This is a genomic window from Pseudomonas sp. 3B-A001-10F (assembly GCF_056313565.1).
The window spans coordinates 1-95,719 of sequence record NZ_JBQYFW010000022.1; the positions used below are offsets into that span (position 1 = coordinate 1).

A 95,719-nucleotide genomic window follows, 5' to 3' on the forward strand; every position below is an offset into this window, starting at 1 on the left:
CAGTAAACACATTCCTTGACTGACACACCGCCTTCGCGAGCAGGCTCGCTCCCACAGGGTATGAGGTGCATCTAAACGAATTATTCGATGCTTTGCAGCAATTATTTGCGCTTTTTCATCGATTCGACTCTGTTTAACCTTCACTCCATCGACCTACAACATTCTCGGATGGAGGCTACACACCATGTCCCGCGTTCTGATCATCGAAAGCAGCGCCCGCCAGCAAGACTCGGTTTCCCGTCAAATGACCCAGACTTTCATCAGTCAGTGGAAAGCGGCGCATCCCAACGATCAGATCACTGTGCGTGACCTCGCCGTGAACCCGGTGCCACACCTGGACAGCAATCTGTTAGGTGGCTGGATGAAGCCTGCCGATCAGCGCAACGCCAACGAGCAATCGTCGCTGGATCGTTCCAACGAATTGACCGATGAGTTGCTCGCCGCCGACGTACTGGTCATGGCTGCACCGATGTACAACTTCGCCATCCCGAGCACCCTCAAGGCCTGGCTCGACCACGTGCTGCGTGCCGGTGTGACCTTCAAGTACACCGAAACCGGCCCCCAAGGCCTGCTCAGCGGCAAACGCGCTTACGTGCTCACCGCTCGCGGCGGCATCTACGCCGGCGGCCCGGCCGACCATCAGGAACCGTACCTGCGTCAGGTCATGGGTTTCATCGGCATCAACGACGTGACCTTCATTCATGCAGAGGGCATGAACCTCGGTGGTGACTTCCAGGAGAAGGGCCTGAATCAGGCCAACGCCAAGCTGTCTCAGGTTGCTTGATAGGTTAATCGCCAGATAATCCCCGATTGTTTAAGTGACCTGGCGCAACCCCTTCAAGGCTCTACGCGCATCGAACCTCCCTTTGCACTTGTTGCTCCTGAGTGCTGTAGCCCGATTGAACGCATTTGCGAGATCGGGCTTTTTTTTGCCTGCGATTCGTTGAATGTCATCAGATCCTTGTGGGAGCGAGCTTGCTCGCGAAAGCGATATTTCATTCAGCAACGATGTTTACTGACACGGCCTCTTCGCGAGCAAGCTCGCTCCCACAGGAGTCGGCGTTGTCCGTGGGTTCGCGGTATTGCGCAAAAACCGCTATCGTCGCCGCCATTCGATTTCGAGGCGAGCATGGGCTATCTACTTTTTGTCACGCTGATCCAGGCGTTTTCCTTCAGTCTGATCGGCGAATACCTGGCCGGTCATGTCGACAGTTACTTCGCGGTGCTGGTGCGCGTAGTGCTGGCGGGGCTGGTGTTCATTCCGCTGACCCGCTGGCGGTCGGTGGAACCTTCGTTCATGCGCGGCATGCTGATGATCGGGGCGTTGCAGTTCGGCGTGACTTACGTTTGCCTCTATCTGAGCTTCCGCGTGCTGACGGTGCCGGAGGTGTTGCTGTTCACCATCCTCACGCCGCTGCACGTGACGCTGATCGAAGATGCGCTGAACCGCCGCTTCAATCCGTGGGCGCTGATCGCCGCGTTAGTGGCGGTGGGCGGGGCGGCGGTGATTCGTTTCGACAGCGTCAGTCCGGACTTCTTCATGGGCTTCCTGCTGCTGCAACTGGCCAACTTCACCTACGCGGCAGGGCAGGTGATGTACAAGCATCTGGTGGCGAAACACCCGAGCGATCTACCGCACTATCGGCGTTTCGGCTTCTTCTATCTCGGCGCGCTGGCGGTGGTGCTGCCGGCATTCCTGATGTTCGGAAAAGCCAACTTCCTCCCGGAAGCGCCGCTGCAATGGGGCGTGTTGCTGTTCCTCGGCCTGGTCTCGACCGCGCTGGGCATGTACTGGTGGAACAAGGGGGCGTGCATGGTCAACGGCGGCACGCTGGCGGTGATGAACAATCTGCATGTGCCGGTGGGGTTGCTGCTGAATTTGCTGATCTGGAATCAGCATGAGGAACTGGGGCGGTTGTTCCTTGGCGGCAGCGTCATCCTCGCTGCCGTATGGATCAGCCGACTGGGCATCCGAAAAAAAACAGTCACTGCATAACCCCTGTGGGAGCGAGCCTGCTCGCGAATGCGCAGGGTCAGATAAGTATGGGTCGACTGACACATTGCATTCGCGAGCAGGCTCGCTCCCACATTTGATCTTTGGGTTACATGAGGTGTTTCTGTGGTTCAGGAATGCTCGCCGCGCCAAGTACCGCCGGCAGCAGGCCAGAACGCAAATCCCCACCACTCGGCTGCTGGTACAGACTCAGCCCGAACTCCGGCAGCACCGCCAGCAGATAATCGAAAATATCCCCCTGAATCCGCTCGTAATCGGCCCACACCGTGGTGCGGGTGAAGCAGTAAATCTCCAGGGGAATGCCCTGCGCCGTGGTCTGCATCTGCCGCACCATGCAGGTCATGTTTGGCTGAATTTCCGGATGACTCTTCAGATACGCCAGTGCATACGCGCGAAACGTGCCGATATTGGTCATGCGCCGGCGGTTCGCCGACATCGCCGCGACATTGCCCTGCGCCTCGTTCCACGCCTTGAGTTCGGCTTTCTTGCGGCTCATGTAGTCGGTGAGCAGGTGTACCTGGGAGAGCTTTTCTTCTTCGTCGTCACGGATGAAACGCACGCCGCTGGCATCGATGAACAGGCTGCGCTTGATCCGTCGTCCGCCGGATTGCTGCATGCCGCGCCAGTTCTTGAACGACTCGGACATCAGGCGCCAGGTCGGGATCGAGACGATGGTTTTATCAAAATTCTGCACCTTGACCGTGTGCAGGGTGATGTCGACCACATCGCCATCGGCGCCGACTTGCGGCATCTCGATCCAGTCGCCCACGCGCAACATGTCGTTGCTGGTCAACTGTACGCTGGCAACGAACGACAGCAGCGTGTCCTTGTAGACCAACAGAATCACCGCCGACATCGCACCCAGACCGGACAGCAGCAACAGCGGCGAGCGGTCGATCAGTGTGGCGACGATGATGATCGCGCCGAACACGTACAAAACCATTTTTGCCAGCTGCACGTAGCCTTTGATCGAGCGCGTACGCGCATGTTCGGTACGCGCATAGATGTCGAGCAGGGCATTGAGCAGAGCGCTGACCGAGAGCAGCAGGAACAGAATGGTGAACGACAACGCGACGTTGCCGAGAAAGGTCATCGCGGTTTTGTTTAGTTCCGGCACCAGATGCAGGCCGAACTGGATGACCAGCGATGGCGTCATCTGCGCCACACGCTGAAACACCTTGTTATGGCGAAAGTCATTGATCCAGTGCAACGCCGGCTGGCGTCCGAGCATGCGGCTGGCGTGCAGGATCAGGTAACGCGCCACTCGTCCGAGCACCAGTGCGATGACCAATAGCACGGTGAGTGCGAGGCCAGCCTGCAAGAACGGATGCTGTTCGAGGGTGCCCCAGAGGTCTTGGGCGTTGTGCCAGAGCTGTTTGAAATCCATATGAGCAACGATTCTTCTGTAAGACGCGATGGGCGATTAGAGCATTTAAGACGCCGTGTATTACCGTTGAAGACAAATCGAGCAACAAAAAAGCCACTGATTACGTCCGTTTGTATAAAGAAACTCGGCCTGAGCGCTCGAAACCGGTAACCTATGCAGCTGTTTTTTTGCATATCTTCGAGGTAGCACCCGTGTTTTCCCAATTCGCCCTGCACGAACGCCTGCTTAAAGCTGTGGCCGAGCTGAAATTTGTCGAGCCAACGCCTGTGCAAGCCGCGGCCATCCCGCTGGCGCTCCAAGGGCGTGATCTGCGGGTGACGGCGCAAACCGGTAGCGGCAAAACCGCCGCTTTCGTACTGCCAATCCTCAATCGCCTGATCGGCCCGGCCAAGGTCCGCGTCAGCATCAAGACGCTGATCCTGCTGCCGACTCGCGAGCTGGCCCAGCAGACGCTGAAGGAAGTTGAGCGCTTTTCGCAGTTCACTTTCATCAAGTCCGGCCTGATCACCGGCGGTGAAGACTTCAAGGTCCAGGCGGCGATGCTGCGCAAAGTGCCGGACATCCTCATCGGTACCCCGGGCCGGATGATCGAGCAACTCAACGCCGGCAATCTCGACCTCAAAGAAGTCGAAGTGCTGGTACTCGACGAAGCCGACCGCATGCTCGATATGGGCTTCGCCGAAGACGTACAGCGTCTGGTTGACGAATGTCCTAACCGTCAGCAGACCATGCTGTTCTCGGCCACCACCGGTGGTTCCGGCCTGCGCGAGATGATCGGCAAGGTACTGAACAACCCTGAGCACTTGCAGCTCAATGCGGTCAGCCAGCTGAACTCGACCACCCGTCAGCAGATCATCACCGCCGACCACAATCAGCACAAAGAGCAGATTGTGAATTGGCTGCTGGCCAACGAGACCTACCAGAAGGCCATCGTCTTCACCAACACCCGCGCCATGGCCGACCGCATCTACGGCCGCCTCGTGGCTCAGGAATACAAAGCGTTCGTGCTGCACGGCGAGAAAGACCAGAAGGATCGCAAACTGGCGATCGACCGTCTGAAGCAGGGCGGCGTGAAGATTCTGGTCGCTACCGACGTCGCGGCCCGTGGTCTGGACGTTGATGGCCTGGATCTGGTGATCAACTTCGACATGCCACGCAGCGGCGACGAATACGTGCACCGCATCGGCCGTACTGGCCGCGCCGGTAACGACGGTCTGGCGATCTCGCTGATCTGCCACGGCGACTGGAACCTGATGTCGAGCATCGAGCGCTACCTGAAGCAGAGCTTCGAGCGCCGCACCATCAAGGAAGTCAAAGGCACCTACGGCGGACCGAAAAAGGTCAAGGCCTCGGGCAAAGCCGTTGGTGTGAAGAAGAAAAAGACCGACGCCAAGGGTGACAAGAAGAAAACTGCCGCCAAGACGCCGACCAAGCGCAAGAGCGTCAATCGTCCGAAGCCTGACTCGTTGGTGAGCAGCGACGGCATGGCACCGCTGAAGCGCCGCAAGCCGGCCGAGCCAGCGGCTGAGTAAGCTTTTCAGGCGCGCATAAAAAACCCGGACAATGTCCGGGTTTTTTTTCAGCCATCAGTTGCCGAGTTGGCCACTGGTGTCGGCATCGAAGCGCCGTTTGGCTTGATCGGCCGCCGGCTTCAATGCTGCGAGCAAGGCTGCCTCGCTGTACAACCGCGTGACCGCCAGCTCCTTCGGCGTCGGCTCGATCGGGATCAGCACGTCCTCACCGTCGGCGTGCAGCCAGATTGCGACAACGTGCAGTGCCGAAACAAACAGCACGCGCAACTCAACGGTCTTGCCCTGAAGCTGCGGTGCTTGTTCTGCCAGTTTCAGCGCAGCCACCGTCGCGGCGGCGTGATCGCCGTGGTTCAACGAGGCGAATTCGACATGCCCGCGCACCTCGGCCAGTTGCGCATCGGCAATCGTCACGCCATCGGCAAACACCAGGTAATGCCAGTCGCCGAGGCGGGCGTCTTTCAGACCTTTACCTTGGCTCAGGTCCTCCAGATTCAATGAGTAGCCGCGATAGGCCTCACTGAGGCTGATCTTCGCAGGTGCTGCGTTGGCGAACTGGCGATTGGCGCCAAAGCCTTGGGTTTGCAGCGCCGCTTGCAGCGCCGGGCGCAAGGTCTGTACGCCGTTGGAAGGCGCCTTTGGATAAGTCAGTTGCATGATCTCGCCCTCCTAGTTTTTCACGGTGAAGTAAGTGTGAGTCCAATTGCCGCCGCCGTTGTAGGCGCGGGGGAACGCGTTCAGCGCGCGGGTCGAATAGCCGTAGATCGAGTCCGCGACCAACACGTAATCGCCATTGGTGCCGTAGATCGTCAGAAAGTGCGCACCGCCGCCGTACCAGGCGCAGCGCAAGCCGACCGGGCGGCCCATGCTGATCTGGTTCTGAATGGCCGACATCTGCAGCGAGCCCTGATTCATGCCGTTGTAGCTACGGGTGGTTTGCAGCGCCGAATCCAGATAGCCGTAGACGTTGCACGGCCCCGGCTGATTGCAGCAATTGCGGTCCAGTTGGGTGCTGGCCACGCCGCACTGAGTCCAGTTGCCGGTGCCGTAATAGTTGCCGACCGAAGCGGACACGGCGGCCCAGCACCAGTTGGTCTGGGTCTGTTTCTGCATGTTGAAGTTAAGGCTGCCGGCGGCGAGGGCGCTGATTTGTTCAGCGGCCTCGACTTCGACCAGTTGTGGGTCGAGCAGGTGACTGGCCAGGCACCTTGGCAGTGATTCGCCGGTGAATTGTGTTGCTGCTGTGGTTAACATTTTTCAATCCTCCATGAGTGAAAACAAGCGTCCAGCTTGTGTGGGTGTTGCGGTGTTGCCGAGCGATCGGTGTGCAAGGGTTGCCATCTCCGATGGCGGGTTCCGATCTCGTTGCTCGATGTAACCGTAGATGTGGATATGCGTTAATGCAAATAAATAAATGCATAAATGCATTTTCAGGATCAAAAGATCGCAGCCTTCGGCCGTTCCTACAGGGATCGATGTAGGAGCTGCCGCAGGCTGCGATCTTTTAATCTGGCTTTTAGCTTTCCGCTTTTTTCTCCGCCGTGCCCAACTCTTTCAACCGCTGATCTATCAACTGACATTTATCCGGCAGATCGGCACTGGCCGTGCCCAGATCCATCTTCTGTAACTCGGCGTTGATCTCCTTGGCCTTGGCCGGATTCTGCTCGGTCAGTTTCGATACTTCCTTGGCCAATTGTTCGCGCTTGGCGGTGGCTTCTTCAGGCGTGCAGGCCCAGACGGGCAGGGCGCAGGCAAGGGTGGTGGCGAGGGTGAGTTTGATCAGGGTTTTCATCGGGGCAGGCCTCAGTTCCGGTTAAGGCGGTTAACCGGTTGAGCGGCGAAACTGGCGAAAAGTTCAGACTCTGTGGGAGCGAGCTTGCTCGCTCCCACAAAAGGCTTTCAGTTTCCGTGGCAGCAACTGGATTTAGTCGCTAGCTCATACCGATCATGATGCCGCACCCACTCCATGATCTCGTCTTCATTCCTGCCCTTGGGCGTGAGGTCGAGGTAGTTATAGGCGCCGACCAGCATGTCGAGACCGCGAGCGTAGGTCGAGTAGGTGTGGAAAATCTCCCCGGCCTCATCGCGATAAAACACACTCAACCCCGGCATTTCCTCCTCAGCACTGTCAGTCTTTTCGTAGTTGTACGTAGCCTTTCCCGCCGCGACATCCTCAGCCCGGGCACAAACGCCGAAGTCATAATTGAAGTCGCAACCCTCTGACGACACCCAGTCAAACTTCCAGCCCATCCGTTGTTTAAACGCCTGGAATTCGTTGAAGGGCGCATGGGACACAGCTACCACCGCGATGTCGTGATGAGCCAGATGCTGGTTGGCGCCATCAATGTGGTCGCTGAGGAACGAGCAACCCTGGCAACCTTCCTCCCAGTCCTTGGCAAACATGAAGTGGTAAATCACCAGTTGGCTGTGTTTGCCAAACAGGTCAGCCAGTTTCAACTCGCCGTTCGGACCCTGGAAGTGGTAGTCCTTGTCGACCTTCACCCATGGTAAGGCTCGACGCTCGGCGCTGAGGCGATCGCGTTCCTTGGTGAAAGCTTTCTCATGGGCCAGATGCTGCTTACGGGCGGCGAGCCACTCTTCGCGCGATACCACCGGATGATTCTCAACGTTCATGATGATTTCTCCTGCGGGGTTGAAACCGTCTGTTTCAGACTAGTCGTTTAACCCTGCTGCAAATCGACAGACCGCCGGTCGGTCGCTGCGGGAAATGCGGCTGAACGGCTGGGAACCGCTCAGGTCACAACCTATGAACGCGCCACAAATCATGCGCACCGGAGGTTGTATCAGGATGACGACTTATAACTGGGATTTGATTGAACGCTTGCTGCATGAAGTGCAGAACAGTGCCGGCCACAGTTTTGCCCCTCGGGCCTACGCCGAAGACTATGCGGCGGCGAAAGCCAGCGCCGGCGAGCCGATCGAGAATCTGGATCACCTGAAAACGCTGGCCTGCGATTATGAACGGTTGCTGCTGTTGCGCGGCTACATCGCACCGCGTCCGGATGAGGAGGGCAGCACGGGAAACAATTTTGTTCTGACCCCGCGCGGTTCCAGCTTGCTGAGCCTGATCGACAGCAGCATTCCTGGCAACGATCACCCGCGTCAGGTACTGGATGAGCAAGAGGATGCGCTGGCCGAGGCGACCTTTGAGGAAGTGGCTTCGAAAGCCCAGATCGCCTGAGTTCATGCAGATCCCCCTGTAGGAGTGAGCCTGCTCGCGATAGCGGTGTTCCAGTCAACATTGATGTCACTGGAATACAGATATCGCGAGCAGGCTCACTCCTACAATTGGATTTAGGAGTCTTCAGATTTTTTGCGCGGCCTTGAGGCACTTGAGGTCGTTGAAGTCTTTGCGTACGCCATCAATCTTCTTCAACAACCGCTGACGCTGTTGCGGCGTACTTTCGGCCATCAAGTCCACCGCCAGAGAGCGTCCCTGCGCTTCAGTTTCGGCGAAGGCTTTGCGGTAATCGGCTGTCCATAAACTCTCGCGATTGACCAGAAGCGTCTCGATTCTCTGTGGGAATTCGGGGCTTTTGCGTCCTGCGACGGCTGCACTGAATTGCTTTTGCCAATGGGCGCGGTTAGCGATCCATTGGGTGTACTGATCGCCCAGCGCGGTCGACCACGCCATGACCCGCTGTTCCTGGGTGGCGCTCAAGGGGCCGAGCCAGTCATTCAAGCGTTTAACCATTCGCGCGCCACGCTCGGCAATTTGTTGATCAAGCGGTGGTTTAAGGTATTCCTGCTGACGCTTGCGCAGATCCTTGGCAAACGCGTCATTCATCTCGGCGACCTGTTTGTCATCCAGCCCCTGCAGCAACTCGATCGCCGACGGGGTGATCTCTCGAGCGGTTTCGGCAATGGCCTGCTTGGCTTCCGTAGTGCGCGCCTGTAGCGCGGCATCGGTGACCTGATTGGATTCGACCATGGTCTGCAGGCGATCAAGCCAGTCCAGATAGCCCGGCAATTGCGTGGTGCAATGCCAGCTCAGGTGGTCCTTGAGGCGTTCGTTGAACCAGTCTTTCTGCTCGCCGTTCATGTCCAGATAGTCGCTGAGCGTCCATGGAATGATCACGTCGAGGTTGCGATAGGCCAGGCCGACACGGCTGCAAGCGCCGAGGGCGAGGGTGAAGATCAGTAGCGCGGCGATGTGTTTGAACCAGCGAGACATGGGCGAATCCTTGCGTGAGCCTGGCTTCGAGGAACTGATTCCTATGTGAACGCAGAATGAACCCGGCAGTTCAGCCAATCAATAGAACGCGCGCGCAGCCTTGAGGGTGACGAGGCCGTCGCACTCGCTGTTGTGCCCGGAGTAGGCCGAACAATCGCTGCCGCTGAGACTGGAGTCGCTGTAGATCAGATCGAGGTCGACGCCCATGAATGGTCGGGACAATTTCACCGACCAATCGGTAAAACTGCCGACATAACCACCGTCCACGGCCACTGGCGTGTTCAGTTGGTGGGTGGTGTATTTCATGCTGACGCCGATGCCGAATGGCTGGTTGCCGCCAAGATCGGCAAACAACGTGTTGTTCTGTTTATCCGGGTCATTGCTGAAGGCCACGCCGAAACGACTGCCGAGCAAGGTCAGGCCACCGAACAGCTCCTGGCTGTCGAGAGTGTCTACCTTGGGATAGCTGTAGTGGATCATGCCGACTTCATAGCCGAGGGTCTGATCGAAAGGTTGTTTAAATCCGACGTAGGAGTCGATTTCGAGGTTCTTGCCCGGGGAGATGCCCATGCTCGGTGCGTACTGGCCGACATAGAGGCCGCTGTCGTGGCTCAGGTCTAGGCCGCCATGGAAGGAACCGACTGCCGCCGGTTTGACCAGGCCTTGAGCCATGCTGCGTGTGGGCGTGGTACCGAGTTTGAGATCGAAGTCGCCGAGTTCACGCTGGAAAATCTGCGCGTGCGCGGTCGAGCCGACTATCAGGCTTACGAGCAATAAACAGGAAGATTTGCGCATGCGTCACTCCATGAACAGCGAGCGCAGGAAGGCGGGCCTGCTGAAACGCTTGATCTAGACGCGTGCAAGGATACCGGCGAATGATCGGCATTGAAGGCCGTTCGTCGATTCACAAGGAATTTTGTTTAAAAAGGAGGGAGGTTACGCGGTGCCAGTCCAGGCGCTTCAAAGCTCAAAGCGCCTCTGGACGGGTGTAAAACCGGTGTTACTTCTTGCCCAGGCTGATCTGCTTGGACGGGCCGAATGTCTGGCCACTGACGCCTTTGGCAATTTGCTGAATCTCGCCACCAGACTTGAGAAACGCTGCGATCTGATCGTTGATCGATTCGCTGGTTTCAACGGCTGGAGCTGGCTTTGCTTTGCTGGAGGATGCTTTTACACGCATGGCGGCCATTAACCTGTAGAAAAGTAACTCGGCCAGGCATCGTACAGGAATAACTTGACAATTGCTTGGTAAATATCCCCCGGAATAACCAACCGCATTGCTGCATTATTCTCGATCCAATATTCGAAATATCCGGCTAACCTGCTGTTTTAAATAACAACATTTATGTGCGCGCGCATTGAAATATTCAGTCATGAGCGTTCGTGCCTGTCTGACGAGCGGCACCTCGGCCCGGCTGCGCCCGAGGAAAATCAAGGTGTTGAACCGGTTTCACACGCGTGCCGATCTGTCACCCGACGGCCACGATAAAAACGGGTAGAATGCCGCCCACGCAATGAGGGTTCTGGAAATGGCTTTAGTCGGGCGTTACAACAGTTTGCAAGTGGTTAAACACACTAACTTCGGTTTATATCTGGATGGCGGTGCCGATGGCGAGATTCTTTTGCCTAATCGTTATATCCCAAAAGATATTCCGACCGAAGATGAAGATTGGCTCAACGTTTTTGTTTATCTGGACAGCGAAGACAAACTTCTCGCCACCACGGAAAAACCGAAAGTGCAGGTCGGCGAATTTGCCAGTCTGAAAGTCGTTGAAGTCAACAGCATCGGTGTGTTCCTCGATTGGGGGCTGCCGAAGGATCTGTTGCTGCCGTATTCCGAAGAGAAGCGCCAGATGACCGCCGGCGAATACTGCGTGGTGCATGTCTACCTCGACAAGCACACCCGCCGTATCACCGCCACTGCGCGACTGGATCGCTACCTCGACAAGACTCCGGCCAATTACAGTCAGGGTCAGGAAGTTGATCTGCTGGTTGCCGAAGCCACCGACATGGGCTTCAAGGCGATCATCAACAACAAGCACTGGGGGCTGATTCACAAGAATGAGATCTTCAAGTTCATGCGCGCCGGCATGCTTGAGAAGGGCTACATCAAGGAAGTGCGTGCCGACGGCAAGATCGCCCTGAGCCTGCAACCGGTTGGCCAGGAAGCTGCGAGCAGCCTGAACTCGAAGATCCTCGCCAAGTTGCGTGACAACAGCGGCACGTTGCCTGTCAGCGACAAGAGCGATCCAGCGTTGATCAGCAGCCTGTTTGGCGTCAGCAAAGGCAACTTCAAGAAGGCGATCGGCTCGCTGTACAAGGAAGGCAAGATCGTTATTCATGCTGATCGCATTGAACTAACCTGAGCCTTGGGTGGCCCATCTTGCATGGGACACACACGAGATCGGGTCGATGAAAAAAACGCTGATTGCCTACGTCACCACACTGGTGATGTTTTTATTGCTCGACGGTATCTGGCTCGGCCTGTTGATGGCGCCGACCTATCGCGAACTGCTCGGCCCGCTGATGCTCGAAAAACCGCTGCTGATTCCCGCAGCGGTTTTTTATTGCCTGTATGTTTTTGGCTGCGTGGTGTTTGTGGTGCTGCCTGCGGCGACCTGGCAGTGGGCGGCGAAGCGGGGCGCGTTGTTGGGGCTGGTGGCTTATGGCACCTATGACCTGACCAATTGGGCGACGTTGCGTGGCTGGTCGGTGCAGGTGACGCTGATGGATTGGGCGTGGGGGACGTTTGCTACTGCTCTGGCTTGTAGCGTCGGGTTTTTGTTGGCTAAACGGTTTGGCATATCTGATCGGTAATCTGGGTTGACAATGCCGGCCTCTTCGCGAGCAGGCTCGCTCCCACAGGGGAACACACTCCAAAGTGGGAGCGAGCCTGCTCGCGAATGGCGGCGTAGCCGACAGCCATTCACCACTGGCGCCAATGAAGCACAAAATGTCTTTTCCAGACGGCTTTTTGCGCCCGAGTCATTGATAATCCTCGACACTGTTTTCTGACCATTGGATGGCCTGCCATGTTGTGTGTATTCGAGGTGTTGCGGTGAGTGTCGAGCGGCGCAATGCCGACAGTTTTGCCCTGCAAGTGATGATCGGCCTCTGCCTGATCTGGGGCGTGCAACAGGTGATGATCAAGTGGGCCGCAGCGGACATCGCACCGGTGATGCAAGCGGCGGGGCGCTCGGGAATTTCCGCGTTGCTGGTCGGTTTGCTGATCTGCTGGAAAGGTGGCTGGGATCAGGTCGGTACGACCTGGCGTGGTGGCCTGCTGGCCGGTGCGCTGTTTGGTCTGGAGTTTTTTTTCATCGCCGAAGGCTTGCAACTGACCACTGCTGCGCACATGTCGGTGTTCCTCTACACCGCACCGATTTTCACTGCACTGGGTGTGCATTTTCTACTGGCCAGTGAACGACTGCGACCTTTGCAATGGCTGGGGATTCTGCTCGCTTTCATCGGCATCGCGATTGCCTTTGCCGGCGGTGTGTCGTGGGACAACCTCGACCGGCGCATGCTGCTCGGCGATGCCTTTGGCGTGTTGGCTGGCGCCTGTTGGGGCGCGACTACGGTGGTGGTGCGCGCATCACGGCTGTCGGAAGCACCGGTGACGCTGACCCTGTTCTATCAGTTGATCGTCGGCTTCCTCGGACTGCTGCTGATCGCGCTGTTCAGCGGCCAGATCACCCACGTCAGCCTGACCACCGTGGCGGTGGCCAGCGTGTTGTTCCAGGGCCTGGTGGTGTCGTTCTTCAGTTACCTGATCTGGTTCTGGCTGCTGCGCCGTTATCTGGCAGCCAACCTCGCGGTGTTTTCGTTCATGACACCGCTGTTCGGCGTGACCTTTGGCGTGTTGCTGCTCGGCGAACAGTTGACTGTGAACTTCGTCGTTGGCGCTGTACTGGTGCTGCTCGGCATCACTTTTGTCAGCGCCGAGCAGTGGCTGCGTCGGCGTTTGCGCAAAGCGCTGGGCCAGCGCTAGTCGACTGCATCGCCAGACCGCCGGCAATCAACAATCCGCTGCCGGCGATGACCAGTGCTGGCTGCAAACCGCCGCTGAAATGGCTGCTCAACGCCGCCAGCAACGGGCCGCTGAGTTGGCCGACGGCGAAGCACGCGGTGAGCATGCCGGCATTGCGTTGGGTGGCATGCGGCGCCAGTTCCCGCGAGCGTTGCATGACCAGTTGCATGCAGGCGAGGAACGGTGTGCCACAGAGGATCACGCCCAGTGCGAGGCCCAGGCCACTGCCGAGCAGGCAGGCAAAGACACCGGCCGCTTGCAGCCACAACGTCGCCATCAACCAGTGGCGCGTCGTTTCGGGATCGTGACGCCGTAGGCTCACCAGCAACACGCCAAGCGCCGCAGCCAGACCGAAGCACGGCCAGAACAAGTCCGCCTGCCATTCCCCGTGAAATTGCCCAGTGGCCATCTGCGACAGGAAGGTCGCGGGAATGATGTAGCCGACGCCGTACAGCGCATAAATCGCGGCCAGCCGCCCGATGCCGCGATTCGATGGATTGCCCGCCGCCACAGCAACTGCAGCCGTTGCGACGGGCTTAGGCAGCAGTCGCCAGACCCCCAGCATCATCACCAACGCAGCCGCTGCGTAAATCAGCCACAACGTCGCGGAAGTCTGGTTGAGCAGATGTGAGACCAGCGCCAACAATCCTGTCAGAAAAATCCCTAAGCCCGGTCCGGCGAATACCAGTGCGCCCAAACGTGGACGACCCGCTGCCGCTGCCAACGGTTGGCTTAAAGCCGTAATCATCACCAGCACCCAGGCACTCGCCACCCCGGTGCCGAAGCGCAGCACCAGGTGCGACCAAAAACCATCGGCCCAGAACGATGCCAGGGTCAGCAGCACACACAGCCACAAGCCACCGTGCAGGCGCCGCTGAACCTGCTGCGGGCGATGGGCGAACATCGCGTCCACCGCGCCGAGCAAGTAACCGAGGTAGTTTGCCGCTGCAATCAGACCAGCGGCTGTCAGGTCGATCTGACCTTCGCTGAGCAGGTGCGGCATTTGCGGGGTGAGAGCGAAACGTCCGATGCCCATGGCCATCATCAGGGCCACGAAGCAGGCAGATAAGTGAATAAGCGGCGACATGGTCGGAATTCCGTGAGGGCTTCAATGACCGTCAGGCTAGGACTGATTGACTTTCTTTAAAATTGAATAATAGTGAGTAACTTGTTCTGTTCTGGAGAAAGGTTGTGGAATTCAGCCAACTACGGATCTTCCAGGCCGTGGCCGAGGAAGGTTCCATCACCCGCGCTGCGGAACGCCTGCACCGCGTGCCATCGAATCTATCGACCCGGCTCAAGCAACTGGAGGAGCAGCTCGGTGTCGAGTTATTCGTCCGCGAGCGTCAGCGTTTGCAACTGTCGCCTGCAGGAAAAGTCCTGCTGGACTACACCGGCAAACTCTTCGCCCTGCGCGATCAGGCCAGTGCGGCGGTGATGGGCGGCAAACCCGCCGGTGACTTCGCTCTGGGCACCATGTACAGCACGGCGGCGATTCATCTTCCGGCGCTGCTGGCGCAGTATCACAAGCGCTATCCAGCGGTGAATCTGCAAGTGCAGTCAGCACCGAGTGGCGAGTTGCTGGAGGGGTTGCTCACCGGGCGCCTTGATGCCGCGTTGGTCGATGGCCCGCTGGAACTCGCCGGGCTCGACGGCGTGCCGTTGTGCGAGGAGCGGTTGGTGTTGATCACTGAAATCGATCATCCGCCGGTGCGCAGCGCGCGGGATGTTGAAGGGCGTTCGGTGTTCACCTTTCGTCGCGGCTGTTCCTACCGCATGCGCCTGGAGGCGTGGTTTTCGCACTATCACGCGACTATGGGCCGGGCGATGGAGATCGAGTCGTATCAAGGCATGCTCGCCTGTGTGATTGCCGGGAGTGGCGTGGCGCTGATGTCGGAGTCGATGCTCGCCAGTCTGCCGGGGCGTGACAGCGTCGCGGTGCATCCATTGGCCGAGCCATTTGTGGGTGCGACAACGTGGCTCATGTGGCGCAAGGGCATGGTCGGCGCCAACCTCAATGCATGGATCGAGGTGCAACAGGCTGTCTATCCTGCGGCTCAGATTGAAACCCGAGAAACAGCCTGAACCAATGGCGGCATATTCTGTTCAATTCAGTAACAGATCATTGCGGATTTGGCCGAGCATTACGTAGGACTTCGGACTATTATCAGTGCGAAGCGACCTCAGAATTCCGGCCGCTCAGCACCACCCTGAAGGGGGCATGACGATGAAAGAGAAAATTCAAAACTGGCTGCACGACTTGGGTGTTGCCCTTGGCTTGATCGAACCGCCTCTGCAACCTGTCCCGATCCGCACCGATGACGAGCAGCGCCGCCGTCAACAACGGCGCCGGTAACGCCCCCGATCCGAGATCAAGGATTCAAGATCAAGAGATCGCAGTCTTCGGCAGCTCCTGCATTAGTCCGTGTAGGAGCTGCCGAAGGCTGCGATCTTTTGTTTTCAGTGCCGCCCGATTTCCAGCAAAAACCGGCTCAAGTCATTCGCGGTCTTCGCGGTCTTGAGCATGCGGTCTTCCTCGGCGGTAAACGCCGTCAGGCCGAATTCATCTTCCAGATGAAAGATCAGATCTTCTATATCGGCTTTCTCCAGGCCCAGTTGCACCAGACTGGTGTTGTCGTTGAATTCGCGGGTTTCCAACAGACGCCGGATATATCGGTGCACGGCGGCACGCACGGCAGCTCTTCTCATGGCAGATATTTCTGATTGTTGTTCTGTTTGAGTGAAGCAGGCCTCAGACGTGGCCGCGCAACCACTCGTCAATCATCGAACGCAAATGCTCCCCGGAAAAACTGCCGAAATGTCCGCCATGCACCGTGCGGATCGGCAACGCCTGCAAACGTCGCAGGCTGGCGGCGTAATCCTCAAGATTGGAGCGGTAGGCGTCTTCGATCAGCGGCCCGTCGTAAATGATGTCGCCGCTGAACAGCGTTTCAGTCGCCGCCTCATACAGGCTGATGCCGCCCGGCGAATGCCCCGGTGTATGCAGCACCTGCAGCGTGCGATTGCCCAGATCGAGCACATCACCGTCCTCGACAAACCCGGTCGCCGGCGCGGCTTTGACCCGGTATTCGGCGTAGCACAACGGGCAATCCGGATGCGCTTCGAACATGTCGTCGCCAACGAAAGCGCGGCTCAAGTCGTTTTCGCCATCCGGCGCGGCCAGAATGTCCGCTTCGGCCGGATGCACCAGCCGCTCAGCAAATTCGTGATGCCCGGCGATATGGTCGAAATGGCAATGACTGGCCACTGCCACCAGTGGCCGCTCGGTAATCCACGGCAACTGTTCGCGCAGGCTGACCAGTCCTGAGCCGCTGTCCAGCAGCAGGTCTTTGTCACGGCCCTGCACATGCCAGAGGTTGCAGCGGTAGAACGGGCGGATATACGGCTCGTGAATCAACCGAATGCCATCGCTCAGGTGCTGCACTTCAAACCACTGATCACGAGAAACGATCTTCATCGGTACTTTTCTCCAAGCGTAAAAAAACGAGTGTGGCAACCGACGCCACACTCGTCGAAGAAAGCATCAAGTCGTTATGTTTCAGCTTAGATCGCGCGGGCCACCGAGACAGGACGGCGCGAGGCGAGGCTGACCACCACGAAACTCACCAGACCCACCGCCAGGCTGTAGTAGATCGGTGTATTGGCATCCAGACCGTCCTTGAACATGAACAGCAGTGCGGTGGCGAAACCCAGGCCCATGCTGGCGATGGCGCCGGCGGTGGTCGCGCGTTTCCAGAAAATCGCACCGATCAGCGGGACCAGCATGCCGCCCACCAACAGGTTGTACGCCAGCGTCAGGGCGCTGATCACGTCATTCACCACCAGCGCGATACCCAGCACCACGATACCGGTGAGCAGGGTGAACAGGCGGTTGATGCCCAGGCTCGACTGTTTGCCGCCACGCAGTTTCGGCAGCAAGTCTTCAGTCAGCGTGGTGGCGGCGGCGAGCAGGCCGGCGCTGGCGGTGGACATCATCGCCGCGAGTGCAGCCGCGATCACCAGACCACGGATGCCGTCCGGCAGCGACAGTTTGACGATGGCGGCGAAGGCGTTGTTGACGTTGTCCAGATCCGGGATCAGCACGTGTGCAGCCATGCCGATCAGCGCGCAGGCCAAGCCGTAGATGATGCAGTAGATGCCGGCGATGCTGCCGGCGTATTGCGCGACTTTGGCGGTCTTGACGGTGAACACCCGTTGCCAGATGTCCTGACCGATCAGGATGCCGAAGAAGTAGATCATGAAGTAGGTGATGATCGTGTCCCAGCCGATGGTGGTGAAGCTGAAGGCAGTCGCCGGCAGTTTCAGCACCAGTTCGTCCCAACCGCCGACGCGGTACAGGCAGATCGGCAACAGGATGAACATCAGGCCCACGGTCTTGATGATGAACTGGACGATGTCGGTCAGGGTCAGCGACCACATACCGCCGATCGCCGAGTAGATCACCACCACGCCACCACCGACGAGTACCGAAACCCAGAATGGCAGGTCAAACAGCACTTGCAGCACGGTGCCGATCGCCAGGATCGAGGTCACGCCGATCATCAGTGCGTAGGCCAGCATGATCGCCGCGCTCGCCGAGCGCGCCATCGGGTTGTAGCGTTTTTCCAGGACCTGGGTAACGGTGTAGATCTTCAGTTTCAGCAGCGGTTTGGCGAGGAACAGGTTCAGCGCAACGATGCCGCAACCCAGAGCCGCGCACAGCCAGAAACCGGAGATGCCGTGCACGTAGCCCAGGCGCACGGTGCCGACGGTCGACGCGCCACCCAGAACAGTCGCGGCCATGGTGCCCATGTACAAGCTTGGGCCGAGGTTACGACCGGCGACGAGAAAGTCCTCGTTGGTCTTGGCCTTGCGCATGCCGAAGTAGCCAAGCAAGAGCATGCCGGCGGCGTAGATGAGGACGACGAATAAATCCAAAGCCATGATGGCGTGTCTCCGATTGTCTTTTTTATGTTGAGGCCAAAATCATTTCCCTTGTAGGAGTGAGCCTGCTCGCGATAGCGGTCTGTCAGTCACATCTTTATTGGATGTGCTGAAGTCATCGCGAGCAGGCTCACTCCTACAGGGATCTTCGTCAGGCGGCCTGACGCAGTTGAGGTTTTACTGCGGCTTCACGCCGGGCATCCTTGGGGCCGAACACTTCGCGCGGTTCCGGGAACAGGCTCAGCAGCGTCAGGTACACCACCGAAGCCAGGCCCAGGGTCACCGGCAAACTGATGTCGATGCCGCCGGCCATTTCACCCAACGGGCCAACGAACTGCCCCGGCAGATTGACGAAGCACAAACCGACCACCGCACTCGGGATCCATGCACCAAGACCGCGCCAGGTCCAGCCGTGGCTGAACCAGTAGCGTCCGCCCTGTTCGCCACGGGTGAACACTTGCAGGTCATCCGGGCAGTAGAAGCCGCGGCGCACCAACAGACCGATGATCATGATCACCATCCATGGCGTGGTGCAGGTGATGATCAGCACGGCGAAAGTCGACACGCTCTGCACCAGGTTCGCCGCAAACCGGCCGATGAAGATGAAGGCAATCGACAGCACGCCGATCAGCAGCGTCGCTTTCACTCGCGAGAGCACGCGGGGGAATACGCTGGACATGTCCAGCCCGGTGCCATACAGCGAGGTGGTGCCGGTGGACATGCCGCCGATCACCGCAATCAGGCACACCGGCAGGAAGAACCAGCTCGGCGACACCGCCAGCAAACCACCGACATAGTTGTTCGCCGCGATGTAGTCCGGCGCCTTGATCGCGACGATGGTCGCGGTGGCCAGGCCGAACAGGAACGGGATGAACGTGGCGATCTGCGACAGCACGACCGCTGCCATGATCCGTTGTTTGGAGGTGTCACGCGGGATGTAGCGCGACCAGTCGCCGAGGAACGCGCCGAAGGAAATCGGGTTGCTCATCGCCACCAGCGCAGCACCGATGAACGCGGCCCAGAAGCCCGGCTGACCTAGGCTCACCGTACCGGCGTAGTTCACATCGAAAGGACCGGCGAAGGCGAAGATGCCCAGCAGGAACAACAGGCTGGCGCTCCACACCGCGATCTTGTTCACCCACAGCAAAAAGCGGAAGCCGTAGATGCACACGGTCAGCACCAGAATTGCGAACAGACCGTAGGCCAGGCCCAGAGTCAGGTCGGTTTCCGGCAGACCGATCAGGCGTTTTGCACCGCCGATCAGCGCATCGCCCGAACTCCACACCGAGAGCGAGAAAAACGCGATAGCGGTCAACAGCGACAGGAACGAACCGACGATGCGCCCATGCACGCCGAAATGCGCACCCGACGACACGGCATTGTTGGTGCCGTTGAGCGGGCCGAACAGGCCCATCGGTGCGAGGATCAGCGAGCCAAGCAGCACGCCCGACACAATCGCCCAGACGCCGGCCTGAAATGACAGACCGAACAGCACCGGGAAACTGCCGAGCACGGCGGTGGCAAAGGTATTCGAACCACCGAAGATCATCCGGAACAAGTCCGTCGGGCCTGCGCTGCGTTCGTGGTCCGGGATCTGTTCGACCCCGTGGGTTTCAATCTGCGTAAGGCTTTGGTCGTTGTTGTTGTTATTCATGATCTGCTCCGATCATAAAGGCGCGCCTCATCGTGCGTGAGGCGTCACCTGTTTTGGCTAAGGGGATGGCAGCCCTTCCGGCATTGCGGACAAATGTTCGTGGCAGGCCAGCCAATGGCCTTGTTGTTCTAGGCTCGACGCTTGTTTCTTGAAAACAATCGTCTCGCGCTCCTGGCTGAAGTGTTGCTCCCCTTGCATGCGCAGCTCGGTGGCCACGTCATGGATGAAAATCGCCACATCACCTTGCAGGCTGACGAAGGCGTTGCTCGAGGTGCACGCAAGCACCTCGAAGCCATCCTCGGCGCGCCAGCTGTCCCACAACGCCTGATAGGCATCGCGCGACAGCAGCGGCTGTTCGAGGGTGTAGAAAACGAAACTCGCATCGGCGCTGAAGGCGCCGAAGTAAGCTTCGCGATCGTTACGGGCGAAGGCGGACACCAGATCGGCGGCCGCTTGCAGAACCTGATCACGTTCGTTCATGACCCGACCCTCAGCGATGGACCACGCCAGGCAGTACGCAGAGCATTTCGTACAGCAGGTTGGCGGCCAGCAGCGAGGTGTTGCCGGTCGTGTCATAAGCGGGCGAGACTTCTACCAGATCGCAACCGATCAGGTCGAGGCCTTGGCAGCCGCGAACGATTTCAATCGCCTGAATGGTCGTCAGACCACCGATTTCCGGGGTGCCGGTGCCCGGTGCCCAGGCCGGATCGATGCCGTCGATGTCGAAGCTCAGATAAACCGGACCGCCGCCGACTTTCTCGCGCACTTCGGCCATCAGTGGCGCCAGCGACTTGTGCCAGCACTCTTCGGCTTGAACAACGCGGAAGCCCTGATCGCGGCTCCAGTTGAAGTCATCAGCGGTGTAACCCTGCGCACGCAAACCAATTTGCACCACGCGGTCGCAGTCCAGAAGACCTTCTTCGACAGCGCGACGGAAGGTCGTACCGTGGGCGATTTTCTCGCCGAACATGTGATCGTTGACGTCAGCGTGGGCATCGATGTGCACCAGACCGACCTTGCCGTGCTTCTTATGAATCGCACGCAGGATCGGCAGGGTGATGGTGTGGTCGCCACCCAGGGTCATCGGGATCACGTTGTGCTCGAGGATGTTGTCGTAGGCTTCTTCGATGATGCGCACGGCGTCGAGCAGGTTGAAGGTGTTGATCGCCACGTCACCGATGTCGGCGACCGACAGCGAGTCGAACGGCGCTGCGCCAGTGGCCATGTTGTACGGGCGGATCATCACCGATTCGGTGCGGATGTCGCGTGGCCCGAAGCGGGTGCCGGGGCGCAGCGAAGTACCGATGTCCAGTGGCACGCCAACGAAGGCAGCGTCCAGGCCGGCAGCGGTCGGTACATGGGGGAGTCGGAGCATGGTGGCGATGCCGCCGAAGCGCGGCATTTCGTTGCCGCCCAGTGGTTGGTGAAGAATCTTGTCCACGGGTAAGGCCTCATCGTCTTTGTTTTATTTATGTCGGCGCGCCGTGGAGCAGGGGGGCGGGCGCCGCTGTGGGGCCGATGATGCGAAATGTAGTGAGGGGAAAGAATCGCTACGGGCAAAAACTTAGTTCAGATTTTTCTAAACTAATGGCGGGGCAGGGATTAGACTTTGCGGGCTTGGGATTCTTGCCTGGCTGAACATTGCCGCCCCTCACCCCAGCCCTCTCCCAGAGGGAGAGGGGGCCGACCGAGTTGTTGGCGGAATCTGCATCGACCTGAAAAATCGAGTCGAACTCAGGATTTGAAAGCCATGGAGATCAGCTCCTCTCCCTCGGGGAGAGGGCTGGGGTGAGGGGCTTTTCCCACAGACACACAGTTGCAAAGCCCGGAGCAGACATGGCCAACGCTTTACCCGACCTGAAACTGTTGCGCATCTTCGTCAGCGTGGTCCGTCATCAGGGTTTCGCCAACGCCCAGCAGGAACTCAACCTGTCGACCTCGGCGATCAGCACCTACATGAGCCAGCTCGAAGCCGCGCTCGGCCTGGTGCTATGCCATCGCGGCCGCGGTGGGTTCAGCCTGACCAGCAAGGGTGAGCTGTTCCATCAGGAAACCCTGCGCCTGCTCGCCGAGCTCGAAGGTTTCGAGCAATACGCCGCTGCGCTCAAGGGTGAATTGCGTGGCACGCTCAACCTCGGCGTCATCGACTCCACCGTCAGTGACAAGGCTTTGCCCTTCGCCGAAGCCATCGGCGCTTACAGCCAGGAACACCCGGCGGTGCATTTGCATCTGTCGGTGATGAGCCCCTACGAACTGCAACTCGGCGTGCAGGACAACCGTCTCGATCTGGCCATCGGTGCGTTTTCCACGCGCATGAGCGGCCTGATCTACATGCCGCTGTACCGCGAGCAGCACTGGTTGTATTGCAGCAGTCGCCATCCGTTATTCAACGAGCGGCGGATTCCCGAGCAAGTCATCACCCAGCAACGCATGGTCGGGCGCGGTTACTGGAGCCAGGCCGAGCTGGCCCGGCACGGTTTCAAACATAGCGCCGCCACCGTGGAAAGCATGGAAGCGCAGCTGATTCTGGTGCTGTCCGGCGCCTACATCGGTTACTTGCCGGAGCACTACGCTCAGGCTTGGGCCGACAAGGGTGATTTGCGTGTGTTGCTGCCAGCGACGTTTGGTTATCAGGCGCCGTTCTCGATGATCATGCGCCGGGGTCGCAGTCGCGAGCCACTGATCCAGACCTTCCGTGATTTGCTTAAAGCACAGCTCAATCAGGCTTAGCTTGTAGGGAAAAGAAGTATGTCCAGACCTCAATGCCCGCGCTGCCTGCGCCCACAAACCCATTGCCTGTGCCCGCTGATCCCGAGCCTCGACAGTCGCACGCGGGTGTTGCTGTTGCAGCATCCGAGCGAGGTTAATCACGCGTTGAATACCGCGCGTCTGGCAGCGCTGGGGTTGTGCAATGCCGAGCTGATTGTCGGTGAGGTGTTCGAGGATTTGCCGGCGCTGTTGAACCGCCCGGGGTATCAGGCGCGGTTGTTGTTTCCGGCCGATGACGCGCAGCCGATGCAGGCTTACGGTGAGTCCGAGGAACCGTTGTTGTTGGTGGTGCCGGATGGCACCTGGCGCAAGGCGCGCAAGATGTTGCACCTCAATCCGTTGCTGGCGGCGCTGCCACGGGTGACGCTGGCCGAGGGCGGGGTGTCGCGGTATCGCTTGCGCAAGGCTCCGGGACCGGGGGCGTTGTCGACCATCGAGGCGATTGTGCAGGCGTTGCAGACGCTGGAGGCGCCGGCTTCATTCGAGCCTTTGCTCAAGCCGTTCGAGGCGTTGATCGAGGGGCAGATTGCGGCGATGGGGGAGGAGACCTTCCAGCGGAATCATGGCGACAAATGATCGTTCCCACGCTCTGCGTGGGAATGCATCCAGTGACGCTCTGCGTCACCGTCGTGAAGGGACGCGGAGCGTCCCGGGCGGCATTCCCACGCGGAGCGTGGGAACGATCATTGGCTAGCGTTCGCGCATCGCCTCGGTCCGCGCTTTCAACACTGGCTTGAGCAGGTAATCCAGGACACTTTTTTCCCCGGTAATAATGTCCACCGTCGCCACCATCCCCGGAATAATCAGCAACGGTTTCACATCCCCGCCCAAATGGTTTTTATCGGTGCGCACCTGAATCAGATAAAAGCTGTTGCCCTTGTCATCGGTAATCGTGTCGGCACCGATCAGCTCCAGTTTGGCACTCAGTCCGCCGTAGATCGTGTAGTCGTAGGCACTGAACTTGACCATGGCTTTCTGGCCCGGATGCAGGAACGCGACATCCTGCGGCCGCACTTTGGCCTCGATCAACAGGTTGTCTTCCAACGGTACGATTTCAACCATGTCGCTGCCCGGCTGAACCACGCCGCCGATGGTGTTGACCTTCAATTGCTTGATCACCCCGTGCACCGGAGAGGTCACCGTCGTGCGGGTGACGCGGTCGTCGATGGCGATGCTGGTGGCGGTGATTTTCGACAGGTCGGTGCGTTTCTCATTCAGCTCTTTCGCCGCTTCCGAACGGAAGGTTTGTTCCGACTCGTCGATCTTGCTGCGGATCTCGGCAATCGCCGATTCGGCGCGGGGGATCGCCAGCGTCGTCGCGTTCAATGAGCCGCGGATTTCTACCGCGCTGCGCTTGAGTCGGAGGATTTCCACCGGTGATACCGCACCGGTTTTCACCAGCGGCTCGGACATGTTCATTTCTTGCTGCAGCAACGCCAGACTTGAGCTGAACTGACCCTGCTTGGAGCGAAACTCGGCGAGTTCCTGAATCTTCTGCCGCAGTTGTTCGCTGAGCGTGCGCTGCTCGCTGGCCAGCCGGCGCTGACGTTGTTCATACAGCGAGCGCTCGTCTTCGGCGACTTGCGGGGCTTTGGCGATCACTTCATCGGAGAGCTTGAACGGCTGACCTTCGGCCTCCGCCGACAGCCGTTCGACCTGCGCCGTCAGCGCATAACGATCCGCCTCGCTTTCGCCCTTGTTCGAGCGAAAGCGTGTGTCATCCAGACGCAGCAGGGTATCGCCTTTGTTCACCATCTGCCCTTCACGTACAAAGATTTCGGTGACGATGCCGCCCTCAAGGTTCTGGATCACCTGAATCTTGCTCGAAGGAATCGCCTTGCCTTCGCCCATGGTCACTTCTTCGAGCACGGCGAATTTGGCCCAGACCACCGCGCTGATCAGCAGCGCCGCCGCCAGCCACACGGTGATCCGCGACCAGCGCGGCGAATCCTGTAACGAAGCGCCGGCGGTTTCCGGCATGAATTCGGCTTCGGCGCTTTTGCCGAAACTGTCGAAGTAGCCGCGCTCTTTGCTATCGGTGGAAGCAGACATGGGGCAACTCCTAAACCGCCGCCGAGCCGACACGGCCCTTGCGCAGTGCATCGATGACCGCTTCTTTCGGGCCGTCGGCGACGACCCGGCCGTTATCCAGCACCAGCAAGCGGTCCACCAGACTCAGCATTGAAGTGCGGTGGGTGACCAGCAGCAGTGTCTTGCCTTGCACCCAGCCGTGCAGCTTCTGCCGCAGTAAGTCCTCGCTGCTGTTGTCCATGGCGCTGGTGGGTTCGTCGAGCAGCATGATCGGCGGGTCGAGCAGCAGCGATCGTGCGAGCAAAACGGCCTGACGTTGGCCGCCGGAGAGCAATTGCCCGCGCTCGCCCACCGGCCGGTCGAAACCTTGCGGATGCTGGCGGGCAAGTTCGGTAACGCCGGTCAGTTCGGCGACTTCGAGCATCCGCGCATCGCTGATGTAGCGTGCGCCGAGGGTCAGGTTGTCACGCAGGCTGCCGGCCAGCAGCGGTAGATCGTGAGCGACGTAGCCGATCTGCTGGCGCAGGTCAGCGACATCGAGTTGGCGCAGGTCGAGACCGTCAAGCAGCAGTTGACCTTCCTCGGGTTCATAGAAACCCATGAGCAATCGCGCCAAGGTGCTTTTGCCCGAGCCGCTGCGGCCGATGATGCCGACCCGTTCACCGGGTTTCAGGCTGAAGCTGACATTGCTCAGTGCCGGCGCATTCTGCCCGTTGTAGTGAAAGGTCACGCCGCTGACGTCGAGCGCGCCCTGCAGTTGCGTGCGCTCCAGCGGCCGCTGCTTGCCGTCGCGTTCCTGCGGCAGAGCCATCAGCGCGTCGGTGCTTTTCATGGTCAGTTGCGCTTGCTGATAGCGGGTGATCAGCCCGGCAATCTGCCCCAGCGGCGCAAGTACACGGCTGCCGAGCATATAACTGGCAACCAGCGCACCGACGCTGAGGTTACCAGCGATGATGCTGTAGACCCCGGCGACGATGGTCGCCATCCCCGAGAACTGTTGAATGAACAATGTGCCGTTAGTGGCCAGCGCCGACAGATTGCGTGCGTGGCTGTCGAGGCGGGTGAGGGCGCCGTGGGTGCTTTCCCATTTGTGCTGGCGCTCGCTTTCGGCGCTGCAGGCCTTGAGGGTTTCCAGGCCGCCGAGGGTTTCGATCAGTACCGCCTGACGTTCAGCGCCGAGGCTCAGGCTCTTTTGCACGGTGTCGCGAAGGCGCACCTGAATGATCATCGCGAAGATGATGGTGATCGGAAACGCCAGCAGCGGAATCACCACCAGCCAGCCGCCGAGCAGGCCGATCACCACCAGCATCAGCACGACGAAGGGCAGGTCGATCAGGCTGGTCAGGGTCACCGCTGTGAGGAATTCGCGCAGGCCCTGGAAGTCATGAATGCTCTGGGCGAAACCACCGATGGTCGCTGGCCGTGCCTTCATCGACATGCCGGTGATGCGTTCAAATAAAGTCGCGGAAAGGATCACATCGGTTTTCTTGCCGGCGGTGTCGAGCAGGTGCGCACGCACCACCCGCAGGACCAGTTCGAACCCGGTGCCGATCAGCAAACCGATCGACAGCACCCACAAGGTCGAGGTGGCCTGATTCGGCACCACGCGGTCGTAGGTCTGCATGACGAACAGCGGCACCATCAGGCCTAAAAGGTTGATCAGGAAACTGGCGAGAATCGCATCGCTGTAGAGCCATTTCGACAGCTTCAGGGTGTCGCGAAACCAAGCATGCACCCGTGGCACCAGCGGCGAGCGCAGGTCTTCGAGTTCGTGGCGCGGGCGGGCGAACAAGGCCTGGCCGCTGTAGTGCTCGCTGAGCTCTTCGCGGCTGATCCATTGCTCGCCGCCATCGGCTTCGCTGGGCAGGATCAGCGCTTTGCCGTCGTCGCTGAAGCGCCGCAGAACAGCGGTGCGGCCGTCGTTGAGCAGCAGCAGAATCGGCAGATTCAGTGGTGAGATGTCTTTCAGATCACGGCGCAGAATCCGTGCCTGCAACCCGGCACGGGCGGCTGCGCGGGGCAGCAGGTCGAGGCTCAGGCGTTGCTTGTTCAGCGGCAGCCCGGCACTCAGGCTGGCGCGACTGACCGTCGCGCCATGCAGTTTGCAGAGGATCAACAGACCGTCGAGTAACGGATCATCGAAGCTCAGCCGCGGATCGATCCCGGTGTGGCCGGGTTCCATGCTGGTCATATTGATCGCCTCTGTTGAACGGGCAGGGGAATCCACACATTGATCGTTCCCACGCTCCGCGTGGGAATGCAGCCCGGGACGCTCCGCGTCCCAAAGCGGACGCAGAGCGTCCATTGAGGCATTCCCACGCAGAGCGTGGGAACGATCAACAGGGGACTTATTTCAGTTCCGGCAGGCGCGCTTCGTTTTTCACTTCGGTCGCGGCGATCGCATCGGCCGGCAGCACCACCCGTTGTTTGCTCAGCAACTGGCCCATGTTTGCCAGCACGCGGTACATCGAATATTCCTCGGTGTAGCGGATTTCGGTGTAGCGACGGTTGGCGTTGTAGAGCTCGTTTTCACTGTCGAGCAAGTCGAGCAGGGTGCGTTGGCCCAGGCCAAACTGATCCTGATACGCCGCGCGTACGCGTTTGGTGGTTTCGGCGTATTCGCGGGCGGTCGGGGTTTGCTTCTTGGCGTTCTCCATGGCGTTCCAAGCCAGGCGAATGTTTTCGTTGAGCTGGCGCAGGGCGTTGTTGCGGATGTCCATCGCCTGATTGATGTCGTGGGCGTTCGCAGCCAGGCGAGCCTTATCGCTGCCGCCGCGGAACAGGTTGTAGTTCATCACCACACCGACGCGCCATTCGTTGTCGTGGCCTTCATCGCCTTGCACGTTGTTATTCGCGCCGACGGCCGCTTCCGCGTCGAAGCGTGGATAGAACGGCGACTTGGCGACTTCGTACTGGCTCTCGGCCGATTGCACGTCAGCCTGGGCGGACTTCAGATACGGGTTGTTGTCGACCATGCTCTGCTGGGCTTCACGCAATTCGGTCGGCAGTTCGCCACGGGTCGAGGCCGGGGTTTCCAGCTCATCGGGCATGCGCCCGACCACGCTGTAGAAGTTGGCTTCGGCGTCAGACAGATCGACTTCGGCGGTGTCGAGGTTGTTCTGTGCCAAGGCCTTACGAGCGACCGATTGATCGGAGTCAGCGGTGCTGCCGACGCCACGCTCGGTGCGCAGGCCGATCTGATCGTTGACGCGCAAATGCGCCTGCAGGTTGTTCTTGGCCAGTGTCACCAGTTCACGACGCTTGAGCACTTCGAGGTAGACCTCAATGGTGCGCAGAGCCAGATCCTGGGCAGTGCCTTGCGCGTAGTACGCGCGCGAATTGGACACGCCTTTGGTGCGTTCGACTTCGTTGGCGGTGTTGAAACCGTCGAACAGCATCTGCCGCAGGCGCAGCTCGGACTGGGTGTAATTGAGGATTTCGGTGTGGTGATTACCGAAGGCCCGGGTGTTGGTGTTGTCGCTGTAGCCGCGGCCATAGGCGGCGTTCAAATCGACGGACGGATAGAAGCCGCCCTTCGCGACTTTGACTTGTTCATCAGCCGACAGGCGCGCGTCCACGCGCGAGGCCAGTTCCGGGTGAGTGGCGATGGTGCTTTGAATGGCCTCGGTGAGGTTCATGGCCTGGGCTTGGGAAGTGCAAGCCATGGCCAGCAAAACCGCGCTGCAGAGGGGGGTTAGAACGCGCATGGGTGCATCTCCCTGAGTCCTGATGGTGTGTAACTGTCGCCAAATATTTGACGATATTTTTAGGTCTAAGCGTTTCACTCTTGTAACAACAGAGCTAAGAACATCCTGAAGCGTAGCTAAGAAAAAATTTTCATAAGGCTTATGCCGAAAAAAACTTATGCGCTTTGTAAAAACCGGCACATTGTTCAGCATGAAAGCCTTTGTTTTATGCGCTTTAGGGAGCGCAAAAAGGCTTGAGGAAAGTTCCACTCACTTTGCGACATACGGCGAAGTAATGCTGAAGGGGAGGGACGCGTAGCGGTTGATGAGCGACATTTTTTTGTCACTCAAGTGATTCACCACCGTTACGTAGCGTTAGTGGGCGTATGGCTTTGATCAGGATGCGGAAGTGCTTGATAGCACTGATGTTTCCGAAAGAGGCCGCCTGCGAAACGAACTGTCGAGGGTGCGAGCGTCCCCTCCGACAACCCGATTGAGCCATGGGCTGCTTCGCTTACCAGTGCCGACGGTGGTCGGCAGCGGAGGATTTCACATGGCAACGCTCATCGGGATAGTCACCAAAGTCATTGGCCAGGTTTTCGCCCAGTCAGCCGACGGCACTAAGCGCGCACTGGTTGAGGGGGATCGCCTGTTTGCCGGCGATCAACTGATAACCGGCGCAGAAGGCGCCGTCGCCGTTCATCTGCAAAACGGCCAGGAACTGACCCTCGGACGCGGCAGCAGCATGACCATGACCGGTGAACTGCTGGCGGGTCAGGCGGCGCATGTAAATGCCGCTGAGGCAGTGACCCCGAGCGACGCGCAATTGACCGACGTTGAGCAGATCCAGAAAGCCATCGCCGCCGGTGACGACCCGAGCCAAACCGCTGAAGCCACCGCGGCCGGTCCGAATGCCCCGGGCGGCGCACCGGGAGAGGCGGGCGGCGGCCACAGTTTTGTCCTGCTGACGGAAGTTGGCGGACGTGTTGACCCGATCATCGGTTTCCCCACCGCTGGGTTCGGCGGTATTCCCGAATTCCCTGAAGAACGTCATAACGCGGTGATCGACAACGGCGATGACACCCCGGCAGTCGTAGTGCCGCCTCCAGTGAACAATCCGGTGACCCTCACTGGCCTGAACGTGGCTGGCGGCGAGCTGAACGTCAATGAGGCCAATCTGCCCGGCGGTTCTGCGGCCAATCCTGGCGCACTGACGCAAAACGGCAGCTTCACCGTCTCGGCGCCGGACGGTCTGACCAGCCTGAGCATCGGCGGCATCAACGTAATCATCGGCGGTGTGCCGATCGGCTTCCCGCAATCAATCACCACGCAACTGGGCAACACCCTGACCGTCACTGGTTACAACTCGGCGACCGGCGTGGTCAGTTACAGCTACACCCTCAACGGCAATGAAAACCACGCGGCCGGCGATGGCGCGAATAATCTCAGCGAACAGTTCACCGTGATTGCCGGCGACAGCAATGGCGACACCGCGACCGGCACGCTCGACGTTAATATCACCGACGACGTGCCCAAAGCCTTTGATGACAGCAATGGCACGGCGACTGAAACGCAGCTGACACTGACCGGCAACGTGTTGACTAACGATGTGCAGGGGGCTGATCGCGTGCCCACCGGGCCAGTCACCCCAGGCACATTCACTGGCACTTACGGCACCTTGGTGCTGAACGCCGACGGCACGTACACCTACACGCTGAACACCAGCGATGCCGACTTCAAGAACCTGCACGGCGGCGGCAATGGCACGGAAACCTTCGCCTACACCATCACCGATTCCGACGGTGATACCAGCACCGCCAACCTCGTCCTGCAGATCCACAACAATGATGATCCGGTGGTTATCAATGGCTTGAATGTCGAAGGCGGCGAGCTGACGGTTTACGAGAAAAACCTCAGTGACGGCAGTGCACCGGACGCCACCGCACTGACCCAGAACGGTACCTTCACCATCACTGCACTCGATGGCGTGACGAGCCTGACTGTCGGCGGCATTGCCGTCGTCACCAACGGTGTAGCGGCAGGTTTCCCGCAATCAATCACCACACCCTTGGGCAGCACGCTGACGATTACCGGGTTCAATGCCGCAACGGGCGCGGTCAGTTACAGCTACACCCTGGTCGACAACGAGGCGCATCCAACCGCCAACGGCGCAAACAATCTGCCTGAGCAGTTCGCCGTCACGGTGATCGACGATAACGGCACCACCGCCAATGGCACGCTGGACGTGAACATCGTCGACGATGTTCCCCAAGCGGTTGACGACACCAATGGCACCGCTTCGGAAACCCTGCTGACCCTGACCGGCAACGTCCTGACCAACGATGTGCAAGGCGCCGACCGCGTGTCCACCGGACCGGTCACCCCGGGCACTTTCACCGGGACTTACGGCACCTTGGTACTGAATGCCAACGGCACGTACACCTATACGCTGAACACCAGCGACGCGGACTTCAAAAATCTGCACGGCGGCGGCAACGGCACAGAGACCTTCGCCTACACCATCACCGATGCAGACGGCGATACCAGCACCGCCAACCTCGTTCTGCAGATCCACAACAATGACGATCCGGTGATCATCAACGGCCTCGACGTGAATGGCGGTGAACTCACCGTCTACGAGAAAAACCTCACTGACGGCAGCGCACCGGATTCCACCGCGTTGACCCAAAGCGGCACGTTCACCATCACCGCACTCGACGGCGTCACGACCCTGACTGTCGGTGGCATCGCCGTCGTCACCAATGGTGTAGCCGCAGGTTTCCCGCAATCGATCACCACGCCACTCGGCAGCACGCTGACCATCACCGGTTTCAACGCCACCACCGGCGTGGTCAGCTACAGCTACACCCTGGTCGACAACGAAGCGCATCCAATCGCCAATGGCGCAAATAACCTGCCTGAGCAGTTCGCCGTTACCGTGGTGGATGACAACGGCACCACTGCCAATGCCACCCTCGACGTAAACATCGTCGATGATCTGCCCAAAGCCGTGGATGACAGCAACGCAGGCACCGCGTCGGAAACTCTGCTGACCCTGACCGGCAACGTGCTGACCAACGATGTGCAAGGTGCTGACCGCGTACCCACCGGACCAGTGACCCCGGGAACATTCAACGGCACTTACGGCACCTTGGTTTTGAACGCCGACGGCACGTACACCTACACTCTCAATACCAGCGATGCCGATTTCAAAAATCTGCACGGCGGCGGCAATGGCACAGAGACCTTCGCCTACACCATCACCGACGCAGACGGCGACACCAGCACCGCCAACCTCGTTTTGCAAATCCACAATAACGACGATCCGGTGATCATCAACGGCCTCGACGTCAACGGCGGCGAACTCAGCGTTTACGAGAAAAATCTCAGCGAGGGCAGTGCACCGGATTCCACTGCGCTGACCCAGAGCGGCACGTTCACCATCACCGCACTCGATGGCGTGACGACCCTGACTGTCGGTGGCATCGCCGTCGTCACCAACGGTGTAGCCGCAGGTTTCCCACAATCGGTGACCACTCCGTTGGGCAGCACACTGACCATCACCGGTTTCAACGCGGCTACCGGCGTGGTCAGCTACAGCTACACCTTGGTCGACAACGAAGCCCACCCAACCGCCAACGGCGCGAACAATCTGCCTGAGCAGTTCGCCGTTACCGTGGTCGATGACAATGGCACCACTGCCAACGCCACACTCGACGTGAACATCGTCGATGACTTGCCGAAAGCCGTGGATGACAGCAACGCCGGCACCGCGTCGGAAACCTTGCTGACTCTGACCGGCAACGTCCTGACCAACGATGTGCAAGGCGCCGATCGTGTACCGACCGGGCCGGTAACCCCGGGCACTTTCACCGGGACCTACGGCACCTTGGTGCTCAACGCCAACGGCACGTACACCTACACGCTGAACACCAACGATGCCGATTTCAAAAACCTGCACGGCGGTGGCAACGGCACGGAAACCTTCGCTTACACCATTACCGATGCCGACGGCGATACCAGCACCGCGAACCTGGTGCTGAACATCCACAACAATGACGATCAGGTCTACCTCAACGGCCTCGACGTCAACGGCGGCGAACTCACCGTCTACGAGAAAAATCTCAGTGACGGCACCAGCCCCGACACTCCCGCGTTGACCCAGAGCGGTACCTTCACCGTCACCGCCCTCGACGGTCTGCAAACCCTGACTGTGGGCGGCATCAACGTGGTCACCGGTGGCGTAGCCGCAGGCTTCCCGCAATCGATCGTCACGCCACTCGGCAGCACGTTGACCATCACCGGTTACAACCCGGCGACCGGCGTGGTCAGTTACAGCTACACCCTGGTCGACAACGAAACCCATCCGAACGCCAACGGTGCCAACAGCATCACCGAAAACTTCAACGTCGTCGCCAGCGACACCGATGGCAGCACCGCCACCGGCCAGATCAACGTCAACATCGTCGATGATCTGCCGAGCGCCCATCCTGATGCCGCGTCGGTGGCGGAGGGCGGCACGGTCAGTGGCAATGTCCTGAACAATGACATCGGTGGCGCCGATGGCCCGGCCGTGACCGGTGCCGTGGTCGGCGTGCGCGCCGGCTCCGATACCTCGACCTCGGCCATCGGCGGCCTCAACAGCAACATTAACGGCACCTACGGCTACCTGACCCTGGACGCCAATGGCAACGCGGTCTATCACAGCAATCCGAATGCGGTGAACGGGCCGGGCGCAATGGATGTGTTCACCTACACCGTGCGCGATTCCGACGGTGATGAAAGCACCACCACCATCACCATCGATGTCGCCAACAGCAAACTGTGCGCGACCAGCGACACCGACGTCTCCGTCTACGAGAAAGCACTGGACCTGACCAAGGACGGCGCGGATCTGGCTCCCGGGACAGTCACTGGCAGCGACCCGACCAGCACCGGCGAAACCGCGTCCGGCACGCTGGTCGGCTCGGTCACCGGGGCGGTCGGCGCGATCAGCTATGCGCTGGTCGGCAGCGCCACCGGCAATTACGGGCAGATCGTCCTCAACCCCAACGGCACGTACACCTACACCCTGACCTCACCGGCGAGCACCACGCCGCATGCCGACGACGGCGCCAACACCCTGAGCGAAACCTTTACCTATCAGGCCACTGATTCACTGGGCAACATCGTCACCAGCACCATTGTTGTCAGCATCGTCGATGACGTGCCCAAGGCGATGAACGATAGCAACGCCAACAGCGCCTCGGAAACGCAACTGACCCTGACCGGCAATGTGCTGACCAACGATGTGCAAGGCGCCGATGTGGTCGCGACCGGACCGAATGCCGGGCCGATCACCGCCGGCACGTTCACCGGCACTTACGGCACGCTGGTGCTCAACGCCAACGGCACGTACACCTACACGCTGAACCCCAACGATGCCGACTTCAAAAACCTGTACGGCGGCGGTAACGGCAGCGAGACGTTCACCTACACCCTGACCGATGCCGACGGCGACACCAGTACCGCCAACCTGGTGCTGAACATCCACAACAACGACGATCCGGTGCTGCTCAACGGCCTTGACGTAAATGGCGGCGAACTCACCGTTTACGAGAAAAACCTCAGCGACGGCACCAGCCCCGACACCCCGGCACTGACCCAGAGCGGCACCTTTACCGTCACCGCGCTCGATGGCTTGCAAACCCTCACCGTTGGGGGCATTGCCGTGGTCACTAACGGTGTCGCTGCAGGCTTCCCGCAGTCGGTCGTCTCGCCGCTGGGCAGCACCTTCACCGTCACCGGTTACAACCCAGCGACCGGTGTTGTGAGTTACAGCTACACCCTGGTCGACAACGAAACCCACCCGAATGCCAACGGTGCCAACAGCCTCACCGAGAACTTCAACGTCGTGGCGACGGACACCGATGGCAGCACCGCCAACGGCCAGATCAACGTCAACATCGTCGACGACCTGCCAACCGCCAAACCCGACACCGGCTCGGTGGCGGAGGGCGGTACGGTCAACGTCAGCGTCCTGGGCAATGACATCAGTGGTGCCGATGGCGCGGCGACGGTGGTCGGTGTGCGTGCCGGCAGCAATACCGGCACCTCGGCCATCGGCGGCCTCAACAGCAACATCAATGGCAACTTCGGTTACCTGACCCTCGATGCGGCGGGCAACGCCGTCTATCACAGCAACCCGAACTCGGTGAGCCCACCGGGCGCCACCGACACTTTCACCTACACCATTCGCGACAGCGACGGCGATGAAAGCACCACAACCATCACCGTCAACGTTGCCGACAGCAAGCTGGTGGCCTCGGTCGATCAGGACGTAACGGTCTATGAAAAAGCCCTCGACCTGACCAAGGACGGCCAGGATCTGGCCGCCGGTACGGTCACCGGCAGCGATCCGACCAACACCGGTGAAACCGCCACCGGCACGCTGGTCGGGGCGGTTACCGGCGGCACCGGCGCGATCACCTACACCCTGGTCGGCAGCGCAACCGGCAGCTACGGGCAGATCCAGCTCAACGCCGACGGCACTTACACCTACACGCTGACCTCGGCGCCGAAAACCTCGCCGAGCGCCAACGACGGGGCGAACACTCTCAGCGAAAGCTTCACCTACAAAGCCACCGATGCACTGGGCAACAGCACCACCAGCACCCTGGTGGTGAACATCGTCGATGACGTGCCAAAAGCCGTGGCGTCGGATCGTTCGGTGGCGGCGGTGGAGATCGATTCCAACCTGCTCATCGTGCTCGATATCTCCGGCAGTATGGCTGACGCCTCCGGTGTGCCGGGCCTGTCGCGGCTGGACCTGGCCAAGCAGGCGATCAGTGCCTTGCTCGACAAGTACGATGACCTCGGCGATGTCAAAGTCCAGCTCGTCACCTTCAGCAGCAACGCCACCGACCGAACCTCGGTATGGGTCGATGTGGCGACCGCGAAGACGATTCTCGCCGGCCTGACGGCGGGTGGCGGCACCAACTACGACGCCGCGGTGGCGGTCATGCAAACCGCGTTCAATACCTCGGGCAAACTCACCGGGGCACAGAACGTCGGTTACTTCTTCTCCGACGGCAAACCCAACGAAGGCGACATCAACGCCGCTGACGAAGCCGCGCTGAAAAACTTCCTCGATGCCAACAACATCAAGAACTACGCAATCGGCCTCGGCAGCGGCGTGAGCAACGCCAACCTCGACCCGCTGGCCTATGACGGCATCAGTCACACCAACACCAATGCGGTGGTGGTCACCGATCTCAACCAGCTCAATTCGGTACTGTCGGGCACCGTACAGGGTGCGCCGGTCACCGGTTCGTTACTGGGCGAGGGCGGCACCTTCGGCGCCGATGGCGGCTTCATCAAATCCATCGTGGTTGACGGCACCACTTACACCTACGATCCGAAAGCTCTCAGCGGCCAAGGCTCGCTGACGCCAAGCGGCGGCACCAATCACGGGACGTTCAACACCGTGAACAACACGCTGAGCATCGCCACCAATAACGGCGGCACACTGCTGATCAACCTCGATACCGGCGACTACACCTACACCTCGCAGAAAACCACCGCTGTGGTCATCACCGAGAACATCGGGTTTACCGTCAGCGACAACGACGGCGATCTCGCCAGTTCGACGCTGACCGTGAAAGTCATCCCCAACGCGCCGCCGGTGGCGGTGGACGACCACGTCATCACCAACGTGCTGTCGGGCAACATTGTGGTGCCGGGCGAACTGCTGCTGGCCAATGACACCGATCCGAACGGCGATACGCTCAATGCCACGCCCACCAGTTTCAACACCGGCTGGGTCTCGAAAGCGGCGGACTTCACCGGCACCGGGGCGATCAACTTCACCGGCACCAACGTCAACACCGCCGCCAACCAGAACCTGGCCAACGTGCGTAATTCGTTCAGTGCCAACGCCGCGACCATGACTGCCGTACTGGTGGTCAGTGGCTATCTCGGTGCGGTGACCAACAGCAACGCCAACGATGAAGACCGCATCACCGTCAACCTGCGCCAGGGCGAAACCCTCAACCTCGATCACAACCTGGCGGCCGGTCACGTCACCATGGAGTACTCGATCAACGGTGGCGCCTACACAACCCTGGCGGACGGGCAAACCCTCACCGCGTCGGCCGATGGCGTCTATCAGATCCACATCACCAACATCACCAATCCCACCGGCGGCGGTAACCCCAACGCGGCGGAAAACTATCAGCTGACCATGACCCTCAACTACGCCGGGGCGCATGACATTACCCCGGACTTCCACGGCAGCTACACCGCCAACGACAACCACGGCGGCAGCGACATGGCCAATGTGAGCATCAGCTATCAGGACGGCCACACCCTCACCGGTACCTCGGGGGATGACGTGCTGGTGGCCGGCAGCGGCGACAACATCCTCAATGCGGGCGACGGCAACGATGTGCTCACCGCCGGTTCCGGCAACAACGAATTGCACGGCGGCGCGGGTAACGACTTGCTCTACAGTGGCCCGGGCAATGATCTGCTCGACGGCGGTACCGGCAGCGACACCGCCAGCTACGCCCACGCCACCGCCGGGGTCACGGTCAACCTCGGTCTGCTCGGTGCGCAAAACACCGTCGGCGCGGGGACGGACACCCTGACCGGCATCGAAAACCTCGTCGGCTCGAACTTCAATGACACCCTGACCGGCGACAACAATAACAACGTGATCAACGGTGGCCTGGGTAACGACATCCTCAACGGTGGTGGCGGTGATGACCTGCTGATCGGCGGCATGGGCAACAACACCATGACCGGCGGGGCAGGGGCCGACACCTTCCAGTGGCTCAAGGGCAACAGCGGCCACGACCTGATCACCGACTTCACCCCAGGCACCGACAAGCTCGACCTGTCGCAACTGCTGCAAGGTGAAAACGGCACCACCGCCTCACTGGATGACTACCTGCACTTCACCGTCACCGGTAGCGGCGCCTCGGTGCTCACCAGCATCGACGTCAGCGCGATGGCCGGCGCCACGCCGAACCAGACGATTGATCTGGCCGGCGTCAACCTCGCCAGCCATTACGGTGTGACGCCAGGGGCGGGCGGCGTGGTTGCCGGTGGGCATGACACGGCGACGATCATCAGCGGGATGCTGAATGATCATTCGTTGAAGGTGGATACGGTTTGAACTGAGGGCTGAAACGACAAAACCCGCCGCCCCGTACAACCGGGATGGCGGGTTTTTTCTGCCTCACGTGATCGTTCCCACGCTCTGCGTGGGAATGCAGCCCGGGACGCTCCGCGTCCCCTCCAGAGCCGAACGCAGAGCGTCCGAAGAGGCGTTCCCACGCAGAGCGTGGGAACGATCGGTTGTCTGGCCTACTGCGGCAACTCCAGATTATCCATCACCCGATTCACCGCCAGCTCCCCGAGCATGATCAATTGCGCGACCCCCAACAGCGTCCTGCGTTGCGACGCGGGTATGAGGTGGGCGAAGTCATGGGCGATGGTTCTGGCTGAGGCGAGTGTTTCGCTGGCATCGGCCAGCAGTTCCTCATTTTTGAAGTCAGCGGTAACGGCGTACATTCGACGGGTTTTGCGTGGCGGTGGCGTGGAGCCGGGTGGGCAGAGGTAGTGATCGAGGGCGCGTTCGGCGGCGTCGTTGAGCTTTTTTGAATCGAGGGATTCGTAGGGGGAGGCGAGATCGGTTTCGGGTGGGTTGGGTGTTGGTTTGATCATGGTGAGACTCCGTGGTTGATTTGGCCGCCACGGCTCATCGCTAAACAAGTAAAGGTGGCGGCTGTACGCAGGTTAGCGATCCGGGTCACAGAAACCCCGGGTAGACCCGAAGGTCTCCCACGCACAGCCACCATGACGCCAAGTGCAGATAGACAAAGCTGCAATTGAGACTGGGGATTGAGCGTCTGTAAGGTATCGGATCGCTAAACCCGATCGCTGATTCGTCAGCGACCAACCCACAATAAAACCCGAGCCCAAGGCGCACAAGCCGGCGGATTCTGGCGTAGCTGTAGGCAATGGCGCAAGAATTTGTAGCCTGGAAGGCGTGTCTTAAGGTGTCTTTTCAACACCTGAGTTTAAAAGGCGATTTGCGCTGACTTCACTGGCCCCTTCGCGAGCAAGCTCACTCCCACATTTGGAATGCGTTTCCCTGTGGGAGCGAGCTTGCTCGCGAAGACGCCGGCACATTCAACGACGATGGAGCCTGACCTGATGGTTTAAGTTTTGATCTGTCCTGGTAAATACTCTGAAGTCTGCTCCGGTTTTACCGCTAACCTTTGGCGCTGCCGAAGCAAGTATCATCTTTGGAGGGTCATGGCGGGCCACGGGTGTGTATTGGTTCCAATCGTGTGCCTGATGTATTGGCCATTAGGATATAAAGAGTAATCGGCGATGAGCACCGTCCATGGCCAAGATGGATCACTCGTTGCTCCTGTGTAATGGAGAGAGCTTATTTCGGAGAAATATTTGGTTTTCAGGATCTGGACCATTTGAGTATTGCTGGTAAGTAGTCGCGTTCCATTGGCGTCAATCCATGCCAGTGCTGATGATGGGACCATTTGGTTGGGGCTGATGAGAACTCTTCTGACGTTGCTGCATTTGACTGTGATTGTTTTTGTTTGACCCAAGGCGTCGCTTACGGTGATGACAGCCTCTCCATTTCCTTCGCTTCGGATGCAACCGTCACCGTCTACGGATGCGATTTGAGGCGCGTTTGTGGTGAATGAGTAAGGGGGCAAGCCGCCGCTCACTGTCCTTGTTTCGGAGGTCCCTGCTGGATCGTTGCCTGTCCTTAGCCAACCTGCTGCGATCATGTCGATCGAGTAATTCAGCTGGTTTAAGTTCAGAGGTGACGTATCCACGATCAGCTCACTGATCACCGTCAAGGTTCGCGCAGGTTCCGATATCTGCCCTTCGCCATAGAGTGCCTGAGCGGTGAAGCTATGCTTTTCCTCTTTCAGGTTTGAAACTGCCCAGTTCCAGGCGCCTTTGGCATCCGCCTGAGGTGTCCCTACTGGCTCGATACCATCGAAGACCTCGACTTTCTGTCCTTTGGCGGCAGCGCCGCTGAGCGTCACGGCTGTTTCCGTAGTCTCTGCGCCTTCTGGGATTTCGATGTCGCTCGGCGAGCCTTTGACTGACGTTAATGTCGGAGCGGTAGCTTGCGTTACTGTCAGCGTTCTGGCTGCTGATACCAAGGTCGGTTGTTCCACATATCTGGCGGTGAAACTGTGCTTGGCGTTACTCAGGTTTGCAACGGGCAGACTCCAGATGCCGGTTACTCCATCGGCAGTCTCTTTACCTTTGATATCCGTACCGTCGAGCACTTCCACGTCTCGCCCGGCTGCGGCAACGCCGCTCAAGATGACGGCCGTTTCCACGGTGAAGCCATTCTCGGGGATCTCGTTGTCGCTCAGCGAGCCTTTGACGGACGATAACGTCGGCGCCCTGAGGGTTTCCACGGTCAGGAGTCGCACATTGGAATAGGTCGATCTGGGGTGATAAAGGGATTTGACGTACAACCGGCGCGCGCCGACTGCAACCTCGATCGTGCATTCCCACAGGCCTGTAGTTTGATCCGCTGTCGCCTTTCCCTTCGACACTGCGCCTGAACCGCTGCCATCGAAAGCCTCTACATCCTGCCCCTTGCTGGCGCTGCCTTTGAGTATCAGCGATGTACTGAAAGTGCTTGTACCCTCCGGCACTTCCTTGTAGCGGTCGTCCAGCACATTGCTCAGCGTCGGCACAATGACGGCCGTGACGGTGAGCGTGTAGGCCGCGGAGGAGGGTTCGGCGCCGTACTTTCCTGTCGCGGTGAAACTGTGTTCCGTCACAGTCAGCCCCGACGCGGTGTAGGTCCAGATTCCAGAGACCGGATCCGCCGTGACCTGATCCTTGACGGTGGCGCCATCGCGTATCTCGACGTTCTTGCCCTTGGCGCCCGTGCCGCTCAGTACCACGCTGGTTTCAACGGTGGTGCCACCTTCGTCAATGTCCTTGCCGCTTGGCGAGCCCTTAACCGAATCAATCGTCGGCGGATCGAGCGCCACCGGCTCGCCGATGACAAACTCCAGCACATTCGAATAACTGGTCGTGTTGCTGGCCGCCCGGAAGATTTCGTAGTGCACCTGCACTTTTTTCCCGCGATTAGGCTCGATGTGCTGGGCCACAAACGCCGCGTTCAGCGGGAAATCCACGTTTTTGTCCTTGGACAAAGCGTTGAGTGTTTTCGAGTCGGTAACAGGCTCATTGCCTTCAACGATCCAGAAAAACTTCACGATATCGTTGGCCTCGCTCGGAACAGGCACCGGCCGTGGCGCGGTGATTTTGCTGGCGCCACCGGGCAGGTCTTTGGGTTCGAGCACGCCATCCTTTTCACCCAGCACGATAGGTTTGACCAGTTCGCGTTGCGCTTCGCCGACGTTGAGTAATGAGGCGTGCAGTGAGGCACGGCGGGTGATGGTGCCGTTTTCATCGGCCAGCAGGTTGTACGACAGATCCAGCGTGCCACCCTCGAGGGTTTTGCCGTGTTTACCCTCGACGGTGATGATGAAACCGTTGGGGTCATTGGCCTCGTCTTCGCTGGGGAAATACCAGTCCAGTTCCGGGTCGTAGGTGGTCAGGTCGGGCCGGGTGCCGAACCATTTCAGTTCGATCGCGTTCTCCGGGGTGATCAGTGGATCGTAGGGAATGCAGATGCGGTATTCGGGCGCGTTGGGGTCGAGCGCGCCACTGATCTGGTCGATTGCGATGGGAGCTGGCAGGCGTGTCGGTTCGCCGATGACGCTGTAGGCGCGGGACTTGGATCTGGAGTTGTCGACCACGACGCCGCCGCGGCGTACGTGATAGGAGTACACCACCGTGCGTTTGGCCAAGGCACGCAGGGTGCTGTTCTTGTGCTCGATCGAGACCCGCACTGGCGGCGTGCTTTCAATACGCTGGATCACCAATTCGCTGATCTCTTTACCATCGTCGTCGGTACCGAAGACGCTGAGGTAGATCTCGTCGTTCTTTTTGAAGATGTTCACGTCATCCGCCCAGACCTCCACCATTGGCGGTTCGTCCCCCAGCACCTCCAGATCGACGATGAGACCGTCGGCCTGTTTGAGGATGGGCGCACCCAGCCGCAAGCCTTGGGTGTCGACGACAATACGCACGGCCTCGCACCAGTCTTCGGACTCGTTGTACACGCGGTCGCGGATCTTGTAGCTGACCGACACGCCGTCGGAGTCTCCGGCTGAGAGGATGGTGGCCTTGTCGGCCAGAACCACGATGGGGTTACCCTCCGGATCATCGATCTGTTCCTGGGTGACGGGTTCGGACTCCACGGTTTTCCCGGCCCAGGCCAGGATGAGCACGTCACCGACGGCGCAGTTCAGGTAGAGCCAGCCATCGCCGGGCTTGGGTTTGGCGTAGACCAGCACGCCTGCCTCGGCGGTGGCCTTGTCGACACCGTCGCGCACGACATCCGGAGGATCGAAGGCCATGGTCAGTTCGGAGTGGCCATAGTCGGGATTAAGATCCTGCCCACCGGGCAGTTCGAGTTTGACGAAGAGCTTGATCGTCGGTCCTGGCTCGGGCTTCTGCCCGAAACGCGTGATCTGGTAAGACAGCTCCCGGTCGCCGCTGGGCAAGCGCGGCGGCTCGATGAACAGAGTGACGTGCTTGTCCACCTCGATGTCTTCGGTGATGGTCTTTTGCGCGACCATGGTGGTGCCCAGGTACACCTTGCAGTTATCGCTCTTGCTCATGTTGTTCCAGGCGGGAACCTGGATCTTCAGCCCCTTGTCGGGGTAGTTGAGTCGTGCGGCGGCGAGGTTGATGCCCCAGGAACCGTTATCCAGCAGCCGGCCGCCGGGGATTTCCGGATCGAGCAGGGCCAGGACCGAGATTTGTTTGTGCGGTTGGATGAGCATGTCGGGGGCACTCCTGCCGGGGGCTTGGGCGATGGAGTGATTAGGGGATAAAACCGGGAAAGGCGCACCTGTCAGATCTGACAGGTACCTTGATGTTTGCGACCAACGGTCGGCGCGGGATGGCTCATGGTTTGTGCAGGGTCTTCTGCCGCAAAATATAAACCGTCACCAACACCGCGCTCGTCAACATGAACCCCCGCGCCCACGGCAACGGCACCAGGTAGCAGGAAAACAGAATGCTCGCCCACATCAGCCCGATCGCGTAGACCTTGCCCTTGAGTGGTATGCCGTTGCCATCGAGGTAATCGCGGATCCATGGCCCCAGCCGGGGATGCTCGATCAGCCATTGATAGAAACGCGGAGAGCTACGCGCGAAGCAGGCCGCGGCGAGCAGAAGGAAAGGGGTGGTGGGCAGGACGGGCAGGAAAATCCCGATCACCCCCAATGCTACGCTGAGCCAGCCGACGGCCAGCAGGAAGTAGCGCAACATCAGGGGGCGGTTGCCTATGGGGTTGTCCATAGGCCGGATCTTAGTGGTGACGTGGCTTGAGGATCGCCGGTTTTTCGTCGGGCGCGTGGCACAGCAGGTACAGCGCGGTCAGGGCTTCCGGGATCTGCACGATCATGTCGTCCATCAGGTTGGCGTCCTTGGCGATGTCTTCGAATTCCGGCTGTTCGTCGAACAGGCCCGAACCGACCATGATCGGCAGCAACATTTCGCTGACTTCTTCTTCGGCGGTTTCGAACCAGGCGGCTTCACGCAGGAACACGCCTTCCATGAAACCGATGCACCAGCCGCGCAGTTCGGAATCGTCCGGCTCGTCGCCCAGATCCAGATCGCATGGCAGCTCGAACTCTTCATCCGAGGCCAGTTGACGGGCGATGTGGGCCTTGAGGCCGATCAGGGTGGCTTCGATCTCTTCGCGCTGGGCGTCGCTGCTGTAGTGCGGCTCTTCAGCGAACAGGGCATCGATCCACTCACGCTCCGGTACGTCTTCAGCGCAGATCGACAGCGCGGTCAGGTAGCCGTGAGCGGCCACGTAATCCAGCGCCTCGTCATGCAGCTCGTCGGCGTCGAGGAAAACTTGCAGGCGGGTCAGTTGCTCAGCGAAGGACATTACGGGGCTACCTTGGGGAATAAACAATGCGGGAATTCTAGGCCTTCTTGCGCGCTCAAGCCAGCCGCATGGCAGATTTGCCGCAATTGCCGGGCCACATGCCAAACCTGTGGGAGCGAGCCTGCTCGCGAAAGCGGCGTATCAGGCACCTTAGTGTCGACTGACCCACCGTATTCGCGAGCAGGCTCGTTCCCACAGGGTTTTGTGTGTGGCAGGTTTATCAGTGTCTTATCAGCGGCACCCTGTGCAGGGGAGGGCTCGGGTATACTGCCGCGTTTTGCGATCCCTGCCCGCATTGCGGTTGTCGTGCAATGCGCTCTTACGTTTTGTTTAAGCAGCTCCGGCTGTTCTGAACCAGCCTGCGCAGGGATGTATCGGTAGATTTTTGGAGTTTTTATGCTCGAACAGGCTCAACGCGTCCTCAAGGACATCTTCGGCTACGACAGTTTCCGTGGCCGTCAGGGTGCAATCATTGAGCGCGTGGCCAGTGGCGGTGATGCGCTGGTGCTGATGCCTACCGGTGGCGGCAAGTCCCTGTGCTTTCAGGTGCCGGCGCTGTTGCGCGATGGCCTGGCGGTGGTGGTGTCGCCCCTGATTGCGCTGATGGACGATCAGGTCGCCACCCTCGAAGAACTCGGTGTGGCCGCCGCCGCGCTGAACTCCACCCTGAGCGCTGAACAGCAGCGTGACCTCGCAGCGCGGATCAAGCGCGGCGAAGTGAAGATGTTGTATCTGGCGCCCGAGCGTCTGGTACAGCCGCGCATGCTGTCGTTCCTGCAAGGCTTGAACATTGCGTTGTTCGCCATCGACGAAGCGCATTGCGTGTCGCAGTGGGGCCACGATTTCCGTCCGGAATACCTGCAACTGGGCCAGTTGGCCGAGATGTTCCCCGATGTACCGCGTATCGCCCTGACCGCCACCGCCGACAAGCGCACCCGCGAAGAAATCGTCACCCGCCTGCACCTGCAAAATGCCGAGCGCTTCCTGTCGAGCTTCGACCGCCCGAACATCTTTTACCGCATCGTGCCCAAGGAGCAGCCGCGCAAGCAGTTGCTGGCGTTCCTCGCCGAGCGGCGCAGCGACGCCGGCATCGTCTATTGCCTGTCGCGCAAAAAAGTCGAGGAAGTCGCGGCATTCCTCAGCGAGCAGGGCTTCCCGGCGCTGCCGTATCACGCTGGTCTGCCCAATGATCTGCGCGCCTTCAATCAGAAGCGCTTCCTCAACGAGGAAGGCTTGATCATGGTCGCCACCGTGGCGTTCGGCATGGGCATCGACAAGCCCAACGTGCGTTTCGTCGCCCATCTCGATCTGCCGAAATCCCTTGAGGCGTATTACCAGGAAACCGGGCGCGGCGGCCGTGACGGTCTGCCGGCGGATGCGTGGATGGCCTACGGTCTGCAAGATGTGGTGATGCTCAAGCAGATGCTGCAAAACTCCGAAGGCGACGAGCGGCACAAGCGTCTGGAACAGCACAAGCTTGATGCCATGCTGTCGCTGTGTGAAGAAACCCGTTGCCGTCGTCAGACTCTGCTGGCGTACTTCGATGAAGATATGCCTGAGCCATGCGGTCACTGCGACAACTGCGTCGACGGCGTGCAGACCTGGGACGCTACCGAACCTGCACGTCAGGCATTGTCGGCGATTTTCCGTACCGGTCAGCGTTATGGCGTCGGCCATCTGGTCGATGTGCTGCTGGGCAAGGAAAACGAAAAAGTCCGCAGTTTTGGCCATCAACACCTGTCGGTGTACGGCGTCGGCAAGGCGTTGAGCGAGAGCGAGTGGCGCTCGCTGTTCCGTCAATTGGTGGCGCGCGGTCTGGCGGATGTCGATCACGAAGGTTATGGCGGTCTGCGTCTGAATGACAGTTGCCGGCCATTGCTCAAGGGCGAGGTCACGCTGGAGCTGCGCCGCGATCTCAAACCGCAGGTTACCGCCAAAACCGCGAGCAAGAGCCCGGCCAGCCAACTGGTGCGCGGCGAAGAGCGCGAACAATGGGAAGCCTTGCGCGCCCTGCGGCGCAAGTTGGCCGAAGAGCATGGCGTGCCGCCGTACGTCATCTTCCCCGATTCCACGTTGTTGGAAATGCTCCGCAGCCAACCGACCTCGCTGGCGGAAATGGCCCGGGTCAGCGGTGTCGGCGCACGCAAGCTGGAGCGCTACGGCGATGCCTTCCTCGAAGTGCTCGGCGGCGAGGCCGAGGCGCCGAAAGCGGTGGCCGACGTGCGCCACGAGTTGATCACTTTGGCCCGTGCGGGCATGACGCCGCTGCAGATCGCCGGTCAGTTGCAGTGTTCGGAAAAGAACGTCTACACCATGCTCGCCGAGGCGATCGGCAAGCAGCAGTTGTCGCTCGAGCAGGCGCTGGATTTGCCGGAAGAGTTGATGGGTGAAGTGCAGGACGCGTTCCTCGATGGCGAGGGCGAGTTACCGTCGGTCGCCGAAGTGGCGGAGCTGTTTGCCGGACGTGTGCCGGAAGGCGTGCTGTATTGCGTGCGGGCTGCATTGCAGTCGGAATTCGAGATGTAATTTGGCCCCGGCCCTCATCGGAACGCCGCCCGCCCAGCCCTCTCCCAGAGGGAGAGGGGGCCGACCGAGGTGTCTTGCGCCATACATCGACCTGAATGACCGAGTCGATTATGGATTTAGCGCCGATCTGCCACGTCGGCGTAATTCCCGAATATCCCCCAATTCAGTCCCCTCTCCCTCTGGGAGAGGGCTAGGGAGAGGGTCATCCAATTCTGGATTCAGCAAAGCACTCCCAAGTCGCTGAATATCCAAAGCATCCCCCATCCAGTCCCCTCTCCCTCTGGGAGAGGGCTAGGGTGAGGGCCGTCCCATTCTGGATTCAGCAAAGCACTCCCACGTCGCTGAATATCCAAAGCATCCCCCATTCAGTCCCCTCTCCCCCTGGGAGAGGGCTAGGGTGAGGGGCCTTGAGATGTAACGATTCAGTACAGACCGCCACTTGCCTATAACTGCAGCTCATGCTTAGCTGGCTAATAATTAGATTTTCTTTATTTTCAGTCTAACCGTGAGTGTTTTATGCCGTTAACCGATCAACACCGCTTTGGCATGCAACTGGCCCAGATGTCCCGTGGCTGGCGTGCCGAACTGGACCGACGACTGGCCGGGCTGGGGCTGTCCCAGGCGCGCTGGCTGGTGCTGCTGCATCTGGCGCGTTTTGAAGAAGCGCCGACCCAACGTGAGCTGGCGCAGAGCGTTGGTGTCGAAGGTCCGACCCTCGCTCGCTTGCTCGACAGTCTGGAAAGCCAGGGCCTGGTGCAACGCCAGTCCGTGATGGAAGACCGCCGGGCGAAAAAAATCGTCCTCTGTGCACCGGCCCTGCCACTGATCGAACAGATCGAAACCATTGCCACACAACTGCGTCACGAATTGTTCGAAGGCGTCGACGAGGCGGATTTGAAGGTGTGCATGCGGGTTCACGGGCACATTCTGGGCAACCTGGAAAAATCTTGAGGCACATCCACGTGCCGTATCTTTGAGAGATCGCGCTGAGCCGACTATAAGAACTACTGGGCAATATCGTGTTCGTACCGGATGTGCGAACGCATAGAAGTCGGTTTTGCTTATTTAAGGGATGCTCATGCTCGCAAGTCGGCACGTGGTACTGCGCGGTGGCGCCAAATGGCTGCTGGCCGCTGGCGTATTCAGCTATTCGGCCTGGTCGATGGCTGTGGGGCTGGGTGATATCACCGTTCATTCAGGTCTCAATCAGCCGCTCAAGGCCGATATCGCGTTGGTCGATGTTGGCGGGCTGACGCCAAACGATCTGACGGTGCGCCTGGCCACGGCGGATGAATTCGCCGAGGCCAGGGTCGAGCGGGTGTTCTTCCTCAACGACCTCAAGTTCATCCCGATCCTGCATGGTAATCGCCAGATGATCCGGGTCACGTCAAGCAAACCAGTCAACGAACCTTTTCTGAATTTCCTTGTGCAGCTCAATCAGCCCAATGGCCGTTTGCTGCGTGAGTACACGGTGTTGATCGACCCTCCGGGTTCGCCGGGTATCGTGCCGGCCACCGATGAACCTGATCCGCGTGCACAATCTTCCGCGTTTCCCAGTGTCGAGCCTGTTGTCGCAGCGCCGCAGGCACCTCAGGCCAAACGCGATGCCGTGCCCGCGCCAACGCCTGCAAATCCGCCGGCCAACGATGCACTCGCCGAGCAACTGGCTGCCAGTGTCTTACTCAATCAGCAATTGCAAAAGAGCGTCGATGAGCTGAACGCCAAACTGCAGACGCAGGATGTGCAGATTGCCGCTGGCAAGAAGCAGATTACTGAGCTGCAAACGCAATTGACCGAACTCAGGAAAGCCCCGCCACCGACCGAAGTCGCTCCGGCACCTGCCCCGGTTGTGGTACCTGTCGAGTCCACAGATGACGGTTTGAACTGGCCATTGTTCGGGGGCCTGTTGCTGTTGCTGGGGGCCTTGGCCGGTCTGTTTGTGCACCGTCGACGGCAACAGTCGCAACAGGCTGATCGACCGCTGCCACAGTTGCCGCAGGGCGATGAACCTGACGTTGCTGAAGTCGAAAGCGCAGAGTCTGTCAGGGCTCAAACCTCAACCCAACACCGTGAAGAACCGGCAGCGGGCGATGTGCTGGAGGCGGTAGGAATCTATCTGGCCTACGGCCGCTTGGGCGAAGCTGCTGGGTTATTGCGCGACGCTTTGCACAAGGAGCCGGAGCGCACCGATATCGGTTTGCAGTTGCTCGAAGTCCTGGGACGCCAGGGTGACAGCGCCGCGTATGAACAGCAGGAAAGTCAGTTGTGTGAACAAGGCGTAGATGCCCAGACGTTACAGGACGTTCGTGTTCGACATCCGAAACTGGCGGGTGCCGCACCGTTGGCCGCGGCGGCGCCCGTCATTGCGCTGGCGCCTGCTGTCACGGCCCAACCGGCACCTGAAGATGATTTCGAGTTGAATCTGGGCGAGCTGTCGATGGATTCCAGTTGGGATCTGGAAGACAGCCGCACGGCCACTACTGAGCCAACGGCAGACACCTCGGCGCTGGGCTCCAGCCTGAAAATACTGCCGCAGGATTTTGAACTGCCGGAAGCGGCCGGCGAGGACGCCGAACTTGAGTGGATCCCTGAGCCGCACGCCGAGCCGCTGGATGAAGATTTTCTCAATGAGTTTGCCGATGCCGAGCCGTCTCTGGTGTTGCAACCGTTGGACTTGCACGCAACTGAGCCGCTACACGATGAAAACTCCGGAAAACTCGAACAGGCGCAGACCTGCATTGATGACGGTGACATCGACAGTGCGATTGCGCTGCTTAACGAGTTACTCAAGGAAGGCGATGAGCCGTTGAAGCAAACGGCGCGAACGTTGTTGGCGGGGATTCGCTAATACCCGATTGATTTGCGGTGGCGCTGATATCGTTTTCGCGAGCAGGCTCGCTCCCACAATTGGAATGCGTTCCCCTGTGGGAGCGAGCCTGCTCGCGAAGACGGATTGTCAGGCGACCTGATCAGAAGGTCTGGCCAAGGTTCAGATAAACCGCCTGCTCATTCGCATCATTCAACCCGTAACTGAAATTCAACGGCCCCAGCGGCGTGTCAAAACCAATGAACACGCTGGCGGCGTTGATGTAGCCACTGTCGAACTCATTGTCGTTGTTCCACGCCCGCCCACGCTCCAGCGAGGCGCCGGCATACAGCGGAAAGTCTAGCGGCAGATACGAGCGCGGCGTCAGCCGGCGGTAGTACACCGCGCGCATCAGGCTGACGTTCTGCCCGGAAATCGCGTCTTCACGGAACCCCGACAATTGCCGCGCGCCGCCGAGCAGGAAGCTCGACGTCACCACATTGGCATCGTCCAGCGTACGCCCGTAGCGCCCGCCGAGAATCAGCGTGTCCGGGCCACGGCTCATGGCTTTGTCGAGTTTGAATTCCCATTGTCGATAGCGCGTATCCGAACCCAGCCCCGGTTCGAACTGCATCAGCGTCAGGCTGACGTCCTTGCCTTCGTGAGGGAAGTAGACGTTATCCAGTGAGTCGTACGAATATTTCAGCGCATAGAAGCCTTCGTTGAAGTTTTCACTCGGCAGGTCCTGATCACCAATGCGCACATCGGCCTTGCCCCAGGCCTCGCCGACACCGAACCGCACTTCGCCGTTGTTGCCGATCTGGCGACCGAAGTTAAGGCCGAAACCGTAGCGCTCGACGCGGTACTGTGCGATCGGATCGTTGTCGAGCACCGCTTCAACGTTCTGCGCCTCGAACGAGGCGTACGGTGCGACGAAATAGCGCGAACCGACGTCCAGCGGTTGATAGAACTCGGTATACAGCTCTTGTTTATCGCCAATCTGCGCACGGGTCAGCCATTCCGCGCCGAGGCGGTTGATGCCGTTGATGCGGTAACTGGCACCGAGGTTGAAGGCGCTATCGCCACGCATGTCGTCGGACAGATTGAGACCGACCCGCAGGTAATCGGTGCCGCTGCGCTTGCCCCGGGCACTGATCACCAGGGTGTGGTCCTGGCCCTTGTGCACCACGCGGTACTGCACTTGTTCGAAGTAGTCGAGGCCATACAAGGTGCCCATGTCCGAGTGCAATCGCCCCAGGTCCAGCGGCTCGCCGATGTGCTGGCGGATGTAGTAGCGGATCACGTCGTCATCGACTTTCGAGTCGTTTTCGACACGGATCGCGGTAATGATCGGCGTGCGCTGCCCCGGGGAACGGGCGGCAGCAAGTTCGGCGTCTTGGGATTCCTCGGGTTTGAGCACGGCGAGGCGCGCATCGAGGATGCGGGTCGCGCGGTAACCTGCGTCGATCATGTCCTGGGCTTTACCGAAATCGGTGACACCGTATGCGGCCAGCGCAGGCTGGATCAGCACATCGGAGGATTTCAGCGCGGCCAGTTGTTCTTCGGAATTACTGCGGGTCATCAGGGTGATCGACTGGTTCAGCACATCGACCACGGTGGTCAGTTGCTTGCGGTTGCGCAGCGGTGTGCCGATGTCGACGACGATGGCCACGTCAACGCCCATTTCCCGCGCGACATCCAGAGGGATATTGTCGGTCATACCGCCGTCCACCAACAGCCGGCCGTCGAGCTCGACCGGGGCGAACACCGCCGGGATCGACATGCTGGCGCGGATCACCTGAGGCAAGTGGCCTTTGCGGAACACCACTTTTTCGCCATTGGCAATGTCGGTGGCCACAGCGCGGAACGGGATCGGCAGTTTGTCGAAATCCCGGGTATCGCTGGTGTGGGCCAGCAGGCTTTCCAGCAGCAGCGCGAGGTTCTGGCCCTGAATCACACCCAGAGGCAGGCCGAGACTGCCGTCGTCGCGAAAGCTGAGTTTCTGTTTCACCAGAAAGTCGCGGTCATCCTGTTTGCGTCGAAACGGCACGTCCTCCCGCGGCGGGGCGTCGGACAATGCGGCTTGCCAGTCGATGTTCAGCGCGAGTTTTTCCAGCTCATCGATCTTGTAGCCCGAGGCGTACAGGCCGCCGACCACCGCGCCCATGCTGGTGCCGGCGATCGCATCGATTTTGATGCCTTGCTCTTCCAGGGCTTTGAGCACACCGATGTGCGCCAGACCACGCGCGGCGCCGCCGGACAGCACCAGGCCGACTTTCGGTCGCGGCGCGTCACTGGCGTGAACAAACAGTGGAAGCAAACCAAGCAGCAGGCAGAACAGCAAACGGCGCATTGTGAGTCTCGGGGCAAGCGATAAAGCCGGCTATTATAGCGGCGCCCTCTGTCTCAGGAGTTTCAGCGAACATGACTGTCGCAAAAGCAGAAGTTGTCATCACCTATTGCACCCAATGCCAGTGGCTGCTGCGCGCGGCGTGGCTGGCGCAGGAACTGCTCAGCACCTTTGGCGATGACCTCGGCAAAGTCTCCCTGGTGCCCGGCACCGGCGGGGTATTTCACATCACCTGCGACGGCGTGCAGATCTGGGAACGCAAGGCTGATGGCGGTTTTCCCGAGGCTAAGGTGTTAAAGCAGCGGGTTCGTGATCAGATCGATCCTGACCGCGACCTCGGTCACAACGACCGCACTCAGTGAGACGCAGCCTCGGCGGCGACGGTTTTCTTGTCGGCATGGCCGGACATCCGCGCTGACACGACGATGGCAACAATGATCAACGCACCGCCGATCAACATCTTCGACGTCGGGTTTTCATTGAACAACAGCCAGGCGACGGTGATGCCGTAGACTGGCTCCAGCGCAAACACTACCGCCGCCGTGCGCGCCTTGATCACCGCCAGGCTGGCGACGAACAGGCTGTGCGCGACGCCGGTACAGAACACCCCGAGCAGGGCGATCCACAGCCAGTCGAGTGCGCGTACTTCGCTGAGTAGCGGTGCTGCAACCGGCAGCAGACACAGCGCCACCACGACGTTTTGACACAACGCCGCCTGTACCGCCGGGATGCGCCCGGAGCTGGCGCGGTTGGTCAGCGACAGTAGCGAGAACAGCAGCCCCGAAAGCACTGACCAGAGCAAGCCGATGGTCGCACCGCTGCCGAGATCGAAGGCCGGGGTCACCAGAATCAGGCCGATGCTGACCAACACCACCAGCAGTATTTCATTGGCGCGGATGCGTTCACGGAAGATCAGCCCTTCGAGAATCACCGTGAAGGCCGGGAAACTGGCAAAGCCCAACGTCGCGATGGCGACACCGGCGATCTTCACAGACAGAAAGAAACTCACCCAGTGCCCGGCCAGCAACACGCCGCTGAGGGCGAGGCGGCGCCAGTCCACGGCCTGAAGTTTCTGCCAGCCTTGCTGGCTGGCGAAACGGGCGAAAAATGCCAGGGCGAGTACGGCGAAAGCCGCGCGTCCAAAGACGATCACAGCGGGGGACGCGGCAGCGAGTTTGCCGAACACACCCGTCAGGCCAAACATCAAAGCACCGATATGCAGAGCGCCGAGGGCGGTACGCGGAGTCATTGCAATCCTTCTATCTCAAACACAATTCTTGATCGTTCCCACGCTCTGCGTGGTAACGCCTCTAGGGACGCTCTGCGTCCAGTGACGCGGAGCGTCACGGGCTGCATTCCTTTGCTGCGCGTGGGAATGATCAGCAGTGGACACATAATGAGCCGGGGAAGGTCGAAAGTCTGTCGGCAGACTATCGTCGTTTGTCGCAGGAATCGCGCCGAAGCTGGCCGGGTGATGCGCTGAACTCACGTAGGATCGCGGCCGAGAAAGCGCTCTGCGAGCTGTAGCCGACGCGACTGGCAACTTCGCCGATCGGCAGTGCTGTGTCGCGGAGCATTTGCACGGCCAGATGCAGGCGTCGGCTGCGGATGTAATCCATCGGCGTCTGCCCGCATTCGGCCATGAACCGCGCATGCAGACGCGCGCTGGACAATCCTGCCACCCGTGCCAGATCGGCGACTTGCAGCGGATACGCGGCGTATTGCTCGATGTGCGCATCCAGTGCGGCATAGGGCAGGCGGCGAATGGCGTGTTCCGCAGGTTGCGCGTGATTCAGACTGGCCAGCAGCAACACCGCGCCTTGCTGGGCAATCAATGGATCGCTGACCGGACTGTTTGCCAGCCAGCTGACCAACTGACTTTGCCCCGAATCCAGCGACAGGCGCGCCGGTTGATCGAGCAGACGATGGCTGGCGTCGGCATGTTCGCCCAGTGAATCCGTCAGCCATTGGCCGTTCGGGATATCCAGTACCAGACAGCGGCTACCATTGGGACTGCCGCAGGCATGATGAGCGCCGGAAGGGATAACTACAAAACTCTGCTGACGCACCTGACTGCCACTGCCCTCGACCTCGAAATCCAGCGCACCGGACAGCCCGAACACCAATTGCGCGTGGTCGTGGCTGTGGGCGATCAAATCGTGGGTGTACTGGCGCAGGGTGAGGATCGGTCGCATGGCAGGTCGTCTCCGAAGTGGTCGTCAGTCTACACCGGCGCACGCCGGATGCGTTGTCACAGGACTGACTCACGCTTGTCATGGTCGATTAACCGGGCGCGCGCACAGTGGCGAAAACATCGCAGAGGGTTGCCCATGACCAGCGCCGAGCTCGCCCGACCCAGTCGTAAACAACGGGTGCGAACCCTGTGGATCTCCGACGTGCACCTGGGCACGCGGGATTGCCAGGCCGAGCACTTGTCGCAATTTCTCAAGGGCTACCATGCCGACAAGATTTACCTGGTTGGCGACATCATTGACGGTTGGAAGCTACGCGGCGGCATGTACTGGCCGCAGGCGCATACCAACGTGATCCGCCGCTTGCTGACCATGAGCAAGCGCGGCACCGAGGTGATTTACGTCACCGGCAACCACGACGAATTCCTGCGTCGTTATTCGAAGCTGATTCTGGGCAATATCCAGTTGGTCGACGAAGCGGTGCATGTCACGGCGGATGGCCGGCATCTGCTGGTGATTCATGGCGATCAGTTCGACGTAATCACCCGTTATCACCGCTGGCTGGCCTTCCTTGGCGACTCCGCCTACGAATTCACTTTGACCCTCAATCGCTGGCTCAACCACTGGCGTGCCCGCTATGGCTACGGCTATTGGTCGCTGTCGGCGTACCTGAAACACAAGGTGAAGACCGCGGTGAGTTTCATCAGCGACTTTGAAGAAGCCATCGCCCATGAATGCGTGAAGCGCGAGTTGCATGGCGTGGTGTGCGGGCACATTCACCATGCCGAGATCCGCAAGGTCGGCGAGGTGGATTACCTCAATTGCGGCGATTGGGTGGAGTCGTGCACGGCGCTGATCGAACACTGGGATGGCACGATCGAGTTGTATCGGCTGGCGGATGCGCAGGCGCGGGAGGCGGAGCTGAAAGCGGCCAAAGTCGCCGAACTCGCCTAATGCTCTGGTGATTGAGAGGGCCTCATCGCGAGCAGGCTCACTCCTACAGGGGTACGCATTTCAACTGTAGGAGTGAGCCTGCTCGCGATGAACCGCGCAGCGGTTCCCGAGGATGATTACGCTGGCGACTGTTGCTCCATCGCGGCCTTGTAAATCGAGTTCTTCGGCTGCGCAAACAACCGCTCCATCATCGACTCGAAAAAACTCAACGGCAGCGTGTCATAGTCAGGATCAAACGCCGCCGCATCGTATTTGGCGCAAAATTCGGCCGTTGCCTGAAACTGCGGATGACCGGCGAACTGTTCACGCAGATGCCGATCCATGCCCAGGTGATGAAAGAAGTAATACCCCTGAAACACCCCGTGCTTCTCGACCATCCACACATTCTCGGCACTGACGAACGGCTTGAGTATCGCAGCGGCAATGTCCGGATGGTTGTACGAACCCAGGGTGTCGCCGATGTCATGCAGCAAGGCACAAACCACATATTCCTCGTCGCGCCCGTCACGAAAGGCACGGGTGGCGGTTTGCAGCGAGTGGGTCAGGCGATCCACCGGGAAGCCACCGAAATCGCCTTCCAGCAGTTTCAGGTGGGTCATAATCCGTGCGGGCAACTGTTTGGCGTAGGCGCTGAAGTCGGCGGCGATGATCGCCCAATCTTCTTGGGTACCGTCCTTCATATGGGTGAAGCAGGCATTGGCATTCATTGGCTGACCCTCATTCAGAACGCCACGCGACCCAGAATCATGTCGCGGTACATGACGAAGTCGCCAAGCAGGCTGTACAGCGGATGCTGGAAAGTCGCCGGCCGGTTCTTTTCAAAGAAGAAGTGCCCGACCCAGGCGAAGCTGTAACCGGCCAGCGGCAAGGCCAATAACAGCAGCCAGGCGCCCTTGGCGATGGTCAGCGCGAGAATAAAAATCACCAGTGTCGTGCCGATGAAATGCAGGCGCCGGCAGGTGCTGTTGCTGTGTTCGCGGAGGTAATACGGATAGAACTCAGCGAAGCTGTTGAAATGTTTGATGTTTTCCACGACCGCGTTCTCTGTGGTTATTGTTCTGGCGACGAGTTGTGCTGCGGGTAGCTTATTTGAGTCTAGAGTGATCATTGGCGTGGGCCAGTGACAATCGGCGCCACTTTAGTATCCTTCGCAAATCGGGCCGTAACATGCGGCCCATCATGTAAAAGAAAAACGCCATGAGCGAACGAACGACTTCTGCAAGCTGGGCGATGGGGATTGTCAAAGCATTGGAGATGGACGGCCTGGATTGCCGGGTTCTGTTCAAACAACTGGGGCTCGATTACACGGCTCTGGATGATCCGGATGCGCGCTTCCCGCAAGATTCCATGACCCGTCTCTGGCAACGGGCGGTCGAGTTATCCGGCAACCCGGCGATCGGCCTGAACATGGGCAAGGTGGTGCGACCGGCGTCTTTTCATGTCGCCGGCTACGCGTTGATGTCGAGCAATACCCTCGCCGAAGGCTTTCAACGGCTGGTGCGCTATCAGCGCATCATCGCCGAGAGCGCCGATCTGAGTTTCCGATTGCTTGATGAAGGTTATGCGCTGATTCTGACCGTGCACGGTGACCATCTGCCGCCGACCCGGCAAAGCGCCGAAGCCTCGCTGGCCTGTGCGCTGGGCCTGTGCGGCTGGTTGACCGGACGCACGTTGCACCCGGTCAAAGTGCTGGTGCAGGGCGCCGAACCCGAGGACCTGGAACCCTACAAACAAGCCTTCCACGCGCCGCTGATGTTCAACGCGCCGTATGACGCGCTGATCTTCGAACGCGCCGATATGGAAGCGCCGCTGCCGACAGCCAACGAAGCGATGGCGCTGTTGCACGACCGCTTTGCCGGGGAATATCTGGCGCGGTTTTCCGAAAGCCGCGTGACCCACAAGGCGCGACAGGTGCTGTGCCGTTTGCTGCCGCAAGGTGAGCCGAAGCGCGATACTGTGGCGCAGACTCTGCATTTATCGCAGCGTACCTTGCAGCGTCGTTTGCAGGAGGAGGGCACCAGTTTTCAGCAGTTGCTCGATGACACCCGCCGCGAACTGGCCGAGCAGTATCTGGCGCAACCGAGCATGACGCTGCTGGAAATCGCTTATCTGTTGGGATTTGCCGACCCGAGCAACTTCTTTCGCGCGTTCCGCCGCTGGTTCGACACCACGCCCGGCGATTACCGGACGCGGTTGTTGCAGGCGCCGAGCGCGGTCAGTGACGCCAAAAGGCCGGAATACACAGTACAAACACCGTAATGATCTCCAGTCGGCCGAGCAGCATGCCGAACGACAGGATCCACTTGGCCGCGTCCGGCAGAGTGGCGAAGTTGCCCGCCGGGCCAATGGTCTCTCCCAGGCCCGGGCCGACCCCGGACACGGTGCTGGCAGCGCCGGTCAACGCGGTCATCCAGTCAACGCCAAGCAGCGACAGGAGCAGGGCGATCACGCAGATGGTAATGGCGAAGAAGAACGAAAAGGTCAGAATCGAACGGACGATCTCTTCGTCGAGACGGTGGCCGTTGTACTTCTGCTTGATCACCGCGCGCGGGTGAATCAGTTGATTAAGGTTGGCCTTGAGCAAGATGTAGGCGACCTGGAAACGGAAGATCTTGATCCCGCCCGCCGTCGACCCGGAACAACCACCGACAAAACCCAGATAGAAAAACAGCATCAGTGAGAAGTTACCCCACAGGCTGTAGTCGCCGAGGGCGAAACCGGTGGTGGTGACCACCGACGTCACGTTCAGCGCTACGTGGCGTAGCGCCTCCAGCCAATGCAAATTGGTCGTCCACCAGTACCAGGTGCCGAGCACCAGCCAGGTCACCAGCAGCATACCGAGCAAACCCTGCACCTGCTGATCCTTGATCAACGCCTTGCGGTTGCCGCGCAACGTCGCCACGTACAGGGTGAACGGCAGGCTGCCGAGAATCATGATGACGACTGCGACCCAGTGCACCGCCGGTTGCGTCCACTTGGCCAGGGATTGATCGGAGGTCGAGAACCCGCCAGTGGAGATCGCCGACATCGCGTGGTTGATCGCGTCGAACGGACTCATCCCGGCCCACCAGAACGCCAGGCTGCCAAGGATGGTGATGCCGACATACGCTGCCACAATCAGGCGCGCCACCATGTGCGAGCGCGGCATGACCTTTTCCGAGCGGTCCGAGGATTCAGTCTGGAACAGGCGCATGCCACCGATACGCAGCAGCGGCAGAATCGCCACCGCCATGCCGATAAAGCCGATGCCGCCGAGCCAGTGCAGCAGCGAGCGCCACATCAGGATCCCCGGTGACATGGTGTCGAGCCCGCTGAGTACGGTCGAGCCGGTCGCGGTGATGCCGGACATGCTTTCGAAAAACGAGTCGGTGTAGCTGATGTGCTGGGTCAGCAGAAACGGCAGCGCAGCAAAAATGCACACCACCAGCCAACTGCTGACCGTCAGCAGGTACATGTCGCGCGGGCGCAGGTGAATGTGTTCCGGGCGGCCGGGAATCACCAGCGCGAGGCCGGCGACAAAAGTGATCATGCTCGCCCAGAGGAACGACGGCAGATCACCGGTGCGCTCGAAAATCACCAGGGTGGCCATAGGCACGACCATGGCCACAGCCAGGGTGATCAGGAAGATGCCGATGATGAAACCAATGATCCGTAAGGTCGGCAACGCCATGAAGTCCGCTCGGGCTGATGTGGGAAGGGCGCCATTCTACCCGTGGGGCAGGGCATGTAAACCGGCATCCTGTTGGCAGATACAGCTAGAATAGCCGCACATATTTTTCAGGAGGTGGCCGATGCAGGCTCTCGACGCGTTGCTCAACCGTGTTTCCGTTCCACGACTGGTCGAACCGGCCCCCACTGCCGAGCAGCGCGAAGCCCTGTTTGGCGCCGCGTTGCGCGCGCCGGATCACGGGCATTTGCAGCCGTATCGCTTCCTGACGGTCGAAGGCGCGGCGCGTGAACAGATGGGCGAGTTGCTGGCCGAGGCTGCACAGCAGCAGGAAGGCGAGGTCACCGAAGCGATGATCGACAAGGCGCGCAACGGTCCGCTGCGAGCGCCGTTGGTGGTTGTGGTGATCGCCAAATTGCAGGAACACGTTAAATATCCGAAGGCCGAGCAGTTGCTGGCGGCCGGGTGTGCGGCGCACGGGATTTTGCTGGCGGCGTATGCGCAGGGGATTGGTGCGGTGTGGCGTACGGGTGATCTGGCTTATTCGAAACATGTCGCCCAAGGCTTGGGGCTGGCGGAAGGCGAAGAGGTCATCGCGTTTCTCTACCTCGGCACGCCGCAGAAAGAGCCGCGTGTGGCGGAGAAGGTTGATCTGGCCGAGTTCGTCAGCGCCTGGCCCGCCAACGCCTGAAGATCAAAAGCCCCTCACCCTAGCCCTCTCCCAGAGGGAGAGGGGACTGATTGGGGGATGCTCAAGAGGTACGCCGACCTGAGCGATCTTCGCTGAATCCAGAATCGACGCGGATTACCGCTCTGGCGAAACCATAAACGACTCGGATTACCGCTCTGGCGAAACCATAAACGACTCGGATTACGGTTCTGTTGAATCCATAATCAACTCGGTTCTTCAGGTCGATGTATGACTTAAGACACCTCGGTCGGCCCCCTCTCCCTCCGGGAGAGGGCTGGGGTGAGGGTAGCTTTTAGGCTCTTAAAGTTGCACCACCGCTCCGGGCACCAACGGCAATTCCAGGCTGGCAATAAACCCACCCTGCGGATGATTGGCCAGCGTCAAACTCCCACCATGCCGCTCCGCAGCCCTTCGCGCAATCGCCAGGCCCAAACCGTGTCCCGCCGCCGTCTGTCCCGGCGCCCGGTAAAACGGCTCGCCCAACTGGCTCAAATGTTCAGCCTGCACCCCCGGCCCATGGTCGCGCACGCTCACGATGATTTTTTCACCCTGACGTGAAGCCTGCATTTCAATCGGCTGACCTTCCGGGTTGAAGCGCTGGGCGTTGCGCAGCAGGTTATCGACGGCGCGCTCGATCATGGTCGGCCAGCCTTTCAGATTCAGCTGCGGTTCGGCATCCAGACGCACGATCTGCTCGGGCGATCCCAGTTTTGCGTCCTTCTGCAAGAGGCCGAGCAACGCATTCAGATCCACCTCTTCAGCACTGGCGTTGTCGGCATCGACCCGCGCCAATACCAGAATTTCACTGATCAACGCTTCCAGCCGATCACACTCGCGCGTCAGGCGTGGCCAGAGTTTCTCGCGTTCTTCAGGGTTGGCGCGTTCGGCCAGGGCCAGGGCGATACGCAGCCGCGCCAACGGTGAGCGCAATTCGTGGGAAACGTCGCGCAACAGCTGTCGCTGGCTGCCAATCAGGCTTTGCAGGCGCGCGCCCATGCGGTTGAAATCGTTGGCCAGCACGCCGAATTCGTCGCGGCGATTGGCCAGTTTCGCCAGGCTGTTCTGCTGATAAGTGGTCTGCCCGAGATCATGCACCGCGCCGCGCAAACGGCTGAGCGGGCGGGTGATGGAGAAGGTCACCAACAGACTGAACAGGGTCAGCACCACCAACGCGATGCCCAGCGCACTCAATGGCCAAAGCAGACTTTCGCGGTGCCAAGAGTCGAGTTCCGGATGCGGGATGCGGTAGATGAACAGGTAGGTGTCACCGGTTTTTTCGCTGGTGAATTCATCGGTCAGACGTCGCCATGGCAGGCGCCGGTCATCATTGTTCTGGCGGGCTTCGAACGCGGCTGCGCGGCGCGGGAAGGTGCCGCGAACCACCGGGTCGCCGGATTCGTTCAGCACCTGAACATCGATGTGATATTGGCGTTTGCGCTGTTCGAGGATGTCCTGAGCAGCTTCCTCGCCCTGGGCTTCGTAGGTTTGCGTCCATTCGCCGGCGAGGGTGTTGAGGCCCGGATGGCGGCTGAGGATCCACGCATCCTGGTTGAGCATGTGCCCGAGCAGAATGGACAGCCCGGCCACCAGAGCGATGGCCAGCCAGAAGCTCGCGAGAATACGCCAGAACAATGAACGCACAGAAAATCCTCAGAACAAACGCAAATCCCTGTAGGAGTGAGCCTGCTCGCGGTAGCGGTGAGTCAGACAAGTATTCGTTGACTGACACACCGCTATCGCGAGCAGGCTCACTCCTACATTGGATCGGTGGAAAAAGACCCGGCGGTGTTTAGCCGTCGGGTCCGGGGTCAGAACATTATTGCGCCTTTTGCGCCTGTTGCGCTTTCCACGCCTTGAATTCGGCCCATTCGGCGCGACGCTCGGCCTGTTTTTTCTGGATCTCGTCGAATTTCTTCTGTTGATCCGGTTTCAACACGGCGCGAACATCCGTCTCGGCTTTCTTGTGGTTGGCGGCCATCTCGTCCTTCATGGCTTTCTGGTCAGCCGGCGAGAGTTTTTCCAGATACTTGTCGACCACTTGCTTACGCTCGTGCATCTGCTCGCCCATGATCTTGCGGATCTGTTCGCGCTGTTCGCGGGACAGGTCGAGTTGGCTGTACGGGCCTTTGCCGTGCATGCCGTGCATCTGACCGCCGTGGCGTGGGCCGTCGAGCGGGCCACCCATCGGGCCACCGTCTTGCGGCATGGCCATGGCGACGGTTGGCAGAGCGGCAGCGAACATCAGAGCGATAAGAGTCTTGCGCATGGTGTATCTCCTTGTCTCGTTCCCGGTACGTTCCGGATGAGTTCAGATTACGGAGATCAAGGTCAGCGGCGGTCAGCACTGCGTAAAGCTTCGGTAAAGACGTTTCGCGCCCAACCTTACACATATCCCGTTGTAGGAGCTGCGGCACGCTGCGATCTTTTGACTGTGGGACGCAGAGCGTCCCCGGCTGCATTCCCACGCAGAGCGTGGGAACGATCAGATCGCAGCCTGCGGCAGCTCCTACAGGGGGAGGCGTCGGTTACCGTTGGCCGGGGGATGTGTGCAGTTCAGAGGCTGTAGTAGTAACCGCGGCTGCGCAGCGCGACGATGCGTGGGCGGCCGTCGGGATGCGGACCTATCTTCTTGCGCAGGTTGCTGACGTGCATGTCGAGGCTGCGGTCGTACAGGGTCAGCTTGCGGCCGAGGGCGATCTGCGCCAGTTCCTGTTTGTCCAGCGGCTCGCCGGGTTGCTTGAGCAGGGCTTCGAGCAGGCGGCTTTCGGAAACGGTAAGGGTCAGTTCTTTCTCGTCGATGCTGACCACGCCGCGCACCGGACTGAAACTCAGATCGCCCAGCTCAAGCTGCGTCGAGACTGCCGCCGGGTGGCTGCGGCGCAGTACGGCGCGCAGGCGGGCGGTCAGTTCTCGTGGGTCGCAGGGTTTGGCCAGATAATCGTCGGCGCCCAGTTCCAGACCGAGGATGCGATCCAGCGGCTCACCCCGGGCCGAAAGCATCAGCACCGGCAGATCGGCGTGGTCGTTGCGCAGTTGCTTGAGCAGTTCCAGACCGCTGCCATCGGGCAGCATCACATCCAGCACCACCGCCGCCGGGGCCGTTTCGGCCAACGCCTTGCGCGCACTCTGGCCATCGTGGCAGGCGCGCACATGGAAGCCTTCCTGGCTCAGCCAGCTACTCAGGAGTTCGCACAACTCCTGGTCATCATCAATCAGTAACAGCTCGCTCATGACTCACTCAATTTAGCCATTGCCGACGTTTTCGGCTTGCTCCACTGGCAAAGATACCGCAGAGCAGCGCCAATAGCGCTACTCCGGCGCCCGTGACGAACCATTGCTGCTGATCAGTCAGCAGACGCGGCAGCGGGCTGGCCTGGGCTTCCTTGAGTTGCAGCTTGAGACGCTGGTTCTCCTGGCGCAACCGGGCGAGCTGGGCGCTTTCACGGGTATTGTCGGCATTTTGCAGTTGTTTGCTCAGTTCTTCCCGTTGCTGCTCGCTGGCCTTGAGGCGCTGCTGCAACTCGGTGATCTGGCTGCCGGCGCTTAACGACAATGGCGTGGAACTGCCGCCTTCGGTGGTTTCCTCACCATGGGCGGGTGCCATGATCGACAACGTGACCAACATCAGACACAACGGACCCTTGCGCATCGCGACACCTGTTTCCAAATGGATATTGGGCAGGTTGTCGGCAGGCAAACGAGAATAATGAGCGATTGAGAGCAGCAAGAACCAGGAAGGTTCATTGCGTGAGGCAGTGTCGCGAGTGATGAGGGGGAAATCCCCTCATCACCGGACGTTTAAGGCAGGACTTGCTTGAACGGCTTGACGACCACGTTGGCGTAGACACCCGCGGCGATGTACGGATCAGCATCGGCCCATGCCTGCGCAGCGCTGAGGGAATCGAATTCGGCGACGATCAGGCTGCCGGTGAAACCCGCAGCGCCCGGATCATTGCTGTCGACGGCCGGGTGCGGGCCGGCCAATACGATGCGGCCTTCGCCCTTGAGCGCTTGCAGGCGTTCCAGATGCGCAGGGCGCGCGGCCAGGCGTGCTTCCAGCGAGTTGGCGACGTCGGTGGCAATGATGGCGTAGAGCATGTCAGTCCTCGGTTTTTGGTGTTGTTGGGGTATCGGCATCGTGCAGATGACGCGACAGGTAAATGCCCTGTGCGACCAGGAATACCAAGGTCATGCCCAGGCTGCCGAACACCTTGAAGTCCACCCAGTAGCTCTGGAAGGTGAAGGCGACGAACAGGTTGGCAGCGCCGCAGAACAGGAAAAAGCCGATCCAGGCGATGTTCAGGCGGGTCCAGACCGGATCCGGAAGGCTCAGTGCGTGGCCCATGATGCGTTTGATCAGCAGGCGGTCACCGATGAAGTGGCTGCCGATGAAGGCGACGGCGAACAGCCAGTTGACCACCGGGGCTTTCCACTTGAGGAAGGTCTCGCTGTGAAAGGCCAGCGTCAGGCTGCCGAAAACCAGGCAGGCAATCAGGGTCAGCCATTGGCTCTTTTCCAGCTTGCGCTGTTTGATGAACAACGCGCCGTACACCACCAGGGAACTGATGATCAGCATCGCCGTGGCGCTGTAAATACCGCCTACAGTCACTTCATGGCCAGCGATGTCGACGACCCGTGGATCAAGTTTGTAAACGATGAAGAACAGCAGAAGCGGGATGAAATCGATGAATTGTTTCACAGTGAGAGCCAGAAGCTGGATGTGGCGGCATAATAACAAACATATGGGCGCGCGATAGCGCCAGCTGATTTGAGGTTACAACTCCCCGTGAATGTTGATTTGCATTGCCATAGCACGGCCTCCGATGGCGCCCTCGCGCCTGCGGTTCTGGTTGCGCGTGCGTTCGAGAACGGCGTGCGAATCCTGGCGTTGACTGACCACGACACCCTCGAAGGCCTCGCCGAAGCGCGCACGGCCGCCAACGAATTGGGCATGCAACTGGTCAACGGCGTCGAATTGTCCTGCACCTGGGGCGGCGCGACGATTCATGTGTTGGGCTACGGTTTTGATGTCAATGCCGCGCCGTTGGTCGAGGCGATTGCCAAATTGCACGATGGCCGCTGGCTGCGGTCGGAAGAAATAAGCCGCAAGCTCGCCCTCAAGGGCATGCCCGGTGCCCTCGAAGGTGCCCGGCAGGTCCAGCAGGAACTGGGTGACAGTGGCAACGCCCCGGCCCGTCCGCATTTCGCCGACTGGATGGTGCGTGAAGGTTTTGTAAAGGATCGCGCCGAGGCATTCCGCAAATGGCTCGGCGCCGGCAAGCTGGGTGACGTCAAGTTGCACTGGCCGACGCTGGAAGACACCGTTGGCACACTGCGTGCCGCCGGGGCCTGGGTCAGCCTCGCGCATCCGTGGCATTACGATTTCACCCGCAGCAAGCGCCGGAAGCTGATTGCCGACTATATTCAAGCAGGCGGGCATGCGATCGAGGTGGTCAATGGCCATCAGCCTGCGGAACAGGTCGGCAGCCTGGCAATCCTTGCCCGTGAGTTCGGTCTGCTGGTCAGCGCCGGCAGTGACTTCCATGGCCCTGGCGGCTGGTCAGAGATCGGCCAGTACCGGCCGGTTCCCGAGGACCTTCCACCCCTGTGGTGTCGGTTCAAACATGACACAGATATTGCCGCCGTCTGAACAGGTAGAGAATGTGAGTCAATTTTTCCAGATACATCCGGAAAACCCACAAGCGCGCCTGATAAAACAGGCGGTCGAAATCATCCGCAAAGGCGGGGTGGTGGTTTATCCCACGGATTCTTCCTACGCCATCGGCTGCCAGATCGGCGACAAGACCGCCATCGAGCGCGTGCGCCGTTTGCGTCAACTCGATGAAAAGCACAACTTCGCGCTGATCTGCAGCGACCTGTCGCAACTGGGCAACTACGCGAAGATCGACACCGGCACTTTCCGCATTCTCAAGGCGCATCTGCCGGGGCCTTACACCTTTATTCTCAACGCCACCCGCGAAGTGCCGCGTCTGTTGCTGCATCCGAAGAAGCGCACCATCGGCCTGCGCGTGCCGAGTCATCCGATCGCGCTGGCATTGCTGGCCGAGCTCGGCGAGCCGCTGATGAGCGTGACCCTGATCATGCCCGGCGACGAAGACCCGCTCAGCGATCCTTACGAAATGCGCCAACTGCTTGAACACCAAGTGGACTTGATCATCGACGGCGGTTTCGGCGGCATCAAAGCCTCCACCGTGATCGACCTGACCGGCGACGACCCGGAAGTGATCCGCGTCGGTTGCGGCGACCCCGCGCCGTTCATGGTCGAGGCCTGAATGTCCGCAGTGGAAACCGTTGTCGATCCCCAGGCCGGCGCTCAGCAGGAACTGCCGTTCGCCATGGTCTATGGCCAGGCGGTCATGGAAATGCCGCTGGACCTGTACATCCCGCCGGATGCGCTGGAAGTCTTCCTTGAGGCCTTCGAAGGCCCGCTCGACCTGCTGCTTTACCTGATCCGCAAACAGAACATCAACATCCTCGATATCCCGGTGGCGGAAATCACCCGCCAGTACATGGGTTATGTCGAGTTGATGCAGTCGGTGCGTCTGGAGCTGGCCGCCGAGTATCTGGTGATGGCCGCGATGCTCGCCGAGATCAAGTCGCGCATGCTTCTGCCGCGCGCTGAAACCGTCGAAGACGAAGAAGACGACCCGCGTGCCGAACTGATCCGCCGCTTGCAGGAGTACGAGCGTTTCAAGGCGGCCGCCGAAGGCATCGACGGCTTGAGCCGGGTTGGCCGCGATGTGATCGTGCCCAAGCTCGACGCCCCGGAAGCCCGGGCGCGCAAGCTGTTGCCGGATGTGGCGCTGGAAGAGATTTTGATGTGCATGGCCGAAGTGCTGCGCCGTGGCGATATGTTTGAAAGCCACCAGGTCAGCCGCGAGGCGCTGTCCACCCGCGAGCGCATGAGCGATGTGCTGGAACGGCTCAAGGGCGGCGGTTTTGTGCCGTTCGTCGAGCTGTTCACCGCCGAAGAAGGGCGGCTGGGTGTGGTGGTGACCTTTATGGCGATCCTTGAACTGGTCAAGGAATCCTTGGTCGAGCTGGTGCAGAATGAGCCGTTCGCCGCGATCCACGTGCGAGCCCGAGCCGAATAACGAGTCGAAACATGAACCTGACTGAACCCCGCGAGCTGGCCCCCCTGCTTGAAGCCTTTCTGTTGGCCTCGGGAAAGCCGCAATCCCTTGAGCGCCTGTTTGAACTGTTTGAAGAAGGCGAACGGCCCGAGCCTGCGGTCTTCAAGAAAGCCCTGACCCTGCTGGGCAAGTCCTGCGAGGGCCGTGCTTTCGAGCTCAAGGAAGTCTCATCGGGCTATCGCTTGCAGATCCGCGAAAAGTTTTCGCCGTGGGTCGGCCGCTTGTGGGAAGAGCGCCCGCAGCGTTACTCCCGCGCCTTGCTCGAAACCATCGCGCTGATTGCCTACCGTCAGCCGATCACCCGTGGCGAGATCGAAGACGTGCGTGGCGTGGCGGTGAACAGCAATATCGTCAAGACCTTGCTGGAGCGCGAGTGGATTCGTGTTGTTGGTTACCGCGATGTGCCGGGCAAACCGGCGATGTTTGCCACCACCAAGATGTTTCTCGATCACTTCAACCTGAAGAACCTCGAAGACCTGCCGCCGCTGGCCGAATTGCGCGAAATGGAAACCGACCCGGTGCTCGATTTCGACGACGCTCCGGTGCCGCAGGGTTTGCAGGAGTTGGCCGACGCCAGCGCCGAGCCGGAAGAGGAGAAGGAAGAGACCAGTTTCCATACCTTGCTGCTGGAGCTGGACAGCATGGAGGAGGGGATCAAGACCGACTTCGACGATTTGCTGCGAGATGCGGCGGATCGTGAGGCGGGCGACAGTGACGCGCCGACGACCGAGCCTGAAACCGAAGTCGCTGAGCCAGCGATTGAAGTTGAACTTGAAGCCGAGCCAGAAGCCGAACCGGAAGAGGACATTCTTGGCGTCGCCGAAGCCCGCGAAAAGCTGTTGGCCGCCGTCGCCGCGCTCGAACAACCCGCGCCAGAACCCGAGCTGAGCGAAGAAGAAGCCGAAGCCCGCGCCTTGGCCGAAGCCATCGAAGCCGAACGCCGCGAGTTCGAGGACTGATCCGATCCCAAGAACACCGCAAACCCCTGTAGGAGTGAGCCTGCTCGCGATTGCGGTGTGTCAGTCGACATCTTCTTGGCAGATACACCGCTATCGCGAGCAGGCTCACTCCTACAGGGGATTTGTGTGTTTCTGGAGTAGGTATGAGTTCAACAAAAGACCCGTGCATCAGCCTCTGCAAATTCACCGACGACATCTGTCTCGGCTGCGGCCGCAGCAAGCGCGAAATCAAAGCCTGGAAGAAACTCGACAAGGACGACAAGCGCAGCGTACTGGCCGAAGCCGCGCTACGCCTGATCAAACTCGGCGGTGCCGGTCGGCGGAAAAAGAAATAACTGTCGATCGATCAGCTAGTCTCTGATGCGCGATGGCGCACATCCGCGTATGATTCGCGACCCTCCGCCGATCCCTTCGGCCGAGAACCCAGATTTCAATGCTTCAGGCGTCCAATTCAGAGCGCTTGAACAGACCACACCGGGAGGTGCCCAGATGAGCGACATCATTCAGAAAGACGACCAGGAAATCGGCCCAGCAGGCGAAAAGCTGCAGAAAGTCCTCGCCCGTATCGGCGTCGGCTCGCGCCGTGACGTGGAATCCTGGATCAGCCAGGGCCGGATCAAGGTCAATGGCAAAGACGCCACCCTCGGTCTGCGCGTCGACATGCACGACGCCATCACCATTGATGGCAAGGTGATCAAGCGCGAAGAAGCGGCCGAATCGGTCCGCCGCGTGATCATGTACAACAAACCCGATGGCGAGATCTGCACCCGTGACGACCCGGAAGGCCGTCCGACCGTGTTCGACAAGCTGCCGCGTCCGAAAGAAGGTCGCTGGATCAACATCGGTCGTCTCGACATCAACACCACCGGTCTGCTGATGTTCACCACCGACGGTGAGCTGGCCAACCGTCTGATGCACCCGTCCTACGAGATGGACCGTGAGTACGCCGTGCGCGTACGCGGTGAAGTCGACGACGAGATGATCGAGCGCCTGAAGGCCGGCGTCGTGCTGGAAGACGGCCCGGCGAAGTTCACCGACATCAAGCAGGCGCCAGGCGGTGAAGGCTTCAACCACTGGTATCACTGCGTGGTGATGGAAGGCCGTAACCGTGAGGTTCGTCGTCTGTGGGAATCGCAGGGTCTGGTGGTCAGCCGTCTGAAGCGCGTGCGTTTCGGTCCGGTGTTCCTCAACTCCGACCTGCCGATGGGGCGCTGGCGCGAAATGAGCCAGTACGAAGTCGACATCCTCAGTGCTGAAGTCGGCCTGACGCCGGTAGCGATGCCGCAACTGAACGCCAAGAGCAAAGACAAGCTTGAGCGCATGCAGCGCAAATCGTCGCGGCCGATGGCCAAGACCGAGCGCGTTCGTACGCTGCGTCCAGCCGCTGGCGCGCCGACCGGTCCGCGCCCAAGCCGTGAACCGCAGATCGAAGGCGAGCGTCCAGGTCGCAAGCCAGTAGCCCGTGACGGCGAACGCACTCCGAGTCCGGCCAACGGTCGCACTGAGCGTGGCGAGCGTGGTGCACCTGCCGGTCGTGGCACGCCTGTGGCGGATCGTCCAGCGGACACCACCAACAAGCGCCCGGCCAAACCTGCGCCGAAGCGTCCGGGGATCAAACTGGTTGACGGTGACAAGCCGTCGGGCAAGCGTCGTGGCGCACCGGCCGGTTCCGGTCAGCGTCCGGGGTTTGGTCGCAAGAAGCCGGAATAAGGCAGCTGCGAGCTTCTAGCGGCAAGCTTCAAGCCAAAGCAAAAACGCCAACCTCAGGGTTGGCTTTTTTTTTCGTCTGGCGTACACCGATCGTTCCCACGCTCTGCGTGGGAATGCCTCAACGGACGCTCCGCGTTCGCCTCTAGAGGGACGCGGAGCGTCCCAGGCTGCATTCCCACGCGGAGCGTGGGAACGATCAGGTGCCGGTCCTAAAACACAAACCGGCCATCAAACACCGGCTTGTCATCCAGCGCCAACACCCCGCCGGAAAAGATCAGATCCAGGTGATGACTACCCTTGGCGCCACCGCCCAACCCAAGATGCAGCCCACAATGCCGCTCCTCAAACCCGGCATTACGCGCATACAAATCCTTCACGCCTTCATTGGTGCCAATCCCCAACTCCTCAATCCGCCGGTTCGACGGATTGGCGTCCAGGTACTTGTTGAAATCATGCTCCAGCCCCGGCACCTCCGTGGCGATGCGGCTGATGGTCGAGTTCTCGATCCACAGTTCCAGTGGTGATTCCAGCACACCGTACTTGCGCGCAAACGGGATGGTGCTGAGGAACGTGCCCTTGAATTTCACATGGCCATTGATGGCCTCGCTGTGCGTAGCGATTTCGCCGGGGGCCAGGTCAAAGTTGCCGACACCGTTGATATCGGTCCACTTCTTGATGCTGCTCAGTGGCGTTTCAAACCATGAGCCGTCATCGTCCTTGAAACTCAGTGTGGTCGCCTGGGACATACGCTGGATCAGGTGACTGTTCAGTCCGGCAATCCGCTGCGGGGTGACGCTGAAGGTGTCATAGAAATAATCGCCGTAATCCTTGAACAGCAGCGACTTCTTCCAGTTCTCCGCCATCACCGCTTGCAGCGCGCGCACGAACTCCGGGCCGTCGGGGCGTGGGTTGGGCAAGGTGGAAGAGTCGTAGAAGAAAATGTACAGATCGCTGTCGGTGATTGCCGAGGTCAGCGTTGCGGTGCTGTCCAGGTCCAGACGTCGGGTGCTGAACTGGAAACGAGGATGATCGCCTGCCTGTTCGGCGATCGCGCCGGTCAGCGCTTCGTAATCAGCCGTGTGGCCGAGCAATACCTTCGCCGAGTCGATGCCGGCAAGGGCGGGGTGGTGTTCGAGGTAGTAAAGGAAATGCGAGATCGCGCGGGGCTTATCCATGAATCCTCCCTGACTGACCGTGTAAAAAGCGGCAGGCACGACCGGCCGGATCGTGCCTGCCCGGAGATGTCTTACAGAGGCCACATCGCCGTGCCGAACGGAACTACCGCGTCGGCTTGCATCATTTCTACAGCCGCCTCGTGGGTCGGTGCTTCAAACCATTCGTCCAGTTGCAGTTCGGTATCCAAGTCTTTTTCCAGTGCTTGCATGGTCGATCTCCTAGATGACATTCACGGTTGTGACTGGCCGGTCGAGGTGGCCGGCAAGACGTGAAGAACCTAGTTCAGGGTTTTTTGTAATGCAAAAAATTATTCATTTAATTTTTAAATAGACTTTTTATTCTGTTTTTCGGCGGCAGTTTTCTTATTTGAAAACAAAAAACTAAACGGCACGTTTCATTAGCAAGCTAGCTACCGTCAATTTGCAGACGTCTGACAGATATTTCTGAAATGGAAACTCTGCGTTACGCATCGTAAAGAATTATTTACAAAAAAGCCGGTAAAACCGAGTGAAACCAACCCGTCATGATCGCTGTAAGGAAAAGCTGCCGAAGCCTGTACCGCCGCGGGCCGGACAAGGCTCTGGCGCGCTTGTTTCAGCGCCGTTTGCAGGGTGAGATGCGCCTCATGCCTGTCGTGCAGGTGCATAACAAGAAGGAGGCGCAATGAACGCCGTGACTGATCTCCATCTCTCTCCGTGGGACGATTTTTTCCTCGTCCACGCCGATGGCCTGCAAAGGCATGACTCAAATTTTGCAGCCGCTCGAGTGACTCGAGGCGGACACACGCAATCCCGGCAACCGCCACGCTGATCCAGCGGGGTCTGGCAGCAGGGGGTTAGCGGTGTACAATGCGCCGCGTTTTAACTGTGACCCTCTGCGTAATCGCGCAAATCTCAAGGCTATCCGCCTTGTTCACTCCGTGGCGCCACAAGCGTTTCGGGTTCGATTTCGTCACAGATAAAAACAAACAGGTGACGCATGACCGTTGTAAATAAGCTGAACTCCTGGTGCCTGCGCTGGGGTTTGATCGGGGCTGCCTGAAATCGCAACCTTGCAGCAACGTCTACTGAACACCATCAAACCTTGCGTGAGACCTTTTTCATGAGTGGACAACCCTCGCAATCAGGCGAGCTGAAACGCGGCCTGAAAAATCGCCATATTCAACTGATCGCCCTCGGTGGCGCGATCGGTACCGGATTGTTCCTCGGCTCGGCCGGGGTACTGAAATCCGCCGGCCCGTCGATGATCCTCGGCTACGCCATTTGCGGCTTCATCGCCTTCATGATCATGCGCCAGTTGGGCGAGATGATTGTCGAAGAGCCGGTGGCCGGTTCCTTCAGCCATTTCGCGCACAAGTACTGGGGCGGCTTTGCCGGGTTCCTGTCCGGTTGGAACTGCTGGATCCTGTACATTCTGGTGGGCATGTCGGAGCTGACCGCGGTCGGCAAATACATCCACTACTGGGCACCGGACATCCCGACCTGGGTTTCTGCAGCGGCTTTCTTCGTGCTGATCAACGCGATCAACCTGGCCAACGTCAAAGTCTTCGGTGAGGCGGAGTTCTGGTTCGCGATCATCAAGGTCGTGGCGATCGTCGGCATGATTGCGCTCGGTAGCTACCTGCTGGTCAGCGGCAACGGCGGCCCGCAAGCCTCGGTGAGCAATCTGTGGTCGCACGGTGGTTTCTTCCCGAACGGTGTGAGCGGTCTGGTGATGGCCATGGCGATCATCATGTTCTCCTTCGGCGGTCTGGAAATGCTCGGTTTCACCGCCGCTGAAGCGGACAAACCGAAAACCGTGATCCCGAAAGCGATCAATCAGGTGATCTACCGAATCCTGATTTTCTACATCGGTGCACTGGTGATCCTGCTGTCGCTGACGCCATGGGACAGCCTGTTGGAAACCCTTAACGCGTCTGGCGATTCGTACAGCGGCAGCCCGTTCGTGCAAGTGTTCTCGATGCTCGGCAGCAACACCGCCGCGCACATCCTCAACTTCGTGGTCCTGACCGCTGCGTTGTCGGTGTATAACAGCGGCACCTATTGCAACAGCCGTATGCTGCTGGGCATGGCCGAGCAGGGTGATGCGCCGAAAGCGCTGGCGAAAATCGACAAGCGCGGTGTGCCGGTGCGTTCGATCCTGGCCTCCGCTGCGGTGACACTGGTGGCTGTTCTGCTGAATTACCTGATTCCGCAACACGCGCTGGAACTGCTGATGTCGCTGGTGGTTGCGACGCTGGTGATCAACTGGGCGATGATCAGCTTCTCGCACTTCAAGTTCCGCCAGCACATGAACAAGACCCAGCAGACGCCGCTGTTCAAGGCGCTGTGGTATCCGTACGGTAACTACATCTGCCTGGCGTTCGTTGCGTTCATCCTTGGCGTGATGCTGCTGATCCCGGGCATTCAGATCTCGGTGTATGCGATTCCGGTGTGGGTCGTGTTCATGTGGGTTTGCTACGTGATCAAGAACAAGCGCGGTGCGCAACAGGCCGTACCTGCGGCAGGTGCTGCCAAGTAAGCGCTGATGCAGAAAAACAAAACCCGGCCTGAGTGCCGGGTTTTTTTATGAGTGCAAATGTTGGACGGCTATTGATAATCGGCGAGAGGATAGTCCCTGCACAGGGTTTCGACCTCTGAGCGAAACTGCGCGAGGAGCAGGGGTTCCAGTGTGTAATCCTGTTCGCCGAGCGGCGCTACCGTATTCAGAACCCGCACTATCAAATCGACGATCTGGCGGCTGCCGTGGACATCGACCCGGCGTTGCGCCAGAGCGCCCGTGCCGATGCGCAGTCCGCTCGTCACCAGTGTCGAGCGGTGATCGCCGGGAACGCGATGGCGATTTACGATGATCCCGCAGTGACCCAGTGCCGCCTCCGCGATAGCGCCCGTGATGTCGCCACGCAAGCGAACCAGTACCGTATGGTTTTCACTGCAGCCGCCAACCACTTCGTAATCCTGTGCCTGGAAGGCGCGGGCCATTTCATCCGCAGTACTGCGGATCTGCGCCATGCAGACGTCGAATTCTGCCGACATGGCGTAACCCAGCGCGGCAGCCTTCGCTGCGATCATGTTGGCAGCGAGCGCACCCTGCATTCGCGGGTAAACGGCTTCATCCAGCAGGCGACTGAAGGTGGTTCTCAAGCCGGGAATCTTGGTGTTCGCATCAGCACCGCTGAGGATCACGCCACCCCGAGGCCCGGCGAGTTGCTTGTGCGTGCAGGTGACGGTGACATGTGCAGCGTCGATCGGACCTGGATGCCGACCGGTGGCCACAAGCCCGGCGATATGCGAAATGTCGGCGAGCAGGATGGCCCCGGCTTCATCTGCAATTTCGCGAAACCGCGTGAAGTCGACTACGCGTGAATAGGCGGTGGCGCCGCAGAGGATGACGCGTGGGCGATGGGCGAGCGCCAGCAGGCGCACTTTGTCGTAATCAATAAGACCGTCGGATGTCGTGCCGTACTGGATCGCCTTGTAGTAGGCGCCCGAAAACGCCGCGAGGCTGCCATGGGTGAGATGACCACCGTGTTCCACTGCCATACCCAGCAAGGTGTCGCCAGGCTCCAGCAAGGCCGTAAGGACTTGGTATATGGCGTTCGACGCTGAGTGTGGTTGCACGTTGGCGTATTGCGCGCCGAACAGTTGCCGGGCCCGGCGAATGGCCAGCGACTCGACCAGCTCGACATTCTCGCACCCTGCGCTGTGGCGCTTGCCGGACATGCCCTCTGCCGTCACGTTGACCAGCACGGAAGCGCAGGCCGCCAAGGTGCGCGGCTGAACTGCGCAGGAGGAGGAGACCAGTGAAAGCGTGTGCTGTTGACGCGTGATTTCCGCGTCGAGAATGGCCGCCAGTTCGGCATCTTCTGCGCGAAGATCCGTCAGGCCACGACGCAACATGTCAGCCTGGTTCTTGAGCGGTTCAGTAATGACTGCCATTGCTTGATTCCTTCCCTGGTTTTGCGAGATTTGCGCATGTCCTTGCTTGCCGGATCTGTACAGGCGAATCCGTGTTTTGACCGCTGTGCGCGCAAAACTAAACCCTGTACAGGCCTCCCGTTTTTTCGTCCTTTCACTCTCGAGAATGGGACGCCGGATTGACGCATCATAAATTTTTCAGTGAGGAACGCCACAGAATTAATCAAAAAAATGAACATTCTTCAAAGAAAATGATTCTTTTTGTAGTCGCGTCGGGTGTAAAACACGCATTGCCCGGAGCCGATTTTCAGGCCTTGGGTGGACGCCGAAAGGAACTGACGAGTCATTACCGAGGCTGAAATGACCCCGCACGTTGGCGGAAGCAGCCTGTGGAAGCTGACTTTTTATACCGAACCCAAGGAGGGAGAATGCTATGATCCTGCGCGGCACTGACAGGGATATAACTGCAATTTCCTACCTCACTTGTGTATGTCCGGAATGATCATTCGGGACGTGACATTGATTGCAGTTAAAAATGGATGATAAGCATGTGATGCACAGAAGAGAAAGATCGGAGAATCTGAAGAACAACATCAAATACCTGATAAAGAGTCGCGGGGAGACGCAGTTGTCCTTGTGTCACTCCAGTGGTTTGACGCGTACCACCATCTACAACATCCTTGAAGGCAAAGTGGTCAATGTACAGCAGTCCACTGTACGCAAGATTTCTGATTTTTTCGGCGTGTCTTACGAGGAAATAGAAACGATTGATTTTGAAGAGAAGGAAATAATCGAAAGCAGTATTTCTCCGCAGGGGAACATGAATCCGGCGGCGGTGCCTGTCATCAAGGAAAGTATGCTGCTGCAAAGTCTGGATAAAAGAATTGGTGAACTGGCCACGATTCATCCACTGACTTACTATTTTGGCGCTTCCTTTAACCTGATTGGCGTGCTTCTGGAAAACGAAATCAGTGGCATGAACGAACCCGGCGATCTGTTGATCGTGCAGAAAGGAGCATCGACCAGCGACAGGGAAAAACTGGTGTATGACAAAATCACAGCGAAGTTATCTATAAGCCATGAAGGCAACTTTGATACGGATCGTATATGCGTGATCGGAGATGTAATCGAGGAACGATTTAATGGATTGCAGTGTTGAAATGGAAAACAGCAAGTACAAATTGCTGGGGTTCGAAAATGGAAAAAGCCTGGCCGTTATCATGGTCATTGCGACAGGCAAGATAATTAAAATAAAACTGAGTGAAGTGTTGAATAGTGAGATTATGGATAATCTGAATAAAATCGAAGTGAAAAACCTCTACAAGAAGTTCTACTCCCAGGGTGGGGCGCTGACGGCATACGAAATCAATGATCGTCATGAAAGTTCGTGGATGATCTACATCATCCTGAACCTGATGCTGTTCACGCTTTATATTTTCACCAGTATTGCGGCGACTAAACCGATCTATCTGGATTACTTTGACATTGTCGTGACCCCGGGAACCTTTCTTTACCCGCTGACCTTTCTGATCGTTGACTTGTTGAACGAGACCTTTGGTCTGCGGTTGGCGCGCCGGGCAATTCTCTTTGCGTTCATCAGCAATGCGGCGATTATCATTCTATTGGCGATCACCACCCATTTGCCGGGGTTGCCGGGGTGGAAGCTCGATGGGCCTTACAATGACGTGATCAGTCAATTGTCTTCTGTTCTGGTAGCGTCTTCGATATCGTTTCTGGTGTCCGAAAACATAAACTCGTATCTGTTGTGCAAGATCAAGGAACTGACCAACTCCAGATTCCTGTTCTTGCGAGTATTCTTGAGTACATTGTTTGCAGTAATCATCGACAGCTTTCTGTTCTGTTACATCGCATTCTATGGAACGATGGAGAACAGTGCGATCTTGAGCATGATCTATGTGCAGATCGCGATCAAAGTGGGTTTTGCTTTCTTTAATATCATGCCCGCTTATGGGGCGCGGTCGCTGTTCAAGAAGTATCTGACGGGAAGCCAGGTTTGATCGAATAGCAGAAGCGCTCGCTTGGACTGTCCCAGGCGAGCGTTTTTTTGTGTCTTATTTTAGTTTGAGTTTCAATTTCAAACTGTTGGTTACCTGATCTTTGTTCTCCAGGAACTCGTTGAGGCCTTTCGCGCGAAGATTGCACGCGTCACAGTCGCCGCATCCGCTTCCAGCTATACCGTTGTAGCAGGTCAGCGTCTGATGACGAATCAGGTCCAGTTGATTGTGGTAATCAGCCAGTGCCCAGGTTTCGGCTTTGTTCAGCCACATCAGTGGCGTTTCCAGACGTAACTTGTAATCCATGCCCAGTTCAAGCGCGTTGTTCAACGCCTTGACGAACTCATCGCGGCAATCCGGGTAACCCGAGAAGTCGGTTTCGCAAACACCGGTAATGACTGTTCTGGCTTGAACCTGATACGCATAGATAGACGCGAGGGTCAAAAACAGAATGTTTCTTCCCGGTACGAAAGTGCTCGGCAGACTTTCTCCGGAGCTGTTGACGGTCGGCACGGGAATGTTGTCGCGGGTCAGGCTGCTGATCGCCAGTTCATTCAGCAGAGAGACATCCATTACCTTGTGAACGGTCACGCCAAGCTGTTTGCAAAGTTGCTGGGCAACTTCAATTTCCGCGTGGTGACGCTGACCATAATCAAAGGTAATGCAGTGAACTTCATCATAGTGGGTCAGCGCATGGATCAGACAGGTCGTAGAGTCCTGGCCACCACTGAAAACGATAACTGCCTTGTTGCTCATAAGTTTGCTTCCTGCATAAACGGGTAAATTTAAAGGTCGCAATGGTAACTCGAAATGATGCTCGATATAAGTGCGCTGGAAGTTGCGCCCGCAGGCCGCAGGTCGCTTTGCAGCTAATCGCGGTATCCTGTGCACTCTGATTACGGACGCTTTTCCATGCTGGTGATTTCCAACAACGTGCATCTTCCCGATGCCGAGATCGAACTGACCGCCATCCGCGCGCAAGGCGCCGGTGGGCAGAACGTCAACAAGGTTTCCAGTGCGATGCACCTGCGCTTCGACATTCCGGCCTCGTCCTTGCCCGAGTTCTACAAGGAGCGACTACTGGCGTTGCGCGACAGTCGCATCACCAGCGATGGCGTGTTGATCATCAAGGCCCAGCAATACCGTACGCAGGAGGCCAACCGTGCCGATGCGCTTGAGCGTCTGGTCGAGCTGATCCTCAGCGCCACCAAAGTCGAAAAGAAACGCCGCCCGACCAAGCCGACCCTCGGCTCGAAGAAGCGCCGGCTTGAATCGAAAACCAAGCGCGGCAGCATCAAGGCCGGGCGCGGCAAAGTGGACTTCTAGTCTTCGCGGTACTTGGCCGTGTGCTTGTACAGATAGATGCTCAAGGCCAATCCGCTCAATGCAGCGAGAGCGGCGAACAGGAAGATCGAAGCAAAGCCGAAGCCTGCCGCAATCGCCCCAGCCAATGGCCCGGTGATCCCCAGCGACAAATCAATGAACAGTGAATAAGCACCGACCGCTGCGCCACGGCTTGAAGCCGGCACCAGATTCACTGCCTCCACACCCAGCGCCGGGAACACCAGCGAGAAACCAAACCCGCTCAGCGCCGCACCGGCCAGCGCCCAATGCGCGTCCGGTGCCAGCCACAACAGCAGCAGGCCCAGTGTCTCCACCGACAGGCAGGCAATCGCCACGCGAAAGCCGCCGAGGCGGTTGATCAGATTGCCGAACAGCAGGCGCGCACCGATGAAGCTGGCACCGAACAGGCTCAGGCAAAGCACGGCGTTGTCCCAATGCTGTGTGGCGTAATACAGGGTGATGAAAGTGGCGATGGTGCCGAAGCCGATCGAGCCCAACGCCAGGCCGCAACCGTGGGGAAACACTTTACCGAGCACATGCATGAACGGCAGGCGTTCACCCGCCACAATCGGCGCGGCGGTTTTCGGCCAGGCCAACGCCAGACCAAGAATCGCCAGCAAAATGATGCTGACGCCCATGCTCCACAATCCCAACTGGCCGACCAGCCACACGCCGAACGGTGCGCCAACTGCCAGTGCGCCATAACTGGCGATGCCGTTCCAGGAAATTACTTTGGCGGTGTTTGCCGCGCCAACCCGGCCAATGCCCCAGCCGATCGAACCAGAACCGACAAGGCTTTCAGCGCTGCCCAGCACCAGGCGACCGATCAACAGACTGATCAAACTGAGCATTGGCAGGTTCGGTGTCCACGCCGAAATCAACATGAACACACCGCTCAAGCCGCACCCGGCCAGGCCAATCATCACAGCGCGTTTGCTGCCCTGGTTGTCGATGATCTTGCCGGCATACGGACGGCTGAGCAGGGTCGCGAGGTATTGCACGCTGATCACCAGACCGGCAATCACCGCGCCAAAGCCCAGATCGCTGTGCACATAGCCCGGCAGCACCGCGAGCGGAATGCCGATGTTCAGGTAACCGATAAAGGTGAAGAGGACGATGGAAACGACTTGCAGCGTGACCGCCAGGGGGCGCTGGGGCTCGGACATAGAGGGCGACATGGGTAACGATCCACGGGAACGGCAGATTAGATAGGCTGCTTATGATACCGGCGTAGAGGCTTCTGGGGCGGGAAAAGTAAAACTATTTGCCGGGAGGCCGCTTCAGGGTTTGGCCGGGGCAACCAGTTGTGTGGTGACCAGCGCCGCGAGGGCATTTTCTTCGCTGCCGAAGCGGGCGAGCAGGGCGGCCTGTTTCTCGGGAGAGAGGCGGTTCCAGATCTCGATCATTTTCTCGGTGGTGCCGATCAGGACGGCAGCTTGGCTTTCGGAGAATTCGTCGGTCATGGCAGGCTCGGGGTTCAGGCAGTGTGGAAAGCGCATGTTAGCGCTTTCCACACGGTCTGTACGACGGGGTCTTACTCTTCGTTGTCGGCCGGGCGGCTCTCAACGGCTTCTTTCTGCTCGGGCTGTTGGGCTCCGGCTTGCTGCGTGGTCGTCTGCTCAGGTACGTGCAGGCTTGGGAAGGGGAGATTAGGAATCTCGTGCATGGTTGCGCTCCTCGCTAAGTCTGTTGATAGATCTGGTAGATCCGCGCTTCTTGAAAGCCTGCGCAGGATACAGCAGGAAAAATGACAATCAGACTTTTAATTCAAATTAATGCGACAGATGGCCGCAGGGGAGGGCAAAACCCAAAGGTCACCACAAAACAAATGTGGGAGCGAGCCTGCTCGCGAAGGCAGTGTGTCAGGCAACATTTTCGTTGAATGACACGCCGCTTTCGCGAGCAGGCTCGCTCCCACAGGGTTTTGTGTTGCAGTAACTATTTGCAGACGCTGGCGATGGCTTCTGCCAGCAAGGCGAGGCGCGTAGCGTCGATGCCGGCGACGTTCGCCCGGCCCGAGTTGACCATGTACACGCTGTGATGCTCACGCAGTTGTTTCACTTGCTCCGGCGACAGTCCGGTGTAAGAGAACATCCCGCGTTGTACGCCAATGTGTGCAAAACGCTCGCGCAGGCCATGCGGCTCCAGCGCTTCAACCAGGCCGCTGCGCAACTGCGCGATACGCAAACTCATGGCTTCCACTTCATCGGCCCAGCGGGCTTTCAGCTCGGGATCGGCGAGGATGGTCGCGACCACCGCAGCACCATGATCTGGCGGTGTCGACCACAAATTGCGGGCGATGTTGGCCAGTTGGCTGCGGATGTCGATGAGCTTGTCGGCGGTTTTCGCGCAGACGATCAGCGCACCGGTGCGGTCGCGGTACAGGCCGAAGTTCTTCGAGCAGGAGCTGGTAATCAGCAACTCTGGCACCTCGGCCGCGAACAACCGGGTCGACCACGCATCCTGCTCCAGACCGTCGCCAAAGCCCTGGTAGGCAAAGTCGATCAGCGGCAGCAGATTGCGGCTGCGCACCACATCGAGCACGCGCTGCCAGTCGTCATGGCTCAAGTCAAAACCGGTCGGGTTGTGGCAGCACGCGTGCAGCAGCACCACATCACCGTTCGGCATTTGGTTGAGCACGGCAAGCATGGCATCGACGTCGAGGCGGTTGTCACTGCCCACGTACGGGTAGTGACTGACCTTGACCCCGGCCGTGGCGAAAATGGTTTCGTGGATCGGCCAGGTCGGGTTGCTCAGCCACACGCCTTTGCCCGGCAGGCACTGGGCGATGAAGTCGGCAGCCAGGCGCAGGGCGCCTGTGCCGCCCGGCGTCTGGGTGACGCCGGCACGTTGTGCGGCGATCAGCTTCGAGTCGGCACCGAGCACCAACTCATTGATGACTTTGCCGAACAGCGGGTTGCCGTGGCCGCCGATGTAGGTTTTGGTGTCCTGGCTTTCGACCAGCCGCGCTTCGGCGATTTTCACCGCCTCCGGGATTGGCGTCAGGCCTTGAGCGTCCTTGTAGACGCCAACGCCCAGGTCGAATTTGCGCGGGTTGGTGTCCTGCGCATACGCCTCCATCAAACCGAGGATCGGGTCGCCGGGTACCCGGCCGATGGCGTCGAAGTGCATTACTTGCGTCCTTCTGCGGTCTTGGCCACTTCGTCAGTGCGCGCAGCCATGATGAAGTCGTTGCGGTGCAGGCCTTTGATCGAATGGCTCCACCAGGTCACGGTGACTTTGCCCCATTCGGTCAGCAGGCCCGGGTGATGACCTTCGGCCTCGGAAATCTCGCCGACAGCGTTGGTGAACGCCAGGGCGTGCTTGAAATTCTTGAACAGGAAAACTTTCTCCAGCTGCATGATGCTGTCGCGGACTTCGATGTTCCAGTCAGGGATCTGCTTGATCAGGATCGGCAGTTCTTCGTCGCTGACTTGTGGCGCATCGGCGCGGCAGGCTTCGCAGTGGGCTTGGTTCAAAGTGGACATGGTGTATTCCTGAATCGAGTGTGTTTTTTTTATTAAAACGTTTGAGCTGTCAATGCCGTCACGCTAAACCAAAGTGGCGGCGACGGACAGGCTCAATTGTCAGCAAAAGTCGCGGTTCACGCGGCTTTCGGTTTCGGCGGAAACTTCGGTGCGTGCAGACCCAGCTGCATGCCTTGGCGAACCATGGCCATGATGTCTTCATGGGCCACGTCGAACAGGCGCTTGAGGTTCGGCAGGACAAAGTACAGCGGTTGCAGGATGTCGATGCGATACGGCGTGCGCATGGCTTCGAGCGGATCGAACGCCTGATGCTCAGGTTCGTCCGACAGCGAATAAACGGTTTCTTTGGGCGAGGACAGGATGCCGCCGCCGTAGATGCGTTTGCCTTGCGGGGTGTCGACCAGGCCGAACTCGATGGTCATCCAGTACAGGCGCGCCAGGTACACGCGTTCTTCCTTGGTGGCCTGCAGGCCGAGTTTGCCGTAGGTGTGGGTGAATTCGGCGAAGTACGGGTTGGTCAGCAACGGGCAGTGACCAAAGATCTCGTGGAAAATGTCCGGCTCTTGCAGGTAGTCCAGCTCTTCGCGGGTACGAATGAACGTAGCCACCGGAAATTGCTTGCTGGCCAGCAGTTCAAAAAAGGTCTGGAAGGGGATCAGTGCCGGCACGCGGGCGACCTGCCAACCGGTGGTCTCGCCGAGCACCTTGTTGATCTCACCGAGTTGCGGAATGCGGTCGTGGGGCAGACCGAGTTTTTCGATACCGTCCAGATACTCCTGGCAGGCACGCCCTTCAATCACTTTCAGTTGGCGAGTGATCAGCGTGTTCCACACCGCATGTTCTTCGGCGGGGTAGTCGATAAAACCTTGCGCATCGGGCTCGCGGGCCACGTATTGCGTCTGCTTCATACTGCTCTCCTGCTAGGGGAATTCGTTCTTGTTATGTCCAGCGATGGATTCAGAATTACCTGAGAGCGATGTGGTTTGCAGTAGGTTGATCGCGATGCACGTAGGAAAATTCGCCTGAATTTGTAAAGTAATCGTTACGCTTTGACGGATATATCGCGTTTGCGGCTATTCGTAGGTTTGAAAAGGCCGATGGCTGTCACATAATCTTGACAACTATCTGCGTGCCTCGGCAGAAAAATGGGCTCCGGGCGCACCGCAATACCTGTGGGAGTGAGCTTGCTCGCGAAAGCGCTGGGTCTGACACATCAATGCTGGATGTGCTTACGCCTTCGCGAGCAAGCTCGCTCCCACAGGGTCGGTATTCAACTCCCAATCTTGTCGGGCCTTATATATGCGCATCAAAGTCCACTGCCAGAACCGCATCGGCATCCTGCGCGACATTCTCAACCTGCTGGTTGCCTACGGGATCAACGTCGCGCGCGGTGAGGTCGGCGGTGAGCATGGCAACGCGATCTATCTGCATTGCCCGAACCTGATCAACATCCAGTTCCAAGCGTTGCGCCCGAAATTCGAGGCGATCGCCGGGGTGTTTGGCGTCAAGCGGGTTGGGCTGATGCCCAGCGAACGTCGGCACATGGAGTTGAATGCGCTGCTCGGCGCGCTGGAGTTTCCGGTGCTGTCGATCGACATGGGCGGCTCGATCGTGGCGGCCAACCGTGCGGCGGCGCAGTTGCTCGGTGTGCGCGTCGATGAAGTGCCGGGTATTCCGCTGTCGCGTTACGCCGAGGATTTCGATTTGCCAGAGCTGGTGCGCGCCAACAAATCGCGAATCAACGGCATGCGGGTCAAGGTCAAGGGCGACATCTTTCTGGCCGACATCGCGCCGCTGCAATCGGAGCACGACGACAGTGAGGCCATGGCCGGTGCGGTGCTGACCTTGCATCGCGCTGACCGCGTTGGCGAGCGTATCTATAACGTGCGCAAGCAGGAACTGCGTGGCTTCGACAGCATCTTCCAGAGCTCGAAAGTGATGGCCGCCGTGGTGCGCGAAGCACGGCGTATGGCGCCGCTCGACGCTCCGCTATTAATTGAGGGCGAAACCGGTACCGGCAAGGAATTGCTTGCGCGCGCCTGTCACCTCGCCAGTCCGCGTGGGCAGTCGCCGTTGATGGCGCTCAACTGCGCAGGCCTGCCGGAGTCGATGGCCGAGACTGAGTTGTTCGGTTACGGCCCGGGCGCGTTCGAAGGTGCACGCGCCGAAGGCAAGCTCGGGCTGCTGGAATTGACGGCGGGCGGCACGCTGTTTCTTGACGGTGTCGGTGAGATGAGCCCGCGTCTTCAAGTGAAGTTGCTGCGCTTTTTGCAGGACGGTTGCTTCCGCCGGGTCGGCAGTGATGAAGAGGTTTACCTGGATGTGCGGGTCATCTGTGCGACGCAGGTCGACTTGTCGGAGTTGTGCGCGCGCGGCGAGTTTCGCCAGGATTTGTACCACCGCTTGAACGTGCTCTCCCTGCACATCCCGCCGTTGCGCGAATGCCTCGACGGGTTGACGCCGCTGGTCGAGCACTTCCTCGATCAGGCCAGTCGGCAGATCGGTTGCACACTGCCGAAACTGGCGCCGGCGGCGATGGATCGCCTCAGTCATTACCACTGGCCGGGCAACGTGCGGCAACTGGAGAACGTTTTGTTTCAGGCAGTTTCGCTGTGCGATGGCGGCACGGTGAAGGCCGAACATATTCGTCTGCCGGATTATGGCGTGCGTCAGCCGCTTGGCGATTTCTCGCTGGAAGGCGGGTTGGACGAGATTGTCGGGCGATTCGAAAAAGCGGTGCTGGAGCGGTTGTATTCCGAGCATCCGAGCAGTCGGCAGTTGGGTAAGCGTTTGGGGGTTTCGCATACCACCATTGCCAACAAGCTGCGTGAATACGAAGTCGGCAAAGAGTCGGGCAGCACGTGATCGTTCCCACGCTCTGCGTGGGAATGCAGCCCGGGACGCTCCGCGTCCCAAAGCGGACGCAGAGCGTCCATTGAGGTATTCCCACGCGGAGCGTGGGAACGATCATTCGAGGGATTGCCGCCAAGCGGCATAACACCGCCGGTTTTTCGACTTCGATACATTTCAAATTTCCCCTCGCCATCCCCCAAGTCCTTTGTTTGCCGGGCCTTTGTGCGCCAGAAAAAAGTTGGTCTGCAAATTGCTTATGGCTCAGCAGTACAGCGGTGGGCGGCAAACGTCCGGCATGCAGAGGAAAGAGTGTGGACAAGTACCTTTATGTGGCAATGACCGGCGCCAGCCAGAACGCACTGGCGCAGAAGGCTCATGCCAACAACCTGGCGAACATCTCCACCAACGGTTTTCAGCGCGACCTGGAGCAGGCGCGTTCGATGCCGGTGTTCGGTGACAGCTTTCCGGCGCGTGCGTTTGCCATGAGCGAACGGCCCGCCACCGACTTCACTCCGGGCTCGCTGGTGCAGACCGGTCGTGACCTCGACGTTGCGGTCACCGGCAATGGCTGGATCGCCGTGCAGAACCCGAACGGCGGCGAAAGCTACGTGCGCACCGGCAGCCTCAACGTCGACGCCCTCGGCGTATTGCGCGCCGGCAACGGTATGCCGGTGATGGGCAATGGCGGTCCGATCGCCGTGCCGCCCGAGCAGCAGATCGAAGTCGGTGAAGACGGCACCATCAGTATTCGTGCGATGGGCGAAGGCCCTCGTGTCATGGCGGAGGTCGACCGGATCAAGCTGGTCAACCCGGACATCAAGAACATGAACAAGGGCCTCGACGGCTCGATCTATACCAAGGACGGCCAGCCTGCGCCGGCCGATGCCAACGTCAAACTGGTGTCGGGTTTCCTGGAGTCGAGCAACGTCAACGCCGTTGAAGAGATGACCTCGGTGCTGGCCTTGGCCAAGCAGTTCGAGTTGCACGTCAAGATGATGAACACCGCGAAAGACGACGACCAGGCCATGGCTCGGGTCTTGCAGATCAGCTAATTATCAGAACGTCGCGCCGAAAAACAGGCGCACGAGGAGAATCGAATGCTTCCGGCTCTATGGGTTGCCAAAACCGGTCTGTCCGCCCAGGACACCAACCTGACCACCATTTCCAACAACCTGGCGAACGTGTCGACCACGGGTTTCAAGCGTGATCGTGCCGAATTCCAGGACTTGCTCTACCAGATCAAGCGTCAGCCAGGCGCTCAGTCGACTCAGGACAGCGAACTGCCGTCGGGTCTGCAACTGGGTACCGGTGTGCGCATTGTCGGCACCCAGAAAAACTTCACCGCCGGCAGCCTGCAAACCACCGAGCAGCCGCTGGACATGGCCATCGACGGTCGCGGTTTCTTCCAGATCCTGCAGCCGGACGGCACCACGTCCTACACCCGTGACGGTACCTTCCACCTCGATTCCAACGGCCAGATCGTCAACGCCAGCGGTTTCGCTCTGGAACCTGCCATCGTTATCCCGAACGATGCGCAGACCTTCACCGTTGGCCGTGACGGTACTGTGTCGGTGACCATTGCCGGTAACCCGGCAGCGCAAGTGATTGGCAACCTGCAAACCGCCGACTTCATCAACCCGGCCGGTCTGCAAGCAGTGGGTAACAACCTGTTCCTGGAAACTGCCGCTTCCGGCGCGCCGCAAGTCGGCACTCCGGGTCTGGCCGGTTTCGGTACCACCCTGCAGAACACCCTGGAAACCTCCAACGTCAGCACTGTTGAAGAGATGGTCAACATGATCACCACTCAGCGCGCGTACGAGATGAACTCCAAGGTGATCTCCACCGCTGACCAGATGCTCTCGTTCGTAACGCAGAATCTGTAATCAAGTCTATGAGGCGGCCATGAGGTCGCCTGCAACACCGTGAGGTAGGGTCATGAATCGCTTTGTATCTGTTCTGGCATTGAGTGGGGTCGTCTCGCTCGCGGGCTGCGTCGCTCCGACGCCCAAGCCCAATGACCCTTACTACGCCCCGGTGTTGCCGCGCACGCCGTTGCCGGCTGCCGCCAATAATGGCTCGATCTATCAGGCCGGCTTCGAGCAGAACCTGTACAGCGACCGCAAGGCTTTCCGGGTCGGTGACATCATCACCATCACCCTGAACGAGCGCACGCAGGCGAGCAAGAACGCCAATTCGCAGATGGACAAGAACAGTGACAACAAGGTCGGTCTGACCTCGCTGTTCGGCTCCAGCCTGACCACTAACAATCCGATTGGGGGCAACGACCTGAGTCTGAACGCCGGCTATAGCGCCGACCGTTCGACCAAAGGCGACGCCAAGTCCGGGCAGAGCAACAGCCTGACCGGTTCGATCACCGTGACCGTCGCTGACGTGCTGCCCAACGGCATCATCGCCGTGCGTGGCGAGAAGTGGCTGACGCTGAACACCGGTGACGAACTGGTGCGCATCGCCGGCCTGGTGCGTGCCGATGACATCGCCACGGACAACACTGTGTCGTCGACCCGGGTCGCCGATGCACGCATCACCTACTCGGGTACCGGCGCGTTTGCCGATACGAGTCAGCCAGGCTGGTTCGACCGTTTCTTCCTCAGCCCGCTGTTCCCTTTCTAGGTGGCTACGTTGAATTTCAAGAGCCTCATGCTGGCTGCGGCGCTGATGTCCGCAGCCTTTGGTGCCCACGCCGAGCGGCTGAAAGATATCGCCAGCATTTCCGGCGTGCGTTCCAACCAGTTGATCGGTTACGGCCTGGTGGTCGGGCTTAACGGCACCGGCGACCAGACGACGCAAACCCCGTTCACCCTGCAGACCTTCAACAACATGCTCTCGCAGTTCGGCATCAAGGTGCCGCCGGGATCGGGCAACGTGCAGTTGAAAAACGTCGCGGCGGTGTCGATCAGTGCCGACTTGCCGGCGTTCGCCAAACCCGGTCAGCAGGTCGATATCACCGTGTCCTCGATCGGTAACTCCAAGAGCTTGCGTGGCGGTACGCTGTTGCTGACCCCGCTCAAGGGTATCGACGGCAACGTCTACGCAGTCGCTCAGGGCAACTTGGTGGTTGGCGGTTTCGACGCCGAAGGGCGTGACGGTTCGAAGATCACCGTCAACGTTCCGTCGGCCGGCCGTATCCCGGGCGGTGCGTCGGTAGAACGTTCGGTGCCGAGCGGTTTCAACCAGGGCAACAGCCTGACGCTGAACCTCAACCGTTCCGACTTCACCACCGCCAAACGTATCGTCGACAAGATCAACGACATGCTTGGCCCTGGCGTTGCGCAAGCCATCGACGGCGGTTCGATCCGTGTCACTGCGCCGCTCGATCCGAGCCAGCGCGTCGACTACCTGTCGATCCTGGAAAACCTCGAAGTCGATCCGGGTCAGGCGGTGGCGAAAGTCATTATCAACTCGCGTACCGGCACCATCGTCATCGGCCAGAACGTGAAAGTGTCGCCAGCCGCCGTGACCCACGGCAGCCTGACCGTGACCATCACCGAAGACCCGATTGTCAGCCAGCCCGGCCCTCTGTCCAATGGCCAGACCGCTGTCGTGCCGCGCTCGCGGGTGAATGCCGAGCAGGAAGCCAAACCGATGTTCAAGTTCGGCCCGGGCACCACCCTCGACGAAATCGTCCGTGCGGTGAACCAGGTCGGCGCGGCGCCGGGTGACTTGATGGCGATCCTTGAAGCCTTGAAGCAGGCCGGCGCGTTGCAAGCCGACCTGATCGTGATCTGAGGCTGCCCCTTATGGATATGCGCAAAAGCGGTCTGGTCAGCAGCAGCGATTCGGGTTCCTACTCGGACCTCAATCGCCTGAACCAGCTCAAGGTCGGCGACAAGAACAGCGATGCAAACCTGCGCAAGGTGGCGCAGGAATTCGAATCGCTGTTCCTTGGCGAGATGCTCAAGTCGATGCGCTCGGCGACCAACGCCTTGGGTGAAGACAATCCGCTGAACACGCCGGCGGCCAAGCAGTATCAGGAAATGTACGACCAGCAACTGGCCGTTTCCATGTCCCGCGAGGGCGGTGGTATCGGTCTGGCCGACGTGCTGATGCGCCAGATGTCGAAGAACAAACCGCTGGCGCCGGGCGAGGCCGCTGCCGCGTCCGCCGCCAAGCAGGAAGAAGCCAAGGCGAAAGCTGCTGCCGTGGCTACGCCGATTGCCGCCGGCACCGTTGCCACCAATGGCCCGTTGTCGCGGCTCAATGGCGAGCGTCCGCTGTGGGCGTCGCGTTCGGTGAATGCGCCGAACACGCAACTGGCTCATCGCAACGATATGGAACTGATCAATCAGCGTCGCCTGGCTTTGCCACCAAAACTGGCCGATCGTTTGCTCGCCGGGCTGGTGCCGTCAGCCACGCCGGCAGCGGCAACGGCATTGCCGCAGCGTGCGACAACCGCTGCCTCCACTGGCGCCGGCCCGTTGTACAACGGCGACTGGCTGGCCCGCGCCGAGGGCGAAAAAGCTTCGGGTGGACAGATGCAGGTCTACGGTCGCGCCATGGCGCAGATTCCACTGGCGCCGGCGAAGAAAGCTTTCAGTTCCGCCGACGAATTCGTCAACACCATGCTGCCGATGGCCAAGGAAGCGGCCGACCGCATCGGCGTCGATCCGCGTTATCTGGTGGCGCAGGCGGCGCTGGAAACCGGTTGGGGCAAGTCGGTCATGCGTGCCCAGGATGGCAGTAGCAGCCACAACCTGTTCGGCATCAAGGCGAGCAGCAACTGGAAGGGCGATTCGGCCCGGGCGATCACCAGCGAGTTTCGCAATGGCGAGATGGTCAAGGAGACGGCGGAGTTCCGTTCCTACGCCTCGTACAAGGACAGCTTCCACGATCTGGTGACTTTGCTGCAGAGCAATAATCGCTATCAAGATGTCGTGAAGTCTGCCGATAACCCAGAACAGTTTGTACGCGAGTTGCAAAAGGCCGGTTACGCCACCGACCCGAACTACGCAAGCAAGATTTCGCAGATTGCCAAGCAGATGAACAGTTTCCAAAACTACGCTGCGGCGGGTGTATCCACCACGCCTTTATAAGGCACAAGGTATAAGGTCTGAACCATGAGTTTGCTCAATATCGGGATGTCGGGACTGTCGGCCAGCCAGTCCTCTTTGGCTACGACAGGCAACAACATTGCCAACGTCGACACCGCCGGTTATTCACGTCAGCAAACCGTGCAGGGCACCAAATCCTCGCAGCAGTTCGGCACCGTGTTCATCGGTACGGGCACGACCCTGGCCGACGTGCGCCGGGTGTACAACTCGTACCTGGAAAGCCAACTGCACACCGCTACTTCGCTCGACAGCGAATCGGCTGCTTACCTGGCGCAGGCCACACCGCTGGACTCGATGCTGTCGGACACCAACACCGGCCTGACCGGTGTGCTGCAGAAGTTCTTCACCACGATGCAGGGCGTTTCGACGTCGGCGACCGATGACACCTCCCGCCAATCGGTGCTGACCGGTGCGCAGGCGCTGACCAGTCGCTTCAATACCATCGCCAAACAGCTCAACGACCAGAACACCACCATCAACGGCAGCCTTGGCGACATGACGGCCCAGGTGAACAAACTGGCCACCTCGATTGCCAACCTGAACCAGAAAATCGGCGAGATCTCCACCAGTGGCGGTGCGCCGAACGATCTGCTCGACAGCCGCAACGAAGCCGTGCGCCAGCTCTCCGAACTGACGGGTGCACAGGTCGTCGAGCGTGGCACCAGTTTCGACGTCTACATCGGTAGCGGTCAGCCGCTGGTGATCGGCAACACCACCAACACGCTGAGCATGGTCGCGAGCAAAGACGACCCGTCGCGCATGGCCATCCAGATGGATCGCGGTTCGAGCACCATCGACATCACCTCGGCGATGACCGGCGGTGAAATCGGCGGCCTGCTGACTTACCGCAAAGAAGTCCTCGACCCGTCGCTCAACGAGCTGGGCCGCGTGGCGCTGGTGATCGCTGATCAGGTCAACAGCCAGCAAGCCCAGGGCATCGACAAGAACGGTGACTTCGGCGCGGCCATTTTCAACAACATCAACAGTGCCGCGCTGATCAGTTCGCGCAGCATCGCGCAGTCGGGCAACAGCACCGGTTCGGGTAACCTCGATGTCACCATCAAGGACACCGGCAAGCTGACCACCAGCGATTATCAAGTGACGTTCACCAGCGCCACTGACTACACCGTCAAGCGTTCCGATGGCACCGATATGGGCGCCTTCAGTACCACGACCAATCCGCCGCCTGTGATCGACGGTTTCACCCTCGCGCTCAAAGGTGGTGCGTTGAGCGCCGGTGACAGCTTCAAAGTCACGCCGACCCGCAATGCGGCGGCGAGCATCCAGACAGTGCTCACCGATCCGAAGAAAATTGCTGCGGCCGGTCCGTTGACCGGTGTGGCCAGCGCTGCCGGTCTGGGGACTTACACGCAGCCGACGCTCAGCAACAAGATCGATATCTACAACCCGACTGCCCAGGCTGACATGCAGGCGGCGCTGAAGAATTCGACGCCGGTCAAGCTCGTGTTCGGTGCGGTCTCCGGGGGCAGCCAGTCCTACACCTTTGTGGATGCCAAGGGCGGCCTCATCAGCAGCGGCACTATCGTTCCCGGTCAATCGAACACGCTGGACCTGAAAGTCGGCATCGTCGATGCCAGCGGCAACCCGGTGATGGACACCAGTGTTACGCCGAACGTGCAGAAGACATTCTCCGTACAGACCACCGTTGGCGGCACGCCGAAGTCCGGCGAAACCTTCACCATGAATCTCACCGGTGCGGCGTCTTCGGACAACCGCAACGCGCAATCGCTGGTCGCCCTGCAAACGGCGCAGACCGTCGATACCGGTTCGGCGAGCAAGGGCATCAGCCTGACTGACGCCTACAACAAGCTGGTGACCAACGTCGGTACCAAAACCGCCCAAGGCAAGTCCGACAGCGCCGCGACCTCGGCGATCCTGGATAACGCCAAAGGCGCGCGCGATTCGCTGTCCGGGGTCAACCTGGATGAAGAAACCGGCAACCTGGTCAAATATCAGCAGTACTACACAGCGTCTTCGCAGATCATCAAAGCTGCGCAGGAAACTTTCGCCACGCTGATCAACAGCCTTTAAGGAGTCGTAATTCATGCGCATTTCCACCGCCCAGTATTACGGCACGCAAGCGTCGGACTATCAGCGTAACTTCAACAAGGCCGTCGCCACCGCCAGCGAGGCGAGCAGCCTGCAGCGCATCAATACCGCCGCCGATGATCCGGTCGGTGCCGGGCGCTTGCTGCAACTGGGCCAGCAGGCCGCGATGCTCGATCAGTACAAGACCAACGTCGACAGCACCAAAAGTGCATTGACCGTGCAGGAATCCACGCTGGACTCGATCACCACGGCATTGGCCCGCGCCAAGGAACTCGCCCTGGCCGCCAACAATGGCACGGCCACCGACAAGGACCGTCAGGCTTACGCTTCGGAAATGGGCCAGATCCAGCAACAAGTGCTGGGTCTGATGAACGCCAAGGATGCCAGCGGCAACTACCTGTTCTCTGGTTCGAAGACCGACACCGCGCCGTATTCGCAGAATGCCGACGGCACCTACAGCTACAACGGTGACCAGACCACGATCAATCTGGGCATCGGCGATGGCATGACGATCGGCACCAACACCACCGGTTGGGCTGCTTTCCAGCAGACCATCAATACCGCGCGTACCAACGTCGCCATGACCGCACCGGCAGTGGATGACGGTCGCGTCGTACTGTCCAACGGCACGATCGGTACCGTAGCCACTTACAACTCCAAGTTCACCGCTGGCCAGCCGTATACCGTCAGCTTCCTCAGCAGCACCCAACTGAAAATCACCGATGCCCTGGGCAACGACGTGACGGCTGAGGCGAGCCAGAACGGTTTGGTCAGCAACAGCAGCGGTGCCAACCAGACGGTCAGCTTCCGTGGCGTCGACATGAAGCTGAACATCAACCTGAAGGCCGGTGATACCAACCCGGACGCGGTCATTGCCGGCCACAGCTTCCAGTTGTCCACCGCGCCTGACTCGTTCACTACCACGCGCAGCCCGGGTAACCCGTCGACCGCCGTGATTACCGGTTCGAGCATCACTGACCAGGCAGCGTACACCGCGGCATTCCCGCAGGGCGGCGCCGTTCTCAAGTTCACCAGCGCCACCGCATTCGATCTGTATGCTGCGCCGGTGACCGCGGACAGCAAACCGGTGTCCTCGGGCACTGTGGCCGGTAGCAACGCCACGGCGGCAGGCGTGACCTTTGCTCTGGGCAGCGCACCGGCAGCGGGCGATCAGTTCTCGATCCGCCCAAACGATCACCAGACCCAGAACGTGCTCGACACCCTCGGTCAGATGATTACTGCTCTGAATACACCGATCGATGGTGATCCGGTGGCCAAGCAGAAATTCCAGGGTGCCATGGAGGCGGGCCTCGGCAACATCGACGCGGCCAACAATCAAATCGGCACCGCGGTGACCGAGATTGGTGCCCGTGGTCAGGCGCTGGAAATGCAAGCCACCACCAATGACAGTCTGAGCACCGCGAATACCACCACGCAAGGTTCCATTCGCGATTCGGATCCGGCTGAAGTGATGACGCGACTGACCCTGCAGCAGACCATGCTGCAAGCTTCGCAGCTTGCGTTCAGCAAGATCAGCCAGTTGGGTCTGTTCAACAAGATCTGATCCTCAACGGGCGCGTAAGCGCCCGTTTACCCTGCCACTCAGTCATGTTTTTTAGCGGTATCAAGGGCTCGCTTTTCCGAGCGGGCTCGTATCGCCTGTGAGCCCGCCGTGAATTCACTCCCTCTTGTCAGTCTTGTCATTCCCGCCTTCAATCCGCGCTTCTTCGAGCGGACGCTGAACAGCGCTGTCAGCCAGAATTACGCCAATCTTGAAATCATCGTGTGCGATGACAATCGTGGCGACGAGATTGAAGACATCGTTACGCGGGTGACGGAGCAGACCGGCTTTGCCGTGCGTTACGTGCGCAACCCTCGAACGCTGGGGCTGGTCGGTAACCTGAAGGCCTGCCTTGAGCAAGCCCGGGGCGAGTTCATCAAATTCCTGTGTGATGATGACCTGCTGTATTCGGCCTGTATCGAACAGCAAGCCCACGAGCTGCGGCGTGACGAAGTCAGTTTGGTGGTAGCGCAACGGTTGTTGTGGGATGCCAACGACATCATCCTGCCCGCACGTCTGGAAAACAGCTCATTGTCGCCGGCCAGTGGCTTGCTCAAAGGCGACGATGTACTGAGCATCTTTGAAAAATTCCCGGTCAACGTACTGGGTGGATTCAGTAGTGCGCTGTTTCGCCGTAGCGACGTTGTGGAGCTTTTGCCAGCCTTGACCGAGGAGGGGGCCTGCTTCGTTGCGACGCTGGATTTTGCCTTGTACGTCTGTCTGTTGCGGCGCGGCAATCTGGTGGTCTCCAACAACGTACTGAGTGCCGAGCGTCTCTACCCCGAGCGTCTGAGCGCGCAGCAACCGATGAAAGACGCGGCCGAGATCGAGCGCGAGTGGATCTCGCAAATGCTCAAGGTCCGCAGCGGCGAGTCGGCGCCGGCGCCGGGCTGGGTTCGTTATGTGCCGTTGACCAAGGCCGATGAGTCGCCTCGGGTCTGGCAGGAGCTGCCGCTGAGCCGTACCCTCGGCACCAAGCAGAGCCGTCAGGAGCTGGGGGTCGGAGTCGACAGCTTCAGTTTTGGCGAACTCTATGCACAATGGCTGGCGGTTCGGGTGTTGACCGAGGCGCAGCGCCAATGGCTGCCGGAAACCCTCGCTGGCTGGCCGCACCGACCGCGCATCGTGCCGATCATCATTGATGCCCAAGGCAGTCGCGATGGCCTGGAGCGCACCCTTGCGGCACTCGCCGCTCAGGATTACCCGCCGGAGCTGGTTCTGGTGCTGTCCACGGCTTGCAGCGAGGCGAAGCTGGACGATCGGGTGTTCCACATGCCGTTGCAGGGTGACGGCCTGGAGCAGATCAACGCTCTGCTGCCGCAACTGGAAGGCGCCGACTGGTTTTATCTGTTGCAGCCAGGTGACTGCCCGGTGGCGCCAGCATTGTTGGTGATGGCCGATCGCATTGCGCACGCAAGCTCATTGACATGCCTGTACAGCGACGAAGGCAGTCTGCGCGATGGTGAGTCGGCCGAGCCTGCGTTCAAGCCGGATTTCAACCTCGACCTCATGCGCAGCTACCCTTACGTCGGGCGAGCGCTGGCGTTCCAGCGCGAACGGTTCCTGGCGCTTGGTGGTTTTACCTCGACGTTCGCCGAACTCGCGCCCCACGATGTGCTTTGGCGCATGGTTGAAAGCGATGGCCTGCAAGTGGTCGGGCACATTGCTGAAGTGTTGCTGGAGTCGAAATTCGATCTGTCGCAATGGCTCACTGATCCTGGCGTTGCGCAGCAAAGTCCGCGAATCCTCGAAGCGCATCTGCAACGCCTTGGCATTGCTCACGACATTCGCGACCGTAACGGCGGGCTGCTCAATCGTGTCGACTATCACCATGCCCGGCGCCCATTGGTGTCGGTGGTCATTGTCACGCAGGACCAGACGGCTGCCTTGCAACGCTGCGTCGAGACATTGCTGGAAAAGACCGACTACACCGAGTACGAATTGCTCTTGGTCGATAACGGCAGCGAAAGCGCTGAAGCGTTGGCTTGGCTGGACGGTATGGCGCAACTGGGCAGCGAGCGGATTCGCGTGCTGAGCTACCCGCAAAAGGGTAACGCGGCAGCGGTGCACAACTATGCCGTCAGCCAGGCGCGCGGTGAGTATGTGTTGATGCTCAACGCCTTTGCGGTGATCACCCGGAACGACTGGCTCGACGAACTGCTCAATCATGCGCAACGCCCGGAAGTCGGGGTGGTTGGCGCCAAGCTGTTCAATCCGGACGGCGGCGTGCTGCACGCCGGGCTGATTCTTGGCTTGAACGGGCCGGTCGGGTTGCCGTTCTATGGCCAGCCGATGCAGTCGGAAGGGTACATGCATCGCCTGCAGGCGGTGCATGACCTGAGTGCCGTCGGCGGTGATTGCCTGATGATTCGCAAGTCGGTGTTCGAAGCTGCCGGCGGGCTGGACGAGCAGGACCTCAAACAAACGCTCAATGTCGTGGACCTGTGTCTGCGCGTTGGCCGCGACGGTTATCTGGTGGTGTTGAACCCCAATGCGATCCTGGCTGTGGGTGCGCGGCCAAGTGCGATGGCGACACCGGAGGAAGAAGCGCAGCACGCCGAGGAGAGGGACACGTTTTACCAGCGCTGGCTGCCGCTCGTGGCGCGCGATCCGGCCTACAACGTCAACCTGACGTTGCAGGGCGTGGGCGCCACCAACTTCAGTCTGGAGCCGGGACTGCGCACGGGGTGGAGTGCGTTCTCCAAGGCGCAGCTGCCCAATCTGCTGGTGGTGCCGATCAATGCTTCAGCCATCGGCCATTACCGCATGAGCCAGCCGATGATCGAGCTGGAAGCGGCCAATCGGGCTGAAGGGCGCATTTGCTACGGCTTGCCGTCGATCATCGACATCGAACGTCAGTCGCCTGATGTGATCGTTCTGCAAGGGCGCTACTCGGAGTACGCCATCGATGAAATCCCACCGCTGAAAAAGTACTTCAACGCTCGACGGATCTTCGAACTCGACGACTACGTCATTGATGTTCCCCACCGCAATGCGCACATCCGTAACATGCCGAGCAAGCAGGACATGGAGCGCATGGTGCGGCGTGCGATCGGGCTGTGTGATCGCGCGGTCGTATCCACCGCACCACTGGCTAATGTGCTGTCGGACATGCACCACGACATTCGTGTCGTCCCCAACATGTTGGCCAAGGACTTGTGGGGCCACCTGCGCAGCCAGCGTCGGACCTCGAAGAAACCGCGGGTCGGCTGGGGCGGCGGCACCAGTCACCACGGTGATCTGGCGGTGATCGCCGAGGTCGTTCGTGAACTGGCCAATGAAGTCGACTGGGTGTTTTTCGGCATGTGCCCGGATGATCTGCGGCCGTACATGCATGAGTTCCATGGCGTCATCGGTCTGGACGTGTACCCGGCAAAACTGGCCAGTCTCAACCTCGATCTGGCACTGGCACCGCTGGAATTCCATATCTTCAACGACTGCAAGAGCAACTTGCGGCTGCTGGAATACGGCGCCTGCGGTTACCCGGTGATCTGTACGGATACCGAGGCCTATCGCGGTTATTTGCCGTGCACGCGGATCAAGACCAACAGTACGGATGAATGGCTGCAAGCGATCCGTATGCACTTGGCCGATCCGGATGCCAGTTATCGCATGGGCGATGAATTGCGTGAGGTGGTGTTGCGCGATTACGTGTTGCGCGGCGATAACTTGCGCTACTGGGAATACGGTTGGCTGGCGGATTGATCAAGCGGGGCTTGGCGGCCTTTGGGCCGACCAGGCTCTTGGGGTTTTGGAGGTGTATCCGTTGCTGCGGGGGTTGCTGATTAGGGTTCCGCCCTTACGGCGGGTCACTTTTTACAAACGCCTAAAAAGTAACCAAATGTATGGTCAGCCCATCTTCTGCCACTCAGCAGCGATTAACGGTAAATCGAGCTTGCGCTAATGTATCCGGGCTCAGTGTGAGCACGGATAGCGCTCGGCCCTTGATGAGTAGT

At 59.5% G+C, this 95,719-nt stretch carries 82 protein-coding genes; 38 read left to right on the plus strand and 44 right to left on the minus strand.

Annotated features, from left to right (window positions below; all coding sequences use genetic code 11):
- Positions 1–184: 184 nt before the first annotated feature.
- Both AC0ZWN_RS19235 and AC0ZWN_RS19240 read left to right on the plus strand, forming a co-directional pair.
- Positions 185–784, plus strand: a complete 600-nt coding sequence (locus AC0ZWN_RS19235; protein WP_476336143.1) for an FMN-dependent NADH-azoreductase — start codon at positions 185–187, stop codon at positions 782–784.
- Between the two features lie 345 nt (positions 785–1,129).
- Positions 1,130–1,996, plus strand: a complete 867-nt coding sequence (locus AC0ZWN_RS19240; RefSeq protein WP_476336145.1) for a carboxylate/amino acid/amine transporter — start codon at positions 1,130–1,132, stop codon at positions 1,994–1,996.
- A 106-nt stretch (positions 1,997–2,102) separates the two neighbouring features.
- Here the strand turns inward: AC0ZWN_RS19240 and AC0ZWN_RS19245 are convergent, their stop codons facing one another.
- Positions 2,103–3,401 carry a mechanosensitive ion channel family protein gene (locus tag AC0ZWN_RS19245; protein WP_093438086.1) on the minus strand — a complete coding sequence of 433 codons (1,299 nt, stop codon included), beginning with the start codon at positions 3,399–3,401 and terminating at the stop codon, positions 2,103–2,105.
- A gap of 191 nt (positions 3,402–3,592) precedes the next feature.
- On the opposite strand from AC0ZWN_RS19245, the gene AC0ZWN_RS19250 reads away from it, so the two are divergent.
- The gene (locus tag AC0ZWN_RS19250; RefSeq protein WP_038358505.1) at positions 3,593–4,933 is read left to right on the plus strand and encodes a DEAD/DEAH box helicase; all 1,341 of its coding nucleotides are present in this window, start codon (positions 3,593–3,595) and stop codon (positions 4,931–4,933) included.
- Positions 4,934–4,987: 54 nt separating this feature from the next.
- Here the strand turns inward: AC0ZWN_RS19250 and AC0ZWN_RS19255 are convergent, their stop codons facing one another.
- The 4 genes from AC0ZWN_RS19255 to AC0ZWN_RS19270 all read right to left on the minus strand — a co-directional run bounded on the left by AC0ZWN_RS19255 (position 4,988) and on the right by AC0ZWN_RS19270 (position 7,564).
- A complete protein-coding gene (locus AC0ZWN_RS19255) occupies positions 4,988–5,587 on the minus strand; it encodes a hypothetical protein (protein ID WP_476336146.1) in 600 nt (199 codons plus the stop codon).
- 12 nt (positions 5,588–5,599) lie between these two features.
- A complete protein-coding gene (locus tag AC0ZWN_RS19260; protein WP_095049288.1) occupies positions 5,600–6,184 on the minus strand; it encodes a papain-like cysteine protease family protein in 585 nt (194 codons plus the stop codon).
- Between the two features lie 262 nt (positions 6,185–6,446).
- Positions 6,447–6,722 (minus strand): hypothetical protein, encoded by a 276-nt coding sequence (locus tag AC0ZWN_RS19265; RefSeq protein ID WP_476336148.1) that lies wholly within the window; start codon positions 6,720–6,722, stop codon positions 6,447–6,449.
- A gap of 107 nt (positions 6,723–6,829) precedes the next feature.
- Positions 6,830–7,564 (minus strand): DUF899 domain-containing protein, encoded by a 735-nt coding sequence (locus AC0ZWN_RS19270; protein ID WP_476336149.1) that lies wholly within the window; start codon positions 7,562–7,564, stop codon positions 6,830–6,832.
- Between the two features lie 175 nt (positions 7,565–7,739).
- Here AC0ZWN_RS19270 and AC0ZWN_RS19275 point away from each other — a divergent pair, with 175 nt between their 5' ends.
- Positions 7,740–8,132 (plus strand): transcriptional regulator, encoded by a 393-nt coding sequence (locus AC0ZWN_RS19275; RefSeq protein WP_220558295.1) that lies wholly within the window; start codon positions 7,740–7,742, stop codon positions 8,130–8,132.
- A 123-nt stretch (positions 8,133–8,255) separates the two neighbouring features.
- Here the strand turns inward: AC0ZWN_RS19275 and AC0ZWN_RS19280 are convergent, their stop codons facing one another.
- The 3 genes from AC0ZWN_RS19280 to AC0ZWN_RS19290 form a co-directional block, all read right to left on the minus strand.
- Positions 8,256–9,125: a DUF6279 family lipoprotein gene (locus tag AC0ZWN_RS19280; protein WP_476336151.1), complete on the minus strand. Its 870-nt coding sequence runs from the start codon at positions 9,123–9,125 to the stop codon at positions 8,256–8,258.
- Between the two features lie 78 nt (positions 9,126–9,203).
- Positions 9,204–9,920 carry a TorF family putative porin gene (locus tag AC0ZWN_RS19285; RefSeq protein ID WP_093438058.1) on the minus strand — a complete coding sequence of 239 codons (717 nt, stop codon included), beginning with the start codon at positions 9,918–9,920 and terminating at the stop codon, positions 9,204–9,206.
- A gap of 205 nt (positions 9,921–10,125) precedes the next feature.
- On the minus strand, positions 10,126–10,314 hold the full coding sequence (locus tag AC0ZWN_RS19290) for a hypothetical protein (protein ID WP_170844885.1): 189 nt from the start codon (positions 10,312–10,314) through the stop codon (positions 10,126–10,128).
- Positions 10,315–10,654: 340 nt separating this feature from the next.
- Here AC0ZWN_RS19290 and AC0ZWN_RS19295 point away from each other — a divergent pair, with 340 nt between their 5' ends.
- The 3 genes from AC0ZWN_RS19295 to AC0ZWN_RS19305 all read left to right on the plus strand — a co-directional run bounded on the left by AC0ZWN_RS19295 (position 10,655) and on the right by AC0ZWN_RS19305 (position 13,116).
- The gene (locus AC0ZWN_RS19295; RefSeq protein WP_093438054.1) at positions 10,655–11,491 is read left to right on the plus strand and encodes a CvfB family protein; all 837 of its coding nucleotides are present in this window, start codon (positions 10,655–10,657) and stop codon (positions 11,489–11,491) included.
- A gap of 46 nt (positions 11,492–11,537) precedes the next feature.
- Entirely contained in the window at positions 11,538–11,942 is a 405-nt protein-coding gene (locus tag AC0ZWN_RS19300; protein ID WP_476336153.1) for a DUF2177 family protein, read from the plus strand.
- Positions 11,943–12,183: 241 nt separating this feature from the next.
- Complete coding sequence (locus AC0ZWN_RS19305) at positions 12,184–13,116, plus strand: DMT family transporter (protein WP_414925667.1); 933 nt, start codon at positions 12,184–12,186, stop codon at positions 13,114–13,116.
- Here AC0ZWN_RS19305 and AC0ZWN_RS19310 read toward each other — a convergent pair.
- A complete protein-coding gene (locus tag AC0ZWN_RS19310) occupies positions 13,061–14,242 on the minus strand; it encodes an MFS transporter (protein ID WP_476336155.1) in 1,182 nt (393 codons plus the stop codon). The two genes, AC0ZWN_RS19305 and AC0ZWN_RS19310, sit on opposite strands and share 56 nt — an antisense overlap.
- A 104-nt stretch (positions 14,243–14,346) precedes the next feature.
- On the opposite strand from AC0ZWN_RS19310, the gene ptrR reads away from it, so the two are divergent.
- Both ptrR and AC0ZWN_RS19320 read left to right on the plus strand, forming a co-directional pair.
- A complete protein-coding gene (gene ptrR, locus AC0ZWN_RS19315) occupies positions 14,347–15,240 on the plus strand; it encodes a putrescine utilization regulator PtrR (protein WP_095125552.1) in 894 nt (297 codons plus the stop codon).
- A gap of 142 nt (positions 15,241–15,382) precedes the next feature.
- Positions 15,383–15,511, plus strand: a complete 129-nt coding sequence (locus AC0ZWN_RS19320) for a PA1414 family protein (RefSeq protein WP_007914492.1) — start codon at positions 15,383–15,385, stop codon at positions 15,509–15,511.
- Between the two features lie 104 nt (positions 15,512–15,615).
- Here the strand turns inward: AC0ZWN_RS19320 and AC0ZWN_RS19325 are convergent, their stop codons facing one another.
- The 6 genes from AC0ZWN_RS19325 to speB form a co-directional block, all read right to left on the minus strand.
- Positions 15,616–15,864 carry a phosphopantetheine-containing protein gene (locus AC0ZWN_RS19325; protein WP_034153223.1) on the minus strand — a complete coding sequence of 83 codons (249 nt, stop codon included), beginning with the start codon at positions 15,862–15,864 and terminating at the stop codon, positions 15,616–15,618.
- Between the two features lie 43 nt (positions 15,865–15,907).
- Positions 15,908–16,633 carry an MBL fold metallo-hydrolase gene (locus tag AC0ZWN_RS19330; protein WP_476336156.1) on the minus strand — a complete coding sequence of 242 codons (726 nt, stop codon included), beginning with the start codon at positions 16,631–16,633 and terminating at the stop codon, positions 15,908–15,910.
- Between the two features lie 86 nt (positions 16,634–16,719).
- The gene (locus AC0ZWN_RS19335; RefSeq protein ID WP_476336157.1) at positions 16,720–18,099 is read right to left on the minus strand and encodes a sodium:solute symporter family protein; all 1,380 of its coding nucleotides are present in this window, start codon (positions 18,097–18,099) and stop codon (positions 16,720–16,722) included.
- A gap of 151 nt (positions 18,100–18,250) precedes the next feature.
- Positions 18,251–19,753 (minus strand): purine-cytosine permease family protein, encoded by a 1,503-nt coding sequence (locus tag AC0ZWN_RS19340; RefSeq protein ID WP_476336158.1) that lies wholly within the window; start codon positions 19,751–19,753, stop codon positions 18,251–18,253.
- A 57-nt stretch (positions 19,754–19,810) separates the two neighbouring features.
- Positions 19,811–20,233, minus strand: a complete 423-nt coding sequence (locus tag AC0ZWN_RS19345) for a YybH family protein (protein WP_099758303.1) — start codon at positions 20,231–20,233, stop codon at positions 19,811–19,813.
- Positions 20,234–20,243: 10 nt separating this feature from the next.
- Entirely contained in the window at positions 20,244–21,194 is a 951-nt protein-coding gene (speB, locus tag AC0ZWN_RS19350) for an agmatinase (protein WP_003222717.1), read from the minus strand.
- Between the two features lie 395 nt (positions 21,195–21,589).
- Here speB and AC0ZWN_RS19355 point away from each other — a divergent pair, with 395 nt between their 5' ends.
- Both AC0ZWN_RS19355 and AC0ZWN_RS19360 read left to right on the plus strand, forming a co-directional pair.
- Complete coding sequence (locus AC0ZWN_RS19355) at positions 21,590–22,483, plus strand: LysR family transcriptional regulator (RefSeq protein ID WP_007914510.1); 894 nt, start codon at positions 21,590–21,592, stop codon at positions 22,481–22,483.
- Positions 22,484–22,501: 18 nt separating this feature from the next.
- On the plus strand, positions 22,502–23,098 hold the full coding sequence (locus AC0ZWN_RS19360; protein ID WP_476336161.1) for a tRNA-uridine aminocarboxypropyltransferase: 597 nt from the start codon (positions 22,502–22,504) through the stop codon (positions 23,096–23,098).
- A gap of 114 nt (positions 23,099–23,212) precedes the next feature.
- Here AC0ZWN_RS19360 and AC0ZWN_RS19365 read toward each other — a convergent pair whose 3' ends face one another.
- The 3 genes from AC0ZWN_RS19365 to AC0ZWN_RS19375 all read right to left on the minus strand — a co-directional run bounded on the left by AC0ZWN_RS19365 (position 23,213) and on the right by AC0ZWN_RS19375 (position 28,260).
- Positions 23,213–24,574: an HlyD family type I secretion periplasmic adaptor subunit gene (locus tag AC0ZWN_RS19365; protein WP_476336162.1), complete on the minus strand. Its 1,362-nt coding sequence runs from the start codon at positions 24,572–24,574 to the stop codon at positions 23,213–23,215.
- 10 nt (positions 24,575–24,584) lie between these two features.
- A complete protein-coding gene (locus AC0ZWN_RS19370) occupies positions 24,585–26,744 on the minus strand; it encodes a type I secretion system permease/ATPase (protein ID WP_476336163.1) in 2,160 nt (719 codons plus the stop codon).
- Positions 26,745–26,901: 157 nt separating this feature from the next.
- Positions 26,902–28,260: a TolC family outer membrane protein gene (locus AC0ZWN_RS19375; RefSeq protein WP_476336164.1), complete on the minus strand. Its 1,359-nt coding sequence runs from the start codon at positions 28,258–28,260 to the stop codon at positions 26,902–26,904.
- Between the two features lie 532 nt (positions 28,261–28,792).
- Here AC0ZWN_RS19375 and AC0ZWN_RS19380 point away from each other — a divergent pair.
- Positions 28,793–37,396: a retention module-containing protein gene (locus AC0ZWN_RS19380; protein WP_476336166.1), complete on the plus strand. Its 8,604-nt coding sequence runs from the start codon at positions 28,793–28,795 to the stop codon at positions 37,394–37,396.
- 191 nt (positions 37,397–37,587) lie between these two features.
- Here the strand turns inward: AC0ZWN_RS19380 and AC0ZWN_RS19385 are convergent, their stop codons facing one another.
- The 4 genes from AC0ZWN_RS19385 to AC0ZWN_RS19400 all read right to left on the minus strand — a co-directional run bounded on the left by AC0ZWN_RS19385 (position 37,588) and on the right by AC0ZWN_RS19400 (position 43,261).
- Positions 37,588–37,947: a DUF6124 family protein gene (locus AC0ZWN_RS19385; protein ID WP_476336167.1), complete on the minus strand. Its 360-nt coding sequence runs from the start codon at positions 37,945–37,947 to the stop codon at positions 37,588–37,590.
- Between the two features lie 578 nt (positions 37,948–38,525).
- Positions 38,526–42,143: an Ig-like domain-containing protein gene (locus AC0ZWN_RS19390; RefSeq protein WP_476336168.1), complete on the minus strand. Its 3,618-nt coding sequence runs from the start codon at positions 42,141–42,143 to the stop codon at positions 38,526–38,528.
- Positions 42,144–42,267: 124 nt separating this feature from the next.
- Positions 42,268–42,663: a YbaN family protein gene (locus AC0ZWN_RS19395; protein WP_476336169.1), complete on the minus strand. Its 396-nt coding sequence runs from the start codon at positions 42,661–42,663 to the stop codon at positions 42,268–42,270.
- Between the two features lie 10 nt (positions 42,664–42,673).
- Positions 42,674–43,261 (minus strand): UPF0149 family protein, encoded by a 588-nt coding sequence (locus AC0ZWN_RS19400; RefSeq protein WP_257357541.1) that lies wholly within the window; start codon positions 43,259–43,261, stop codon positions 42,674–42,676.
- 396 nt (positions 43,262–43,657) lie between these two features.
- On the opposite strand from AC0ZWN_RS19400, the gene recQ reads away from it, so the two are divergent.
- The 3 genes from recQ to AC0ZWN_RS19415 all read left to right on the plus strand — a co-directional run bounded on the left by recQ (position 43,658) and on the right by AC0ZWN_RS19415 (position 48,635).
- On the plus strand, positions 43,658–45,787 hold the full coding sequence (recQ, locus tag AC0ZWN_RS19405) for a DNA helicase RecQ (RefSeq protein ID WP_414926737.1): 2,130 nt from the start codon (positions 43,658–43,660) through the stop codon (positions 45,785–45,787).
- Positions 45,788–46,303: 516 nt separating this feature from the next.
- Positions 46,304–46,738, plus strand: coding sequence for a MarR family transcriptional regulator (locus AC0ZWN_RS19410; RefSeq protein ID WP_016984207.1), 435 nt, complete (start codon positions 46,304–46,306; stop codon positions 46,736–46,738).
- A 127-nt stretch (positions 46,739–46,865) separates the two neighbouring features.
- A complete protein-coding gene (locus tag AC0ZWN_RS19415; protein ID WP_476336170.1) occupies positions 46,866–48,635 on the plus strand; it encodes a motility hub landmark protein FimV in 1,770 nt (589 codons plus the stop codon).
- A 121-nt stretch (positions 48,636–48,756) separates the two neighbouring features.
- Here AC0ZWN_RS19415 and AC0ZWN_RS19420 read toward each other — a convergent pair whose 3' ends face one another.
- Complete coding sequence (locus AC0ZWN_RS19420) at positions 48,757–50,946, minus strand: patatin-like phospholipase family protein (RefSeq protein ID WP_093442619.1); 2,190 nt, start codon at positions 50,944–50,946, stop codon at positions 48,757–48,759.
- Between the two features lie 71 nt (positions 50,947–51,017).
- On the opposite strand from AC0ZWN_RS19420, the gene AC0ZWN_RS19425 reads away from it, so the two are divergent.
- Positions 51,018–51,305 carry an Rdx family protein gene (locus AC0ZWN_RS19425; protein WP_093442622.1) on the plus strand — a complete coding sequence of 96 codons (288 nt, stop codon included), beginning with the start codon at positions 51,018–51,020 and terminating at the stop codon, positions 51,303–51,305.
- Here the strand turns inward: AC0ZWN_RS19425 and AC0ZWN_RS19430 are convergent.
- Together AC0ZWN_RS19430 and AC0ZWN_RS19435 are read right to left on the minus strand one after the other, a co-directional pair.
- On the minus strand, positions 51,299–52,192 hold the full coding sequence (locus AC0ZWN_RS19430; RefSeq protein WP_093442625.1) for a DMT family transporter: 894 nt from the start codon (positions 52,190–52,192) through the stop codon (positions 51,299–51,301). The genes AC0ZWN_RS19425 and AC0ZWN_RS19430 overlap by 7 nt on opposite strands.
- Positions 52,193–52,373: 181 nt before the next feature.
- Entirely contained in the window at positions 52,374–53,138 is a 765-nt protein-coding gene (locus AC0ZWN_RS19435; RefSeq protein ID WP_093442629.1) for an AraC family transcriptional regulator, read from the minus strand.
- Between the two features lie 135 nt (positions 53,139–53,273).
- Between AC0ZWN_RS19435 and AC0ZWN_RS19440 the strand changes: the two genes are divergently transcribed.
- Positions 53,274–54,089, plus strand: coding sequence for a UDP-2,3-diacylglucosamine diphosphatase (locus AC0ZWN_RS19440; protein WP_007919701.1), 816 nt, complete (start codon positions 53,274–53,276; stop codon positions 54,087–54,089).
- Positions 54,090–54,205: 116 nt separating this feature from the next.
- On the opposite strand, the gene AC0ZWN_RS19445 is transcribed toward AC0ZWN_RS19440, so the two are convergent.
- The gene (locus AC0ZWN_RS19445; RefSeq protein WP_320337203.1) at positions 54,206–54,796 is read right to left on the minus strand and encodes an HD domain-containing protein; all 591 of its coding nucleotides are present in this window, start codon (positions 54,794–54,796) and stop codon (positions 54,206–54,208) included.
- A 14-nt stretch (positions 54,797–54,810) separates the two neighbouring features.
- Positions 54,811–55,122, minus strand: a complete 312-nt coding sequence (locus AC0ZWN_RS19450; RefSeq protein ID WP_476336171.1) for an Mpo1-like protein — start codon at positions 55,120–55,122, stop codon at positions 54,811–54,813.
- Positions 55,123–55,286: 164 nt separating this feature from the next.
- On the opposite strand from AC0ZWN_RS19450, the gene AC0ZWN_RS19455 reads away from it, so the two are divergent.
- Positions 55,287–56,348: an AraC family transcriptional regulator gene (locus AC0ZWN_RS19455; RefSeq protein ID WP_202894563.1), complete on the plus strand. Its 1,062-nt coding sequence runs from the start codon at positions 55,287–55,289 to the stop codon at positions 56,346–56,348.
- On the opposite strand, the gene AC0ZWN_RS19460 is transcribed toward AC0ZWN_RS19455, so the two are convergent.
- A complete protein-coding gene (locus tag AC0ZWN_RS19460) occupies positions 56,305–57,759 on the minus strand; it encodes a TrkH family potassium uptake protein (RefSeq protein ID WP_093442646.1) in 1,455 nt (484 codons plus the stop codon). The two genes, AC0ZWN_RS19455 and AC0ZWN_RS19460, sit on opposite strands and share 44 nt — an antisense overlap.
- A 121-nt stretch (positions 57,760–57,880) precedes the next feature.
- On the opposite strand from AC0ZWN_RS19460, the gene AC0ZWN_RS19465 reads away from it, so the two are divergent.
- Positions 57,881–58,447 (plus strand): nitroreductase family protein, encoded by a 567-nt coding sequence (locus tag AC0ZWN_RS19465; RefSeq protein ID WP_476336172.1) that lies wholly within the window; start codon positions 57,881–57,883, stop codon positions 58,445–58,447.
- A 300-nt stretch (positions 58,448–58,747) separates the two neighbouring features.
- Here the strand turns inward: AC0ZWN_RS19465 and AC0ZWN_RS19470 are convergent, their stop codons facing one another.
- The 6 genes from AC0ZWN_RS19470 to AC0ZWN_RS19495 form a co-directional block, all read right to left on the minus strand.
- On the minus strand, positions 58,748–60,088 hold the full coding sequence (locus AC0ZWN_RS19470; RefSeq protein ID WP_093439518.1) for a sensor histidine kinase: 1,341 nt from the start codon (positions 60,086–60,088) through the stop codon (positions 58,748–58,750).
- A gap of 175 nt (positions 60,089–60,263) precedes the next feature.
- Complete coding sequence (locus AC0ZWN_RS19475) at positions 60,264–60,713, minus strand: Spy/CpxP family protein refolding chaperone (protein WP_016987938.1); 450 nt, start codon at positions 60,711–60,713, stop codon at positions 60,264–60,266.
- A gap of 287 nt (positions 60,714–61,000) precedes the next feature.
- Positions 61,001–61,678 carry a response regulator transcription factor gene (locus tag AC0ZWN_RS19480; protein ID WP_093439526.1) on the minus strand — a complete coding sequence of 226 codons (678 nt, stop codon included), beginning with the start codon at positions 61,676–61,678 and terminating at the stop codon, positions 61,001–61,003.
- Positions 61,679–61,685: 7 nt separating this feature from the next.
- Positions 61,686–62,096, minus strand: coding sequence for an SH3 domain-containing protein (locus tag AC0ZWN_RS19485; protein WP_038363742.1), 411 nt, complete (start codon positions 62,094–62,096; stop codon positions 61,686–61,688).
- 149 nt (positions 62,097–62,245) lie between these two features.
- The gene (locus AC0ZWN_RS19490) at positions 62,246–62,545 is read right to left on the minus strand and encodes a YciI family protein (protein WP_007919677.1); all 300 of its coding nucleotides are present in this window, start codon (positions 62,543–62,545) and stop codon (positions 62,246–62,248) included.
- 1 nt (position 62,546) lies between these two features.
- A complete protein-coding gene (locus AC0ZWN_RS19495; RefSeq protein WP_099758321.1) occupies positions 62,547–63,146 on the minus strand; it encodes a septation protein A in 600 nt (199 codons plus the stop codon).
- Positions 63,147–63,233: 87 nt separating this feature from the next.
- On the opposite strand from AC0ZWN_RS19495, the gene AC0ZWN_RS19500 reads away from it, so the two are divergent.
- The 6 genes from AC0ZWN_RS19500 (at position 63,234) to rluB (ending at position 68,270) form a co-directional block, all read left to right on the plus strand.
- Complete coding sequence (locus tag AC0ZWN_RS19500; protein ID WP_476336173.1) at positions 63,234–64,097, plus strand: PHP domain-containing protein; 864 nt, start codon at positions 63,234–63,236, stop codon at positions 64,095–64,097.
- 13 nt (positions 64,098–64,110) lie between these two features.
- The gene (locus tag AC0ZWN_RS19505) at positions 64,111–64,740 is read left to right on the plus strand and encodes an L-threonylcarbamoyladenylate synthase (RefSeq protein ID WP_093440143.1); all 630 of its coding nucleotides are present in this window, start codon (positions 64,111–64,113) and stop codon (positions 64,738–64,740) included.
- A 123-nt stretch (positions 64,741–64,863) separates the two neighbouring features.
- The gene (locus AC0ZWN_RS19510) at positions 64,864–65,562 is read left to right on the plus strand and encodes a segregation and condensation protein A (protein WP_172828192.1); all 699 of its coding nucleotides are present in this window, start codon (positions 64,864–64,866) and stop codon (positions 65,560–65,562) included.
- An 11-nt stretch (positions 65,563–65,573) separates the two neighbouring features.
- Positions 65,574–66,560: an SMC-Scp complex subunit ScpB gene (scpB, locus tag AC0ZWN_RS19515; RefSeq protein ID WP_476336174.1), complete on the plus strand. Its 987-nt coding sequence runs from the start codon at positions 65,574–65,576 to the stop codon at positions 66,558–66,560.
- A 143-nt stretch (positions 66,561–66,703) separates the two neighbouring features.
- Positions 66,704–66,895: a DUF1289 domain-containing protein gene (locus tag AC0ZWN_RS19520; RefSeq protein ID WP_034153249.1), complete on the plus strand. Its 192-nt coding sequence runs from the start codon at positions 66,704–66,706 to the stop codon at positions 66,893–66,895.
- 154 nt (positions 66,896–67,049) lie between these two features.
- Positions 67,050–68,270, plus strand: a complete 1,221-nt coding sequence (gene rluB / locus AC0ZWN_RS19525; RefSeq protein WP_476336175.1) for a 23S rRNA pseudouridine(2605) synthase RluB — start codon at positions 67,050–67,052, stop codon at positions 68,268–68,270.
- 209 nt (positions 68,271–68,479) lie between these two features.
- On the opposite strand, the gene AC0ZWN_RS19530 is transcribed toward rluB, so the two are convergent.
- Positions 68,480–69,445, minus strand: coding sequence for a M29 family metallopeptidase (locus tag AC0ZWN_RS19530; protein WP_476336177.1), 966 nt, complete (start codon positions 69,443–69,445; stop codon positions 68,480–68,482).
- A 71-nt stretch (positions 69,446–69,516) separates the two neighbouring features.
- The gene (locus AC0ZWN_RS19535) at positions 69,517–69,654 is read right to left on the minus strand and encodes a hypothetical protein (RefSeq protein WP_003222780.1); all 138 of its coding nucleotides are present in this window, start codon (positions 69,652–69,654) and stop codon (positions 69,517–69,519) included.
- A gap of 893 nt (positions 69,655–70,547) precedes the next feature.
- Here AC0ZWN_RS19535 and AC0ZWN_RS19540 point away from each other — a divergent pair.
- Positions 70,548–71,966, plus strand: coding sequence for an amino acid permease (locus AC0ZWN_RS19540; RefSeq protein WP_476336178.1), 1,419 nt, complete (start codon positions 70,548–70,550; stop codon positions 71,964–71,966).
- A gap of 68 nt (positions 71,967–72,034) precedes the next feature.
- On the opposite strand, the gene AC0ZWN_RS19545 is transcribed toward AC0ZWN_RS19540, so the two are convergent.
- Positions 72,035–73,384, minus strand: coding sequence for a serine hydroxymethyltransferase (locus AC0ZWN_RS19545; RefSeq protein WP_476336180.1), 1,350 nt, complete (start codon positions 73,382–73,384; stop codon positions 72,035–72,037).
- A 532-nt stretch (positions 73,385–73,916) separates the two neighbouring features.
- Here AC0ZWN_RS19545 and AC0ZWN_RS19550 point away from each other — a divergent pair.
- Positions 73,917–74,522: a helix-turn-helix transcriptional regulator gene (locus AC0ZWN_RS19550; RefSeq protein WP_476336191.1), complete on the plus strand. Its 606-nt coding sequence runs from the start codon at positions 73,917–73,919 to the stop codon at positions 74,520–74,522.
- Positions 74,506–75,381 (plus strand): queuosine precursor transporter, encoded by an 876-nt coding sequence (locus tag AC0ZWN_RS19555; RefSeq protein ID WP_093439557.1) that lies wholly within the window; start codon positions 74,506–74,508, stop codon positions 75,379–75,381. The genes AC0ZWN_RS19550 and AC0ZWN_RS19555 overlap by 17 nt, the downstream gene beginning before the upstream one ends.
- 54 nt (positions 75,382–75,435) lie before the next feature.
- On the opposite strand, the gene queC is transcribed toward AC0ZWN_RS19555, so the two are convergent.
- Entirely contained in the window at positions 75,436–76,134 is a 699-nt protein-coding gene (queC, locus tag AC0ZWN_RS19560; protein WP_257357585.1) for a 7-cyano-7-deazaguanine synthase QueC, read from the minus strand.
- A 156-nt stretch (positions 76,135–76,290) separates the two neighbouring features.
- On the opposite strand from queC, the gene arfB reads away from it, so the two are divergent.
- Positions 76,291–76,704, plus strand: a complete 414-nt coding sequence (gene arfB / locus AC0ZWN_RS19565) for an alternative ribosome rescue aminoacyl-tRNA hydrolase ArfB (RefSeq protein ID WP_007920134.1) — start codon at positions 76,291–76,293, stop codon at positions 76,702–76,704.
- Here arfB and AC0ZWN_RS19570 read toward each other — a convergent pair.
- The 6 genes from AC0ZWN_RS19570 to phhA form a co-directional block, all read right to left on the minus strand.
- Positions 76,701–77,888, minus strand: a complete 1,188-nt coding sequence (locus AC0ZWN_RS19570) for an MFS transporter (RefSeq protein WP_320337208.1) — start codon at positions 77,886–77,888, stop codon at positions 76,701–76,703. The two genes, arfB and AC0ZWN_RS19570, sit on opposite strands and share 4 nt — an antisense overlap.
- Before the next feature lie 114 nt (positions 77,889–78,002).
- Positions 78,003–78,221, minus strand: coding sequence for a hypothetical protein (locus AC0ZWN_RS19575; protein ID WP_427118719.1), 219 nt, complete (start codon positions 78,219–78,221; stop codon positions 78,003–78,005).
- A gap of 35 nt (positions 78,222–78,256) precedes the next feature.
- Entirely contained in the window at positions 78,257–78,388 is a 132-nt protein-coding gene (locus tag AC0ZWN_RS19580) for a hypothetical protein (protein WP_256573958.1), read from the minus strand.
- A gap of 272 nt (positions 78,389–78,660) precedes the next feature.
- On the minus strand, positions 78,661–79,854 hold the full coding sequence (locus AC0ZWN_RS19585; protein WP_476336183.1) for an amino acid aminotransferase: 1,194 nt from the start codon (positions 79,852–79,854) through the stop codon (positions 78,661–78,663).
- Positions 79,854–80,210, minus strand: a complete 357-nt coding sequence (locus AC0ZWN_RS19590; RefSeq protein ID WP_003222798.1) for a 4a-hydroxytetrahydrobiopterin dehydratase — start codon at positions 80,208–80,210, stop codon at positions 79,854–79,856. The genes AC0ZWN_RS19585 and AC0ZWN_RS19590 overlap by 1 nt, the downstream gene beginning before the upstream one ends.
- Before the next feature lie 116 nt (positions 80,211–80,326).
- Complete coding sequence (gene phhA / locus AC0ZWN_RS19595) at positions 80,327–81,118, minus strand: phenylalanine 4-monooxygenase (RefSeq protein WP_007920123.1); 792 nt, start codon at positions 81,116–81,118, stop codon at positions 80,327–80,329.
- Between the two features lie 391 nt (positions 81,119–81,509).
- On the opposite strand from phhA, the gene AC0ZWN_RS19600 reads away from it, so the two are divergent.
- From AC0ZWN_RS19600 to AC0ZWN_RS19640, 9 genes are all read left to right on the plus strand, one after another.
- Complete coding sequence (locus AC0ZWN_RS19600; protein ID WP_093439572.1) at positions 81,510–83,075, plus strand: sigma-54-dependent transcriptional regulator; 1,566 nt, start codon at positions 81,510–81,512, stop codon at positions 83,073–83,075.
- A 299-nt stretch (positions 83,076–83,374) separates the two neighbouring features.
- A complete protein-coding gene (locus AC0ZWN_RS19605) occupies positions 83,375–84,115 on the plus strand; it encodes a flagellar basal body rod protein FlgF (protein ID WP_093439577.1) in 741 nt (246 codons plus the stop codon).
- A 45-nt stretch (positions 84,116–84,160) separates the two neighbouring features.
- Positions 84,161–84,946: a flagellar basal-body rod protein FlgG gene (gene flgG, locus AC0ZWN_RS19610; protein WP_095050156.1), complete on the plus strand. Its 786-nt coding sequence runs from the start codon at positions 84,161–84,163 to the stop codon at positions 84,944–84,946.
- A 52-nt stretch (positions 84,947–84,998) separates the two neighbouring features.
- Positions 84,999–85,694, plus strand: a complete 696-nt coding sequence (flgH, locus tag AC0ZWN_RS19615) for a flagellar basal body L-ring protein FlgH (RefSeq protein ID WP_038363773.1) — start codon at positions 84,999–85,001, stop codon at positions 85,692–85,694.
- Positions 85,695–85,721: 27 nt separating this feature from the next.
- The gene (locus AC0ZWN_RS19620; protein WP_176091703.1) at positions 85,722–86,810 is read left to right on the plus strand and encodes a flagellar basal body P-ring protein FlgI; all 1,089 of its coding nucleotides are present in this window, start codon (positions 85,722–85,724) and stop codon (positions 86,808–86,810) included.
- A gap of 11 nt (positions 86,811–86,821) precedes the next feature.
- Positions 86,822–88,114: a flagellar assembly peptidoglycan hydrolase FlgJ gene (gene flgJ, locus AC0ZWN_RS19625; protein WP_220558315.1), complete on the plus strand. Its 1,293-nt coding sequence runs from the start codon at positions 86,822–86,824 to the stop codon at positions 88,112–88,114.
- A gap of 24 nt (positions 88,115–88,138) precedes the next feature.
- Positions 88,139–90,184, plus strand: a complete 2,046-nt coding sequence (flgK, locus tag AC0ZWN_RS19630) for a flagellar hook-associated protein FlgK (RefSeq protein ID WP_476336186.1) — start codon at positions 88,139–88,141, stop codon at positions 90,182–90,184.
- Between the two features lie 13 nt (positions 90,185–90,197).
- Positions 90,198–91,766, plus strand: a complete 1,569-nt coding sequence (locus AC0ZWN_RS19635; RefSeq protein WP_476336187.1) for a flagellar hook-associated protein 3 — start codon at positions 90,198–90,200, stop codon at positions 91,764–91,766.
- A gap of 108 nt (positions 91,767–91,874) precedes the next feature.
- The gene (locus AC0ZWN_RS19640; RefSeq protein ID WP_476336189.1) at positions 91,875–95,468 is read left to right on the plus strand and encodes a glycosyltransferase; all 3,594 of its coding nucleotides are present in this window, start codon (positions 91,875–91,877) and stop codon (positions 95,466–95,468) included.
- The last annotated feature ends 251 nt before the right edge of the window (positions 95,469–95,719 follow it).

Excerpts from the sequence above, each read along its gene's own strand:
- AC0ZWN_RS19235 (WP_476336143.1), top strand. The coding sequence starts at position 185 with ATGTCCCGCGTTCTGATCATCGAAAGCAGCGCCCGCCAGCAAGACTCG.
- AC0ZWN_RS19240 (WP_476336145.1), top strand. The coding sequence starts at position 1,130 with ATGGGCTATCTACTTTTTGTCACGCTGATCCAGGCGTTTTCCTTCAGT.
- AC0ZWN_RS19245 (WP_093438086.1), bottom strand. The coding sequence starts at position 3,401 with ATGGATTTCAAACAGCTCTGGCACAACGCCCAAGACCTCTGGGGCACC.
- AC0ZWN_RS19255 (WP_476336146.1), bottom strand. The coding sequence starts at position 5,587 with ATGCAACTGACTTATCCAAAGGCGCCTTCCAACGGCGTACAGACCTTG.
- AC0ZWN_RS19260 (WP_095049288.1), bottom strand. The coding sequence starts at position 6,184 with ATGTTAACCACAGCAGCAACACAATTCACCGGCGAATCACTGCCAAGG.
- AC0ZWN_RS19265 (WP_476336148.1), bottom strand. The coding sequence starts at position 6,722 with ATGAAAACCCTGATCAAACTCACCCTCGCCACCACCCTTGCCTGCGCC.
- AC0ZWN_RS19270 (WP_476336149.1), bottom strand. The coding sequence starts at position 7,564 with ATGAACGTTGAGAATCATCCGGTGGTATCGCGCGAAGAGTGGCTCGCC.
- AC0ZWN_RS19275 (WP_220558295.1), top strand. The coding sequence starts at position 7,740 with ATGACGACTTATAACTGGGATTTGATTGAACGCTTGCTGCATGAAGTG.
- AC0ZWN_RS19280 (WP_476336151.1), bottom strand. The coding sequence starts at position 9,125 with ATGTCTCGCTGGTTCAAACACATCGCCGCGCTACTGATCTTCACCCTC.
- AC0ZWN_RS19285 (WP_093438058.1), bottom strand. The coding sequence starts at position 9,920 with ATGCGCAAATCTTCCTGTTTATTGCTCGTAAGCCTGATAGTCGGCTCG.
- AC0ZWN_RS19290 (WP_170844885.1), bottom strand. The coding sequence starts at position 10,314 with ATGGCCGCCATGCGTGTAAAAGCATCCTCCAGCAAAGCAAAGCCAGCT.
- AC0ZWN_RS19295 (WP_093438054.1), top strand. The coding sequence starts at position 10,655 with ATGGCTTTAGTCGGGCGTTACAACAGTTTGCAAGTGGTTAAACACACT.
- AC0ZWN_RS19300 (WP_476336153.1), top strand. The coding sequence starts at position 11,538 with ATGAAAAAAACGCTGATTGCCTACGTCACCACACTGGTGATGTTTTTA.
- AC0ZWN_RS19310 (WP_476336155.1), bottom strand. The coding sequence starts at position 14,242 with ATGTCGCCGCTTATTCACTTATCTGCCTGCTTCGTGGCCCTGATGATG.
- AC0ZWN_RS19320 (WP_007914492.1), top strand. The coding sequence starts at position 15,383 with ATGAAAGAGAAAATTCAAAACTGGCTGCACGACTTGGGTGTTGCCCTT.
- AC0ZWN_RS19325 (WP_034153223.1), bottom strand. The coding sequence starts at position 15,864 with ATGAGAAGAGCTGCCGTGCGTGCCGCCGTGCACCGATATATCCGGCGT.
- AC0ZWN_RS19330 (WP_476336156.1), bottom strand. The coding sequence starts at position 16,633 with ATGAAGATCGTTTCTCGTGATCAGTGGTTTGAAGTGCAGCACCTGAGC.
- AC0ZWN_RS19335 (WP_476336157.1), bottom strand. The coding sequence starts at position 18,099 with ATGGCTTTGGATTTATTCGTCGTCCTCATCTACGCCGCCGGCATGCTC.
- AC0ZWN_RS19340 (WP_476336158.1), bottom strand. The coding sequence starts at position 19,753 with ATGAATAACAACAACAACGACCAAAGCCTTACGCAGATTGAAACCCAC.
- AC0ZWN_RS19345 (WP_099758303.1), bottom strand. The coding sequence starts at position 20,233 with ATGAACGAACGTGATCAGGTTCTGCAAGCGGCCGCCGATCTGGTGTCC.
- AC0ZWN_RS19355 (WP_007914510.1), top strand. The coding sequence starts at position 21,590 with ATGGCCAACGCTTTACCCGACCTGAAACTGTTGCGCATCTTCGTCAGC.
- AC0ZWN_RS19360 (WP_476336161.1), top strand. The coding sequence starts at position 22,502 with ATGTCCAGACCTCAATGCCCGCGCTGCCTGCGCCCACAAACCCATTGC.
- AC0ZWN_RS19365 (WP_476336162.1), bottom strand. The coding sequence starts at position 24,574 with ATGTCTGCTTCCACCGATAGCAAAGAGCGCGGCTACTTCGACAGTTTC.
- AC0ZWN_RS19370 (WP_476336163.1), bottom strand. The coding sequence starts at position 26,744 with ATGACCAGCATGGAACCCGGCCACACCGGGATCGATCCGCGGCTGAGC.
- AC0ZWN_RS19375 (WP_476336164.1), bottom strand. The coding sequence starts at position 28,260 with ATGCGCGTTCTAACCCCCCTCTGCAGCGCGGTTTTGCTGGCCATGGCT.
- AC0ZWN_RS19380 (WP_476336166.1), top strand. The coding sequence starts at position 28,793 with ATGGCAACGCTCATCGGGATAGTCACCAAAGTCATTGGCCAGGTTTTC.
- AC0ZWN_RS19385 (WP_476336167.1), bottom strand. The coding sequence starts at position 37,947 with ATGATCAAACCAACACCCAACCCACCCGAAACCGATCTCGCCTCCCCC.
- AC0ZWN_RS19390 (WP_476336168.1), bottom strand. The coding sequence starts at position 42,143 with ATGCTCATCCAACCGCACAAACAAATCTCGGTCCTGGCCCTGCTCGAT.
- AC0ZWN_RS19395 (WP_476336169.1), bottom strand. The coding sequence starts at position 42,663 with ATGGACAACCCCATAGGCAACCGCCCCCTGATGTTGCGCTACTTCCTG.
- AC0ZWN_RS19400 (WP_257357541.1), bottom strand. The coding sequence starts at position 43,261 with ATGTCCTTCGCTGAGCAACTGACCCGCCTGCAAGTTTTCCTCGACGCC.
- recQ (WP_414926737.1), top strand. The coding sequence starts at position 43,658 with ATGCTCGAACAGGCTCAACGCGTCCTCAAGGACATCTTCGGCTACGAC.
- AC0ZWN_RS19410 (WP_016984207.1), top strand. The coding sequence starts at position 46,304 with ATGCCGTTAACCGATCAACACCGCTTTGGCATGCAACTGGCCCAGATG.
- AC0ZWN_RS19415 (WP_476336170.1), top strand. The coding sequence starts at position 46,866 with ATGCTCGCAAGTCGGCACGTGGTACTGCGCGGTGGCGCCAAATGGCTG.
- AC0ZWN_RS19420 (WP_093442619.1), bottom strand. The coding sequence starts at position 50,946 with ATGCGCCGTTTGCTGTTCTGCCTGCTGCTTGGTTTGCTTCCACTGTTT.
- AC0ZWN_RS19425 (WP_093442622.1), top strand. The coding sequence starts at position 51,018 with ATGACTGTCGCAAAAGCAGAAGTTGTCATCACCTATTGCACCCAATGC.
- AC0ZWN_RS19430 (WP_093442625.1), bottom strand. The coding sequence starts at position 52,192 with ATGACTCCGCGTACCGCCCTCGGCGCTCTGCATATCGGTGCTTTGATG.
- AC0ZWN_RS19435 (WP_093442629.1), bottom strand. The coding sequence starts at position 53,138 with ATGCGACCGATCCTCACCCTGCGCCAGTACACCCACGATTTGATCGCC.
- AC0ZWN_RS19440 (WP_007919701.1), top strand. The coding sequence starts at position 53,274 with ATGACCAGCGCCGAGCTCGCCCGACCCAGTCGTAAACAACGGGTGCGA.
- AC0ZWN_RS19445 (WP_320337203.1), bottom strand. The coding sequence starts at position 54,796 with ATGAATGCCAATGCCTGCTTCACCCATATGAAGGACGGTACCCAAGAA.
- AC0ZWN_RS19455 (WP_202894563.1), top strand. The coding sequence starts at position 55,287 with ATGAGCGAACGAACGACTTCTGCAAGCTGGGCGATGGGGATTGTCAAA.
- AC0ZWN_RS19460 (WP_093442646.1), bottom strand. The coding sequence starts at position 57,759 with ATGGCGTTGCCGACCTTACGGATCATTGGTTTCATCATCGGCATCTTC.
- AC0ZWN_RS19465 (WP_476336172.1), top strand. The coding sequence starts at position 57,881 with ATGCAGGCTCTCGACGCGTTGCTCAACCGTGTTTCCGTTCCACGACTG.
- AC0ZWN_RS19475 (WP_016987938.1), bottom strand. The coding sequence starts at position 60,713 with ATGCGCAAGACTCTTATCGCTCTGATGTTCGCTGCCGCTCTGCCAACC.
- AC0ZWN_RS19480 (WP_093439526.1), bottom strand. The coding sequence starts at position 61,678 with ATGAGCGAGCTGTTACTGATTGATGATGACCAGGAGTTGTGCGAACTC.
- AC0ZWN_RS19485 (WP_038363742.1), bottom strand. The coding sequence starts at position 62,096 with ATGCGCAAGGGTCCGTTGTGTCTGATGTTGGTCACGTTGTCGATCATG.
- AC0ZWN_RS19490 (WP_007919677.1), bottom strand. The coding sequence starts at position 62,545 with ATGCTCTACGCCATCATTGCCACCGACGTCGCCAACTCGCTGGAAGCA.
- scpB (WP_476336174.1), top strand. The coding sequence starts at position 65,574 with ATGAACCTGACTGAACCCCGCGAGCTGGCCCCCCTGCTTGAAGCCTTT.
- AC0ZWN_RS19520 (WP_034153249.1), top strand. The coding sequence starts at position 66,704 with ATGAGTTCAACAAAAGACCCGTGCATCAGCCTCTGCAAATTCACCGAC.
- rluB (WP_476336175.1), top strand. The coding sequence starts at position 67,050 with ATGAGCGACATCATTCAGAAAGACGACCAGGAAATCGGCCCAGCAGGC.
- AC0ZWN_RS19530 (WP_476336177.1), bottom strand. The coding sequence starts at position 69,445 with ATGGATAAGCCCCGCGCGATCTCGCATTTCCTTTACTACCTCGAACAC.
- AC0ZWN_RS19535 (WP_003222780.1), bottom strand. The coding sequence starts at position 69,654 with ATGCAAGCACTGGAAAAAGACTTGGATACCGAACTGCAACTGGACGAA.
- AC0ZWN_RS19540 (WP_476336178.1), top strand. The coding sequence starts at position 70,548 with ATGAGTGGACAACCCTCGCAATCAGGCGAGCTGAAACGCGGCCTGAAA.
- AC0ZWN_RS19545 (WP_476336180.1), bottom strand. The coding sequence starts at position 73,384 with ATGGCAGTCATTACTGAACCGCTCAAGAACCAGGCTGACATGTTGCGT.
- AC0ZWN_RS19550 (WP_476336191.1), top strand. The coding sequence starts at position 73,917 with ATGCACAGAAGAGAAAGATCGGAGAATCTGAAGAACAACATCAAATAC.
- AC0ZWN_RS19555 (WP_093439557.1), top strand. The coding sequence starts at position 74,506 with ATGGATTGCAGTGTTGAAATGGAAAACAGCAAGTACAAATTGCTGGGG.
- queC (WP_257357585.1), bottom strand. The coding sequence starts at position 76,134 with ATGAGCAACAAGGCAGTTATCGTTTTCAGTGGTGGCCAGGACTCTACG.
- arfB (WP_007920134.1), top strand. The coding sequence starts at position 76,291 with ATGCTGGTGATTTCCAACAACGTGCATCTTCCCGATGCCGAGATCGAA.
- AC0ZWN_RS19570 (WP_320337208.1), bottom strand. The coding sequence starts at position 77,888 with ATGTCCGAGCCCCAGCGCCCCCTGGCGGTCACGCTGCAAGTCGTTTCC.
- AC0ZWN_RS19575 (WP_427118719.1), bottom strand. The coding sequence starts at position 78,221 with ATGCGCTTTCCACACTGCCTGAACCCCGAGCCTGCCATGACCGACGAA.
- AC0ZWN_RS19580 (WP_256573958.1), bottom strand. The coding sequence starts at position 78,388 with ATGCACGAGATTCCTAATCTCCCCTTCCCAAGCCTGCACGTACCTGAG.
- AC0ZWN_RS19585 (WP_476336183.1), bottom strand. The coding sequence starts at position 79,854 with ATGCACTTCGACGCCATCGGCCGGGTACCCGGCGACCCGATCCTCGGT.
- AC0ZWN_RS19590 (WP_003222798.1), bottom strand. The coding sequence starts at position 80,210 with ATGTCCACTTTGAACCAAGCCCACTGCGAAGCCTGCCGCGCCGATGCG.
- phhA (WP_007920123.1), bottom strand. The coding sequence starts at position 81,118 with ATGAAGCAGACGCAATACGTGGCCCGCGAGCCCGATGCGCAAGGTTTT.
- AC0ZWN_RS19600 (WP_093439572.1), top strand. The coding sequence starts at position 81,510 with ATGCGCATCAAAGTCCACTGCCAGAACCGCATCGGCATCCTGCGCGAC.
- flgG (WP_095050156.1), top strand. The coding sequence starts at position 84,161 with ATGCTTCCGGCTCTATGGGTTGCCAAAACCGGTCTGTCCGCCCAGGAC.
- flgH (WP_038363773.1), top strand. The coding sequence starts at position 84,999 with ATGAATCGCTTTGTATCTGTTCTGGCATTGAGTGGGGTCGTCTCGCTC.
- AC0ZWN_RS19620 (WP_176091703.1), top strand. The coding sequence starts at position 85,722 with ATGCTGGCTGCGGCGCTGATGTCCGCAGCCTTTGGTGCCCACGCCGAG.
- flgJ (WP_220558315.1), top strand. The coding sequence starts at position 86,822 with ATGGATATGCGCAAAAGCGGTCTGGTCAGCAGCAGCGATTCGGGTTCC.
- flgK (WP_476336186.1), top strand. The coding sequence starts at position 88,139 with ATGAGTTTGCTCAATATCGGGATGTCGGGACTGTCGGCCAGCCAGTCC.
- AC0ZWN_RS19635 (WP_476336187.1), top strand. The coding sequence starts at position 90,198 with ATGCGCATTTCCACCGCCCAGTATTACGGCACGCAAGCGTCGGACTAT.